Below are 112,389 nucleotides of genomic sequence, written 5' to 3' on the forward strand. Positions count from 1 at the left end.
CTCATGGATCTATCCGTTTCCGCTTGGAGCGCCGCAGCCGAATGGGCGGGCGGCACTCATAATTTCGTTCTTGGCCGCAGCGAGGCGGCAAGGGAGCGTTTCGCCGTGGAAACGACTCCGTCTGATGTTTCAAGCATTCCCGAATACAAAACCGCTACGCACTTTTGCCGGAACTGCTTGCCTTCTCTTACGCCATTCCAGACACAAAGCCGCTGCACGCTTTCGCTGGAGCTGCTTGTCTATCTTGCGCAGTTCCGGACGCAAAACCGCTACGCACTTTTGCTGGAACTGCTTTAAACGCTTTAGCGCACAACCCCAAGATCGAGATCGATTTCGGGATCATGCGCTGATTCGAAAGGGTCGTGCACCCTGTGCCCATCCACGTGGAGGATGGCCGGAAACCTTAGGCCTTGCCGCTGGCCGCAATCACGTCGAGCAGCATCTGGGCGCGACCGGTGAGGTTGCGCGGGCTCTGCGTGTCGTCGACGATCTGCTGGAACCAGGTCTTGGCCTTGGCGTAGTCGCCGGCCTTGTAGGCTGCAAGACCAAGCGCTTCACGGGCCGAGTGGCGCATGTTGTTCTGCGGCGTTGCAAGCTGCTCGACTTCGGCCGAGACCTGATCGTAGCTGCCGGCATCGACGAGCAGGTAAGCGGCACGCAGCCGCGCGGCTTCCTGAATGGCCGCCGGGACACTGCCGTCCTTGCCAATCGCCGAGAATGCCTTCACCGCCGCATCGGTTTCGCCCTTCTGGGCCTGGAGCGTTGCGGCGCGCAGACGAGCCAGAACCGGATAGGCGCCGTAGCCGTCCTTTTCCAGCGCGTTCAAGGCAGCGAGCGCCTCGTCCGTTTTGTTTTCCTTTGCAAGGTTGAGCGCCTGCAGGAACGCATCGCCCGACTTCGAGGACGCACCGTCCTGCCAATAGTCGAAGCCGACCTTGCCGATGGTGCCGAGAACGATAAGCACGGCGATCGCCACGATGACACTGCCGAAACGTGCCCAGATGCTCTTCATCTGGTCGGAACGCAGTTCCTCATTGACCTCGCGGATAAAGCTGTCGTCTTGGTTCGCCATCTATTGCCCCGGCCTTGCCTGCCCACTGGTGCGCCATTCCGACCGTCTTCAACGGGAACAGCGCACGATCTCAAACTGTTCGAGCATGCGCGACACGTTATTGCTCACGCATCGCGCTCTCATGGATTTTGCGCCTTCTACCCGATTTTGCGGCGCTTGTAAGGGGGCCGACGTTATTTAGCCCATCGCCACGGGCTGAACCCCGATCAACCACTCGTGAAGCTTCCAGACGAAGAGAACGTAGACGACGAGACCGATGACGATCGCCAGCACGTCGTTCGTCGATGACTTGAACACCGGTAGCACGCGCTCCCCTGCCCGCTCGCGGCGTTTGAGCGAGATGCGCAGGATCACCGCCCAGGCCAGAAACGAACCGAAAAGCAGGACGGAGGAGGTCTCGCCGTTTGCCAGCAGATGCGCCAGCGCCCAGATCTTGATCGACAGAACCTGCGGATGCTTGACCGCAACCGCGATGCGCCCCGCCGGAAGGAAGCCCGCTGCCGCGATGACGAAGGCAAAGAGCATCAGCAGAAGCGCGATATGGCGCAGGAACACCGGCGGATTGTAGAGCATGCCCGTTTCACTGCGAGCCTGGCCGAAGCCGTAAATGATCAGACAGAGGCCGATGAGGCTGAGGATTGCATAGATCCCCATCCAGGTGCCTTTGCCGCGGCTCTCGATGACGCCGGCGCGAAAGCCGGGCGCGACCACGCGGATCAGGTGCAATCCAAGAAAGATGATGATGCCGAGAACGAGTATCGCCATGGGGCCACCGCTTTGTTCGAGATACCGGACCAAATCAGCGTCGCGTGCCGGACATGGCGCGCCTGAGTCGCTGTAGCTCTTTGATTTTCTTTGCCATTCCTCCTGAACCGAATCCAGCCCAGGTTGCTATGCAGTAGCCTTGATGGTGTCTTTTTTCCAGTCCGATCAAAGGATTGCCGCAATTTCGAACCATCTGCGACCAAAATCCAACATTGCAGTTGACCATGATCCGTATTTCCGCCGCTTTATCCCTCGCCCTTTTTCCCGCTCTCGCCCAGGCCGAGCCGGCAACGCCTGCCACCGTTCCGAGCGGCGACAAGCAGCTGGTGATCGTCTCCTTCGACGGCGCGCATGACAATGCGCTCTGGGACAAGAGCCTGGCGATGGCAAAGCGCACCGGCGCACATTTCACCTACTTCCTCTCCTGCACCTTCCTGATGACCCGAGCGGACGGCAAGGAGGTCTACAGGCCGCCGGGCCAGAAGCCCGGACGATCCAATGTCGGCTTCGCCCAGAGCCGCGAAGAAATTGCGACCCGCGCCGGCCACATCTGGCAGGCCCACCTCGACGGCCACGACATCGCCAGCCATGCCTGTGGCCATTTCGACGGCAAGGGCTGGAGCAAGGCCGACTGGCAGAGCGAATTCTCGACCTTCAACACCGCGCTGCGCGACGCCTGGAAGAAGGCGGACAAGCCGGACGCGGAGCCCGAGGGTTGGGCCGAATTCGCGAAGTCGAGCGTCAAGGGCTTCCGCGCGCCCTATCTCTCTCTCAGCGATGGCCTGCTGCCGGCACTGAAGGATTCGGGCTTCACCTATGATGCGAGCCTGGTGACCAAGGGCCCGGGCTGGCCGTCGGCGAAGGATGGCCTGCCGCGTTTCGGCCTGCCGCTGATCCCCGAGGGACCGTCGCAGCGCCCGGTGATCGGCATGGACTACAACCTCTTCGTCCGCCACTCCATGGGTGTCGAGAACAAGAAGGACAGCGCCCGCTTCGAGGAGCGCACCTACGAAGCCTACAGGAAGGCTTTCGAGCGCGAGTATAGCGGCGACCGTATTCCCCTCCAGCTCGGCTTCCACTTCGTCGAGATGAACGGCGGCGCCTACTGGCGCGCGCTCGATCGGTTGCTGACCGAAGTTTGCGGCAAGCCGGACGTCGCCTGTGTCAGCTACGCCCAGGCGCTGCCAATGATCGAGCAGGCAAAAAAGAAGGCGGATCGCTCCGCCTTCTGATTGCTGTAAAGGTTCCGGTCTTAGGCCGGCTGCGCATCTTCCGCGGCGCCACGCTCCAGGTAGCGCTGGTCGATTTCCGGCAGCGGCTCGTCGGAGATCGCCGCCTCGAAGGCGGTCAGGCGCTTATGGATCGACAGCAGCTCGATGATCGTCGACCAATAGTTGACCAGGTACTGGAAGGAATTGCTGACTTCACCGAAGGCGGTCGAGATCTGCTGCCAGATACCCATGGTGATCTTGCCGACCACGAAGGTCGGAATCAGGATGAAGTTGAGGAAGATCGCGTCGAGCTGCCCATAGGAATAGCGCGCGATGTTGAAATACAGATAGTGCCAGTACATGCGGAAGTAGTTCCGGCGCACATTGCCGAAAAGCTCCCTGACCGTCACCGGCTGAGCACGATCCCCGTGATCCTCGCCGTAGACCAATTCCTTGCGATAGGCTGCTTCGACGCGTTGGTTCTTGAAGTTCAGCCCAGGCAGCTTGATGCCGGCGAGCGCCAGAAGTGCCGTGCCGAACAGCGACCAAACGATCGCCAGCCAGAAAAGGGCATGAGGGACCGCGCCGATGATCGGAAGGTCTTCGACGTGTTGTGACATGCTGAACAGCAGGGGCAGAAACACCACCAGCGTCATCACCGAGTTGATCAGCGTAACGCCGAGCCCTTCGAGGATGTTGGCAAAACGCATCGTGTCTTCCTGAACACGTTGCGACGCCCCTTCAATATGCCGTAGCTTTTCCCACTTCGACATGTAGAAATCGTTCATGGCCGTGCGCCAGCGGAACACGTAATGGTTCGTGAAAAACGCGGTAATGACGTTGAGGGTCACGCCGACGAAGCCGATTTCGAGGAAGCGTAGCTGCAGTGTGTAGAACTGGCCAGCCGTGATGCCCGGCTTCCTCGCCAAGGCATCTTGCAGCAGATCGAAGAACGGACCGCGCCAGTTGTTGAGCGCAACCGACGTCTGCACTGCGAAATAGGCGATGAAGATGATGAAGGCCGAGCCCCAGATCGACCAATTGACCCAGGGGTGATCCTTGGCAATGAGCTTCCAGGTACCGCCGAAGATCACCACGAAGATGGTGAAGTAGAGATAGAACCAGAGATTGTCCGGGGTGAAGAAATAGGCAAGGCCGATCGGCGGCTTTTCGCCCGGGGCCAGTGGCGGCAGGCCGACAGCGGCCCCCATCTGCGGTCCGGCCGTATACCAGACCAGAATGCAGACAAGCGACCAGAGGGCACCGGAGGTGAAGAACAGCTTCGGCTTCGGAAAGAAGGAATGGAACAAAGGGGTCTACTCACGTTTCGGTCAGGCGATGTGTTACCGCTCGAAGCGCCGAAACTAGGGCAAAGCGCCGTCGTCAACAATCGGATAATATAAACGTTACTGTTATTTCATCCGGAAAGGCTGCGGCGAACAGGGCGGATTTCGATGCCGCCGGTGGCACCCGTCAGGCCCTTAGCGCCGTGGAAATCCGCTTCAGTTCGGCAAGGATAACGCCACCGCAAAGGAAGAGCACGGCCGCCGCAATCAGGGTCGGTGCTGCGAAGCTGCCGGTGCGTTCTGCAAGCCAGCCGGCGACCAGCGGACCGATGATCTGGCCGATGCCGAAGGCAGCCGTCATCAGGGCCAGCGCACGGCGCGGGCTTTCCGGCGCAAGCTGCCGGCCGATCTGCAGGCCATAGGCCGTGATCATCATGAACGTCGCGCCCAGCATCAGGCCGCCGGCAAGCGGGGCATAGGGCAAGGGCAGACTGACCGTCAGCACCAGGCCGACGGCTTCGACCAAAAGGCCGATCGCATAGACCCCGGCGAGGCCGAGGCGCGGGACGGCAAAGCGCCAGAGATAGACGGAAAGCGCTGCGGCAAGGCCCGTCAGCAGCCAGGCGAGAAATTCGATGCTGTGGCCGCCGCTCGGGTCGCGCGCCATGGCAACGAGGAAGGTGGCGGTGATCACGTAACCGAAGCCGAAGAGCGCGTAGGTGAAGGTCACCACCGTCAGCGGCCGCGTCCAGCGAAGCGGCTTTTCGCGCACCGGGCCGGCACCGGATGACGGAACACCAGGCAGGAGTGCTGCGACGACAATGGTCCCGATCAGCCCGACCAGCGCCCCGGTGAACCAGTCGCCCATGGAGGTCGTCAGGCCGGCGTGACCCGCAAGCGGATTTGCCCAGACGCAGAGCGATGAGAATGCGATGCCGAGACCGACGCCGCCAAAGTGCACGGCTGGCACATGCTCCGACCGGGCAAGCAGGCCATGGCCGAGCACGATGCCGGAGATGAAGATCATCGCAAAGGCGCTGGCAAGGCCGGCGAGGAACCGGATGAGCGCCAGCACGGCGACCGACGACGAAAGCCCCATGGCCGCCAGCAGGGCCGTCGTGGCGACGAGCGACAGAAGCCCGATCCGGCGCTCGTGCCCATGCGCCCAGCCATAAGCCCCGAGAATGGCGCCGGCAAGATAGCCGACAAAGTTGGCCGATGCGATCAGGCCGGCATCGCCGGGCGACAAGCCCAGATCCGCCATCATCGCCGGCAGGATCGGCGTGTAGGAGAACCGGCCGAAGCCCATGGCGACTGCCATGGCAATGGCGCCGGCGGTTGCCGTGGCGGAGATGTTGGACTGGAGCGGTCTGTCGAGCGTGGTCATATCGATTTATTGCGCCGCAACACGGGGCACCACAAACGACAATAATTGAAGGACCTATTGAAGAAATCGAACGATCGCCGATTTCAATGGGTTACAGGGCGATGCACACTTTTCCTGGGATTACTTTAGCCCGGCAGCGTCACCACCAGCGGGCCGCCGCGCGTGACCACGACGGTATGCTCATACTGCACCGTCGGCGCGCGCGGATCGCTGTAGAGCGTCCAGTCGTCATTGCCGCCTTCGGCCCATTGCGCGCCGATGGAGAGGAAAGGCTCGACGGTGAAGACCATGCCGTCGGTCATCCGGCGGCGTTCACGCGGGTCGGGCCAGGTAGCAATCTCGGTCGGCTCCTCGTGCAGCGAGCGGCCGATGCCGTGGCTGGCGAGATTGGTAACGAGCGAATAGCGGTTCTTGCGGGCGAAATCGCCGATCGCGTTTCCGATCGCCGCCAGCGGCTGATCAGGACGCACCTGCTTGAGGCCCACCCACATCGCCCGCTTGCCATCGCGGCAAAGCCGGTCGATCGCGACTGTCACCGGCGGCACCGGGAACGAGGCGCCAGTGTCGGCGAAGATGCCGTCTTTTTCAGCGGAGACGTCGATGTTGACGAGATCGCCCGCCTTGATCACCCGGGTGCCGGGAATGCCGTGGGCGATTTCCTCGTTGACGCTGATGCAGGTGGCGCCGGGGAAATTGTAGCAAAGCTCCGGCGCAGAGCGGGCGCCGGCGTCTTCCAGCACCTTGCGGCCGATCGCGTCCAGTTCCGCCGTGGTGATGCCGGGCTCCAGCGCCTCGCCCATCGTCTGCAAGGCATTGGCGCAGATGCGGCCGATTTCCTTCAGCCGCAGCAGATCTTCTTCGTTGTTGAGGGTCATCCGTGTCTCGCTTTCGCGCTCACATGTAGCGTGTCACCAGGCGTTATGCCAGCGCCGAACGGGACGACCGTCAATCCGGCGCTGAACCCGGCGTTGCAGGTCAGACGGCAGCCGGTGCCGCCGTCTTTTCTTCCGCCACTGCCTTGCGCACCAGCGGCGCGACCCTGGTGCCGTAGAGCTCGATTCCGCGCATGATCTGGTCGTGCGGCATCGGCCCGATTGCCATCTGCAGCAGGAAGCGATCGTTTCGGAACACCTTCCAGTTCTCGACGATCTTCTCCGCCACCGTTTCCGGATCGCCGAGGAAGAGGTTGCCGCTCGGGCTGCGGGCCTGGTCGAAGTGCGCCCGGTTGGTCGGCCCCCAGCCGCGCTCGCGGCCGATGCGGTTCATCACTTCCGCCTGCGGCCCATAGAACTGGTCGGCGGCAAGATCGGTCGTGTCGGCGATGAAGCCGTGCACGTTGATGCTGGTCTTCAACCTGGCCGCATCCTGGCCGGCGCGGCGCGCCGCCTCGCGGTAGAGATCGAAGAGCGGCGCAAACCGGCGTGGCTCGCCCCCGATGATGGCCAGCGCTACCGGCAGGCCGAGCGCGCCGGCACGCGCCACCGATTGCGGCGTGCCGCCGACGGCGATCCAGAGCGGCAGCACCTCCTGCAGCGGCCGGGGATAGACGCCGCGATCGTGGATCGCCGGCCGCATCTCGCCCGCCCAGCTGACTTTCTCGCTCTCGCGCAGCGCCATCAGAAGATCGAGCTTCTCGGCAAAGAGCTGGTCGTAGTCGTCGAGCGACTGGCCGAAGAGCGGGAAGGATTCGATGAAGGATCCGCGACCGGCCATGATCTCGGCGCGACCGTTGGAGATCAGATCCAGCGTCGAAAACTGCTGGAAGACGCGCACGGGATCGTCGGAGCTTAAGACCGTGACGGCGCTGGTCAGCCGGATGTTCTTCGTCCTGGCGGCAGCAGCGGCCAGGATGACCGCCGGCGCGGAAGCCGCGTAGTCCGGGCGGTGATGCTCGCCGAGGCCGAAAACATCAAGGCCGACCTGATCGGCAAGTTCGATCTCTTCGAGAAGATTCTTGAGGCGGCGTTGCCCCTCTTTGCCCTTGTCGTTTGCAGTCGGATCGACATCCGCAAATGTGTAAAGCCCGAGTTCCATGATGCCCGTCCTGTTTCTGTTGACACAACAGATAGTTGGCGCGCGCGTGAGCAGCAAATGCTCATCCGGGAAACGCTGTGTTTCCCGGATGAGCATGAATGGAGCCTGTGTCGGATAATGGGCGGAAGGCGAAATCCACGCCCCTCTGCGCGCTTAGCTCAGCGTGCGTTTGACGGCATTGCGCCATCCCTTGAGCTTCGCCTTGCGCGTCTTGTCGTCCATGGCGGGCTCGAAACGATAGTCACGCGCCCAGGACTTGGCGAACTCCTCCTGCTTCGGCCAGACGCCGGCGCGGCTGCCGGCAAGCCAGGCTACGCCGAGCGCGGTGGTTTCGAGGATGACGGGCCGGTCGACCGGCGCGTCGAGCAGGTCGGAGAGCCGCTGCATCGTCCAGTCGGAGGCAACCATGCCGCCATCGACGCGCAGCACCGTTTCCTTGCCGTCGTTGCGCCAGTCCTTGTGCATCGCCTCCAAGAGGTCGCGCGTCTGGTAGCAGACGGCTTCGAGTGCGGCACGGGCGAATTCCGCCGGGCCGGTATTGCGCGTCATGCCGAAGATCGCACCGCGCGCATCCGGGTCCCAATGCGGCGCACCGAGGCCAGTGAAAGCCGGCACCAGATAGACCTCCTGCGTCGGATCGGCGCTCGCAGCGAGCGTGCCGGTATCGGGGGCTGCCTTGATCACCTTGAGCCCGTCGCGCAGCCATTGCACGGCAGCACCGGCAACGAAGATCGAGCCTTCGAGCGCGTACGTCGTTTCACCGTCAAGCTTGTAGGCAATGGTGGTGAGCAACCGGTTCTTCGAGCGCACCATGTCCTTGCCGGTATTGAGCAGCGCAAAGCAGCCGGTGCCATAGGTGGATTTCAGCATGCCCGGCTTGAAGCAGGCCTGGCCGATCGTCGCCGCCTGCTGGTCGCCGGCAACGCCGAGGATCGGGATGGCGGCGCCAAAGATTGCCGGATCGGTGACGCCGAAATCGGCAGCGCAGTCCTTGACCTCGGGCAGCATGGCGCGCGGCACCTTGAGGATCTTCAGGAGTTCGTCGTCCCAGACATTTTCCGAAATGTTGTAGAGCAGCGTGCGTGAAGCATTGGTCGCGTCCGTCACGAATGACTTGCCGCCGGTCAGCCGCCAGATGAGGAAGGTATCGATCGTGCCGAAGCAGAGCTCCCCCTTGGCGGCGCGCGCCTGGGCTTTGTCGACATTGGTCAACAGCCAGTTGAGCTTGGTGCCGGAGAAATAGGGATCGAGCAGCAGGCCGGTCTTGCGGGTGAAGGTCTTTTCCAGCCCCTGCTTCTTCAGTCTTTCGCAATAGGACGCGGTGCGGCGGTCCTGCCAGACGATCGCGTTGTGGATGGGGTAACCGGTCTGCCGGTCCCAAACGACGACGGTCTCGCGTTGGTTGGTGATGCCGATGGCCGAAAGGTCGGCAGCGGTGATGCCAGCCTTGGCGATCGCCTCCTCGACGGTCGAAAGCACGGTCTGCCAGATTTCCTCCGGATCGTGTTCGACCCAGCCGGATTTCGGAAAATGCTGCTTGAATTCCTTCTGGCCGGCACCGGCGATCTGTTGCTGACCGTCGAAGATGATCGCTCGGCTCGAGGTCGTTCCCTGATCGATCGCGAGAATGTATCCGCCCATATGCCCCTCCCCGGCCACACGCAAGTTTCTTCACCCGACCTTGAAGGCGGGCATTGCATTTCGAAAACTTCAATACGATGGCAAAACGAATGTCAAACGAAAACAAAACGCAACTTCTCGGCTTCGCTATTCCCCGCCTCAACTCTGTCGTCGCAACCTTAAAAACACAATTGTCAGCGCCGCGGTTTTACGCGTAGGCTGGCGCTGCTGCGCCGCAACAAAGTAGTCCGCGACGCCACAAGGGAGAGAGCAGCAATGACGAAAACAGCCGTCATCACCGGTTCGACGAGCGGCATCGGGCTTGCGATCGCCAAGGCCTTCGCCAAGGGCGGCGCCAACATCGTTCTGAACGGCTTCGGCAGTGCGGACGAGATCAGACAAGCGACGGATGATGTCAGCGCGCTGACGAGCGGCACGGTCATCTATCACGGCGCCGACATGACGAAGCCGGCCGAGATCGCCGATCTGATCGCCACGGCAACGACCCGCTTCGGCGGCGTCGACATCCTCGTCAACAATGCCGGCATCCAATATGTCGAAAAGGTCGAGGATTTTCCGATCGAGCAATGGGATCGCATCATCGCGATCAACCTCTCTTCCTCGTTCCACACCATCCGCGCCGCCATTCCCGGCATGAAGGCCAAGGGGTGGGGCCGCATCGTCAACATCGCATCGGCCCATGGCCTCGTCGCCTCGCCCTTCAAGGCGGCCTATGTCGCGGCCAAGCATGGCGTGCTCGGACTGACGAAGACGGTGGCGCTTGAAGTTGCGGAGAACGGCATCACTGCAAACTCGATCTGCCCCGGCTACGTGCTGACGCCGCTTGTCGAAAAGCAGATCCCCGACCAGGCGCGCACCCGCGGTATCACCGAACAGCAGGTGATCAACGACGTGATGCTGAAAGGTCAGCCGACCAAGAAGTTCATCACGGTGGAACAGGTGGCAGCACTTGCGGTCTATCTTGCCGGCGACGATGCGGCGCAGATCACCGGCACCCATGTTTCCATGGATGGCGGCTGGACGGCGCAATAGGCGCACGTTGACGGCGCGTGCAAAAATCTCCGCGGCTCTTTGCTTTTCTGCATAACCACCTAAGATCAAAGTGATTTCAGGTATACGCAGCAGCCGCAGGGAATGAATGGCATGCCCCAGCCGAACGGAAGCATCAGCTTCATCCTCAATGACCGCGAGGTCACACTTTCCGACATCGCACCGACCGCGACGCTGCTTGATTATCTGCGGCTGGAACGCCGGTTGACTGGCACCAAGGAAGGCTGTGCTGAGGGCGACTGCGGCGCCTGCACCGTGCTCGTCGGGCGGCTTGCCGGCGATGCGCTCGTCTATGAAAGCGTCAACGCCTGCATCCGTTTCTTGGGCTCACTGCAGGCAACCCATGTCGTCACTGTCGAGCATCTTGCCGGACAGGATGGCGCCCTGCATCCGGTGCAACAGGCGATGGTCGATTTTCACGGCTCGCAATGCGGCTTCTGCACGCCCGGCTTCGTCATGTCGCTCTATGGCCTGTGGCTAGGCACCGACGATCCAAATCGAGCCGACATCGAAAAGGCGCTGCAAGGCAACCTCTGTCGCTGCACCGGCTACGAGCCGATTGTGCGCGCCGCCGAGGCAGCGGCGCAAGCGCGGCCATCGAAAGTGTTCGACCCGATCATCCGCGAACGTGAGACGATCACCGCCCGGTTGAAGACTCTTGCACCTGCCGAAACCATCACCGTTCGCCAGGGCGAACAGTGTCTCATCGTTCCGGCCGACGGAAACGGCCTGGCGGAGGCGCTTGCCGACAATCCCGGTGCGACGGTCGTTGCCGGTTCCACTGATGTCGGCCTCTGGGTGACCAAGCAGATGCGGGCGATCAACCCGGTGATCTTCATCAATGGCATCGCCGAATTGCAGGGCATCGAAGAGACCGAGGCGGGCCTGACGATCGGCGCCGGCGTCAGCTACACCATGGCCTTTGACGCCCTCAACTCGACCTTTCCTGGCCTTGGACCCCTGATCAACCGCATCGGCGGCGAGCAGGTGCGCAACATGGGCACGATCGGCGGCAATATCGCCAACGGCTCACCGATCGGCGACAGCCCGCCGCCCCTGATCGTGCTTGGCGCGACGGTGGCGTTGCGCTCCACCGCGGGCCGCCGGACACTACCGCTCGAAGACTTCTTCATCGCCTACGGCAAACAGGATCGGAAGCCCGGAGAATTCGTCGAGAGCATCTTCGTGCCGAGACTACCGGAAGGTGATCTCTTTGCCACCTACAAGATTTCCAAGCGCCGCGACGAGGACATTTCCGCCCTTCTCGGCGCCTTCCGGCTGTCAGTGGAAGACGGCGTCGTCCGCTCTGCCCGCATCGCCTTCGGCGGCATGGCCGCCACGCCAAAGCGCGCCGCGAACGTCGAGGCCGCGCTCATCGGCAAGCCCTGGACCGAGGAGACTGTTCGCGCAGTACAAGCTGCCTTCGAGACCGACTACCAGCCGCTCACCGACTGGCGCGCCACCAGCGATTACCGCATGTTGGCGGCGAAAAACCTCCTGATGCGTTTCTTCCTGGAAAGCGGCGGCGAGCCTGCGCAACTGATTCGCTTTGCTGCGGGAGACAGATGACCATGGACAAATCCACCTTCGAGGAACGCAAGGCGATACGCGGCGAGATGCATGTCTCGCAGCGTCATGACAGCGCCCACAAGCATGTCTCCGGCACCGCCGATTACATCGACGACATGCCCGAACCCGCAGGCACCCTGCATGGCGCCCTCGGCATGACCGACCGGGCGCATGCGGAAATCACGGCCATGGACCTTTCGGCCGTCGCCGCCGTGCCCGGTGTCATCCTGGTGCTGACCGCCAAGGACATGCCGCATTCCAACGACATCAGCCCGAGCCACCTGCATGACGAGCCGGTGCTCGCGGATGGCCTCGTGCAGTTTCATGGCCAGCCGGCCTTCGCCGTCATTGCCGAAACTCGCGACATCGCGCGCCGGGCGGCAAGGCTGGCGAAGATCGCCTACCGCGACCTGCCGCATTTCACCGACATTCTCGATGCGGTCGCCCGTGGCGGCGAACTGGTGACGCAGCCCTTGACCCTGCAGCGCGGCGACGCGGAAGCCGAGCTCGAAAAGGCGCCCCGCCGCTTGAAGGGCAGCATGCGCATCGGCGGCCAGGAGCATTTCTACCTCGAAGGCCATATTGCACTTGCTATTCCCGGCGAGGATGACGAGGTTACCGTCTGGTCCTCGACCCAGCACCCAAGCGAGGTCCAGCACATGGTCTCGCATGTGCTCGGCGTGCCCTCCAATGCGGTGACCGTAAATGTCCGCCGCATGGGCGGCGGCTTCGGCGGCAAGGAAACGCAAGGAAACCAGTTCGCAGCGCTTGCCGCCGTGGCGGCGAAGAAGCTCAACCGCGCAGTTAAGTTCCGCCCTGATCGGGACGAGGACATGACGGCGACCGGCAAGCGCCACGACTTCCTCGTCGACTACGATGTCGGCTTCGACGACGACGGGCGCATCCATGCGGTGCATGCGAACTACGCGGCGCGCTGCGGCTACTCGTCAGACCTCTCCGGCCCCGTCACCGACCGGGCGCTGTTTCATGCCGACAGCTCCTATTTCTTCCCGCATGTGAAGCTCACCTCACAGCCGCTGAAGACCAACACCGTCTCCAACACCGCCTATCGCGGTTTCGGCGGCCCGCAAGGCATGGTCGGCGGCGAACGCATTATCGAGGAGATCGCCTACCAGCTCGGCAAGGACCCGCTCGAAATCCGCAAGCTGAACTTCTACGGTGAAAAGGGTTCCGGCCGAGATATCACGCCCTACCACCAGCAGGTCGAAGACAACATCATCGCGCGCATCGTCGCCGAACTCGAAGAAAGCGCAGACTATCAGGCGCGACGCCAGGCGGTCCTTGAGTTCAACCGGAATAGCCGCATCATCCGCAAGGGCATCGCGCTGACGCCGGTGAAATTTGGCATCTCCTTCACGCTCACCGCCTTCAACCAGGCGGGCGCTCTCGTGCACATCTACCAGGATGGCTCGATCCATCTGAACCATGGCGGCACCGAGATGGGCCAGGGCCTCTACATCAAGGTTGCCCAGGTGATCGCCGACAGTTTCCAGGTCGATCTCGATCGGGTCCGCATCACCGCGACGACGACCGGCAAGGTGCCGAATACATCTGCGACCGCCGCCTCCTCGGGCTCCGATCTCAACGGCATGGCGGCGCATGACGCAGCGCGCCAGATCAAGGAGCGTCTCGTCGGCTTTGCCTGCGAGCGCTGGCAGACGACGCCCGAGAATGTCAGCTTCGTCGCCAATCATGTGAAGATCGGTGAAGAACTCATCCCCTTCCCCGAGTTCATCAAGCAGGCCTATATGGGCCGCATCCAGCTTTCGGCGGCCGGCTATTACAAGACGCCGAAGATCCATTGGGATCGCGCCAGCGGCCGCGGCACGCCCTTCTATTACTTCGCCTATGGCGCTTCAGTTTCAGAGGTGTCGATCGACACGTTGACCGGCGAATACATGGTCGACCGCGTCGACGTGCTGCACGATGTCGGGCGTTCGCTCAATCCGGCGATCGACATCGGCCAGATCGAAGGTGGCTTCGTGCAAGGCATGGGCTGGCTCACGACGGAGGAGCTCTGGTGGGACGACAAGGGACGGCTTCGCACCCATGCTCCCTCCACCTACAAGATCCCGCTCGCCTCCGACCGGCCGAAGACCTTCAACGTCAAGCTTGCGGAATGGTCGAGCAACGCCGAAAAGACCATCGGCCGCTCCAAGGCGGTGGGAGAGCCGCCTTTCATGCTGCCGATCTCGGTGCTCGAAGCGCTGTCGATGGCGGTGGCAAGCGTTGCGGATTATCGCGAATGCCCGCGCCTCGACGCCCCGGCAACACCGGAGCGTGTGCTGATGGCCGTCGAGCGCCTGAGAAGCGCCTGACGGCCATCGTCGTCAATGTTAGAACCGGGGCAATTCATCGACGCTGAAAAGGCGGCGAGAGTTGGCCATTGCCTCTTCGTCATCGCCATAGGGGCCACGGCCATCCATGAAACCCATGTCTCTCTTGATATGATCCGGGAGCGCGCCGACGTCCAATGTCGGCTTGGCGGCAACGAGGCCGCCGAACAGGGCAGCCGCGAGCCGGACGACCGGTTCGAATAAAAGAAACGGTTTTCTTTCAGTATGTTCGAATGTATCGCAAGTCACGTCAGCACCTGTTTCGTCTTGGGAAGTTGACTTGAAGGATGCCGTGGAGGAGGATCGAAATCCAATCGAACATCCGTCTGCATGCATCAAGAGAACTTATCCATGAAGATGTCGAAGCAGTTTCCGCTGAATGCGCTCCGGGTCTTCGAAGCGGTTGCAAGGCTCGGCAGCTTCACCAAGGCCGGCGAAGAGCTGGGCATGACCCAGACGGCCGTAAGCTACCAGGTCAAGTTGATCGAGGAGAATGTCGGCGAGCCGCTTTTCCTGCGCCGCCCGCGCCAGATCTCGCTGACGGATGTGGGCCAGCGCATGGCACCGCGCGTGACAGAAGCCTTCGAGATGCTGCAGGAAGCCGTTTCCAATGCCCGCGGCGATATCGACAGCGCGCTTTTGATCAGTTCGACGCCGACCTTCGCCTCGCAATGGCTTGCCCGCAATATCGGCAGCTTCCAGCTCGCCCATCCGAACATCGCCGTCCGGCTGACGACCAGCGACTCGCTCACCGATTTCACCCGCGAGCCCGCCGATCTCGCCATCCGCTCGGGCGGTGGCGTCTGGCCCGGCCTCGACACACATCCGCTGATGCGTGTCGAGTTCAGCCCCATGCTGAGTCCGGCGCTTGCCGAAACCATCGGCGGCGTGCACGAGCCGCGCGACCTCCTGAAGCTCCGGATCATCGATGCAGGCGATCCCTGGTGGCCGATGTGGTTCAAGGCCGCCGGCGTCGAGGACCCCGATCTCGAGGGCCGGCCGCACAGCCGGCTCGGCGCCCAGACGTTCGAGGCACGCGCCGCAATTGCCGGCCAGGGTGTGGCGATCCTGACGCCGGAGTTCTATCCCGATGACGTCGCGCTCGGCCGCCTCTACCAGCCCTTCGATCTTCGCTGCAGCGACGGCTGCGACTATTGGCTCGCCTATCCGCACGCCCGACGCAACACGCCGAAGATCCGGATTTTCCGCGACTGGATTCTCGGCGAACTTTGCCCGCCAAGCTTCCTGCAAGCAAATAGCGCTTGAGGAGCGCCGAAGCCCCTTTTCCCCTCCGCGGTTTATGCGCAAAGTGAAGTAACGGAGACAAAGGGGATCTGAATGTACGAATTCGCCATTGCCTGGGAATGGCTGGCCTTTGCCGTGCGCTGGCTGCATGTGATCACGGCCATCGCCTGGATCGGCTCATCCTTCTATTTCATCGCGCTCGATCTTGGCCTGGTGAAGCGCGACCACCTGCCCGTCGGCGCCTATGGCGAGGAATGGCAGGTCCATGGCGGCGGCTTCTACCACATCCAGAAGTATCTGGTGGCACCGGCCTCGATGCCTGAGCACCTCACCTGGTTCAAATGGGAATCCTACGTGACGTGGCTCTCGGGCTTCGCCATGCTCTGTGTCGTCTACTACGGCGGCGCCGATCTCTTCCTGGTCGACCGCCACGTCCTCGACATCTCGGCAACGACGGCGATCCTGATCTCGCTCGCCTCGCTCGGCATCGGCTGGCTGTTTTACGACCTGCTCTGCAAGTCGCCCATCGGCAGGAACACCTGGGGACTGATGGCGCTGCTCTATGCGGCGCTCGTCGCCATGGCCTGGGGCTATACCCAGGTCTTCACCGGCCGCGCCGCCTTCCTGCATCTCGGCGCCTTCACCGCGACGATCATGTCGGCCAATGTGTTCTTCATCATCATCCCCAACCAGAAGATCGTCGTCGCGGATCTGATCGCCGGCCGCACGCCGGACCCGAAGCTCGGCGCCCAGGCCAAGCAGCGCTCACTGCATAACAACTACCTGACGCTGCCGGTCATCTTCTTCATGCTGTCGAACCACTACCCGCTGGCATTCGCGACGGCATTCAACTGGATCATCGCGGCACTGGTCTTCCTGATGGGCGTCACCATCCGCCACTGGTTCAACACCACCCATGCCCGCAAGGGCAGGCCGACCTGGACCTGGCTGGTCACAGCCCTCCTCTTCATCTTGATCATGTGGCTCTCGACCGTGCCGAAAGTGCTGACCGGCGGCGAAAAGGCCGAGGTTGCGCCGGCATTTACCCGCTTCGCCGCCAATGCCCACTTCCCCGCCGTCAAGGACACGGTCTCGACCCGCTGTTCCATGTGCCATGCGGCGGAGCCCGTTTATGAGGGTATCACCCAGGCGCCGAAGGGCGTGATGCTGGAAAGCGACGCGGAGATTGCCGCCCATGCCCGCGAAATCTATATCCAGGCTGGGCGTAGCCACGCGATGCCGCCCGGCAACGTGACAGACATGACGACGGACGAGCGCCAGCTGCTGGCAGCCTGGTTCGAAAGCGCCGTCGAGGAAGGCAAGACACAATGACGACCACCCTCATCCGCGGCCGGTTGCTGAGCTTTCACCGCGCGCCGACGTCGATCGACGATAGCGGCGCCTATAGCTACGAAAGCGACGGTGCCTTGCTGGTTGCGGGTGGAGAGATCATCGCCAGCGGCGGCTATGCCACGGTGAAGGCAGGTGCGCTTGAAGGCGTCACGGAAATCGATCACCGCCCGCACCTGATCGTGCCCGGCTTCATCGACACACACCTGCATTTCCCGCAGATGCAGGTGATGGCCTCCTATGCCGCCAACCTTTTGGAGTGGCTGAACACCTACACCTTTCCGGAGGAATGCCGCTTCGTCGAGAGCGCCCATGCGACCCGCATCGCGACGCGCTTCTTCGACGAGATGGTGCGCCACGGCACGACGACGGCAACCGCCTATTGCTCGGTGCACAAGGCGTCCGCCGATGCCTTCTTCGCCGAGGCGCTCAGGCGCGACATGCGCATGGTCGCCGGCAAGGTGATGATGGACCGCAATGCACCGCAAGGGCTCCTTGACACGCCGCAAATGGGCTACGACGAGACCCGCGCCGTCATCCGCGACTGGCATGGCAAGGGCCGCAACCACGTCGCCATCACCCCGCGCTTCGCCATCACCTCGACGCCGGAGCAGATGGCCGTCGCCAAGTCGCTGGTGCACGAATTCCCGGACCTGCACGTGCAGACCCACCTTTCGGAAAACCGCGACGAGATCGCCTTTACCTGCGAACTTTATCCGGAGGCCAAGGACTATACCGACGTCTACGCCCGCTACGGCCTGCTCGGGCGCAAGAGCCTCTTCGGCCACTGCATCCATCTCTCCGAGCGCGAGGCGGATGTCATGAGCGAGACCGGCTCGGTCGCTGTCTTTTGCCCGACGTCCAATCTCTTCCTCGGCTCCGGCCTCTTTCCGCTACGTGCGCTCAACCGCCGCGACAAGCCGGTGCGCACCTCGGTCGCCTCCGACATCGGCGGCGGCACCAGCTACTCCATGCTGAAGACGCTCGACGAGGCCTACAAGATCCTGCAACTGCAGGGCGAGCGACTGAACCCCTTCGACAGCTTCTTCATGATGACCCGCGGCAATGCCGAGGCGCTGTCGCTGGTCGACCGGATCGGAACACTGGAAGCCGGCACCGACGCCGATTTCATCGTGCTCGACATGGCGGCAACGCCGGCCATGGCACTCAGGGCCGAAGTGGTCAATTCTCTGGCCGACGAGCTCTTCCTGCTGCAGACGATGGGCGACGATCGCGCGATCGGCGAGACCTATGTCGCCGGCAAGCCTGCGAAATCGGCATTGGCTGCGGCATGACGTGCCAAACGCAAAGAGGTCAAGAAAATTGACCTCTTTGCGTCGAGGCTATTAACAAGCCTCCGGCAAACATGGTAATGGCTCGGCATCTCTGCTGAGAATGGCATGTGCGGCTTGCCCGCATCCCGCTTCAACTCGTGATCCAGACGAAGGCCGTTTCCATGACGCAAATCCTCGAAATCAGCGACCTCAAGGCTCTCGCCAAGCGCCGCGTGCCAAAGCTCTTCTTCGACTATGCCGACAGCGGCGCCTGGACCGAAGGCACCTACCGCGCCAACGAGGAGGATTTTGCCAAGGTGAAGCTGCGCCAGCGCGTGTTGGTGGATATGACGGACCGCTCGCTGGAAACGACGATGATCGGCCAGAAGGTGTCGATGCCGGTGGCGCTCGCCCCGACTGGCCTTACCGGCATGCAGCATGCCGACGGCGAAATGCTGGCAGCCCAGGCCGCCGAAGCCTTCGGCGTGCCCTTCACGCTCTCGACCATGAGCATCTGCTCGATCGAGGACGTCGCCTCGGTCACGACCAAGCCGTTCTGGTTCCAGCTCTACGTCATGCGCGAACGCGAATTCGTGCTGAACCTGATCGACCGCGCCAAGGCGGCCAAGTGCTCGGCGCTGGTGCTGACACTCGATCTGCAGATCCTCGGCCAGCGCCACAAGGACCTGAGGAACGGCCTCTCCGCGCCGCCGAAAATGACGCCCAAGCATCTCTGGCAGATGGCGACGCGTCCCGGCTGGTGCGTGAAGATGCTCGGCACCAAGCGCCGCACCTTCCGCAACATCGTCGGCCATGCCAAGAGCGTCACCGACCTCTCCTCCCTCGGCGCCTGGACGGCGGAGCAGTTCGACCCGCAGCTTTCCTGGAAGGATGTCGCGTGGATCAAGGAACGCTGGGGCGGACCGTTGATCCTCAAGGGCATTCTCGATCCGGAAGACGCCAAGATGGCAGCCGCCACCGGCGCCGACGCGATCATCGTTTCCAACCATGGCGGCCGGCAGCTTGACGGCGCCCATTCCTCGATCAGCATGCTGCCGCGCATCGTCGATGCCGTCGGTCATCAGATCGAGGTGCATATCGACGGCGGCATCCGCTCCGGCCAGGACGTGCTGAAAGCCGTCGCCATGGGCGCCAAGGGCACCTATATAGGCCGGCCGTTCCTCTATGGCCTCGGTGCCATGGGCAAGGACGGCGTGACGAAGGCGCTGGAGATCATCCGCAAGGAGATGGACATCACCATGGCCCTCTGCGGCAAGCGCAACATCAACGATGTGGACCGTAGCATATTAGCGGAATAGGCCGCGGCATCAGCCAGTCCCGCCGTCATTCCTGTGCTTGCCACAGGAAGCCAGCAGCCCAAGTCCTTGGGCTGAAAGGTCTTTTGACCTGACAGACGTCGGGTCGCCGGATCCCCGCCACAAGGGCGAGGATGACGGAGCTTGGAGTGGCGCTTCCGGCAGAACGCGAAGCGAGCGCACGCCCCCTAAGCTTCAGCTCCCCCGATAGGTCGAATATCCGTAGGGCGAAAGCAGCAGCGGCACGTGATAGTGGCTTGCCGGATCGGCGATGCCGAAGCGCAAGGGGATGCGGTCGAGGAAGGCCGGCTCCGGCAGCGTTGTGCCCGAGCGGCGCAGGTAGTCGCCGGCGTGGAAGACCAGCTCGTAGTTGCCGGCCATGAAGCCGATGCCTTCGACCATCGGCCCATCGACGCGACCGTCGCCGTTGGTGTGTACGGTGCGGATCAACTGCCGCTCCTCACCCTCCAGCCAGTAGAGATCGATGCGCAGCCCTTCGGCCGGCTTGCCGAGTGCGGTATCAAGAACATGGGTCGTCAGGCGGCCGGTGCTGCTCATCTCATCCTCTTTCATTAACTGGTCCAGGATGCAGACGAAGAACGTCCGCATTTTCATCAGTCGCTAGATCGCGCTCTCGATGACGAAGGGCTCGTCATAAAAGTACTCTTCAAGATTGTTGCCCGGCCCTTCGCGGTCGACGATCAGGAAATCGCTGACCGCACCGACCGACATCAACGGGTGGTGCCAGACATTGCGGCCGTAATTGACGCCCTGCCGGCCGCTTGCCTGAAACACCCGCGGCTCGCCGGGGCGGCCGTCCCGGTCTTCGGCAACGACGACGAGCCAAGGGCGGTCGTCGAGCGGCGAAAAGCTCTGGCTGCCGAGCGGGTGGCGCTCCATCATCGACACAGGATAGGGAAATGCGCGCGGCTGGCCGCGGAAGATGTTGATGATGACGTTGGCACCGTCGCCCACGACATCGGCGCGCGCCAACCCATGGAAACGTTCCGTGTTGCCGCCGTTGATGTAGCGCATTGTCGCCGGGTCGGCCTCGATGACGGTTCCGAAAGGTGCAAAGGTGTCGCGCGTCAGCGGTTCGATCTTAAGCAGGCGCGACATCATGCATGAACCTCATGCATCGGTGCGCTTGCGAGGTCCAGTTCGATGGTCCCCCTGGTGAGTGAGGACGCGTATCGAACGGTTTTGTCAGGCATTTTCGTCTCCAGGAAGCATCGACTGCAGCCGCAGGCGGGCGATTTTCTCCACCTGCGCGCAAGCGGTTTCAAATTCCTCTTCGGGCGAATTGTCAATGCGGCTTTCGAAGGAGGCGAGAATCTGGCCCTTGGTCAGCCCCTTCACCGCGATGATGAAGGGAAAGCCGAATTTCTTCGTGTAGGCATCGTTCAGCGCCGTGAAGCGCTGATGCTCCTCGGGCGTCAGCCGGTCGAGACCGGCAGACGCTTGCTCCGCCGTCGAGTCCGCCGTCAGCTTGCCCGCGATCGCCAGCTTGCCGGCAAGATCGGGATGGGCGCGCAAGACCTGTAGCTTCTCGCGCGGCAATGCCGCACGAAAAGCCTGGCAGAGTGCCGAATGCACGTTGCCCGCCATCAGGCCCGCCGTCGTGGCGCGATCGAAGGCGCGTTCGGCCACCCAGGGTGAATGCTCGAACACGTCGCCGAAACGGGCGACGAAGGCGTCGCGGTCGGACATCAGAGCGCCCCTTCCGGCTTGTGGTGCTGGTACCAGTGGTTGGCGATATCGATGCGCCGGGGCACCCAGACCTTGTCATGCGACATGACGTAATCGATGAAGCGGGCGAGCGCGGCCGCACGACCCGGGCGCCCGACGAGCCTGCAGTGCAGGCCGATGTTCATCATCTTGGCGTCGCCCTGGCGGCCTTCCTCGTAGAGCACGTCGAATGTGTCCTTCAGGTAGCTGAAGAACTGGTCGCCGCTGTTGAAGCCCTGCGGCGTTGCGAAGCGCATGTCGTTGGCGTCAAGCGTGTAGGGGATGATCAGGTGCGGCTTGTCGGCCGGCAGGCCGGGCACCCAATAGGGCAGTTCGTCGGCATAGCTGTCGCAGGAATAGAGGAAACCGCCCTCTTCCAGCACCAGCTTCAGCGTATTGGACGAAGGCTTGCCCTGGTAGATGCCGAGCGGCCGCTCGCCGGTGAGCTCCGTGTGCAGGCGGACGACCTCGCGGATATGCTCGCGTTCGACCTCTTCGGGGAAATCCTTGTATTCGAGCCAGCGCAGGCCGTGGCTGGCAATCTCCCAGCCGGCTTCCTTCATGGCCGCAACCGCTTCCGGATTGCGCGCCATCGCCTGCGTCACGCCGTAGACAGTCAGGGGCACGTTGCGGCTCGTGAACATGCGCCACAGCCGCCAGAAACCGGAGCGCGCGCCGTACTCGTAGATCGATTCCATGTTGAGGTTACGCTGGCCATGCCAGGGCTGCGCGCCGACGATCTCGGATAGCAGGCATTCGGAAGCCGGATCGCCATCGAGAATGCAGCTTTCGCCACCCTCCTCGTAATTCAGCACGAACTGCACGGCAATGCGCGCGTCGCCCGGCCAGTTTGCCTTCGGCGGATTGCGGCCATAGCCAACGAGATCGCGCGGATACTTAGTCTCAGACATCAAATCACCCTTCGATTTTTCCCGAACGGTATCACCGCCGACCGGATTGTCGATACCGAAATCTGCCAGCGGAGGGTCGCTGAACGGTGATCTCGGAGAGAGACGAAGGCTGAATTCTGTGCTGTTGCTAACGCTGCGCCATCAATGCCGCGACGATGAGCGGTAAGGGTCGCATCGATCCCGAACCGAGCGAGGGATCGGCGACCATGCGTTTGGCGCGCTCGGCGCGGGCGTTCGTGGAGATCTTGCCGAGCGGATGCTGCGAGTGCACACGCAACGGCGCACCGCTCTCCTGCTCTACGAAGAGGGCAAGGCTGCCGATGGAAAGCGGCGTCGCAAGGCACGGCTCCAATAGCTCGCGCAGGGGTGGCTCGACCTGGCGCATCGCGTCGGACGCCAACGGGCCGGTCAGCATCATGTGGAAGCGATATTCGTCCATCACATGAGGATCGCCCCAGCGATGGAGATTGGAAAACTGCGGTGCGGTCAGCCGATCCGGGTCGGAACGCTCGATCTCGTCCTCGCTGAGCGGCGCGCGAAAGGCATCGAATTCCTGAACGACGTTGGCCGCCAAAAGATGCATCGCGGTGCTCGGTACCTGCGGCATCAGGCCGAAGCACCGGCCGATGCGCGCGACCTCCAGACGATCGATTTCAAACGGCGTCTGTGCGCCGGCAAAATGCATCAGCGCCTTCAGCAGCTGTGATTCCGTCATGTCCGGATGCAGACGAAAGGGCGACATCATCACCGCATGGAACCCGAAGCGGCGCGGCACGGCCGTGTGGTAGGCGATGTCGGCGGAGCTCAGGCCCGCGACCGAAGGCAGTTCGGTCGGTTCGCCGGAATAGACGTTGCGCCCAAGCCAGCTTGCGGCGACCACGGAAAGCGGGTCGGCCATCGGCGGTGTAAAACAAATGGCGTAGCGCATGGCTGGCTCCGGTTATCCCTTACGGCATGAGGAAAAGTACCTGCGGATTCCTCATCCCGCCCAATGAGTTCGATCACCCTCATGATCTTCGATGCCCCGACGCGGGATCATCGTGATCTGTTGGCCGCGTCTTAGGTGATTTGCGTGACAGATTGACGAAGTGGACAGGGAAAAACCGCGCGAGTGCGCCGGTCTTCGCCAGATTTTCGGAACCATCCATCCAGCCAGCCGTTCCCTTTTGGTAACAATCAAGGATGGAGAAGAAGCGTGAGCTATCACAACGCAAACCTGCAGGACGCCCGTATCAAGGAAACTCATGACCTGATTGCGAGCGACAAGGTTGAAGGCACGAAGGTTTATGGCTCCGACAACAAGCACATCGGCTCGATCGAGCGCGTGATCATCGAAAAGCGCAGCGGTCGCGTGGCCTATGCCGTGCTCGGTTTCGGCGGCTTTCTCGGCCTTGGCGAAGACCACTATCCGCTGCCCTGGGCGAAGCTGACCTATGACCAGAACCTTGGCGGCTACCGCACCGACGTGACGCGCGATCAGGTCGACCGTGCACCGAAGTATCGCGGCAACGAGGAATACGACTGGAACGAAGAAAACGGCCGCCGCGTCTACGACTATTACGGCGTGCCGCCCTACTGGATGTAAGGTCGGACTAGCGATTGTACGAATATTCAAGGCTCCGCCGGCGGCGGGGCCTTCACTGTGTCCAGTCCTAGAGGTGCTTCTCCCGAAGCGCTGCGATGTGATTCCGGCAAAGGAAGGATTCGGGGATATCGATCGTCGGAACGCCGGCGATCTCGTCGATGACGAAACGCCCCAAACGATGCGCAATGCCGAAGCTCACCTTGAAGCCGCCGGTCAGCACGGAGATGTTCGGATGATCAGGATGCCGCCCGACCGTGGGCTCGCGCCCGGCCGATTTCGGCCTGAGTCCGGCCCAACGCTCTACCATCCGGGCGTCAGCCAGACGCGGCGCCAGGAGGGTTGCGCGCCGCAGCAGGTCGTCGAGCAGTTCGTCCGTGGATAGCGGATCGGCAAAGCTGTTCTCACTGGTGCTGCCGATCGCCACATGGCCGTCGTCATGAGCGACGACATAGACGCCGTCGGTGAAGATGATCGGCAGGTCCGGATCGACGTCCGCCTTCAGCAGCGCTGCCTGGCCCTTGACCGCCGTACCGCTCGTCGCTTTTAGCGGGCCCGACACGGCATCGATCAGCGGGAAGCTGCCGACGCCGGCAGAGATGATGCAATGGTCGAAGCTGAGCCGGCTGCCATCGTCGCGCTCGACCTGTCCATGCGCCGGCAGGATGCTGTGAACGCCAGAGCCTTCATCGATCAGAACATTGTGCCACTGCGACAGCGCGGCGCGCAGGGCCGATAAAGTGCGGCGCGGCGACACTCGTGCGGCGAGCGTATCGAAAACGACGCCATGCGCCGTTGCCTCTTCGGCGGGCCAGCCCTCCGGTCCGTTCTCCTGGACATGCCAGAAGAATTGCCGCGCGCCCGAGCGCCATTGCTGTTGCGCATCCTGCTCATGCCGCAGAGCGATGTCACGCAGATGTGCCTTGGCAAGCGGCATCAGCCGCCCGGTGCGCCGATAGCCGGTCGACAATCCCGTCTGGGCTTCGAGCTGTGCGACCTCTTCTTCGAGCGACACCAGCGCATCGAACTGGAATTGTTTCTTTTCATTCCAGCGATCGGGCATATGCGGCATGAGCGCGCCCAGCAGGCCGCCGCTGGCTCCGGCGCCGATTGCCCGCTGCTCGACGAGCCGCACCTTCATGCCCTTGCGCGCGGCGCAAAGGGCGGCCCACAGCCCCATGACGCCGCCGCCGATGACCAAAAGTTCGCTCATCGATTGACCTTCTCCGGCCGGCGGATTATCGCCTTTGCCATGACAGGACCAGCAGACCCGATCGACCCGCCAGCGCACCAAAACCTTGATTGGCACGAGGGCGATATGCCCTATTCCCGGGAATTTGGCGATCACTTTTATTGCCGCACCGACGGGCGGCTGGAATGCGGCCACGTGTTCCTTTCAGGCAATGGCCTGCCGGAACGCTGGGTCGGCGCCGGCACCTTCCGCATCGGCGAACTGGGCTTCGGCACCGGCCTAAATTTCTGCGAAACCTGGCGCCAGTGGAAGATCACCGCAGGTGCCGGCGACCGTCTGCACTTCGTCTCGTTCGAGCGTTTCCCGATGGCCGCTGACGAGATTTCGCGCGCGCTCAGCCACTGGCCGGAGATTGACACCGAACGCCAGGCCCTGGTCTCGCGCTGGCCGGCAGTGCCCAACGGTGACGTCGGTATCGATTTCGGCGACGACGTCAGCCTCACTGTCGTCTGCAGCCCCGCCCTGGAAGGGGTTGCCCGCGCTCGGTCGTTCGATGCCTGGTATCTCGACGGTTTCGCACCCTCGCGCAATCCCGATATGTGGTCGGAAGAGCTGATGCGGCTCGTGTTCGAAAGGACCGTCGCCGGCGGCAGCTTTGCGACCTACGCCGCTGCCGGTTTCGTCCGGCGCAATCTCCAGGCCGCCGGCTTCGTCGTCGAGAAACGCAAGGGTTTTGCAGGCAAGCGCGAGATGCTGCGGGGTGAGCGCTCCTAGGGACGCCTCCTCGATGGCGGCGTGTCTTGAACGGTTGCGCCATCGGTCCGCAAAATTGCGTCAGCGGAAGCGATTTACTCCACCAGAGAACTGAACTGTCGCAAATGGCGGGCCATAGCAACCGGGAATCTGCGACACACAGCCATCGGCAACGCGGTGGGTCCTTCATGAACGACGATCAGTTTCCCGATGCAGCAACCGGCGATGCAGCTTCGTCGCCGCTGGAGCGGCGCCGCAGGCCAGGCGGCCGCGGAGCCGAACGGGCGCGCAAATCCCCCAGCGGCAAATACCTCAATCTTGTCAATACGCTGGCAAAGTCCACCGTTCTGTCCGAGGATGCGCTCGAAGCGATCCACGACGCATCGTTGACGATCCTCGAAGAGATCGGCATGGACATCATACTGCCGGAGGCTCGCGACCGGATGAAGGCCGCCGGCGCCGACGTGGTGGCCGGTACCGACCGCGTGCGCTTCGACCGCGGGCTGATCATGGAGATGATCGCCTCCGCCCCTTCCTCCTTCACCATGCATGCCCGCAACCCGGCGCGCAACGTCGCGATCGGTGGCAACAATCTCGTCTTCGCCCAGATCGCCAGCGCCCCCTTCGTCGCCGATCGTGACGGCGGCCGCCGGACGGGCAACCACGAAGACTTCCGCAAGCTGGTGAAGCTCGCCCAATCCTACGACATCGTGCACACGACCGGGGGCTATCCGGTCGAGCCGGTCGACCTGCATGCTTCGGTGCGTCACCTCGATTGCCTCTCGGACATGGTGAAGCTCACCGACAAGGTGTTCCACGCCTATTCCCTGGGCAAGCAGCGCAACACCGACGGCATCGAGATCGCCCGGATCGGCCGCGGCATTTCGATGGAACAGATGGAGCGCGAGCCTTCGCTCTTCACCATTATCAACACCTCCTCGCCGCTCCGCCTCGACGGGCCGATGCTCCAGGGCATCATCGAGATGTCCTCGCGCAACCAGGTCGTGGTGGTCACGCCCTTCACCCTCGCCGGGGCCATGGCCCCGGTGACGATTGCCGGCGCTCTGGTCCAGCAGAATGCCGAGGCGCTCTGCGGCATCGCCTTCACCCAGATGATCAGGCGCGGCGCGCCGGTGATGTATGGCGGCTTTACCTCCAACGTCGACATGAAGACCGGTGCCCCAGCCTTCGGTACGCCTGAATACATGAAGGCGGTGGTTGCCGGCGGCCAGCTCGCCCGCAAATATGGCATCCCCTACCGGACTTCGAACACCAATGCCGCCAATACGCTCGACGCCCAGGCCGCCTACGAGTCAGCCATGTCGCTCTGGGCGCTGACCCAGGGTGGCGGCAACTTCGTGATGCATGCAGCCGGATGGACCGAGGGTGGCCTGACGGCCTCATTCGAGAAGTTCATCCTCGATGTCGACATGCTGCAGATGGTGGCAGAATATCTGACGCCGCTCGATGTCAGCGAGGACGCACTGGGCCTCGATGCGGTGCGCGACGTCGGCCCCGGCGGCCATTATTTTGGCACGTTGCACACGCTGCAGCGCTACGAGACCGCCTTCTATTCGCCGATCCTTTCCGACTGGCGCAACTTCGAGACCTGGACCGAAGCCGGACGGCCGACGACCTACGACCATGCCAACCGGGTCTTCAAGCAGAAACTGAACGAATACGAGCGTCCGCACCTCGATCCCGCAATCGAAGAAGAGCTAGATGCCTTTGTGGCCAAACGCAAAGAGGAAGGTGGCGTCCCGACGGACTTCTGACGGGACGCGCGGCGAAGCGGAACTGAAGCCGTTGGCTTAGGGGAACACCGCGGCCCGCGCCGTTGCGATCAATTGCTCCGTGGAGGCGGCAACGCAGTTGCGGTCGATCTCGGCGACGGTCCGCTCCCGAACATGCGCGGAGAGCTGCTTCCTGAGATCTCCGAGGGTCCTCGGCGCAGCGCAGATCACCAGGCTGTCGAACGCCTGGTCGGCCGCGTAGCCTTCCAGCTTTTCGGCCACGTCGGCGACGAAGCGCTGCTGTTCCTCGCGAACAGGATTGCTCTTGTATTCCATGGCCGAGCGGCCGTGCCCGACGGACGAATGTGACCGACCCGGCTTGTCGGCCATGATGTCCTGAACACGCTTCGGTTCGGTGTGAAAGGTCTCCTCCTCCGGCCGCTGGCGGTCCTCCTTCAACAGGTTCACGCCCTTGACGATGCGCGCGGTGTTACCATCCGCGGCCAGTATCCAAGTCCGGTTTTGCACGATTGTCTCCCAGTGAAAGGTGTGGATCGCGAGGGGTCATAGAGACCCTGTAAAGGAAACGAACGAACCGCGATCCGGTTCCATAGAAAGCAGGCTGTGACGATGATTGTTTGGCCGTGACGCCCCGATCACATCCGAGCGATATAGGCCTCGAAGCTACGCTCCGGAGTCACCTCGTAGCGTTCGCGCTCGACGTGAAGCGCGCTGATCCTGTCAACCCGGAAATCCCGGAAGTCCGACCTCAGCTCGCACCAGCCCGTCAGCAACCAGAAGTGTCCGAAGACACTGAGGCCAAGCGGCCAGATGGTACGCTCGGAATGCTCGCTCTTGAGGCTGTCATACTCCAGGCGAAGCTTACGGCGCCCGGCGATTGCCAGCCGTATCTCGCCGAGCAGAACAGGCGGTTCCGGCTGAAGCGCTGAACGAAAGGCGCGAAGCGGCGCTGCCGTCAGCCGTTGCCGATGTTCGGACGGCAAGCCATGGGCAATCTTCTCCATCGCCTCGCGCGCAGCCTGGGCAAGACGCCCGTCGCCCAGCATCTGGACGGCGCGGGCACCGAAGGCCAGAGCCTCGAGCTGCTCGAATGTGAAGGCGAGCGGCGGTGCGTCGAACGCCTCGCGCAGCAGATAGCCGACCCCGCGTTCGCCATCGATCGGCGCACCCGACGCGATCAGGTGCTCCATGTCCCGATAGATGGTGCGCTGGGCGACCTCCATCTTCTCGGCGATCTCGCGCGCCGTCATCACCCGGCCGCTCGCGCGCATGAGCTGGATGATACGGAACAGCCGGTCGGCGGGCCTCATTGCAGGAACTCCAAAGATAATGGCCATAAGGCTGTCAGTTGCTCTGTGGTTAAGTCAAGCGGCATTCAACATGGAGCGTGACATGACCACCAACAGCATCCTCGAACTTGCCGTCTGCATCGTCGCGGACAAGCCGGCAGCGGCCGAAGCGCGCAACCGGGCCATGCAGGCCGTTTCCCGCTATCCCGGCTTCGTTTCGTGGCGCGCGGTCGGCTCCTGCGAAACACAGGGAATGGTTGCGGATCTCGTCGAGTGGGAAACGCTCGACGCCGCCAAATCGGCCGGCGAACGCGTCCGCGTCGATCCGGAGTTCGCCCCTTACATGGCGGCGATCAGCACGGTAATGCTGATGCAGCATTTCACCGTCGACCAACAGATCTGAGCAGACGGCGCGCGCACGGTTTTCGAGCCGCGTGCGGCGCTCACCGATAGAACTAATCGCGCTCACGCCTCGGGTCGGATCGATCCGCGACCACCGTGATCCCGGAGTACCCACGAGATGGCCGAGCCACTGAAGAACCTGCTGCATCCCGGCGTCGTCACCGCCATCGCCGATGAGCTCGGCCGCAATGCCGGCGGTTTCGACCGCAAGACGTTCCTGGCACTGGCGGGCGATGGCCTCGAGGCGCTGGAACTGATGCAGCGTTCGCTGCAAATCCGCGACGCGCTGGTCGAGACCCTGCCGCAGCCTTTTACGGAAGCTGCCGCCGCCCTCGCGGCCAGCCTTCCCCGGGAAGGCGCCGGTATCAGCGGCTGGGCGCTGCTGCCGGTCAGCCAGTACGTCGCCCTGCGCGGCCTTGAGGATTTCGACATTTCGCTATCGCTGCTGCGTGCGCTGACACCGCATTTCACCGGCGAGTTCGGCATTCGTGTCTTCATCGACCGCGACCAGGAGCGCGCCCTTGCCACGATCCGACGCTGGACTGGTGACGCCAACCATCACGTCCGGCGGCTGGCGAGCGAAGGCACTCGCCCGCGCCTCCCCTGGGCGATGCGGCTGCCGAAACTCGTCCGCGACCCGCAGCCGATCCTGCCGATCCTGACGGCCCTCCTCGACGACCCCGAGGACTACGTGCGCCGTTCGGTTGCCAACAGCCTCAACGACATCGCCAAGGATCATCCCGACCTGGTGGCGGCCTTCGTCGCCGAACATATTGACGATGCCTCGCCGGCACGCCGCCAGCTGCTGCGCCACGCCTCGCGCACACTTCTGAAACAGGGACATGCGGCAGCGCTCTCGAATTTCGGCTTTACCGCCCCCTCGGGGATCGATGCGCACCTTTCTCTGGACCGTTCCGAAATCGTGCTCGGCGAAAGCCTCGGCCTGCGCCTTACGATCAGCCATCGGGCCAAAACCAGCCAGAAGATGATGATCGATTACGCCGTCCACCACCGCAAAGCCAATGGCACGACCGCTCCCAAGGTCTTCAAGTGGACGTCGGCAACGCTGGAGCCGGGCGCCTCGATCAGCATTGAAAAGCGCCACGCCATCCGCCCGATCACAACCCGTCGCTATTATCCCGGCGCCCATCGCGTGGTAATCCTCGTCAACGGGAAGGAGGCGGCAGGCGTCGATTTCGAGTTGTCGGTGGCCGACTAGCCTCCCCTCATTTCGCACCTGCGAAAAGATGGACCTTGACTTTTGGGACCAAAACGACGACATGGTGCCCAGCGTCACCTTCCGGCCGCCGCGTGAGCGCGCCCTCGGCAACACAGAAAGCCGTGAAGAAGGAAAAGCGCACCCATACGCCCTATGCGGCGACAGCACAGGCGCTTGACGACTTTTTTCTTAACCCACAAGTTCCCAATTCACGCGGGGTTCTTGACGCCGAACGACACCGGAACAGCAGACTGCGGTTCCGGCGAATGCGTTTGGCGCCCCCAAAAGGTATATGCATTTGTCCACCTTTAAAGATCTTGGTCTTTCTGAACACATTCTGGAGACCCTGTCTGCCAACGGCTTCGAAAAGCCGACGCCGATCCAGGCGCAGGCCATTCCGCTGGTGTTGAAGGGCAACGACCTGATCGGTCTCGCGCAGACCGGCACCGGCAAGACCGCCGCCTTCGGCCTGCCGATGATCGAAAAACTCGTTGCTGAGGGCCGACGTCCGGACCCGCGCAACATTCGTGCCCTGGTGCTCGCGCCGACCCGCGAACTGGTCAACCAGATCGCAGCCAACCTCAAGCTGTTCGTCAAGAAGTCCCCGCTGAAGATCGGCGTTGTCGTCGGCGGCGTCTCGATCAACAAGCAGACCGAACAGCTCGCCCGCGGCGTCGACATCCTGGTCGCAACCCCGGGCCGCCTGCTCGATCTCGTCAACCGCAAGGCCGTGACGCTGACGCAAGGGCGCTACCTCGTGCTCGACGAAGCCGACCAGATGCTCGACCTCGGCTTCATCCATGACCTGCGCAAGATTTCCAAGCTGGTGCCGAAGAACCGCCAGACGCTGCTCTTCTCGGCAACCATGCCGAAGCAGATCGCCGAACTTGCCGGCGAGTACCTCACCAACCCGGTCAAGGTCGAAGTCACGCCTCCGGGCAAGGCGGCCGACAAGGTCGAACAGTATGTTCACTTCGTTCCCGGCAAGGACCTGAAGACGACCATCCTCAAGAAGACCCTCACCGAGAACCCGGACGGCCTGTCGCTGATCTTCAGCCGCACCAAGCATGGCGCCGAAAAGCTGATGAAGCACCTCGACCACGTCGGCTTCAAGGCTGCCTCGATCCACGGCAACAAGAGCCAGGGCCAGCGCGAGCGCGCGCTCAAGGCCTTCCGTGACGGCGAAATCCGCGTGCTGGTCGCAACCGACGTCGCCGCCCGCGGCATCGACATCCCCGGCGTCACCCACGTCTACAACTACGACCTGCCGGAAGTGCCCGACGCCTATGTTCACCGCATTGGCCGTACCGCGCGCGCCGGCCGCGACGGCATCGCGATCGCCTTCTGCGCGCCGGACGAAATCCGCCTGCTGCGCGACATCGAGAAGCTGATGGGCATCAACATCGCTGTTGCCAGCGGCGAGGCACCGGCCGACCAGGCGCGTCCGTCCAAGGGCCGCAGCGGCCGCGGCAACAACGGCGCCGGCCATCGCAAGGGCAATGGCGGCGGCCAGCACCAGAACGGCGGCCGTCCTCCGCGCCGTGAGCGCCCCGCCGGCGAACCGGTTGCCGCCACCAGCGGCTTCACCGGCGACGACCTGCTGCGCGACGAACGCCGCCCGCAGAAGCAGGAGCGCCGCGACCACCGTGCCGCAGGCCATCCGCACCAGGACGGGCGCGGCGAAGGCAACCGCAACCACGAAGGCAAGAAGCACCATGGTCGCCCCGGCCAGAAGCAGGGCGAACGGCGTGACCGCAACCAGGGTGCCCGCAACGAGAACCGTGGCGGCGAGCGCCGCGACGGCGGCCAGGGCATGCGCCGCGGTGCTGGCGGCAATCGCGGCCACCAGGGCTAAGCCTCTTCAAACAAAAAAGAACGGCGGGTCGTTTTTTCGGCCCGCCGTTTTCGTTTTTGGTTTCTCGCATGTCGTGATCGCAAACCGCCGCACGCTTTTGCGCGGCACGGTTTACGCCTGCGGCTTGCGGTTGGTGAGATAGACGCCGGCAACGGCGATCACGGTTCCGATGATCATCGGCAGGGTCAGCGCCTCGCCGAAGAAGATTGCCGCCTGCACCGCGGCAAGCGGCGGCACGAGATAGATCAGCGACGCCGCGCGCGACACCTGCCCGCGCCGGATCAAATAAAGCAGCAGCGCGATCGCCCCCATCGAGAGCCCCAGCACCGACCAGGCAAGAGACAACGCGATCTGGAGGTTCCAGGTCACGTGCAGGTCTTCCAGCATCAACGCCAGCGGAATGGTGACGATCAGCGCGCCGAGATATTGCAGCGCTGCGATAGTGCGAATGTCGCCACTCTGCAGATGGCGCTTCTGGTAGAGCGTGCCATAGGTGACGGCACCCATGCCGAGCACGTTGATGATGACCGGCAAGAAGTGCACCGGTGTCGCCCCCGTGTCGATCGCCAGCACCTTCGGCAACACGGCAAGGGCTATGCCGAAGAAGCCGAGCACCAGCCCGAGCTTCTGCTGCATGCTCAGGCGCTCGTCGATGACGAAGGCTGCGGCGACTGCGGTCATCAGCGGCTGCAGGCCGGCAATGATACCGGAGATCCCGGCCGGGACCCCCTCGCCGATCGCCCACCAGACAGACCCGAGATAGAGCCCGTGCAGGAACATGCCCGACACCACGGCGTGGCCCGCCATCGACCAGGACTTTGGCCAGCGGGCGCCGGTGGCGATGCAAAACAGAATGAAGAGCACGATCGCCAGCGTGTAGCGCAGCACCAGAAAGGTGAGCGGATCGGCGTAGGCCGCGGCATATTTTGCGACGACCCAGCCGGTCGACCAGAGCAGAACGAAGATGGCGGGAGCCAGGCGGGCGAGCATGATGGACCTATCGGGATGACGGTGGCGGTACACAAAGCAGCGCAGCGCGCCTTCCGGAATGGCTCCAGCCGCTGTAACACTTTGATCTGCCGCAGATTTCGGCCCAAATCCCTCGGATTTAAGCACACATCCAAGTATCCGCGGCCGCATTGATGGTCAAAGCAATTTTTCTGATGGCAAGCATCAGCCAATCGGCACCATCAGCCTGAGCGAGGAAAGCGACAGCGAGACGAACCCGGCCTCGTACTCCTCGCGATAGTGCAGCAAGGCGGTGTCGACCGCATGGCCCTCAGCCGCGATCCAGTCGAACATTCTCTGGTAATGCGCGAAGACGTCGCCGCTATCAGGGTGATGCAGGGCGGTGACGAAACGCATGGCCGGCAAGTCGACATGTCCCGGATGGACCGTCGTCTCGGCCTTGTCCGACACATAGCCGACGAGATAGCGGAAGCCATCCGGGCGGTCGTTCCAGGAAAGGCCGACCAGGGCTCCATGGTCCCTGGGGTGGAGGCGCCTGTGATGCTCCTGCATCTCGGCGATCAGCCGACGCACCGCGCCATCGGCTGCCTCGCCAAAGGTTCCTTCCCAGAAGGCGCCCGCAATACGCTCAGCGGGTCTTTCCACGATTTCGAACGCCATGATTACCTCATCAACCGGAGGATCCTGAAGCGATTGCCTGGTTCTCCTGCTCCGCGATCGCAGCAGCAGAACGGAATTGGGCTCAAAGCAGTTCCACGAAGGCGCGCGCCGCGTGGCTGAACTGCCTCTCGCGATGGGTCAGCAGCTCGAAGCTGCGCTCCGCCAGCTCGAAAGGCAACTCGATCAACCGGCCGCTATCAACGAAGGGTTGGGCAGCGAGCCGGGACACCGCCGTCACGAAGGGTCCACTCCCCACCGCCGTCAGCACCGCTTCATTCGAGGGCAGTTCGAGCTCGATCTTGAGCCCGTCGAGGTCTGCTCCGTGATCCTCCATCGACTGCAAGAACATCGCGCGCGTACCGGAGCCTTCTTCGCGTAGCACCCAGCGCGCCGCAAGCAGCATCTCCAGATCGACCGGCGCGCCGACGAGCGGATGGGAGGGCGAGGCATAGACGGCGATGCGATCGACCGCGACGCGGCGGTGGTCGAGCTTGGCGCCATCGACTCGCCCCTCGACGAAGCCGAGCTGCGCCGTCCCGTCCTCCACCGCCTCGGCAACGACGGCCGTATTGCGCACGGTGAGTTTCACGTCCACCTGCGGGTAATCATGGGTGAAGCGGGCGAGACGCGCCGGCAACCAGTAGCTTGCGACCGTCTGGCTGGCGGCAATCGAGAGTTCGCCGCGGCGAAGCTGCGAGAGATCACGCAGGCACGCAGTGGCGGCGGCTGCCCTGGCGAGCACCGCCTTTGCCTCCGGCAGAAACACCTTGCCGGCATCGGTGAGTGCGAGGCCGCGGCCAACGCGATCGAACAACCGCACGTCGTGCTGGGTCTCAAGCGCGGCGATGGCAGCACTTGCCGCCGACTGGGTAACGTTCATCGCCTCGGCGGCTTTGGTCATGTGCAGGCGTTCGGCGACCGCGACGAAGATTCTAAGCTGATCGAGTGTCATGGCAGATCAATCTCAAAAATCGATCAGAATGACAAGAATAATCCGTTAGACTGATTCATGGATCGGCGTAGGTTGCACGCCATGTCCAGATTGCATTCCACACTCCACTCCTCATTTTCCTCCTTCTTTTCCCGCATGACGTGCATTCTTCCGGGACTTTTCCTCTGCTGTCTCGTCGCGCTCGCAGCCATCGGCCTTGAGTGGATCGAGTGGCACTGGACGGGACGGGCCTGGCTGGAAGCCCTCGTTCTTGCCATTCTGCTGGGCGCCATCGTCCGCACACTCTGGACACCCGGCGCCCGCTTCCTCTCCGGCATCCACTTCTCAGCGAAGGTCCTGCTGGAAACCGCAATCGTCCTGATCGGCGCCATGCTGAGCTTCGATGCGATCGCCGCGAGCGGACCGACCCTGCTCGTCACCATCGTCATCATGGTAATGCTGTCGATCTCCACCGGTTATCTGATCGCACGCATGCTCGGCCTACCGAAACGCCTGGCGACGCTGATCGCCTGCGGCAACGCCATTTGCGGCAACTCCGCCATCGCCGCCGTTGCACCGGCGATCGGCGCACGCGGCGAAGAGGTCGCAGCCGCCATCTCCTTCACCGCCATTCTCGGCATCGCCGTCGTCCTGTCCCTGCCGTTCGTCGGCGGTTGGCTCGGCATGACGCCGCAGGGCTACGGCGTCTTTGCAGGCATGACCGTCTACGCCGTGCCGCAGGTGCTGGCAGCAGCCAGCCCCTTCAGTTCGCTCTCGGTCCAGGTGGGCACGCTCGTCAAGCTCGTCCGCGTGCTGATGCTCGGCCCCGTCGTCTTCTGTTTCTCGCTGATCGGCGGCCGCGATGCTGACATCGAACCGCTGCCGGGCAAATGCCGGAAAGCCGGACGGTTTGCTGCCATCGCCCACTTCGTTCCCTGGTTCATCCTCGGCTTCCTGGCCGTAGCAGTTGCCCGCAACAGCGGCGCAATCCCCGACGTCGTCGCAACCGGCGCCATGAAGGTCTCGGCCTGGCTGACCGTCATCGCCATGGCCGCCCTTGGCCTGGAGGTGGACATCCGCACGCTCGCCAATGCCGGCCCACGCGCCAGTGCCGCCGCACTGCTCTCGCTCCTCGTCCTCGGCATCCTGTCGGCGCTCGCGATCGCCTGCCTCGGCCTCGGATAGCACCGGGAACCCACGCCCAATTTTAGAGCACGTGCATATTTTGTAACCGCTCGTCCTCCGCGGCCTTCGTCGGCCAGACGCCGGTGCCGCGTTGTTGGGCAGTTTTTGCCGCGAATAGGCGCCTGGACCGGTGCCAACTTTCTTTTCGGGCGACTGAGCACGCTTCTTGCATTGCAACCAGCGTTGTACTCAAATGGTCAAAAATAAGGGGACCACGCCTTTGGCATTTGACGAAATGATGAATGCGGACAGCAGTCCGCGCCAACCATATTCGACCTATCATGATTGGTATGCCAGCCAGGACAGAAATCGGCTCATAGCGAAATCCAAGGAAGCCGAGAACATATTCCGGAAAACCGGCATCACCTTCGCGGTCTACGGACACGCAGACAGCTCAGAAAAACTCATCCCCTTCGACCTCATCCCCCGCATCATTTCCGGCCGCGAATGGCGCAAGCTCGCCCAGGGCATCGAACAGCGGGTCATCGCGCTCAACGCCTTTCTCGACGACATCTACCACAAGCAGGAAATCATTCGCGCCGGCCGCATCCCGCGTGAACTGATCGAGAAGAACGTGGCCTTTCTGCCGCAGATGATCGGCTTTAGGCCGCCGGGCGGCGTCTACACCCACATCGTCGGCACCGATATCGTGCGCACCGGCGAAGACCAGTTCTACGTTCTCGAAGACAATGCGCGCACCCCATCCGGTGTCAGCTACATGCTGGAAAACCGGGAAACGATGATGCAGATGTTCCCGGAACTCTTCCATCAGAACCGCGTGCGCCCGGTCGAGAACTATCCTTATCTCCTGCGCCAGAGCCTCGCTTCGCTCGCCCCTCCCGGCTGTAGCGGCAAGCCCCGCGTCGCCGTGCTGACCCCCGGCATCTACAACTCCGCCTACTACGAACACGCCTTCCTTGCCGACCAGATGGGCGTCGAGCTCGTCGAGGGCTCGGACCTGCGCGTGATCGACGGCAAGGTGAAGATGCGCACCACCCGCGGCTACGAGGCGATCGACGTGCTCTACCGCCGCGTCGACGACGACTTCCTCGATCCGCTCACCTTCCGCCCGGATTCGGCACTTGGCATTCCCGGCATCATGGACGTCTACCGCGCCGGCAACATCACCATCGCCAATGCGCCCGGCACAGGGATCTCGGACGACAAGGCGATCTATTCCTACATGCCCGAGATCGTCGAGTTCTATACCGGCCGCAAGCCGCTGCTCGAAAACGTGCCCACCTGGCGCTGCTCCGAGCCACAGAGCCTGAAATACGTGCTCGAACATCTGGAAGAACTGGTGGTCAAGGAAGTCCACGGCTCCGGCGGCTACGGCATGCTCGTCGGACCGACGGCGACGAAGAGGGAGCGCGCGGTCTTCGCTGAAAAACTGAAGGCCCGCCCCACCAACTACATCGCCCAGCCGACGCTCTCCCTCTCCACCGTACCGATCTTGGTCAACAAGGGTATCGCGCCACGGCACGTCGACCTTCGCCCCTATGTCCTCGTCTCCGACAAGGTCCAGATCATCCCCGGCGGCCTGACGCGCGTGGCGCTGAAAGCCGGTTCGCTCGTCGTGAACTCCAGCCAGGGCGGCGGGACCAAGGATACCTGGGTGCTGGAGGACTGAGACATGTTGGGAAGAACTGCAAACGGTCTCTACTGGATGTTCCGCTATATCGAGCGGGCGGAAAACAGCGCCCGGCTGATCGATGCCGGCCTGCGCATGGCTTTGACCCGCAGCGAGGCAACCGAGGGCGATTGGGACGGCGTGCTGCAAAGTGCCGGTGTGCGCGAACTCTACGACGAGGTACACGATACGCTGACCAGCAGCGACGCGATCGACTTCCTGTTGCGCGACCGCGCCAATCCATCGAGCGTCATGTCCTGCATCGAGGCCGGACGTCACAATGCCCGCATGGTGCGCACGGCACTTACCCGCGAAACCTGGGAAGCCACCAACGAGTGCTATCTTGAGATGAAGGCGATGCTCTCGAAGAAGGCGCGTCCGACCGACATGCCGGAGATCATCGACGCGATCAAGCGCCGCGCCGGTCTGATCCGCGGCGCCTTCCACGGCACGATGCTTCGAAACGAGATCTTCAACTTCTCGCGCATCGGCACCTTCATCGAAAGGGCCGACAACACCGCCCGCATCCTCGACGTGAAATACTACGTGCTGCTGCCGGCAGTCGCTGCCGTCGGCTCGTCGATGGACAATGTGCAGTGGGAATCGATCCTGCGCTCGGTCTCGGCGCACCGCGCCTATGGCTGGGTCTATGACGCCGAGCTTCGTCCCGCCAACATCGCCGACTTCCTGATTTCCAACGGCCGCATGCCGCGCTCGCTGGCCTATTGCTACGAAAAGATCGCCAGCAACCTCGGCTATCTCGAACGGGAATACGGCGAACGCCACGCCGCCCATGACACCGCCGATCGCACGCTCGCATCGCTGCGCAGCCAGTCGATCAAGGACATCATGGACCAGGGGCTGCACGAGTATCTGGAAGACTTCATCAGCCACAACAACCGTCTGGGACAGGAAATCTCCGACGGCTATCGTTTCAACTGAGTTTCGGGAGGACAGCATGCACCTGAAAATCAGCCACACGACCGAATACCACTACGACGAGCCCGTGCAATACGCACTGCAGCGCCTGCGGCTGACGCCCCTGACCCAGGTGGGCCAGACCGTGCTCGGCTGGGAGACCCTCGTCGATGGCGCCGCGATAGAGGTGAGCTACGACGACCACTTCGGCAACCGGGTTCACCTCGTCAGCGTCGACGGCGACCGCGAGGCGATCCGCATCACCGCGTCCGGCGAGGTTCACACCGAGGACCGCGCCGGCGTTTTCGGACCGCACCAGTCCTATGTGCCGCTCTGGCTCTATGCCCGCGAGACACCTTTGACCAAGGCGGGCAAGCTCATCCGCGAACTGGCGAAATCCGCCGAGGGCGATACCGACCTCGCCCGTATGCACGCGCTCATGGGAACGATCCACGAAGCGGTGGAATACAAACCCGGCGAGACCCACGCGGAAACGACGGCCGAGGATGCGTTGGAAAGCGGCAGCGGCGTCTGCCAGGACCACGCCCATATTCTGATCGCAGCGGCGCGCGCGCTCGATCTGCCGGCGCGCTACATTTCGGGCTATTTGATGATGGAAGGCCAGCCGGACCAGACGGCGAGCCATGCCTGGGCCGAAATTCATCTGAACGGCCTCGGCTGGGTCGGCTTCGACGCTGCCAACAAGATCTGCCCTGACGACCGCTATGTGCGCGTTGCTTCAGGCCTCTGCTATCGCGATGCCGCCCCCATCTCCGGGCTGATCCATGGCGAAGCCAAGGAGACGCTGAAGGTCTCAGTGACGGTCGAGCAGAAGCAAGGCCAGAGCCAGAGCCAGTCGCAAAGCCAGTAGTCTCTGCGTCAGGGACCTTGGCGATGGGGCGCAATCGACGTCCCATCGTAAGTTGGCAACCCGCCACAGCGCCAAGCCGCCAACGCTCGTCCCTAGCGCGAGGCGCTCGCCTGCAGGATGCGGCAGAGCGAAACCAGTCCGCTGTCATAGCCGCCGCTGACGACATCGCGGCATCGCTTGATCAGCTTGACCCGTTCTGCACTCGACAGACCGTTAAAGGCCGTAAGCGAGGCGCCCAGCGAAACCGCTCCGCCGGAACTGCCACCGGCGCCAACACCGCCACCGGTGCTGCCGCTGCTGCCATTGTCGCCGGAGCCAGCCCCAAGCCCGAGCCCCAATCCAACATCGGCGCCTCTGCCGCTGCCGGCGTTGACGTCGAGGCTGGCTGTCAGGCCACGTCGGCCACCGACACTGGCGTCAACCGAAGCGTCGAGCCCGTTGCCACCGCCAAGGGCGATATCGGCATCGGCGTTGATGCCGTTGCTGCCCCCGGCGCTCGCCTGCGCATCGACCTTGACGCCGCGCGAACCGCCGACCGACGCATTGGCGTCCGTGTTGACGCCGCTGGCACCGCCAAGCGACGCATTGGTGTTGAGCCCGTTCGCTCCGCCGACGGACAGGCCGATACCGAGACCACCGCGCTCCGCGCTTTGGGCAAATGCCGGCGCAGACAACGCCACCGTCGCAAGAAGACCCAGCGACAACGCAAGAACATTCTTCCGCATGATCGTCCTCCTCTCAAGCTTAGGGCCGAAATGACCCTGACCAGGAGGAGACGTCGGAAGATCACGTCTGGTTGCGCGCGCTCTACCGGAAGTCGAGGGTTTTGCAGGCTGTGGATAATGTTATCCGAAGACGCGCAAAAATTGCGCTTCGTTTTGAAACGATTGGCGTTCGTCCAGATCAAAAATGGAAATGCCGCACCGATAAAGCGGTGCGGCATCACACTTCGGCGAAGACTATTTAGTGGCTGTCGCGGTTCATCGGGATTTCCGCGCCGCGCGGGCCGACGAGGAAGTCCAGATCAGCACCCGTGTCAGCCTGCATAACCGTCTTGACGTAGAGGCCTCCATAGCCGCCACCAAGCGGCTTCACCGGCGACACCCAGGCCGCGCGGCGGCGGGCGAGTTCCTCGTCCGAAATGTCGAGGTGAATGCTGCGGGCCGGCACGTCGACGGCGATCATGTCGCCGTTTTGCACAAGCGCCAGCGGGCCGCCGTCGGCCGCTTCCGGTGCCGTGTGCAGGATGACCGTGCCATAGGCCGTACCGGACATGCGCGCATCGGAGATGCGGATCATGTCGGTGATACCCTTCTTCAGCACTTTCGGCGGCAAGCCCATGTTGCCGACCTCAGCCATGCCCGGATAACCCTTCGGGCCGCAATATTTCAGCACCATGACGCAGGTCTCGTCGATGTCGAGATCTTCGCTGTTGATGCGGGCGTGATAGTCCTCGATGCTCTCGAACACCACGGCGCGGCCCTTGTGCTGCATCAGATGCGGCGAAGCGGCGGAAGGCTTCAGCACGCAGCCCTTAGGCGCCAGATTGCCGCGCAGCACCGCGATGCCGCCGGACTTGGTCAGTGCCTTTTCGCGTGGCACGATCACGTCGTCATTATAGTTGACGACATCCTTGACGCCGTTCCAGATCGTGTCGCCGGTGACGGTCACAGCATCCTTGTGCAGGAGGCCCATTTCGCCGACGGCCTTGATCACGACCGGCAGACCGCCCGCATAGTAGAACTCCTCCATCAGGTACTTGCCCGATGGCTGCAGGTTGACGATCGTCGGCACGTCGCGGCCAAGACGATCCCAGTCATCGAGCGTCAGATCGACACCGATGCGGCCGGCAAGCGCCAGGAGATGCAGAACCGCGTTGGTCGAACCGCCGACGGCACCGTTGACGCGGATGGCGTTTTCGAAGGCCTCCTTGGTCAGGATATCCGAGGGTTTCAGATCCTCTTTCACCATGTCGACGATACGGCGGCCGGAGAGCTGGGAGATCACCCGGCGGCGCGCGTCGACGGCGGGGATCGCCGCATTGCCGGGAAGCGTCATGCCGAGCGCTTCGGCCATCGACGCCATGGTGGACGCCGTGCCCATGGTCATGCAGCTGCCAGCCGAACGGGCCATGCCCTGTTCTGCATCCATGAACTCTTCCAGCGACATCTCGCCGGACTTCACCATTTCCGAGAACTGCCAGATCGCCGTGCCGGAGCCGACATCCTTGCCGCGCCACTTGCCGTTCAGCATCGGGCCACCGGAAACGAGGATAACCGGGATATCGACGCTGGCAGCGCCCATCAGCAGGCTCGGCGTGGTCTTGTCGCAACCGCCGAGCAGCACGACGCCATCGACCGGATTGCCACGGATCGCCTCTTCGACGTCCATCGCCGCAAGATTGCGGAACATCATCGCCGTCGGACGCAGCGTGCTTTCGCCGACGGAGAACACCGGAAACTCGACCGGGAAGCCACCAGCCTCGTAGACGCCGCGCTTCACCCGTTCGGCAAGGTCACGCAGATGCGCGTTGCACGGCGTCAGCTCCGACCAGGTGTTACAGATGCCGATGATCGGACGGCCGTCGAACGTGTCTGCCGGCAAGCCCTGGTTCTTCATCCAGGAGCGATGCATGATGGCATTCTTGCCCGTACCGCCGAACCAATCGTGCGAGCGCAACTTGCGCGGCCACTCAGCTTTCTTCTTCATCTTTTCCTTCCTTGAGCGGCCCGCATCGATCCCGCGGGCCCTTGGACGGCGCCCTTAAGCCAGGGTGTAGGCCGTCTTGACAGTTGTGTAGAACTCGGCGGCGTAGCGGCCCTGCTCGCGCGAGCCGTGGGACGAGCCTTTGCGGCCGCCGAAGGGCACGTGGAAATCGACGCCCGCGGTCGGCAGGTTGACCATCACCATGCCGGCTTCCGCATTGCGCTTGAAATGGGTTGCATGCTTGAGGCTGGTGGTGGCAATGCCGGACGAGAGACCGAAGGGCGTGTCGTTGGCGACAGCGAGCGCCTCATCGTAATCCTTGACGCGAATGACGGATGCGACCGGGCCGAAGATCTCTTCGCGGCTGATGCGCATCGCGTTCGTCGCCTCGGTGAACAGCGCCGGCTGCAGGTAGAAACCGGGCGCGTCGCGCTTCAGCAGTTCGCCGCCGAAGGCAAGCTTCGCACCCTCCTGCTGGCCAATGGCGATATAGTCGGTGTCCTGGTTGAGCTGGCTCTGGTCGACCACCGGGCCGATATGGGTGCCGGCCTTCAAGGCGTCGTCGATCGTCAGCCCCTTCATCCGCTCGCCCATTGCCGCGACGAAACGATCGTGAATGCCCTTGGTGACGATGATGCGCGAGGAGGCGGTGCAGCGCTGGCCGGTGGAGAAGAAGGCGGAATTGACCGCCGCCTCGACCGCGACCGCAAGATCGGCATCGTCGAGCACGACGAAGGGGTTCTTGCCGCCCATCTCCAGCTGGTATTTGCGATTGTGCTCGACGGAGGCGAGCGCCACACGTTTTCCCGTGCCGGTCGAGCCGGTGAAGGTGATCGCGTGGATATCGGGGCTGTCGAGCATCGCCTGGCCGACAACAGAGCCCTTGCCCATCACGAGGTTCAACACGCCCTTCGGCAGACCCGCACGGTGGAGGATGTCAACGATTGCCCAGGAACTGCCCGGCACCAGTTCGGCCGGCTTGAAGACGACGGTGTTGCCGTAGCAAAGCGCCGGCGCGATCTTCCAGGCGGGGATGGCGATCGGGAAGTTCCAGGGCGTGATGATGCCGACGACGCCGACCGGCTCGCGGGTGATCTCGACGCCGATATTGGGTCTTGCCGACGGCAGCACTTCGCCCGCCAGTCGCAGGCACTCGCCGGCAAAGAAGTCGAAGATCTGGCCGGCACGCACGGTCTCGCCGATGCCTTCGACCAGCGTCTTGCCTTCCTCGCGTGACAAGAGCTTTCCGAGTTCGTCCTTGCGGACAAGGATCTCGTCGGCGGTCTTCCTCAGGATCGCGTGGCGCTCGAGAATGCCGGAGCGCGACCAGGCCGGAAACGCCGCTTTCGCAGCGGCAATCGCCGCACGCGCATCGTCGGCAGAGGCGCGGGCATATTCGCCGACCACGTCATTGGTGTTGGAAGGGTTGATGTTGGCAACCCCGTCACCACCGACCCATTCGCCGGCAATCAGGTTCTGGTGCAATGTCATAGGCTTCAAGCCTCCTTCATGAGCGCGCATGACCGTCCCTCGTGAACGGTCGCGCTTCGGAGATGTGTCAGAGCTGGCGTATGGCGACCTTTTCCTCGGCGGCGATCGCAAGCGCATTGCGTAGCGGCAGGCCGAAACCATCGGCCTCGATCTCGAACAGGTCGCCTTCCTCGGTGCGGACGCCGTCGCCGAAGGACAACGTCGCCGTGCCGAACATGTGAACGTGGATGTCACCCGGCTGACGGAACAGGCCGTACTTGAAATGATGATGCTCAAGATTGGCGAAACTGTGCGACATGTTGGTTTCGCCCGACAGGAACGGCTTCTCCCACAGCACCTGGCCACCCCGCAGGATGCGCGACATGCCGCGGATATCCTCCGGTGCGACACCGATGCGGATTTCCGGACCGAAGCTCGCCTGACGCAGCTTCGAATGCGCCAGCCAGAGGTAGTTGACCCGCTCGGTCTTGTGGTCGGAGAACTCGTTGGCGACGGCAAAGCCAATCCGGAACGGAGCGCCCCGGTCGGAGATCACGTAGATGCCGGCCATTTCCGGCTCTTCGCCACCATCCTCGGCAAAAGAGGGCGAGACGAGTGCCGCGCCCGGTGCCACGGCTGATGTGCCGTTGCCCTTGTAGAACCACTCCGGCTGCACGCCGGTCTCGCCGGCTTTCGGCTTGCCGCCCTCGAGTCCCATGCGGAACATCTTCATCGAGTCCGTCAGCGTTTCCTCGGCCGCCTCGCTCGTCTTCTTGTGCATGGCGTCGCGGGTCGCGGCCGAACCGAGATGGGTGAGGCCCGTGCCGGTCAGGTGCAGGTGCGCCGGGTCCGGATGGGTGATCGGCGGCAGGAAGCGTCCCTCCGCATAGGCCTTGTCGAGGTCGACGGCGGCGCCGAGACCCTTGGCCTCGATCGTCTCCTTCAGGCTGCGCCCGGCGTTGGCCGCTTCCATCGCCAGGGCATAGACGCTTGCAGCACCTTTTACCGCATGCGCGGTCTCGCCCGGCTGCCGCACCGCAACCGTTATCGATCCGTCTTCGTTCCTGACCTGCGAAATCAGCACGATACTGTCCTTCCTGTCTTCATCAGGGTCGCGGTCGTCGCCCTTTCAAGGCAAAAGCGTCCCCGTGGGTGACTTTCGCCACCCAATTCCGGCGGGCCAATCCGCCGATCCTGGCAACTGCTGCTGCCGGTGAATGTTACTGGTTCGCGTCGGGTCTTATGGCTTTCCGCTCAACCCTTGTTCTTGTTGTAGACATCGAAGAACACGGCAGCGAGCAGTACGAGGCCCTTGATCAGCTGCTGGTAATCGATGCCGATGCCCATGATCGACATGCCGTTGTTCATCACGCCCATGATGAAGGCGCCGATAACCGCACCGATGATCTTGCCGACGCCGCCGGAGGCCGAGGCGCCGCCGATGAAGCAGGCCGCAATCACGTCGAGTTCGAAGCCGACGCCGGCTTTCGGCGTTGCCGAATTGAGGCGGGCGGTGATGATCATGCCTGCAAGGGCGGCAAGTACGCCCATGTTGACGAAGGTGTAGAAGGTCAGCCGCTCGGTGTTGATGCCCGAAAGCTTGGTCGCTTTGACGTTGCCGCCCATCGCGTAGATGCGCCGGCCGATCGTCGAGCGGGTGGTGATGAAGGTGTAGAGCGCGATCAGCACCGCCATGGCGATCAGCACGTTCGGCAGGCCGCGATAGGTCGCGAGCTGGAAGCCAATGAACAGCGCCACTGCAGCGATGACCGCCATCTGCACTGCGAAGAAAATGAACGGCTCGTTTTCCGTGCCGTGCTGCTCGTTGATCTTGCGGTCACGAATGCCCGCATAGATCGCGTAGCCGACCAGCGCGATGACGGCGACGAGCGCCACCATGTTCTGAATGGTCTCGGGCGCCGGATTGAGGAAATAGAGGAAATCCGGAACGAAGCCCGTCGAAAGCAGCTGGAATTCCTTCGGGAACGGACCGATCGGGCGGCCGCCGAGCACCACATAGGTGAGCCCGCGGAAGACCAGCATGCCGGCCAGCGTCACGATGAAGGACGGGATCTTCTGGTAGGCAACCCAATAGCCCTGAGCCGCCCCCATGATGCCACCGACGATCAGGCAGGCGGGGATGACGACAATGGCCGGCAGCCCCCACTTGACCAGCATGATCGCCGAGATCGCGCCGATGAAGGCGACGATCGAGCCGACCGACAGGTCGATATGTCCGGCAACGATGATCAGCAGCATGCCGAGCGCCATGATGACGATGAAGGAGTTCTGCAGCACCAGGTTGGTGATGTTGACCGGCTTGAACAGCACGCCGTTGGTGACGAACTGGAAGAACAGCATGATCACCACGAGCGCGACCAGGAGGCCGTATTCGCGGATGTTGTTCTTCAGATAGTCCCCGATCGAGGGTTTGTTGGCTTGGGTGCTCGTATCGGCGACCATTAGTGTTTCTCCCCTGAACGCATGATGGCACGCATGATGGATTCCTGGCTCGCTTCCGCCTTCGAGAGCTCGGCGACGATGCGGCCCTCGTTCATGACGTAGATGCGATCGCAGGTTCCAAGCAGCTCCGGCATTTCCGATGAGATCATCAGGATGCCTTTGCCCTCGGCGGCAAGCTGGTTGATGATGGTGTAGATCTCATACTTCGCGCCGATATCGATGCCACGTGTCGGCTCGTCGAGAATGAGAACTTCCGGATTGGTGAACAGCCATTTGGACAAGACGACCTTCTGCTGGTTGCCGCCCGAAAGGTTGACCGTTTCCTGATAGATCGAGTGCGAACGTATGCGCAGCTTCGAGCGATAGTCAGAGGCGACCTTCGCCTCCTTGCGATCGTCGATGACGCCGTTTGCGGCCACCGCCTTCAAGTTGGAGAGCGTCGTGTTCTCCTTGATGTTGTTGATCAGCACGAGACCGAGCTGCTTGCGGTCCTCGGTGACATAGGCAAGCCCCGCATCGATCGCACGCGGAATGGTGCTGACGTCAACGGGCTTGCCGCGCATCGACACGTCGCCGGTGATCTTGTGGCCCCAGGACTTGCCGAAGAGGCTCATGGCCGTTTCGGTGCGCCCTGCCCCCATCAACCCGGCGATGCCGACGACCTCGCCGGCGCGCACGGTGAAATTGACATCGTGCAGGAATTGCCGGTCGCGGTGCTGCTGGTGGAAGACGTTCCAGTTCTTCACTTCGAGCAGCGTCTCGCCGATCTTGGGTTCGCGCGGCGGATAACGGTCTTCCATGGCGCGGCCGACCATGCCCTTGATGATCCGGTCTTCGCCGATGTCTTCGCTGTGACAGTCGAGCGTCTCGACCGTGCCGCCGTCGCGCAGGATGGTGATCTGGTCGGCGACCTTCCGGATCTCGTTCAGCTTGTGCGAGATGATGATCGAGGTCATGCCCTGCGTGCGAAACTCCATCAGCAGCTTCAAAAGCGCATCGGAATCGGTTTCGTTGAGTGAGGCGGTCGGTTCGTCGAGGATCAGCAGCCGCACCTTCTTCGACAGCGCCTTGGCGATCTCTACCAGCTGCTGCTTGCCGACACCGATGTCGGTGATCAGCGTCGCCGGACTTTCGCTCAAGCCCACCTTCTTCAGCAGTTCCTGCGTGCGGGCAAAGGTCTGCGGCCAGTGGATCACGCCGTTGCTGGCGATCTCGTTGCCGAGGAAGATGTTCTCGGCGATCGAAAGCAGCGGCACCAGCGCCAGTTCCTGGTGGATGATGATGATGCCGAGGTCTTCGCTGTCGGAAATCGTCGAAAAGCGGCGGGCTTCGCCGTCATAGTGGATCTCGCCGTCATAGGTGCCGGCGGGATAGACGCCGCTCAGCACCTTCATCAGCGTCGACTTGCCGGCACCGTTTTCGCCGACGAGTGCGTGAATCTCGCCTTCGCGGACCTTGAAGCTGACATTGTCCAGCGCCTTGACGCCCGGAAACGTCTTGGTGATGCCCCGCATTTCAAGAATGATATTGTCCATGTTCAGTCATTCCAGCGGCAGTCTTCAAGAGAGTACCGGCTCCGTCATCTGGATAAAAGGGCCCGCGCGCATGCACGGGCCCTCACGCTCAAAAAGATCAGTTGTTGATCTGGTCTTCGGTGTAGTAACCGGAGGAAACCAGCACGTCCTTGATGTTGGACTTGTCGACGGCAACCGGCTTCAGCAGGTAGGACGGAACCACCTTGACGCCGTTGTCATAGGTCTTGGTGTCGTTCACTTCCGGCTCCTTGCCTTCCATGATCGCATTGACCATGCCGACGGTGACCTTGGCGAGTTCGCGCGTGTCCTTGAAGATCGACGAATACTGTTCGCCGGCAAGGATCGACTTGACCGACGGCAGCTCGGCGTCCTGACCGGTGACGGCAGGCATTGCCATGTCGCCCGAGCCGTAACCGACGCCCTTCAGCGCCGAGATGATGCCGATCGACAGACCGTCATAGGGCGACAGCACGCCATCGACCTTGGCGTCGGTGTAGTTCGACGACAGCAGGTTTTCCATACGGGCCTGGGCAACGGCACCGTCCCAACGCAGCGTGCCGACCTGGTCCATGCCCTTCTGGCCGGACTTGACCACGATCTTTTTGCTGTCGATCAGCGGCTGCAGGACCGACATCGCACCGTCGTAGAAGAAGAAGGCGTTGTTATCGTCCGGCGAACCGCCGAAGAGCTCGATGTTCTTCGGCTCGGTCGCGCCGTCGAGCTTGAGGCCCTGGACCAGCGAGGTCGCCTGCTGAACGCCGACCTGGAAGTTGTCGAAGGTGGCGTAGTAGTCGACATTGCCCGAGTCACGGATCAGGCGGTCATAGGCGATAACCTTGACGCCGGCGTCGTGAGCCTTCTGCAGGATGTCGGAGAGCGTCGTGCCGTCGATGGCGCCGATGACGAGAACCTTGGCGCCCTTGGTCACCATATTCTCGATCTGAGCGAGCTGGTTCGGAATGTCGTCGTCAGCAAACTGCAGGTCCGGGGTGTAGCCGGCTTCCTTGAACAGCTTCTCCATCGTCTCGCCGTCGGAAATCCAGCGGGTCGACGTCTTCGTCGGCATGGAAATGCCGACCGTGCCCTTGTCCTGCGCAAATACCGGCGCAGCGAAGGACGCGATCGAAATCGCAGCGGCTGCGAGAAGCGAAGTCATCAATTTCATCAGTTCTCTCCCAAAAAAGTTGAAGCCGGCAGGCTAAGCCTTTCCGTCTATGCGCAGCAATCCGCCGCCCGAGATCTGCGTCTCCGGCTGCGGTCAAGGTGAAGGAGAGGCCTCCCCGCCTCGCATGCTCCTACATGCGCTGGCACATGAGTAAAAACTGGAATCAAAACATATAACTGTCAAATACAATATCGCTTTGAATGCATACCAAAAATGATATAGCACTTGCAAACAGTGTGATTTTTGAAAATCCTTGAAAACCGAGCAAGAATTAGAGAGACGGAAAATGCGCGACCAAAAGCCTGGTGCCGCCGCCAAGCCCGGTGAACTCTTCGATTCCGCACTCTTCCGCTCCGGACTGAAGATCAGCCATCTCCGGCTGATTCTCGCGATCGACGATCATCGGCGCATCAGCGCTGCCGCCGAAGCCCTTGGAATTTCACAGCCGGCGGCCTCGCGCATGCTGTCGGAAATCGAGACCATGCTGAAGGCGCCGGTCTGCGAACGCGTCGCCCGCGGCGTCGAACTGACGCCCTATGGAGAGGCCCTGGCGCGGCGCGCGCGCACCATCTTTCTGGAGCTTCGCGAAGCCTCCCGCGAGATCAGCGAACTCAAGACCGGCAGCGGCGGCTCGGTTTCTCTCGGCTCGGTCACCGGCCCGGCGCTCAATCTCGCCGTCCCCGCCATTCGCCAGGTGATCACCGCCTATCCCGGCATCGAGATCAACGTCCAGATCGAAAACAGCAACGTGCTAGCAAGGGAACTGCTCGCCGCCCGCCACGATTTCATCATCGGCCGCATCCCCGACGACCAGCCGCCGCGGCTCTTCAACATGGTGGAGATCGGCTACGAGGAAGTCTGCCTGATCGTGCGCGACGGCCATCCGCTGCTTGACAAGCCCATGGTCGGCGCCGAGGACCTGCCCTCCTACGACTGGGTGTTCCAGCCGCCGGGCACGCTGCTGCGGCGCGCAGTTGAGGACAGTTTCGTGTCGGCTGGCGTCAGGCTGCCGGCGACCGTGATCAACACCTCGTCGATCATCCTAACGCTCTCGATCGTGCGCAACACCAATGCGATCGCGCCGGTGGCGCTCGACGTCGCCAACCTCATTGCGGGCAACGGCACGCCAGCCGGCGAAATCCGCATCCTGAAGACCGAGACCCCGATCCGCATCAAGCCCTACGGGCTGATCACCGCCGAGGGGCGCGCGTTGCCGCCAAGCGCCAAGCTGCTCTACGACCTGATCCTGAAGCAGGGGCGAGCATGACCGCGCGGCATGATCAAATTGATCAGCCCGGCATGATCAATCTGATCAGCCCGGGATAATCTCCATCTGCGATGGTGCGGCTCCCATGGAGGCATCATGTTTGGAATGTCAGTCTTTCAGTCGGTGCTCGAGCGGCTGAAATCGGAAGAGGATATCGAACCGGCAACGGTCGAAGCGACGCGTATCGCCACGCCTTATGCCCCGGCCTTCGACAGTGCCGCCGATAGCGTCGGCCTGGCTCCCTTCGGCGCAGTCGAGCGTGCCTATCTCGACGCGACATTCGTGGAGCCGCCACCTCCACCGGTGATGCCCGACTATCTCAACCGCACCAGCCTAGCCAACGTTGCCGAAGAGCTGGCACTTGGCGACGGCGAGACACAAATAACGCTTGCGGCGAAGCGGCGAGCGTTCGCGGCCCTCAATCATCCGGACCGCTTGCCGGCTGCCTTCCGCGCCAATGCGACCGTGCGCATGAAACTCGCCAACATGCTGATCGACGAAGCCTCGCAGCAGATACGCGCAATCAACCCGGCGGCGTGATCCTCAGCCCGCGGCGCCGTCACCGCCGCTCTTGCCCTGCTCCTCGTCCACCGTTTTTTCCTCGCCCTTCTCGCTTGGCTTGTAAAAGACCAGCAGCGCTGCCGAGGCATAGGCGGTCATCGCCAGGAAGATCATGCCCCACATCGCCTGTTCGCCCAGAAATTCGACCACCGTCCAGCCGGCGCAGAAGGCCACGATCAGCAGGCGGACCCATAGTGGGCGGTAAAAAGGGTGGTCCGGGTCAATGAACTTGAGCATTCTGTCCTCTGGTGGCCTTATCGTGTGCGCCCCATTTACGGGATATTTGTCAGGGACAGCAAGCCCAGCGGCCTTCAGCCTCTTGACGGACGCAATGAAAATGGAATAAAAATTCCGAAATAATACACGTCGGCTACTTCATTCCAAATGATTGAAAGGGCCGAGTGGGTGCGGAGGTACCAAGGGAGAGGCTCTGTCGCAGCGTTCCAAGGCGCGGTCTTTCGTGACAATTCTTCGACCGATTCGCGGAAACAGCGTTCCGCGGCGCCTTTGCGCGATGAGCGCCGATCATCACGCCCCTTCCCGGTCGCGAACCGGAATTCGAGAGAAACAGAGATGACAGTCAGATTTGGTCTTCTGGGCGCCGGTCGTATCGGCAAGGTTCACGCGAAAGCCGTCAGCGGCAATCCGGACGCCGTGCTTGTCGCCGTTGCCGATGCCTTTCCCGCTGCTGCCGAAGCCATCGCCGAGCAGTATGGCTGCGACGTGCGCACCATCGAAGCGATCGAAGCGGCCAAGGACATCGACGCCGTCGTCATCTGCACCCCGACCGACACCCATGCCGACCTGATCGAACGCTTCGCCCGCGCCGGCAAGGCGATCTTCTGCGAGAAGCCTGTCGATCTCGACGCCGAGCGCGTCAAGGCCTGCCTCAAGGTGGTGGGCGAGACCAAGGCCAAGCTGATGGTCGGCTTCAACCGTCGCTTCGATCCGCATTTCATGGCCGTCAAGAAGGCGATCGATGCCGGCAAGATCGGCGACGTGGAAATGGTGACGATCACCTCGCGCGATCCGGGCGCCCCGCCGGTCGATTACATCAAGCGTTCGGGCGGCATCTTCCGCGACATGACCATCCATGACTTCGACATGGCCCGCTTCCTGCTCGGCGAAGAGCCGGTCTCGGTGACGGCAACTGCCGCCGTTCTCGTCGACAAGGCGATCGGCGAAGCCGGCGACTATGACAGCGTCTCGGTCATCCTGCAGACGGCCTCCGGCAAGCAGGCGATCATCTCCAACTCCCGCCGCGCCACCTACGGCTACGACCAGCGCATCGAAGTCCACGGCTCGAAGGGCGTCGCCTCGGCCGAGAACCAGCGTCCGGTTTCGATCGAGATCGCCAATGGCGACGGCTACACCCGCCCGCCGCTGCACGACTTCTTCATGACCCGCTACACCGAGGCCTATGCCAACGAGATCGAGAGCTTCATTGCCGCGATCGAAAAGGGCGCGGAAATCACGCCATCGGGCAAGGACGGCCTCGCAGCCCTCGCTCTTGCCGACGCCGCCGTGAAGTCGGTGGTCGAGAAGCGTCAGATCAGCGTCGCCTGAGGCTCCTGCATGTCTCCATAGATCGTTCTCGATTTAGGGACAAAGACATGCAGCAAATCGAAGCGTTACAGCGAAGCACCAAATGGAAAGGCCGGGCGCCAAACGCCCGGCTTTTTTCATGTCCGCACTTGGCAAACGCGAGCTTCAGCCCTCGGCGCGCGCCGGCATCTTCTCCCAATGTGGCGCCTCCTGGCCTGTGCTGGGCGCAGCCCCCGGCCGTCCCGAGAGATAACCCTGGATCTGCAGGCAGCCTTCCTCGGCCAGGATCTGCCTCTGCCGCTCGGTCTCGACGCCTTCGGTCACGACAGCAAGCTTGAGACTGTGGCCGAGCGCGATGATCGCACGAACAATCGCCTGAGCTGAAGGGTCCTGTTCGATGGCGGCGGTGAAGCTGCAGTCGATCTTCAGCTTGTCGAAGGGAAAGGTCTGCAGGTTGCTCAGCGACGAATGCCCGGTGCCGAAGTCGTCCATGACGATCCTGACGCCGAGGACCCGCAGGCGCACCAGCACCGCCAGCACATCCTCGCGATTGTGCATGAGCGCCGCCTCGGTGATCTCGAGTTCCAGCCGCCAGGGATCAAGGCCAGTCCGGTGCAATATGCTTGCGACCTGATCGAAGAGATTGGGCAGAAGGAACTGGACCGGCGAGATATTGACGGAAATCGGCAAGGGCTCGTTCCACTTTGCCGCTTCCGTGCAGGCCTGCTCCAGCACCCATTCGCCGATCTGGATGATTGAGCCGCTTTCCTCCGCGATCGGGATGAACACGTCGGGCCCGATCAGCCCGCGCTGCGGATGGTTCCAGCGCAGCAGTGCCTCGTAGCCGATGACCCTGTCACTCTGCACTTCGACCAGCGGCTGGTACTCAAGAAAGAACTGCCGACGAAGCACCGCATGGCGCAGGTCGTTTTCGATCTGCCGGCGGGTGCGCAATGCTTCGTCCATTTCCCGGTCGAAGTAGCAGGCGATCCCCTTACCGCTCTGCTTGGCGCGGTAGAGTGCCGTGTCGGCGTTGTTGAGCAACTGGTCGGCAGTCTGCCCGTCGATCGGGTAAAGCGCTGCACCTATGCTGACGCCGACGGCGGTCGGGTCGCGGTTGGTATCCATTTCCGCGGCAAACAGCGTCAGGATACGATCCGTCAACTGGCGTGCAGCCTGCGGCTGCTTGCCGCCCACCTGAACGATCGCGAACTCGTCGCCGCCGAGCCGGGCGATGGTGTCCTGCTCTCCGGCCGCTTCGCGCAGGATATCGGCAACCTTGCGCAGGATGCGGTCGCCCTCGCCATGGCCGAAGATATCGTTGACCGCCTTGAAGCGATCGAGGTCGAGGCAGAGGATCGCCAGATCCTCGCCGCGCGCCGTGGCGGCCGCCAGCGTCTGGGCGAGCCTGCGATCGAAGAAGGCGCGGTTCGGGAGGTCGGTCAGCGCGTCGTGATGGGCAAGATGCTCGATCGTGCGCTCCGCTTCCTTGCGGGCCCTCAAGTCGCGCACGAAGATCACATCGCATTCCCGCCCGCGATACTCGATCGTCCGGCACATGAATTCGACCGGGATGGTGCGCCCATCCGCGTTGAGGAGATCGATCTCGCCGGGGCCGTCGCCGCGCCTGTGTGCCTCCAGCCCCTCCCCGCCGAAGGCGAAGATCTCCGACGGACGGCTCCCGGACAGCTGCGAAAACGTCCGACCGGTGAGGCCGGAAAAGCGCTCGTTGGCTTCGACGATGACGCCATCGAAAACAATCGCCATGCCTTCGAGCGAAGCATTGGCGAGCCCTCTGAGGTCAGTCAGGTGCCGATCGACGAAGAGGGCGCCAAAGGCGAGCACGATCAATGTCGTGGAGGCGGCAATAACCCCTCCGGCAAGCCAGGCGGGATGGATGGTCTCGGCAACGGCGACATTGGCCTCCGGCACCAGCGTCACGCCGCTCATCGACGTGAAGTGCATGGCGCAGATTGCGAGGACCAGCAGCAGCGACGAGACGACCAGCCGCCGCAGGCTGCGCAGCGTATGAAAGGCATGAAGCGCTGTGCCCGCCAGCAATGTTCCGGCGACAACGGCCAGAAGCGTCGCCCGCGGATCGTAGGCAATGTGCCCGTGAATCTCGATCGCCCGCATCCCGGTGAAATGCATTGCCGCGACGCCGGTGCCGAGCACGAAGCCGCCGCAGGACATCGAAAGACGCGAACCACCGCCGAGGCCGATGGCAAAGGCGACCCAGGAGGCGGCGATAGCGACGATCACCGAAAGGGCCGTGCCCCAAAGACCGTAGGCAACCGGCACGCCACCATCATAGGCCAGCATCGCTATGAAATGCGTCGACCAGACGCCGATGCCGCAGGCAAGACCGCTGGCGGCAACCCAGCGACTTCGTTGACCGCCTTCGCTTCGCTGGGCACGCAGCAGCAGCAACATCGTTGCGACGCTGCCTGCCAGGCAGACGATCGCGGCAGCTACGATAAGACGCCAATCATGGTCGTCGCGTATGCAAGCAATCACTGAAAACATAAGCGTCTCCCGCGTCACGGTCACATTGACAAGGAGTCGCTAAATAACTGTAAATTGTACTTGCTTGGATGTTCGCCCTCGATACAACCCCAAAAATGGTTGTGCCTGACGATGCACCTCGACCGTGTGTCAAGAATGGCCGGTGGCGGCAATCTCGCCATCGATGGCGCCCAGCGCCCGCTCCAGATGCCCCTCGAAGACGAGGCGTTGTTCGTCGAGCACGACCGATATTTCGGGAGCGCCCTGGAGCCGGACTTGCATGGACTGCGCAAGTCCCTCCTCAATCCCCGGAAGCATGAGATCGAAATAGCGGATGCCGGGCCCGGTAACGTGTACAGGCATGCGCTCGTAAAGGCTCAGCATACGCGAGATGCCGTTACCGAGCGCGATGCCCGCCTGGCGGAACGCGTAGCCAGCCATGCGGTGGCCCTGCCGGGCGCTCGCGGCAATCTTGTCGAGTTCGGCGACCGGAACGAATTTGGCGGGAATGGTATCGGCCGGCACCTCGAAGGCAGCCCGCAGAATTCCATAGAAGCCGGCCGCAGCTTCGATGCAGCCATAGGCGCCACAGCGGCAAAGGCCAGCCGATGGCGCGTGCAGCATATGACCGAAGTTCGGTGCGCTGACATCCATCTCGCCGCTTTGGCTTTTGCGGGCAACGCCAAGCCCGATGCTATGACCGAGAGAGATCGCCGCAAGCGCCCTGAAGGCGCCCTCCGGCTTGCGCGCGGCTTGCGCTGCAAGCGCCTGCGCAACCAGCAGCGTCTCGTTGCTCAGCATGACTTTCGCCCGCCATTGCGGTGCAAGCAGCGCGGCGAAATCCAGTTCTTCCCGCCCAAAGACCGGCGACCACAGAAGCCGCGCGGCCTCGTTATCCACGAGCCCCTTGCTGCTGATCGATACGGCGAGCACCCGATCCCGCTCCAGCCGCGAACGCTGCAGCAGGCGTTCGAGCGCATCCACGAATGCGCGGGCGAAGGGAACCGTGCCGCGCTCGTCGTGATTTCGCATTTCGTCGAAACGGTCGAGCAGGGTGCCGCCATAGTCGACCAGAGAGTACTGCACGATGTCGGAGGAGATCCTGACGACCACGAGATGGCCATGGTCCCGGCGCGGCGTAAAGAGCACACGTGGCCGCCCTCGCCCGCCCTGAACCTGTTGCTCGGCCTTGGCGAGTATGCCTGCTTTTTCCAGCTCGGCCGTGATCGCCGAAACCGTCGCAGAGGCAAGGCCGGTCTCGGCCGAGATTTCCGTATGGGAGAGATTGCCGGCACGCCTGAGCGCGGCCAGGACCAGCGCGCTGTTTTGCTGACGCACGAGCTCAGTGCTGGATTTGGTCAGCATGAGACGTCCCTGTCAGTGGCGGATCCTTCGAACACATGCCCCTCCCAAAGCATCTGTTGAGCGGCAAGACAAGGCGCGGAACACCTTGTCGACAGCCTTGTGGCTCCGATTTTCTCGACGGTCGAGAAACAACGGACGCGGCCGCTCGCGAAGCACTTTGCTGATGCCGCAACCACCGCGTTCACGCCGTGTTGACAGCCTCCAAAATCCATGACATTCATTTTCTCGACTGTCGAGAAAATAATTCCGCACCCTGTAGCGGGACGATCTACGGCAGCGTTCCAAGGCTGGCGGAGGATGGTGCGGGAGGTTCGCACGCTCGGCTGGCCCTCACTCGGGAGGATGAAATGAAATCCGTTTTGAAGCTGATGGCAGGTGTTGCCGTCATCGTTTCCCTGCATTCCGTTGCCCAGGCGAAGGACCTGGTCGTCGGCGTTTCCTGGTCCAACTTCCAGGAAGAGCGCTGGAAAACCGACGAAGCTGCCATCAAGGCAGCCCTCGAAGCATCCGGCGACAAGTACATCTCCGCTGACGCACAGTCGTCCGCCGCCAAGCAGCTGACCGACATCGAGTCGCTGATTGCCCAAGGCGCCAATGCACTGATCGTGCTTGCCCAGGACAGCGACGCCATCGGCCCGGCGATCGAAAAGGCTGCCGCTGAAGGCATCCCGGTCGTCGGCTACGACCGCCTGATCGAAAACCCGGCGGCCTTCTACATCACCTTCGACAACAAGGAAGTCGGCCGCATGCAGGCCCGCGAAGTGTTCAAGGTGAAGCCGGAAGGCAACTACGTCTTCATCAAGGGCTCGTCTTCCGACCCGAACGCCGACTTCCTCTTCTCTGGACAGATGGAAGTGCTGAAGGAAGCTGTCGACGCCGGCAAGATCAAGGATGTCGGCCAAGCCTACACCGACGGCTGGAAGCCTGAAAACGCCCAGAAGAACATGGAGCAGTTCCTGACCGCCAACGACAACAAGGTCGATGCGGTTGTCGCCTCCAACGACGGCACTGCCGGCGGCGCGATCGCGGCTCTCGATGCGCAGGGCCTCGCAGGCTCCGTTCCGGTCTCCGGCCAGGACGCGGACAAGGCGGCGCTGAACCGCGTCGCTCTCGGCACGCAGACCGTCTCGGTCTGGAAGGACAGCCGTGAACTCGGCAAGCGCGCTGCAGAAGTCGCCGTCGAACTTGCCGGTGGCAAGAAGATGGAAGAAGTCTCGGGCGTCACCACCTTCAACGGTGGCCCGAAGGGCGTGGCCATGCAGTCGGTCTTCCTGGCACCGCTGCCGATCACCAAGGACAACCTGAACGTCGTCATCGACGCGGGCTGGATCTCCAAGGCTGAAGCCTGCCAGGGCGTCAAAGGCGACGTCGCGGCCTGCAAATAAACCGCATCAGCAGAGCTGAGCGCTGACTTCAGACAAGCGCCGCAACGCAACCCGTTGCGGCGCTTGCGCAAGGTGCGTGCCGGGCGGACAATGCCCTCCGCACGACCGGCGCAGCCTAACGAAACCGCTCGATCTCTGCCGTCGCACCGGACTTGTCGCGTCGATCCCGGCTCCTGGTGCCACCTGGCGCGACGACATCAACACAAAAAAGTGGGGGAAGGCACGTCCATGGCCGACATCACACAAGGCAACACGCAGGGCGCACAAGCAAACCGCGCCCGCACAGCGGACGAAAACCCGGTGAAGCGCTTCTTCCGCGCCACCGAAATCGACACCCGACTGCTCGGCATGGTCGGCGCCCTCGTCATCATCTGGATCGGATTCCAGATCATGACCGGCGGCCTGTTCCTGACCCCGCGCAACCTGTGGAACCTGACTGTCCAGACCTCCTCCGTCGCCGTGATGGCGACCGGCATGGTGCTGATCATCGTCACACGCAACATCGACCTCTCCGTCGGCTCCGTGCTCGGCTTCTGCGGTATGGTCATGGGGGTCATGCAGGCGAAATTCCTGCCGCAATATCTCGGCCTGGAACATCCGGCCATCTGGATCATCACGCTCTTGAGTGGCATCGCCGTCGGTGCTGCCATCGGCGCGCTGCAGGGCTCGATCGTCGCCTTCCTCAACGTGCCCGCCTTCATCGTCACGCTCGGCGGCCTGCTCGTCTGGCGCGGCGCCACCTGGTTCGTGACCAGCGGCCAGACCGTTGCGCCGATGAACGCCACCTTCCGCCTGATGGGCGGCGGCACCGAAGGCTCGATCGGCGCCACGGCAAGCTGGATCGTCGGCATCCTCGCCTGCATTGCCATCGTCGCCGCCATCCTCAATTCCCGCAAGCAGCGCAAGCGCTTCCGCTTCCCGCTGCGTCCGGTCTGGGCGGAGTATTTCCTGGCGATCCTCGGCTGTGTCCTGGTGCTCGGCGCAATCACTGTTGCCAACAGCTACTACTGGCCGACCAACATCGCCCGCAAATATGCCGACGCCAACGGCATCGCCTGGCCGGAAGGCGGACTGCAGATCTCGCACGGCATCGCCATTCCGGTGCTCGTCGCCATCGCCGTCGGCATCGTTATGACCTTCATCGCCACGCGCCTTCGCTTCGGCCGCTATGTCTTCGCGCTCGGCGGCAACCCGGAAGCAGCCGAACTTGCCGGCATCAAGACGCGCTGGGTCACCGTCAAGATCTTCACGCTGATGGGCATTCTGTGCGCCATCGCCGCGGCAATCTCGACCGCCCGCCTCAACGCGGCGACCAATGCGCAAGGGGAACTCGACGAACTCTACACGATCGCCGCCGCGGTCATCGGCGGCACGTCGCTTGCCGGCGGTGTAGGCACGATCGCCGGCGCCATGATCGGCGCGCTCGTCATGCAATCTCTACAGTCGGGCATGGTGCTGCTCGGGATCGACAGTCCGTTCCAGCGCATCGTCGTCGGTGTGGTTCTCGTCGTCGCCGTCTGGCTCGACACCGTCTACCGCGCCCGCGCCAAGTAAGGAGTACGATCCATGAAAGACCAACGCACTCCGCTCGTGGAAATGAAGAACATTTCCATCTCCTTCGGCGGCATCCATGCCGTGGACAACGCCTCCGTCGATCTCTACCCCGGTGAGGTCGTGGCCCTGCTCGGCCACAACGGCGCCGGCAAGTCGACGCTGATCAAGATCCTCTCGGGCGCCTACAAGCGCGATGCCGGCGAGATCCTGATCAATGGCGAAGCCGCCGACATCAACAACCCGCGCGACGCCAAGAAATACGGCATAGAGACGATCTACCAGACGCTCGCCGTCGCCGACAATGTCGACGCCGCCGCCAACCTCTACCTCGGCCGCGAGCTCAGGACCCCCTGGGGCACGCTCGACGACGTGGCGATGGAGGCCAAGGCCCGCGAAGTCATGGGGCGCCTCAACCCCAATTTCCAGCGCTTCAAGGAACCGGTAAAGGCGCTGTCGGGCGGTCAGCGGCAGTCGGTGGCGATCGCCCGCGCGATCCTGTTTGACGCCCGCATCCTGATCATGGACGAGCCGACGGCCGCCCTTGGGCCGCAGGAAACCGCCCAGGTCGGCGACCTCATCAAGCAATTGAAGCGCGAAGGCATCGGCATCTTCCTGATCAGCCACGATATCCACGACGTGTTCGATCTCGCCGACCGCGTGTCGGTCATGAAGAACGGCCAGGTGGTCGGCCAGGCCCGCACCGAGGACGTGACCAAAGACGAGGTGCTCGGCATGATCATCATGGGCAAGGTACCGCCAAAGGCGATCCCCGGCCCCGGCGCCATGCAGGTCGCCTGATGCAATTCTCGGCGGCGCGCCTCAACGGCCCGCCGCCGAGCACTTTCCGCGACACCGCAGATGACGGGCGCGCGGTTGCATTTTCGTAGGCAACCGCAAATTCCCCTGCGAACTCCGCCATTTCACCATTGATGCGGCGCCAAAGCTAAGCTATGAACCGCTTCACAGCCTGCTTCGGCGGCCTTGCCGCCAACGGATGCACCCGTAGCTCAGCTGGATAGAGTGTTGGATTCCGATTCCAAAGGTCACAGGTTCGAATCCTGTCGGGTGCGCCATTTCTGCCGAATATACGACTTTCTGCGATCACCTACGTGATTGCTACAGCGACGTTTGTGCGCCCAATAAGACGCGCAGCGCTGTCGGACGCGCCGTAGGCGAAAGACGCGCTTCGCCCGAAATAGCAAGTTTGAAAAACCCCCGCAGCGGCTTAAACTCGCCGACCGAGCTTCCAGCAGGAAGTTCGTCCGCCCTTTCCTGACCCGCCGACCGAACATACGGATATCGTTCGGGAAAGTAACTTCCCCTGGAGGTGTGGCATGCCCAACAAACCCAGCATTGTCTTCGCACATGGCCTTTGGGCCGACGGATCCTGTTTCAGCAAGGTCATCGAACTGCTGGTTGCCGACGGCTACGAAGTGATCGCGACGCAAAACCACTTGAATACCGTCGCCGACGACGCCGCGGCGGTTCACACGTCGCTGGGCCGCGTGCACGGTCCGGTCGTTCTGGTCGGACATTCCTATGGAGGGACCGTCATCACCGCTTCGGGCACCGATGATCGTGTCAAGGCGCTCGTCTATATCTGTGCGCTGGCGCCGGAGAACGGCGAAACGTCGGCGGCCGACCAGGCGAAATTCCCCCAGACCCCCGTCTTCCAGCATATCGAGGTGGTAGACGGCCGGCTGTTTCTTCGTCCTTCGGGGATCCCGGAATTCGCAGGCGATCTGCCCGAAGCGGAGCAGAAGCTCGTATGGGCCACGCAAATGGGGCCGCTGGCGGACCTGTTCGATCAACCCGTTCCGGGTGCGGCGTGGAAAACAAAGCCGACATACTACATCGTCGGTAGCGAGGACCGGACAGTCCAGCCCGACCTTCAACGCTTCCTCGCCAAGCGCATGAATGCAAATGTGACGGAACTGGCCTCCAGCCACGTCCCGATGTTGTCTCAACCCCGCCGGGTCTACGAGGTGATCCGCGAGGCCGCCGACGGTGTGCAGCGATCGGCCGGATAAAGTCTGCCTGCCGTTCCGTTCGATTTTTGACAGGCACTGGGTGAGGCAAGCGGGCGCCGTCGAATGACGCGGCCATATTTCCAAGAGTTTGGACGGCGCTTCGGGCGGTGGCTGTAGCGCCCTCAGGATGCGCATGAACAAGCCGTGTTCCGTCTTCCAGCGCTACGTCGGGGCGCGATCGCAGTCGGACATATCAACTACCGGCATTGGGAGCCCGAAACCATCGCTGTGCGGCTGCATGGAGACTGCGCCGTGATCCGTTGTCGCGCACAGCTTGAAGTGATCTTCGGCGGGCGTAAGGTACCGCTCAGTGCCTACTGGCACACGGACAAGTATGAACGCGGGCAATGGATGGTGGCCTGGTCACAGGCTACTGCCGTTCATAGCGAACGGCCCACCCGTTCCTGAAGCCCTTGCCATGAACGCGAAGGGTCCGATCTCGGCTCGCGGAGAGACGCCGGGGCGACGCGCGATCAGAGCGTGTCGCGCTCCGTGCGCAGATTGGAGACGACACGGCGGTTCTGCACCTTGCAGGAGCGCTCCGTGCAGTCGCGAACCTCGCGGTCGTTGCCGTAACCCTTGGCCCACATGCGATTGGGGTCCACGCCCTTCGAGGCAAGATAGGCCATCGCCGCATCGGCCCGCTTCTGCGACAGCGTTTCCATCTTCGAGGCGGAACCGCTGTCGTCGGAGAAGCCCTGCAGCTTGACCAGCCAGCGCGGGTTGCTGTTGAGCCAGATCGCCTGCTTGTCCAAGGTCGCCTTGGCGACGGGATCGAGCGCGGCCGAATCTTGCGTGAAATAGGTTCGCCGGCCGACATTGAGGATGAAATCCTCTTCGGTGCCGGCCGAGACAGTCTCGAAGCCCGGCGCCGGATCATCGGTTTTTCCGGTCATCGGCACCGCGGCCGGCTCTTCGACGGCGGCGATCTCGGTGGTGTTGCAGGCGGTCAGCGTCAGTAGAATGGCGGCAGCGGAAAGCAGCCTCGTCAGTCCGGTCATAGCAGGCTTCAAGGTGATATTCCTCATTCGACCGGGGTTGCTACCGGGGTTGCTTGGCTGACCTCGGGGGCCTTGTCGGCAATGTGCGGCAGGACCTGAACGGCGGTGCCGATCGGGCAGCGCTGGTAAAGATCGATCGCATCTTCGTTGAACATTCGGATGCAGCCGCTGGAGGCATCCTTGCCGATGCTGCCCGGCTCCAGCGTACCGTGGAAACGGTAGCCGGTATCGACGCCGTCGCGAAGCAGGTACATGGCGCGCGGACCAAGCGGGTTCTTCGGCGACCCGCCATCGACGAACTCGGGCAGATCGGGGTGGCGCTCGCGCATCTCCGGCGGCGGCGTCCAGCGCGGCCAGAGAGATTTACGGTCGATCGTAGCGCGGCCGTACCACTTGAAGCCTTCCTTACCGACGCCAACCCCATAACGGATGGCCGTCTTGTTCTCCATGATCAGGTAGAGAAAGTGGTGTCGGGTATCGACGACGACGGTGCCGATCGGCTCGCTGCTGAAATACTTGACGACCTGACGCCGCCATTTCGGGTCGATCTTGGCAAAATTGGTGCTGCGATAGCTCACGCCGTTATCGATGGCGGGACCGGAAAAATAGGAACTCGCCGCAGCGAATGCCGGCCTCTGAACCGCGTCGGCGCCAAGTAGCGCCAAACCACCAAGCATAATATTCCTGCGGGTCCACTCCATCGGCAACATCCCCCGAAAGCCAAGCAGCGAGATCGCAGTAAATCAGATTTTCCATTTGCCACAACAGAAAATTCTCGGAAGACGATTCTTTCCGTGACTGCCTGGCAAGGAGAATTTTGCCGCCGGCTGTCAGCTTTCAGACGATCTCTATTCACCTCATGTCTAGCCGACAGGATCCGAGAACGCAGCGCTTTTCCAGCAAGTAACGACTACATGTCACGTCTGCGGAAACGCCAGAATAGATCGGCAATCCCCCGCATTCGCAATTATGGCACGCCGTTATTGTCTAACTGCACGTCATGAGCGCAGTTCATTTGCGCACGCAACACCCTCTCAACCTCTCAAGATTGAGGTAGCGTTGCCGCTCACTTCGCCTGCATCCCGGCTCGAAGGCCTACGCGGACTAATTTGCCCTGATATCCCGCGCCTGGCCCGATGCCCTGAGCTCTTCGAGCGTCTTGCCGAGGCAGCTTCCAACCTCATCGGCGCCGGCCGCCTTTGCCTGGCCGCTCAAGGTGATCGTGCCGGCAAAGTTGTCCGACGCCAGATAGGTCGCCGTGCCGTCGGCCGTTACCTTCGACAGATAGTAGGCGTGCTGCGTGCCTTTGTATTCGCAGGCAACAGCGAACGGAAACTGATCGAACAGATTGTCCTCCGCCAGAGCGGCAGACCCGAAAGCTTGAGCACCGGCCGCAACCAGCAGTACAGCCAGAGACTTGGACATATTCGCAGAGCGTATGCGCACCATCGATCCCCCAACCCAGTAGATAAGGTGTCCATCGAAGGCGATGGTGACGCCAAGCCTGCACTTTGGCAAGTGCCTGCTGCCCGCACCGAACTCACGATGTTCGACCGCTGGTTGGTTCCCGCCCGGGTCCTTACGCATTGCGCCCGCTGCCAGCGGGCAACCGCGATGACGCGGCCCTCAAGCCGGATGGCTGAAGCGGGCGACCTGTGCATCCTTCATCAGGTTGCGGAAGTTCGATCCGCTCATGTGCACCAGCGTCCTGTGGTCGCCGCCTTCGAAATAGACGTCGTTTACGTCGCCCAGACTTTCATCGAGCAGCACCGGCACGTCATAGGCCGAGCCGACGGGCGGCACCGCGCCGATATCGCAATCGGCAAAGAGGTTGCAGACTTCCTCTTCCGAAGCGAGACCGAGCCGCCGGTCCATCACGTCCTGCAAGGTGGAGAGTTCAACCCGGTGCGTGCTCGGCACAACGGCGAGCACGTACCCCATCTCGTGGTGAACGACCACGGACTTGGCAAGCCTGCTGCCGGGCACATGTGCCGCCCGCGCCGTCTGGCTGGTGGTGGCCGTGCGGTGATGGGCGACGGTGTCATAGGCGACACCCGCACCATCGATATAGTCTTGAAGTTTTCTGGCGATCGTCATCGTCGACACCCCTTCTCTCTCGTGGTGGCGCGGAAAATTCATTGTCCTCCCATCCACGATGAAGTCAACGACGGACGGCGCCCAGGATCAGGACGCGTCCTTCAGCATCGGGAAAGCCTCATCGCGCGCCGACATCTGCGCGATCGGCAAAGGCCAGGCGATCGCAAGCCTTGGATCCAGGGCGTTGAGCCCGCCCTCGGCTCCGGGCGCATAGGGTTTGTCGTGCAGGTAGATCAGCTCGCAGTCAGCGGAAAGTGTCTGGAACCCATGTGCAAAACCGCCCGGGATCATCATCGACCTCCCGTTTTCAGCGCTCAGCACCTCGCCATGCCATTGAAGGTAGGTCGGAGAGTCCGGTCGCATGTCGACGGCAACATCGAAGATCGTGCCCGAAAGACAGGACACGAATTTCGTCTCGTCGTGCGGTGGGCGCTGGAAATGCATGCCGCGAACCGTGCCGGCCGTTCGCGTCAGGGTGTGATTGATCTGCGCGATCGAGCCGTCCGCACCGAAATCGGCGAGTTCTTCACGGCAGAAGAAGCGCGAAAAAAAGCCGCGATCATCGCCAAAGCGCTGACGTTCGACGACAATGAGACCCGCAAGGGGTGTAAAAATACGGTTAAAGCGCGACATTGAACCTTCCACGAGCAGGCGGGGCGTCCCCACTCTTACCCCTTAAGAAACCAGCCTTGACCGTATTTGCAATTGTCGACATGAAAGCGTTCACAGGAAAGCGTACGAATCGACGAAGCCGCCAGATCGCGAACCGCGGCCTCCGGCGTATCGGTGGGTTGTATCGAAAAAGGGTATCGGCAGTCATGGCAGTAGCAGACGATCGTCTCGCGTTCGAGGCTCACAAGAAAGAAATGTCGCTCGCGCTGGGCAAGGACGACGACGCATTTCGCCAGTCGCTCGATACGTTGGTCACGCTCGACAAGTACGACTATTCCTACCTCTGGTCGTTCATGGGCGTGCCGATCATCCAGATGCCGGCCGATGTCATGGCGACCCAGGAAGTCATCTGGAACACCAAGCCTGACATCATCATCGAAACGGGCGTTGCCCGCGGCGGCTCGGTGATCTTCATGGCCGCGATGCTGCAATTGATCGGCAAGGGCAAGGTCATCGGCGTCGACATCGACATCCGCGCCCACAATCGCGACTCGATCGAAAAGCACCCGATGTCTTCGCGCATCACGCTGATCGAAGGTCCGTCAACCACGGCCGAGACGCTGGCAAGGGTGAAAGCCGAGATCCCGGCGGGCGCTTCTGTCATGGTCGTTCTCGACAGTGACCACAGCCGCGACCACGTGCTGGACGAACTGCGCACCTATGGCCCGTTGGTGACCGAAGGCCAGTACATGGTGGTGGCAGATACGGTCCTCGGCTGGGCCGAGGCATCGCAGACGCCCACCAAGCGCTCGAAGATCTGGCGCGCCGGCGACGAACCCTACGCAGCACTCAAGGCCTACATTGAAGAGACAAACCGCTTCGAGACCGATGAGGCACTGAACGGCAAACTTGTACTCTCAAGCTCGCCGCGCGGTTATCTGCGCTGCATCGACAAATAGGCTCACAAGCAGGGTGGCGCGGGCCTTGGTTCGTGCTACTGCCAACTCTCGATCGCGAATACAGGCACCGCAGGCGAGTACCGGATGGCTCGAAACATTGTCATCTCCCAATCCATGTACTTTCCTTGGGTTGGAATGCTGGAGCAGATCAAACTGGCGGACGTGTTCGTCCACTATGACGATGTGCAGTTCTCGCGTGGCAGCTTCACAAACCGCGTGCAGATCAAGACTCAGAGCGGCACCCGCTGGCTGACCGTACCCTTGAAGGACCTTCGCCTGGGGCAACGGATCGATGAGGTGTTGATCGACAATCGCACGGATTGGCGCAGCCGGCATCGCGATATCTTGCGACAAGCCTATATCAAGGCGCCCTTCGCCAAGGACATGCTGGAACTGGTCGACGGCGTGTTCGCCAAGGATGCATCAACGATTGCGGATGTGGCCCGCAATTCCATGCTCGCGCTTGCCGCCTACTTCAATCTGGACAGGCCGAAGTTCGTCTCCTCGGACGCCCTCACCATTGGCGGTGCGAGCAGCGAGAGAGTATACGACATCACCGCCCATCTCGAAGGGACGGCCTATATCACCGGCCATGGCGCGCGGAACTATCTCGATCACGGCCTCTTCAACCAGAACGGAATTTCCGTTCAGTACATGAACTACGAACGCACACCCTATCCGCAGTTGCACGGAGAGTTCACTCCTTACGTGACCGCATTGGACCTCGTCGCCAATTGCGGTACCAAGGGCGCAGAAGTCGTACATTCCGGAACTGTCGATTGGAGGGAGTTTACCCAGTGAAATCCGAGAACCTGGACAACGTCGCGTCGGAATATCTTCCAAACGCAGTCACATCGATCGAGAACAATCTCATTCTCAATTGGTATCCGCAGCGCATGGTCGAGCGCTTTGGCAAATGCCAGTCGCTGCTCGATCTTGGTATCGGCCACGGCTACACCCCGCACCTGTTCAACAAGGTCTGCGACCGGCACGTGATCGTGGAAGGTTCGCAGTTCGTCATCGATCTCTTCAAGAAGAACAGCCCGGACTTTTCCGGTGAGATCGTCTTCTCCTATTTCGAAGACTTCGAAACGGAAGAGCGCTTCGACGTCATCATCATGGGTTTCGTTCTTGAGCACGTAGACGATCCGGGCCTCGTGCTCGACCGGTTCCGGCGCTTCCTGAAACCCAATGGCCGTCTGTATGCCGCAGTACCGAACGCAAAGTCCCTGAACAGGAGACTGGGCGTGGAGCTCGGCAAGATCGACGATATCTACAGCCTGAATGCCAACGATCTGGCACTTGGCCACAAGCGCCAATATTGCCGGGACACGTTCCGCGCCGAACTCGAAAACCATGGCTTCCGGGTCGTGCACGAAGAAGGCATCTACCTGAAGCCGTTGCCACTGCCGGTGTTGCAGACGCTACCCGATTTCGAAGCCAATCTGCATGCCATGCTCAAGGTCGGCATCGAATTCCCCGATCTTTGCGTCGGCCTGCTGATGGAAGCAGAACTGGCATGAGGACTGCCGCCATTATCGGCACGCGCTCGATGTTGGGGAGCCAGCTCGTCGCGCGCCTGCGGAATATGGGCGTCGAGACCATCAGTGTCGGCAGGGCGGAAACCGATGACATCTTCCTCGACATGGCAGGCGGCGCGGCAAAGGTTCCGGATGGCCTCACCGCGGACGTGCTTTTCCATTGTGCCGCAAGCTTCGCCGACGATGGCCCATCGGGCATACAGCAAAACTTTTCGGCGAACACCGCAAGCGCACTGAACGTCGCAGAACTTGCCAAGCGTCTGCAGACAGAGGCCGTCATATATGCCGGGTCGCTTTCGTCGGATGCGACACTGGATGCGGCACCCCTGACATCCTACGGCCTCACCAAGCAGCTGGCCGAGCAGATCCTGGAATGGAGCTCGCAGAAGCTGGGATTTCGCTTCTGCAGCCTTCGGTTCTCCCAGCTTTATGACGTGAGTGGCCGTTGCTGTGCCCATCAGCCGTGGATGGGGCGCATCATCGCCTATGCCTCGCGCGGGCTCGACATTCGCATGCCCGCTTCCCACGGCGTGCGAAACTTCCTGCACGTGCAGGACGCCGCCGATATGATGATCCTGGCCGCCAAAACGGGCGCCACAGGCATCGGAAACGCGGTTCACACGGAGGCGATGACCTGCGACAGGATCGCTGAAATCGCCTATGAAACATTTGGGCTCGGCGGCAATGTCGTGATCGCAGCGGAGAAGGCTCCCTTTCGGAAGGTGAATTTTCCCGACGGTGCGGAAACACTGGCCCGGTTGGGCTTGCCATCACTGATCACGATGCGAGACGGAATTGCCATGATCAAATCAGCCGGAACCGCCGAAGCGTTCGGCCCGATGGACGTCAACTAATGCAAGACGACGCAAAGCAATCGAGGCAGCCGGTTACGGTCGTGGTGACTGCGGTCGGCGCAATCATCGGCCAGGGCATCGTCGCATCGCTCCGTAGATTGGAAGCTCCGATCCGCATCATCGGCATAGACCGTGATGCCAATGGTATCGGTCGTCACTTCTGCGATCACTTCGTTGCGAAACCGACGTGCGATGAGACCTCTGCCGAATATCTGGAGTTCTGGCAGGAACTGCTTCGGCGAGAGAACGTCGCTCTGGTGCTGCCGGGCCTGGAGCTCGATGTCCTGTTCTTCAATGAGAACCGCGCACGCTTCGAGGCGACCGAGACGCGTGTCGTCTTGAACAGATCTCCGCTGATCGCGCTTGCGCAAGACAAGTGGGACATGGGAGAGGCACTGCTGCAAGCGGACCTTCCGGCCATTCCAAGCACGCTCAGCCGCCGCCTGGAAGATTGCACCCGCGAACTCGGCCCCTTGCCGCTTCTGCTGAAGCCGCGTCGCGGCAATGGTTCCCGTGGTATTGCGCTGCTTCGGGATGTAGCCGATTTCGACTACTGGACCCTGAAGAGCGCCGACGATTTTCTCATTCAGAAATTCGTGGGCAGCAATGACCAGGAATACACGGTCGGCGCCTTCGGGTTTGGCGACGGCACGACGCTGCCGCCGATCGTCTTCAAGCGCAAACTGTCCGTCGCCGGCAACACCCAATATGCGGAAGTTGTCGACGAGCCTCTCCTGACTGAAGCCGTGAGCAGGCTCTCGCAACACTTCAAGCCGCTCGGGCCGACGAACTATCAGTTCAGACTGGAAGGCACGACACCTTACCTGCTTGAAATCAACCCGCGCTTCTCGAGCAGTACGTCGCTGCGTGCCGCCTTCGGCTACAATGAGGCGGCGATGGCGCTTGACTATTATGTATACGGAAGAAAACCCGAGGCGCCCGAAATCAAGACTGGCCGGGCCTGGCGCTACTCCGAGGATCTGGTCGTCCTATGATCGCCATCATTTCCGACATTCATGGCAACCTTCCCGCGCTCGAGGCGGTGCTCGCCCGCATCGACGAGCTCGGCTGCAGCTCGATCCTCTCGCTGGGTGACGTCGTCGGATACTACGCCCAACCGGGCGAGTGCGTCGACGTGCTGAAAGCACGCGACGTACCAAACATCCTGGGCAATCACGATTATTACATCGTCAGCGGAGAAGGCTGCCCGCGATCGAAGATGGTCAACGATATCATCGAGTTCCAGAGGGGCATCATTTCGGCCGATCAACGCGCCTGGCTCGCCGGATCGCAAACCTACGTCGTCGATGGATCGACCTACTTCGTCCACGGCAGCTGGCAGGATCCGATAGACGAGTATCTCTACAAGGTCTCGCAGGCGCAGTTTCCCGACGGCTGCGAACAGCTCTTTGCCGGGCATACCCATGTGCAGGTCCGCCTGGAGATCGGCGGCAAGGTCTTCTGCAATCCCGGCTCGGTCGGGCAACCGCGCGACGGCGACCCACGCGCCGCCTTTGCGACCCTCTCGCCGACAGGCATCGAACTCCACCGTGTCGCCTACGACATCGACAGGACGGCGCACCACATGCGGCAAGCGGGCTTCCCGGAGCGCTTCTACGAAAACCTCTATCTCGGCGCGCAGATCGGCGGCCGGATTGACAAGATCGTTGCCGCAGACGCAACCAACGACCGATCGGCTTGAGCACAGGCGACCCACATGACGAAACCTCGCATTCTCTACACCAAGCCCTCAATCACCGAACGCGAAGTCGCCTATGCCACCGATGCAGCGGCGAACGGCTGGGGCGAGCGCTGCTACGATTACATCAATCGCTTCGAGGCCGCCTTCGCCGCACATCTCGATGTCAGCCATGCAATCTCGACATCGAGCTGCACCGGCGCGCTGCACATGGGCCTTGCCGCCCTCGGTGTCGGACCGGGCGATGAAGTCATCCTGGCAGACACGAACTGGACGGCATCCGCCGCCCCGATCGTCCACCTCGGCGCAAAACCGGTCTTCGTCGACGTGCTCCCCGATAGCTGGTGCATCGACCCGGACAAGGCCGCGTCAGCCATCACGCCGAAGACCAAGGCGATCATGGCTGTGCACATCTACGGCAATCTCTGCGACATGGACCGCCTGCTCGAAATCGGCGCGCAGCGCAACATCCCGATTGTAGAAGATGCAGCCGAAGCGCTCGGATCGGAATGGCGCGGACGCAAGGCCGGCTCGCTCGGCGCCTTCGGTGCATTCTCCTTCCACGGTACCAAGACTGTGACGACGGGCGAAGGCGGCATGTTCGTCACCAGCGACAGCAAGCTCTTCGAAAAGGTACTAACCCTATCCAATCACGGCCGGGCACGCGGACAAAAGAAGCAGTTCTGGCCGGACGAGATCGGCTTCAAGTACAAGATGTCGAACCTGCAGGCGGCCGTGGGCCTTGCGCAGATCGAACGCGTCAACGAACTGGTCGAGCGCAAGCGCGAGATCTTCTACGCCTATCGTGAACAGCTCGCGGGCGTGAATTCCATCTCGATGAATCCGGAACCGGAGCACACGAAAAACGGCTTCTGGATGCCGACGGTCGTCTTCGCGCCGGAAACCGACGTCTCGCGCGAAAAACTGCAGGGCGCCTTCGCCGCCGAGAACATCGACGCCCGCGTCTTCTTCTGGCCACTGAGTTCACTTCCGCCCTTCGAGGACGTGCGGGCAAACACCGTTGCCTATGATCTCCCCGGCCGAGCGATCAACCTGCCGAGCTATCACGACATGACGTCCGAAGAGATCGGCAGGGTCGTGCAGGTGTTGCGCGACTGCGCTGCAGCCTGAACCTCAATTTCAGAAGACATACCCAAACGCCGCGGCCAGGAGCCGCGGCGATAGAATGACTATTTGCCTTTGCGTTGACGAAGGCGCAGGTCCTGCCGGAGAACATCTCTCAACGTCCGGGCGGAGAAATACGAGCCTACTCCGAGTTTCATAAGGCCGCGCTCGATTGAAAGCCTTACGGACGCGATCGTGCGCCGTAACGGCAACGGCCCCAGCTGCCCGCCGGCGACTAGGTTCGCGTATCGCCGCAGCTGTGGCTTCGGGCGCGGCAGCGTGATTGGGCTCAGGCCGTGCGTTGCCCGATACTGATCGAGCGCAGTGACGACACCAGGCGGAACCATCGCCTTGCGCGCCCAGCCCGCAGCCTGCCCCATGGCCCCGCGGTAGAAATCCGCCGGCGCGATTTCAGGGAAGCGGTCGGACCGGCTCTGTGCTGCAGCCAGTGCGTATTCGCGCAGGATGCCGTTCAACAGCACGCTGGTATCGCCGGGCATCGGCCCGTATTGCAGCCACTCGCCCTGCTCCTGCTGCATCCACCGTCTGAAGTCCGTCGTCTCCTGGGTAACGGCGCCGATTGTCAGCGCGTTGCCATTGCTCCGCGTTTCGCCCTGCGTCACCAGCAACGGAAAATCGATGTACGCGTAGCTCTTCAATGCTTCGAGCGTTCGGAACGCGAAGGCATAGTCCGGCGAGATCCCCGTGAAAACACTGCCGTAACGCTCGCGGAGAGACGCCACCAGATCCCGGCGCGCGAAGGAATTCAGCAATCGCGGCGTGTCCTTGGGCCAATCGCCCCTCGCAAACTGCTGGAGCTTGTCCGCCGTTGCGATCTCTCGCGCAGCCACGTTTTCGTGTCCACACCGGAGGCTGCGGTATCCTGGCAGCTCGCGCGCATTCGCAGTCGCGTAGCCGACAGCGGCTGCCTGTGTCCGTTCTATTGCCGCATAGACCTCTTCGAGCGCATAGAGCCGCAAGGCCATTCGATCGGTAACGAAGCCGACATACTGGCCTTTCGCATGCGCAATCGCCCATTCCCAATGATCGACCATAGGCAAGTTGTGGTCAGGGCGAATATAGTGAAAACGCGGGTCGGCGCGAAACGGAGCGAGAGCCGCCTGGTTACGCTCGCTATCAGCGGGCTGCGAGTTGTCCGAGACGATGAGCTCAAGGTCGGAGAAGGTCTGCTCCAGCACGCTTGCCACGGCATCGACCAGAATATCCGGACGATTGCGCGTCGGAATGACAACGGAAAAAACAGGAGGCGCGGAACCTTGCGTCACGGTGTCGGTCTTGTCCATACTGCTGTGTGCACGCGCCTATATTTCCGCCAGCGAATACACTGATCGCGATTGCACAGAATCGGGAAATGCTTCAATGCTCAGCCATAACTGCCCGTGCCTGGAACCGACAGACTTCTGGTTGAAGCCGCCAACGTTGTCAATCCGATTGCCCGGTAACCCCTGCATGGGCATCTAGCGATAGCGGGAAGAGTGCATGAAAGTCGTCATACTCGCCGGTGGTTACGGCACGCGCATCTCGGAGGAGAGCCATCTGAGACCCAAGCCGATGATCGAAATCGGCGGGCGGCCGATTCTCTGGCACATCATGAAGATCTACAGCCACTACGGTTTTTCGGATTTCGTGATCTGCCTCGGCTATCGCGGCTACATGATCAAGGAATATTTCTCCAACTACATCCTGCACTCCTCCGACGTCACCTATGACATGGCGACCGGCGAGACGCTATTCCATTCCAACAAGGCCGAGCCCTGGCGCGTGACACTCGTCGATACCGGCACGGACTCCATGACCGGCGGACGCCTGAAGCGCGTTGCCGATCACCTGGGCGACACGTTTTGCCTCACCTATGGCGATGGCGTCGCCGATATCGACATCAAGGCCCTGACCGATTTCCATCGCAGCCATGGCCGCGAAGCAACCGTGACCAGCGTGGTTCCGCCGGGGCGCTATGGCGCGCTCGCCGTCAGCGACGGGCACGTTCAAAGCTTCATCGAGAAGCCCGCCGGCGACAACAACCGCATCAATGGCGGCTTCTTCGTCCTCAACCGGTCGGTGCTCGACCGTATCGAGGGCGACCATACCTCGTTCGAGACCACGCCGCTTGAAGGTCTGGCCCGCGATGGCCAGCTGATGGCCTTCCCGCATGACGGCTTCTGGCGACCGATGGACACGCTACGCGACAAGAACCAGCTCGAAGACCTCTGGCAACACGGGTCCGCCCCTTGGAAAGTCTGGCCATGAGCCGGCTTGCCAACGCTGCCTTCTGGGCCGGCAAGCGCGTGCTTCTGACGGGCCACACCGGCTTCAAGGGAAGCTGGGCGCGGCTCTGGCTGGCCGAGATGGGCGCCCGGGTTGCCGGCTACGCCTTGCCACCTTCAGCTGAGCCGGCTCTGCACGCTTTGCTCGGGTCGGAAGGTTTCCTGCACGAAAATCTCGCTGATATCCGCGACGGCGACACGCTCACGGCGGCTATTCGGCAGTTCGAGCCGGAAGTCATCCTGCATATGGCCGCCCAGCCGCTGGTGCGCGAAAGCTACCGCACACCGGCCGAAACCTTCGACGTCAATGTCATGGGAACGGTACGGGTGCTTGAGGCCGCCCGCACGGCACCTGCTCTGAAGACGATCGTCGTCGTGACCACAGACAAGGTCTACCGCAACGACGAGAGCGGCCGGCACTTTCCGGAAGAGGCCGTGCTCGGCGGCCATGATCCTTACTCCGGCTCCAAGGCCGCCTGCGAACTGGTCGTCTCGACCTGGCGGGATTCGTTCCTGCGTGAGCGCGGCATCCGGGTTGCGACGGCCCGCGGCGGCAATGTACTCGGCGGCGGCGACTTTTCCGTCGACCGCCTCGTGCCCGACATTGTCCGGGCAGCCCTCTCCGGAGAAACGCTTGCGATCCGCAGCCCGATGGCGACCCGTCCCTGGCAGCACGTGCTCGACTGCCTCAATGGCTACCTCGTCTATGCCGAAGCCCTCCACGGCGATGAGACCGAGGTCGCCGCGCTGAACTTCGGTCCCTCCCCCGCGGAACGACAGATCCCGGTGCGCGACGTCGCTGGTGCGATCCAGACCGCCATGGGTCTCCCGACGGAATGGCACGAGACCTCGGCGCACGACCAGCCGCGCGAAATGCAGGCCCTCGGCCTTGATCCCGCCCTTGCCCTGAAAACACTATCCTGGACCTCCCGTCTTTCCCAGGACCAGGCGATCGAATGGACCGCACGCTGGTATGACGGCTGGCGCCGTGGCGCCGTTGCCCGCGACCTGACGCTCGGCCAAATCGACGCATTCATGAGAGGCTAACGACTTCGATGCCCCACAACTGCCGTTTCTGCTCGACGCCCCTCGAGACCGTCTTTGCCGACTTGGGATCAACGCCCTGGTCCAACTCGTTTCTGGAGCCAACCGAAGAAGCGCTGGCGCGCGAGCGCTCGTTTCCGCTGAAGGCAATGGTTTGCTCCGAATGCCTGCTGGTCCAGACGACGGAGACCGTGCCGGCCGACGAAATCTTCACCGACGGCTACGCCTATCTCTCGTCGTTCTCGACAAGCTGGCTGGAACACGCCCGCCGCTACGCCGATACCATGACCGAGCGCTTCGGGCTTAACAGCACGTCGCAGGTTGTCGAGATCGCCTCGAATGACGGCTATCTGCTGCAGTATTTCGTCGCCAAGGGCGTACCGGTGCTCGGTGTCGAGCCCGCCGCCAATGCCGCGCGAATCGCCGAGGATCGCAAGGTCCCGACCGAGGTGGCGTTCTTCGGCCGAGAAACCGCGACGGCGCTCGTCAATCGCGGCATCCGCGCCGACCTGACGGCCGCCAACAACGTGCTGGCGCACGTGCCCGACATCGCGGATTTCGTTGGCGGCTTTGCCATTCTGCTGAAGCCCGATGGCGTCGCAACCTTCGAGTTTCCGCATCTCCTGCGCCTCATCGAAGGTGTGCAGTTCGATACGATCTACCACGAACACTATTCCTATCTGTCGCTGGCCGCCGTCGAGCGCATCTTCGAGAGTTCCGGCCTGAAGGTCTTCGACGTCGAGGAACTCGGCACCCATGGTGGCTCGTTGCGCGTTTTTGCTCAGCTTGCCTCCGGTACCCGCGAAACGACCGAGGCGCTCGCAGCCGTGCGCGAGAAGGAAGCGGCTGCCGGCCTGACGCGCATGGAAACCTATGCCGCCTTCGACGACCGGATCGCCGCCGTCTGCAAAGGGTTTCAGGCGTTCCTGGCCCGCGCCAGGGCCGAAGGCAAGACAGTGGCCGCCTACGGCGCCGCAGCGAAGGGAAATACCTTCCTCAACGTCTGCGGCGTCAAGCCTGGCGAGATCGCCTTCGCCGTCGACCGCAACGATCTGAAGCAGGGCAAGCTCCTGCCGGGCACCCACATTCCGGTGCACGCGCCAGCCCACCTGCAGGTCGCCAAACCCGACTATCTCGTGATCCTGCCCTGGAACCTCACGGACGAAATCGTCGCCGACAACGCTGCGATCCGCGCCTGGGGCGGGCAATTCGTCGTTGCAATTCCGGAAATCCGGATCCTCTGATCAGAAGACCGGGCGGTAAGGGGATGTCGCAGCCTCTTACCGCCCCACATCCTCCCTAAGTAACGAAAATCAAAAAATTATCGCCCTGAGACGCCTTGCCCCAAAATAGGCAAAATCGAAGGCACACTCAGCAACGGCGTGGGTATTGACGGTTGCAAAAAAGCACCCAAGGAGGTGCCATGTCTACCCTTGACCTATGCATTGTCGCCACGCGGCGCCCAGACTTGCTTGCCCAGACGCTAACGAGCTTCCGGGAGAGAATTTTCAGCAACCTTGAACTCGGCGGAGCCTATCTCAACCTTGATCCTGCCTTCGGCTCTATCGAGGATCATCACGCCTGTGTCGATATCTTCCGCAGCTATTTCCCCGAAGGGGTCGTGTTCCAACCGGAGAGCCCCGGCTTCTGCGCAGCCGTCGCAAGACTGTGGTCGGCGACCAGCGCCGAGTATGTCTTTCATCTCGAAGACGATTGGATCGCCCTGAGGGATATGGGCACGGAACTGCTGGCGCCCTTCGCCGATCCGGCGATCACCCAGGTGTCGTTCCATACGGCGGACCAGAACTGGGATATCGGTCGCAAGGGCCACTTCCATCAGCGAAACGAGTATGCGCGCTTCCTCGGGATCAAGATCCCGCTGTTTCGCACCTTCCCGAAGTTTACGACGTCTCCGTCCATCCTGCGCGGCGGGTTTGCGCGGCATTGCGCCGGCCTGATGGATCTCTCCCGAGACCCGGAGAAGCAGTTTTATTCGGGCGTGAACCCGGCGATGGAATCCTACGTCAGGCGTTCGCGCAACTACATCTTCTCGCCCGAGGCGGGTCCGGTCATCAAGGACATGGGGCGCGAATGGCGTGAGCAGCGGCGAATCCAGAAGGTGATCACCAACTCCACCTCGATCTGGCGGCAAAGCGCGTAACGGAACGGCTGTCGCCCAGGCGCATTCCAGCCGGAGGATAGAAGCGGGACCACGGTCCCGCTTCTATCGATACCGACTTCACGCGGTTGCGACGGCGTCCTTGCGCTGGAAGCCCTTGCTCGCGGCCATCAGGCTACGCGTATAATCCTCGCCGATACGCCCCGCGACGAGGTCCGCCGAAGACAAGCGCTCGACCACACGCCCGCCCTGCATGACCGCCAGCCGGTCGCACATATGGGTGACGACGCCGAGGTCGTGGCTGACCATGATGAAGGTGAGCTTGTGGTCACGACGGACCTGTTCCAGGAGGTTCAGAACTTCGGCCTGCACCGAGGCGTCGAGTGCCGAGGTCGGTTCGTCGAGCAGCAGGATCGAGGGTTCGAGGATCAGTGCTCGAGCGATCGCGACGCGCTGGCGCTGGCCGCCCGAAAGCTGGTGCGGATAACGGAAGCGGAAGCCGGACCCAAGACCGACCTCATCAAGCGCCTTCAGGATACGGCGCTCGCCGTCGGCCACGCCGTGGATCGCCAGCGGCTCCAGCAATTGCCGGTCGATCGTCTGGCGCGGATGCAGCGAGCCGTAGGGATCCTGAAACACCATCTGCACGGCGCGGTAGAAGGCTTTGTCGCGCTTTGCCCCCTGCAGAACGCGGTCATGCACGCGAATGGTGCCGCCCGTGACCGGCGCAAGGCCGGCAATCGCCCGCAGCAAGGTCGATTTGCCCGACCCGGATTCGCCGACGAGCCCGAAGGATTCGCCCGGCGCAATCTCGACGCTGACGTCGTTCAACGCCTTGAACTCGTCGTAGGTGACGGAAAGGTTCGAAACGGAAACGGCAGATGTCATTGAGCCCACTCCGGCTTGCGGTCGAGAACCGGCAGGGGATGACGATCGGAGCCGATCGCCGGCATGCAGTTCAGAAGCCCTTGCGTATAGGGATGCTTGGCGTTGGCGAGCTCGGACGCCGCCAGTTCTTCGACGATCCGGCCGGCATACATGACGATCACCCGGTCGCAGAAGGAGGAGACGAGGCGCAGATCATGCGACACGAAGATGAGGCCCATGCCACGGTCAGCGACGAGCTTGTCGAGAATACCAAGCACTTCGAGCTGCACCGTCACGTCGAGCGCCGAGGTCGGCTCGTCGGCGATCAGCAGTTCCGGGCCGGCAACCAGCATCATCGCGATCATCGCGCGCTGCCCCATGCCACCCGAAACCTCGTGCGGGTAGAGATCGTAGACGCGCTTCGGATCACGGATTTGCACCGCCGCCAGCATGTCGAGCGCCCTTTCCCGGGCTTCGCCACGGCTGACGCTCTCATGCTGCCGCAGGGTCTCGACGATCTGCCGGCCAATGCTCATCACTGGGTTCAGCGAATACTTAGGATCCTGCAGGATCATCGCGATCCGCTTGCCCCTCAGATCCCGGCGCACCTTCGGCGACGCGGACAAGAGGTCGATGCCGTCAAAGTTCAACTGCTTTGCCGTCACCTGCGCATGACCAGGCGTCAGCCCCATGATCGCCCGGCCGGTCTGCGACTTGCCGGAGCCGCTTTCGCCAACGATGCCGAGGCGTTCGCGGCCGAGCGTGAAGGAGACCCCGCGCACGGCCTCGACTAGGCCGGTGCGGGTCGGGAACGAGACCTTGAGGTCTTCAACAGTCAGAAGCGCACTCATTGACCGCTCTCCCGCGGGTCAAGCGCATCGCGCAGGCCGTCGCCGAGCAGGTTGAAACCGAGGCTGACGATCAGGATCGCGATGCCGGGCATCGTTGCCACCCACCACTGGTCGAGAATGAAACGGCGACCAGAAGCGATCATCGCACCCCATTCCGGCAACGGTGGCTGCGCGCCGAGGCCGAGGAAGCCGAGGCCGGCGGCGGTCAGGATGATGCCAGCCATGTCGAGCGTGACGCGCACGATCAGCGACGACATGCACATCGGCATCACATGGCGGAAGACGATGCGGATCGGCGACGCGCCCATCAGTTGCACGGCGGCGATGTAATCGGAGTTGCGCACCGTCAGCGTTTCTGCGCGGGCAATGCGCGCGTAGGGTGGCCATGAGGTGATGGCAATCGCGATCACCGCGTTCTCGATGCCCGGTCCGAGCGCTGCGACGAAGGCGAGCGCCAGGACCAGTTTCGGGAAGGCGAGGAAGATATCGGTGATGCGCATCAGCACTGCATCGACCCAGCCGCCGGCATAGCCGGCGACCGCACCGACGATCAGCCCGATCGGCGCGGCGATGACCGCGACGAGAAGGACGACGGCGAGCGTCAGGCGCGAACCATGAATCAGTCGCGAGAGGATGTCGCGGCCGAGATCATCCGTGCCCAGCAGATAGCCAGGGCTTCCCGGCGGCATCAGCCGGGCATTGGCGAGGTCGCCGATATAGGGCGAATGCGGTGCCAGGACATCGGCGAAGGCTGCAATGAAGACCAGCGCCAGCAGGATAATGAGGCCGAGCACGGCCAGTTTGTTGGCGGCAAAGCGCTGCCAGGTCATGTAGGCGCGGCCAAGCCGAGCCTGGGTGCGCGACTGCGGGCGATCGGACAGCAGCCATTCGCGGCGCGTCATCACGCGTGTTTCGGTAATGGTGCTCATCGCTGGCGCGTCCTCGGGTCGAGCGTCCGGTAGAGAAGGTCGGACAGGAGATTGATGCCGATGAAGACCGAACCGATGACGATGGTGCCACCAAGGACGGCGTTCATGTCGGCATTCTGCAGCGAATTGGTGATGTAGAGGCCAAGGCCCGGCCAGGCAAAGACGGTTTCGGTCAGCACCGAACCTTCGAGCAGACCGGCATAGGAAAGCGCGATGACCGTCACGAGCGGAACCGCCGCATTGCGCAGCGCATGCCCCCAGATGATACGCGTCTCGGACAATCCCTTGGCGCGCGCCGCCACGATGTATTCCTGCTGCAACTCATTGAGCATGAAGCTGCGCGTCATGCGACTGATATAGGCGAGCGAGAAGTAGCCGAGCAGCGAGGCCGGCAGGATGATGTGGCGGAACACGTCCCAGAGCACGTCCCATTGCCGCTGCCAGAGCGCATCGAACAGGTAGAAGCCTGTGATCGGCGTGAACGTGTATTCGAACACGATATCGATACGGCCGGGATAGGCGACCCACTTCAGCCGCGCGTAGAACACCAGCAGCGACAGGAGCGCCAGCCAGAAGATCGGCACGGAATAGCCGACAAGGCCGATGACGCGCACGATCTGGTCGGCGATGCTGCCGCGCTTGACGGCGGCAAGCACACCGAGCGGAACGCCGAAAACGGCGCCGATCAGAGTGCCGAGCGTCGCAAGCTCCATGGTCGCCGGGAAGACGCGGCGGATGTCGGTCATGACGGGATTGGTCGTCAGTACCGAAACGCCGAAATCACCGGTCAGCGCCTGGCGGACATAGATGAAGAATTGTTGATAGAGGGGCAGGTTCAGCCCCATCGCCTCGCGCGTCCTTTCGACGACATGCGTGGGCGCCCGGTCGCCGAGGACGGCCAGAACCGGGTCGATCGGGATTATCCGTCCGATGAAGAAGGTGACGGCCAGCAGGCCGAGATAGGTCGTCACGACGACGACGAAAAAACGCAGCACTGCTGCCGCGATCTTGCCGGGACGGGCGCGTTTGCGCCCGTCCACGGTCCCTGTTCCGCTCATGCTCAAGGGAACGATCCTTTCGGTTTATTCCTTCGAGACGGCTTATTCTTTGGTAATGCCGGCGACGAAGTTGGTGTCGAAGCTCGGACCGAGCTTCAGGCCCTTGACGTTGCCGCGGTAGCCGGCGACTTCGGTCTGCTGGAAGATGATGACGAACGGGCTTTCGCCAAGCACCGTCTTCTGCAGTTCCTTGTAGGTCTCGGCACGCTTGGCGCTGTCGCGCTCGAGCAGGGCGTCCTTGGTCTTCTTCGTCAGCTCCGGAACGTCCCAGGCATTGCGCCAGGCAAGGGTCTTGTTCTTGCCTTCGTCGGAATTGTCGGGGTTGCTGGTGAAGGTTTCGGCGTTCGAGTTCGGGTCGAAATAGTCCATGCCCCACTGACCGATATACATGTCGTGGTTACGGGCACGATACTTCGTCAGCGTCTGCTTGCCGTCACCCGGGATGATCTCGAGCTTCACGCCGGCCTGACCGAGGGTCTGCTGGAAGGATTCGGCAATGCCGGTGACAGGCTGGCCATTGCGAACGTCCATGGTCACGGTGAAGCCGTCAGCGAGACCAGCCTTGGCGAGCAGTTCCTTCGCCTTGGCGACGTCGAGCTTGTAGGGGTTCTCGTCGAGTGCACCCAGAACGCCCTTCGGCAGGAAGCTCTGGTGGATTTCGCCGATGCCCTTGATGATCGTCGAGCCGAGCGCATCGTAGTCGACCAGATACTTGAAGGCTTCGCGCACTTCAGGTTTTGCGAGGTTCGCGTTCTTCTGGTTGAGGCTGATGTAGTAGACCGTGCCCTTGGGCGCGCTGGTGGCTGCCAGATCCGCGTTCTTGGTGACGGCGTCAAGATCGCCCGGCTCGAGGTTGCGGGCAACGTCGATATCGCCGGCTTCAAGCGCCAGGCGCTGGCCGGAGCTTTCCTTCATGTGGCGATAGATGACGCGGGCGAGCTTTGCCTGTTCGCCGTAGTAGTTGTCGTTGCGCTCAAGCACGATGACTTCGTTGGCGCGCCATTCGCGCAGCTTGAACGGACCCGAGCCGGCATAACCGGTCTTCAGCCATTCGTTGCCGAAATCGTTGTCATACTTGTAGTCGTCCGTCGGCGTCACCGGCTTGACGTTGTCGAGCACCAGCTTCTTGTCGAGCACGGCAGCAACAGTCGCCGTCAGGCAGTTGAGCACGAAGCTCGGCGCATAGGGCTGGTCGACGGTGAAGACGAAGGTCTGTTCGTCCGCAGCCTTGGCCTTTTCCGTCACGTTGTCGCCGGTGAGGCCGAACTGGGTGAGGATGAAGGCCGGGCTCTTGTCGAGCTTCACGGCGCGCTCGAACGACCAGGCGACGTCCTCGGCGGTCACCGGATTGCCCGAAGCAAACTTCAGGCCGGACTTCAGCTTGAAGGTGTAGGTCAGGCCATCGTCAGACACGGTCCAGTTGTCGGCGAGGTCGCCGACGACCTTGGAGGTGTCGTTGGTGTCAAGGCGTACCAGCATGCTGTAGGTGTTGCCGGTCACTTCGGCAGCGGTCAGCTCGAAGGCTTCGCCCGGATCCATGGAAATGACGTCGTCGATCGCAAAGGCTTCGACCAGCGTGTCCTTCGGCGTTTCGGCAAAGGCCGGTGCGGTCGCAGCCATCACCATGGCCAGCGCCGCCGAAGCGGTCAGAAGACGAAGACGTCCATTGAGCTTGTGCATCATTTTTGCAGTTCCCTCGTTTGCGCCCTTTTGGGCCCCTTCTTCATGGGTTCAGGCGGCCTCGTGCCAAGCCTGCCCCAGAACTCTCCACCAGTTTTCCCGGCATATCTTTGCCAGTTCGGCGTCACCATATCCGGCCCCTCTGAGCGCCGCAACGAGCGCCTGATTCCCGGCCGCGTCGGCGATCGCTTCAGGGATCGTCGCCCCGTCGAAGTCCGATCCGAGCGCCACGCACTCGATGCCCATGCGCTCGACGAGATAGTCGACATGGCGAACCATGTCGGAAAGCGGTGTCGCGGCATTCTCCTGGCCATCGGCGCGCAGCATCGTCGTCGCATAATTGAGCCCGACGAGCCCCTTGCTTTCCTTGACGGCATCGAGTTGCCTGTCGGTCAGATTGCGGGCAACCGGCGTCAGCACGTGCGCGTTCGAATGGCTGGCGACGAGCGGCTGATCCGTGGTTTTCGCGACGTCCCAGAACCCTTTCTCGGTGATGTGGGCGAGGTCGATCAGAATGCCCAGGCGGTTGCACGCGCGCACCAGTTCGAAACCCGCATCCGTCAGCCCCGGCGCCGTGTCCGGTGACTTCGGATAGGAGAACGGCACACCGTGACCGAAGACGTTGTGGCGGCTCCAGACGGGTCCAAGCGAGCGCAGGCCGGCGGCATAGAAGGTTTCGAGCGCCGAAAGATCAGCGCCAATTGCCTCACAGCCCTCCATATGCAGGACGGAAGCAAAGACGCCGGCCTCAACCGCACCGCGGATTTCGCCGGTCGAGCGGCAGAGCTTCCACGCCCCCGCCCGATCAAGACGAACGGCGATGTCGGCGAGTTCCATGGCAATCGCCAGTGACGGCAGATGTTCGAGGGGCGCGGAGAGCGGCGTTTCGTAATGGCCGTCTTCACCCGGCGGCTGCAACACCAGATCGCCTGAAGGCACGTAGATCGCCGAAATTCCGCCGATGAGGCCGCCCGCTTTGGCGCGTGGCGCGTCGATATGGCCCTCGCCGATACCGTCGACAAATTCGCGGACCGGGTCAGCACCCTTTCGCGCATTCTGCCACAGCCGCAGAAGCACGTCGTTGTGGCCATCGAAAACCGCCTGCATTCCTGAATTCCTTCATCATTTCAGGGAGATCGAACGGGGCATTTAAGGGCCGCGTCCACGGAAAGGTTGTGCGATGCTAGTGAAAGGCCAAAGCCTTTTCAATGAATATCAAGGGGTTTTACCCAGGCCGTGCTGTAGCGAAATGTTGCATGATTGTCGCAGGCCCGCCGGCAAAGACGGCACGCCGAGCCCTCGAAGGTCTGCCGAGGGGTGAAAAGCTGCGATTTCTAATGCAATGAGATGGCTTGGTTCGGATGGTCGAGCCGTCGCGCCGCATGATGCGGCATTGGGGGTTTGGTTGCTGCCTTCGCTTTCTCTCGCAGGCCCGAAGGGGCATTGGTGCCGCATCGCCGCGACGCTTCTTCTGGCGATAGCGCTTGCAGCCTGCGCCGGCCGCCCCGTCGGCGTGCTGGTCCCCTCGGGAACGACAGGCGGCGCCTCCGAGGTCGACCTGATGGTCGCCACCACCCGTGCTCCTTCGGCTGAACCCGGCGTCCTCTTCAGTGGCGAGCGGTCCGACGAACTGTCGCTGACGGAAATCGTCGTTTCGATCCCTCCGGAAAAGAACCGCGAAGTCGGGCAAGTGCAGTGGCCGAAGAAGCTTCCGGCCAATCCGGAACGTGATTTCTCCACCGTCAGCGTCACGCCGCTGCACCAAGGCAACGACGCACAGAACTGGCTGAAGGCGCACCTGCCCCAGAGCCGCCGCGTGCTGATCTTCGTTCACGGCTTCAACAACCGCTACGAGGACGCAGTCTATCGCTTTGCCCAGATCGTGCACGATTCCAAAGCGGACGTTGCGCCGGTCATCTTCACCTGGCCCTCCCGCGCCAGCGTCTTCGGCTACAACTACGACAAGGAAAGCACGAACTTCTCGCGCGATTCCCTCGAAGACCTGCTGCAGCGCGCGTCCAAGGATCCGAAGGTCGGCGAAATCACCGTTATGGCCCATTCCATGGGCTCGTGGCTGACAATCGAGGCGCTGCGACAAATGGCGATCCGCAACGGCCGCGTCACGCCGAAGATCACCGACGTGATCCTCGCCTCGCCCGATCTCGACGTCGACGTCTTCGGCAAGCAGATCCGTGCGATGGGCGACAAGCGGCCGAAGTTCACCCTGTTCGTCTCTCGCGATGACCGGGCGCTCAACCTGTCACGACGCATCTCCGGCAACATCGACCGCCTCGGCCAGATCGACCCGACGGTCGAGCCCTATCGCACGCAACTGGAACAGGCCGGCATCACCGTTCTCGACCTGACGGCGCTGAAGGGCGGCGACAAATTGAACCACGGCAAGTTCGCCGAAAGCCCGGAAGTCGTACGCCTGCTCGGCAACCGCCTGATCGCGGGCCAGACCGTGACCGATTCCGATGTCGGGCTCGGCGAACGCATCGGTGCCGTGACGCTCGGCGCCACACAAACCGTCGGCAGCGCGGCGAGCCTCGCAGTCTCGGCGCCGATCATGATTTTCGACCCCAACACCCGCAAGAATTACAACGAGCAGGTGCGGCGTCTCGGCCAGTCGGTGGAAAACACCGTCGGCGCAACGGTAACACCCTGAAGCGGACCCTGCTGCATACGCCCTGAGATCAAAATCGACGAAGGGCAATGCGGCAGTCAAGGTGTTACATTCGCCCCAGCGTTGCCTAGAAAACGCAGGGCGCTGTACCGCATTCGGCGATCCGTGCTGCGTAACACGGATCGCCGAATGGGTTCTCGGAAGGTGAAAATTCGAACCCGGACAGGAGGCGGGTGACAATGACTCCCGCCCGGCAAAGCCTCAGACCGCGAGTTCGCGCCGTCCGGCTTCCGTCTCCATCGCAAGGTCAAGCACCTTCTGCAGGTTTGCCGCATGGCGGAAGCCCGGATCCTCGGTCTTGCCCTCGCGAACGGCCGCCACGAAGCGCTGGTAGTTGGTGGGAACCGTGCCCGCATCGACGTCACGCCATGTTGCAGTTTCGACGTCTGCGCCGAGGCAGGCGCGCAGCGTCGAGCCGTCCGGCGTGTGCACCACTTCGAGCGCACCCTTGTCGCCGTGCAGTCTCAGCCTAAGCTCATTCAGATGCCCGGTCGCCCAACGGCTGGCATGAATGACGCCCATGGCGCCGTTGCCGAACTCGGCCGTCATGACAAAGCTGTCGTTGGCGTCGAGATCATACTCGCCGATGCGGTTATCAGGCGCCTTGTCGAAGGTCTTCAGCCGCGCGAAAATCCGGGCAGCGTCGGTGCCGGCGCCGTATCCAGCGAAATCGAGGATATGGATGCCGACATCGCCAAGCACGCCGTTCGAGCCGTGCTTGGTCGAAAGCCGCCACAGCCATTGCGATTCCGTCGCCCAGTCACCCCAGGCCTTGGAAACGAGCCAGCTCTGCAAATAGGACGCCTCGAGGTGGCGCAGCTTGCCGACCTCCCCGGCGAGCACCATCGCCCGCGCCTTCTGCAGCGGCGCGACATTGCGGTAGGTGAGGTTGACCATCGTCACCAGACCGGAGCGCTCGGCGGCTTCCGCCATCTCAGCCGCCTTGGCGTAATTCTCCGCCAGAGGCTTCTCGCATAGCACATGCTTGCCGGCGGCAATCAGTGCCAGCGTCGTCGGGTGGTGCGCCTTGTCGGGCGTCACGTTCGTCGCCGCATCGAACTTGCCCCAGGCGATCGCCTCGTCGAGCGAGGTGAAGGTCTCGGCAATGCCGTGTTTCTCGGCAAACGCCTTGGCACGTGCGAGATCGACATCGACCGCGCCGACCATCTCGACGCCTTCGATCTTGGCAAAGGCCTGTGCATGGCTGTTTGCCATGCCGCCGGTTCCTACGATGAGAAGACGCATGATGCTCACCTGTATCCTGCTTCGCCGGCCTGATGCAGCCGCGGCCCACGCTCGACGATCGACTCCAATGCCTTCTCCACCGGCACGTTCGGCGCATCATGGATCGCCGTGTAGCGGTTGTCGGCGTTGTAGGCCCACTTTACCGAATTGCGCAGTACCTTCTGGACATTGGCATCGTGATAGGTCGGGTAGGTCTCGTGGCCCGGACGGAAATAGAAGATGTTGCCGGCGCCGCGGCGCCAGGTCAGCCCCGAGCGGAACACCTCGCCACCGGCAAACCACGAGATGAACACGGTTTCGAGCGGCTCCGGCACGGAGAACTGCTCGCCATACATCTCCTCGTTTTCAAGCACGAAGTTCTCGTCCAGTCCTTCGGCGATCGGGTGGCGCGGGTTGATCGCCCAGACGCGCTCGCGTTCGCCGGCCTCGCGCCACTTCAGCGCGCAGGGCGTGCCCATCAGGCGCTTGAAGATCTTCGAGAAGTGGCCTGAGTGGAGCACGATCAGGCCCATGCCTTCCCACACGCGCTTGGCGACGCGCTCGACGATCTCGTCGCTGACGGCGCCGTGGTCCTTGTGGCCCCACCAGAGAAGCACGTCGGTATTTGCCAGGCGCTCGACGCTAAGCCCGTGCTCCGGCTCCTGCAGCGTCGCCGTCGTCGCCTCGATCGCGCCTTCGGTGTTGAGCGCCGCCGCGATCGTGTTGTGCATCCCGTTCGGGTAGATGCTGCGGACGATCTCGTTGGTCTGCTCGTGAATATTCTCGCCCCAAACGACTGTTCTGATAGGCACGGTCATTCTCCTTGCGTGTTCGCCCGTTGCGGGCATGTCGTCTTACGATAGATGGGGCCGCCGGGAATTGGCGACCCCGAAGCCCTGGGTGTCTTCAGCTTGATCGGGTCCTGGTCAGGCAGCCCCTTTCATGGGCGCGCGGCCGAGGGCCTGCCCAGATGCATCGAAGCGATGGATGTTGCCGCCGATCGGCGAGATCTCAACCGTCTCGCCCGTCCGGTGATGCGAGGTGCCGCCTTCCCGAACGATGACCGGTTCTGCGGCGCCGATATCGAGATAGATGTAACTGTCGGAGCCGAGCATTTCGGAGTGCACGACCGTTCCCGACCACCTGCCGTCGCCCGCCCGGATCTCCAGATGCTCGGCGCGGATGCCGATCGTGTGGGCATCATAGGGTGCCGCCAGTGCACCGGAGAGGAAGTTCATCTTCGGCGAGCCGATGAAACCGGCGACGAAGACCGAGTTCGGGCTCTCGTAGAGTTCGAGCGGCGTGCCGATCTGTTCGACCAGCCCATCCCGTAGCACGCAAATACGATCGGCCAGTGTCATCGCCTCGACCTGGTCGTGTGTGACATAGATCATCGTCGTCTTGTGCATGCTGCGATGCAGCTTGGCGATCTCGATGCGCGTAGCAACGCGCAGTGCCGCGTCGAGATTGGATAGCGGCTCGTCGAACAGGAACACCTTTGGGTCGCGCACGATCGCCCGACCGATGGCCACGCGCTGCCGCTGGCCGCCGGAGAGCTGGCGCGGCAGCCGCTGGAGATAGGGGGTCAGTTGCAGCATCTCGGCCGCCACCTCCACGCGCTTCTTGCACTGCTCCTTGTCCTTGCCCGCGAGCTGCATGCCAAAAGACATATTCTCGAATACCGTCATGTGCGGGTAAAGCGCGTAGGACTGGAACACCATCGCGATGCCGCGCTTGGACGGCGTCAACTGGTTGACCATCTGACCGTCGAAGGACAGCGTGCCCGAGGAGATGTCCTCGAGCCCGGCGATCAGCCGCAGCAGCGTGGACTTGCCGCAGCCGGACGGCCCGACGAAGACCATGAACTCGCCGGCCCGGATGTCCATGCTGACGCCCTTGATCACCTCGAAGGCGCCAAAGGACTTGCGGATGTTGCGCAATTGAAGCTCTGCCATGTTTTCTCCCCTTATCCTTTGACGCCGCCGGCCGTGAGCCCAGAGATGATCCGCCGCTGAAAGATCAGCACGAGGACGACCAGTGGCACGGTGACGATGATCGATGCGGCCATGATGTTGCCCCACGGGATTTCGTACTGGCTGCTGCCGGACAGAAGCGCGATCGCAACCGGCACGGTGCGCTGGCTGTCGGACGACGTGAAGGTCAGCGCGAACAGGAACTCGTTCCAGGCGGCAATGAAGGCGAGCAGCCCCGTCGTCACCAGCGCCGGCCACATCAGCGGCATGAACACGCGAGTGATGATCACCCAGGGCGTCGCCCCGTCGACGATCGCCGCTTCTTCGATCTCGACCGGCAGATCCCGCATGAAGGTGGTGAGCACCCACACCGTGAAGGGCAGCGTGAAGATCATGTAGGAAAAGATCAGCGCCAGGGGCGTGTTGAAGATCCCGACCGAGCGGATGAGCTCGAAGAGCCCGGCAAGCACGGCGATCTGCGGAAACATCGACACCGACAGAATCGTCAGAAGCAGCAGTCCGCGTCCACGAAACCGTACGCGCGCCAGTGCATAGGCCGCGGTGACGGCCAACAGCAGCGAAACCGCGACGACGATCGTTGCGACCAGCAGCGAATTGGCGAGGTTGCGCAGGAAGCCGCTGCTTGAGACAATACCGGCGTAGTTGTCGAAGGAGATTTCGGTCGGCCAATAGTCGACCCGGAACAGCGCCGTTCCGGATTTGAAACTCGTCAGCACCGCATAGTAGAACGGGAAGACGGCCATGATGATGATAGCAGCGACGAGGGCGTAGAACGCCGTGCGCTTGGCGAAGGTGGCAACCATCAGCGCTCTCCTTCGAGATTGACGCGGCCGAACCACATATAGGCGACGGTGATCGCCGCAATGATCAGGAACAGCATCGTCGAGGCGGTGGCGCCATAGGCGAACTTGTCGAAATCGAACAGGTTCTCGCGCGCCAACACCGACATGGTTTTCGTCTGGGCGTTGTTGGGCGTGAGCACATAGATGAGATCGAAGATGCGCAGCGCATCGAGCATGCGGAAGATCACCGCGACCATCAGCGCCGGCCGGATCAAGGGCAGCGTCAGCCGCCAGAAGACCTTGAGCGGATGCACGCCATCGATCTTCGCCGCCTCGTAGATATCCGATGGCACCATCTGCAGCCCGGCGAGAATGAGCAGCGCCATGAAGGGTGTCGTCTTCCAGACGTCGACGATCAGCACGGCGACCATTGCTGTCTCGGGATTGGCAGTCCAGGCGACCTTCTGGCTGATCAGCCCGAGGCCGAGCAGGAGATCGTTCAAGATGCCGAACTGATCGTTGAGCATCCATGCCCACATCTTGGCCGACACGATGGTCGGAATGGCCCAGGGGATGAGGATCGCTGCGCGCACCAGCCCGCGCCCGGGAAAATTCGCGTTCAGCACCAGGGCGACGACCAGGCCCAGCACCGTCTCGATGGTGACGGAAACCGCCGAGAACTTCAGCGTGTTCCAGACGGCGTTCCACCAGGCCGGATCGGCAAGCAGGCCGTTATAGACCGTGCGCCCGCTCTTCAGCGTGATCCAGGAAAGGTAGTTCTTGAAGCCGACGAACTCGGCGCCTTCAAGGTTGGTCAGCGATGCATTGGTGAAGCTGAAATAGATGGTGCGCAGCAGCGGCCAGCCGGCGACAAGGGCGAGCACCAGCAAGGTCGGTGCTAGAAAGATCCAGGCGGAGCGAACGCGACTGGCATTGAGATCGGAACGCATTGCCTGTTGTCCGAGAGCGGAAGGAGGATCTGCGAGTGAAAGATCGGTCATTGTCTTGGCTCACTCTTGCCATTCGGCGCGCGGCCGAGCAGCTGGCCCGAGAGGAACGACGCCAACAGGCAAGTCCAGGGAAAGTGTGACGCGTTTCCCATCCGGACTTGTTTGCTTTCGAAGGGCTGGACGTCGTCGGCGGTTACTCGGTGGAGCGAGGGAAGGCTTGACAAGCACTCCCCTCGCCCCCGGGAGGATCACCAGTTGTCGCCCTTCATCTCGGTGAGCTCGACTTCGAGCAGTTCAAGATTTTCCGCCGCCGTGCCGTTGCCGGAAAGCGAGTTGTGCACCGCGTTCCAGAACTTGGCGGAAACCTCGTTGTATTTGACCTTGGTGACGGCGGACGGGCGCGGCACCGCGCTTTCGAAGATCGGCTTCCAGGCCGGCATGAACGGCTGGGCCTTGGCGACATCCGCGTCGTCGTAGAGTGCTGCAACCGTCGGCAGGTTGGAAAGTTCGATCGCCCGGCGCTTCTGCACCTCAGCAGACGACAGGAACTTGACCAGCGCAATCGCAGCCTCCTGATCATCGGAATATTTGGAAACGGCGACGTTCCAGCCGCCAAGTGTCGAAGACGGCTGGTCGCCATCGGTGGCCGTCGGCAGCGGTGCGACGGCGAACTTGCCCTTCACCGCGCTGTCGTCGCCGTTGCCGAGTGCATAGGCATAGGGCCAGTTGCGCATGAAGACGGAATTGCCAGTCTGCCAGACGCCACGCGATTCCTCCTCCTGGTAGGCAAGCACGCCCTGCGGCGAGATCGTGCCGACCCAACCCTTGATCCGGTCGATCGCGGCGGCGGCCTTCTCGTTGTTGATCGAGATCGTGCCATCCGGCTCGACGATCTGGCCACCGCCTGAGGATTTGACCCATTCGAGCGCGTTGCAGGTCAGGCCTTCATAGGCATTACCCTGGAAGACATAGCCCCAGAGATCGGCTTGACCAGCGGCCCGCTCCTTCTCCTGGATTTCCTTGGCGGTCGCCGCCAGCTCGTCCCAGGTCTTCGGCGGCGTCTTGCCGTATTTTTCGAGCAGATCCTTGCGATAGAACAGTGCCGGCGCATCGGTGAAAACCGGCAAGGCCACGAGACGACCGTTCACCGTCTGCGAGGCGATGATCGACGGAAAGTGCTGACCGACAACGTCCTTCGCCGCTTCCGTCAGATCGACGAACTGGTCTGCCAGCTGCGGCGCCCAGACGACGTCCGTCTGGTAGACGTCAACATCCTTGTTTCCGGCGGCAAGCCAAAGCCGATACTGGCTGAACTGCTCGCTGCTCGACGGCGGCATGGTGACCAGGCTCACCTTGTGCCCGGTCTGCTTCTCGAAAATGTCCAGCTGTTCGCGAATGAAATTGACGTTCTTGCCGGTCGTGTTCGCGGCGAGCGAAAGCTCGGCGGCACCAGCCGTTCCGGCTGCTAGGATCGCGGCACAAAAACTCAGGGCATTGAGCATGGTTGTCATTGGGTCGACTCCTCCTGTTCCCCCTCCACCGCACGAAAGCTCCTCGGCAAATTCGAAAGCGGTTTGGATGAGAAAAAGTTGGCAGAAGACAGAAAAACTGTCAATCCATGCACTCGAAAATGTCGCCTGGCCGTTAATTATTCGAAATAATCGTTTATATTCAATAGCATATTTTATGGAATGAAATTTCATTCACAAGTCGCGGTAACCCATGAAATTAAAGGGGGGTCGCATTAATTTAAAACGGTTTGGTAAAATTCCGGCCCGAACCGAAGCGCAGGACGTATCCGACAAACCGATTGTTACGGGCGGCGAAGGTGTATATTTCTGGGACCGGGCCAGGGCTTGAGGAAACGCATACCGAATGAAACTGAGGGAGTTCGCACAACAACTGGGCCTTTCGCCGACCACCGTCAGCCGGGCGCTGAGCGGCTATCCCGAGGTCAGCGAAAAGACGCGCAAACGCGTGGCCGAAGAGGCGACCCGCCTTGGCTATCGCCCCAACATCAACGCCGTGCGGCTTGCCACCGGTCGCGCCGGCGCCATCGGCGTCGTCATGGGGCGCTCCGGCGAGTTCCATTTCTCCGAATTCATGGGGGGCCTCGCCGAGCGGCTCGGCACCGAGGATATCGACATTCTCGTCAGCCCGATGGACGACAAGAACCCCACGGGCGAAATCCAGCTTTATAGCCGGCTCGCCGTCAGCGGCCGCGTCGACGCCGTGATCGTGCACTCGCCAGAACCGAACGACGAGCGCATCGCCCTTCTCCACAAGCTCGGCATGCCCTTCCTCGTGCACGGACGGTCCGATATCGACGTGCCGCATGCCTGGCTCGACATCGACAATGAGGGCGCCATTCGCCGCGCCACCTCGCACCTTATCGACCTCGGCCATCGCCGCATCGCCATGATCAACGGCCGGCAGGGCCGCACTTTCTCGCTTCACCGCGACAAGGGCTACCGCGACGCGCTACAGGCGCGTGGCATCCCGTTCGATCCGCGCCTCGTCGCCCACGGCAACTTCACCGACGAACTCGGCTTCCGCTTCGCCCGCTCCTTCCTGGAACAGACGCCGCGCCCAACCGCCTTCGTCGCCGGCTCGATGATGACGGCGCTGGGCATATACCGGGCAGCGCGGTCCATGGGCCTGGAGATCGGGCGTGAGGTTTCGGTCATCGCCCATGACGACGTGTTCCCTTACCTAACGGCGGAGAACATGGTGCCTTCGCTTTCGGCGACCCGCTCTTCCATGCGCGCCGCCGGCGCGCGCTCGGCCGATCTCGTGCTGCAGCTTCTTTCAGGCAGGCCGACCGAGGAGGTTCACGAGCTCTGGCCGGTCGAACTGATCCTGCGGGAATCGACCGCACCCCCGCCGCAGGGCGCCTGAGACCTGACTGCCGACCGCTTCAATGGAAGGTGGACTTGGAAAACAGGTTGAGCACAACCACGCCGGATATGATCAGGCCCAGTCCCAGGATCGCCGCCAGGTCGAGCTTCTGCCCGAAGGCGAAGTAACCGACGAGCGAAATCAGGACGATGCCGAGCCCGCTCCAGACCGCATAGGCGATGCCCACGGGGATGAAGCGCAGCGTATAGGACAGGAAGAAAAAGGCGATCGCATAGCAGACCACCATGATCACCGTCGGCCCCAGCCGGGTGAAGTGCTGGGCCGCCTGCATCGCCGAAGTGCCGAGCACTTCGAAGACGATCGCCGCAACCAGGACGGTATAGAGCATGGCGGGGTTCATGGAAGACTCCATCCGGGTTACTGCGCCGAAAGCGCCTTGAGATTTTCAACTAGACCGACCCGCGCCTCAGCATCGAGATCGTGGCTCTGCATCAGATCCGCCAGCCACACGCCGTCACAGGCGAAACGCGCCAGCACACAGCTCGGCGAACCGTCCGTTTCTGCAAACTCCGCCGACCGCCGGCTGACCCAGTCGCGCCAGCGCTCCTTCAGGTGCGGCTCGGCGATAAGCGCGATCGTCAGCATGCGCCAGCCCGGCACGTCGGTTGTGGGATCAAGCGCGAAGCAGACGTCGATATAGGCGCGGGTGAAGCGCCCTTTCGTCACCGCATCGCGTGCCATCGCCGCCTCGATCTCGCGATCGAACCGCGTCACCAGGTCGTCGAACAGCCCGTCGAGAAGAGCGAGCTTGTTCGGAAAGTGGTGCAGCAGCCCGCCCTTGCTGACGCCCGCCGCCTGCGACACGGCATCGAGCGTGATGCCCGCCACCCCCTGCTCGTGCGAAAGGCGTGCGGCGACCTCCAGCAATTGCTGGCGCACCTGTTCCGGCTGTTTCTTGCGACGATGAGCTTCGGTCATAAATGCATAAAGATACCGTCTGGACGGTTTGTCAAGGGAGGCAACGCACGACCGCGATGAAACGCCGCAAATCCGTGCCGTGAAAATCGTTGTCCACCCCGCCGCCGCGCGCTAGGACCGACGCAACGAAGGACGCAAGCATGGCGGAACCGGAAACCACGACCCTCTATGAAGCCATCGGTGGCGACCCGGCGGTTCGCGCCCTGACACGCCGTTTCTATGAGTTGATGGATACGTTGCCGGAAGCGGCACGCTGCCGCGCCGTGCATCCGCCGGATCTTTCCGGCAGCGAAGAGAAGTTCTACGAGTACCTGACCGGCTGGCTCGGTGGACCGCCAATCTACGTTGAAAAGCGCGGCCATCCGATGCTGCGCCGACGCCATTTCGTCGCCGAGATCGGGCCTGAGGAACGGGACGAATGGCTGCTCTGCTTCACCCGCGCGCTCGAGGAAACGATCGAACATCCGAAGCTCAGGCAAATCATCCTCGACCCGATCACTCGCCTCGCCCTACACATGCAGAACAAGGAATGACCATGTCGCACAGCGGATTTCGCGCAACGACACTATTTGTTGCCGGCTTGATGGGCCTGACCGGCGTTGTCAGCGCGGCCGCCGCTTCGCACGGCGACGACCCGAGATTGCTCGCCGGCATTTCCGCGATGTGCCTTGCCCATGCCCCGGCCTTGGTCGCGCTCTATGCCGCCTGGCCGAGCTTTCGCACGGCAGCCGTTGCGGCCTTGCTGATCGCAGTTGGAACGGCACTATTCTCGGCTGATCTCGCGGTGCGCCATGTCTCGGGTCACGGTCTGTTCCCCATGTCGGCGCCGCTCGGCGGCACGACAATCATGGCAGGCTGGCTCGCCGTTTCGCTCGGCGCCTTCCTGCCGCGCAAGTGAGACTGACCCAAAAGCAATTCGCCTCCCGGATAGTCTTCCATCCGGGAGGCGAATGATATGCAATCAGGTGGCGCGTGCCGAGGCGCGCGGATCAGGCGCATTCGACGACCGAAAAACCTTCAAACTTCGGCGGCCCGAGATACATCGCCTTGTTCTCGCCAGCATTCCTGTGCGCAGCGCGGAAGTTCTCCGACTTCGTCCAGGCTGAAAACGAATCCCTGTCCTTCCAGACCGAGTTCGAGACGAAGAGCGTGTAGCCCTCCTCTGGCACGCTGTCGCCGCGCAACAGATGGAAGGAAACGAAGCCTGCCATCTCCGAGAGGCTGGAATCGCGCCCCTTCCATACGGCCTCGAAGGCCTCTTCATGGCCGATGGCGATACGGAAACGGTTCATGGCAACGTACATCTTGGTCTCCCGGGTCATTTCATTGACGGCGAAATGATCCAAATCTTTGAATGGGCGCAATTCCGGGCGGAAAACCGCTTCGCACTTTTCCTAGGATTGCTCGTCATAAAGCACCGCAATCCCGGACGGAAAGCCGCTTCGCACTTTTCCTGGGATTGCTTTTAGGCGCTTTCCTTCTTGCGGGCAGCGTCGTTTGCGGCCCGCGGAAAGGCGAGAATAGTTGCTTCCTTCGGCTCTGCAAGGCCGAGCGGATCACGCACTGGCGGGCGCGCCTGCCAGGTTGGAAACTCGGCGACGTTGGCATTCTCTTCAACCATGCGCGCGCGACGTGTCAGGATCTCGTAGAGCTCGGGCACCAGCCCATCGCCTTGCTGCGCCGCCAGCTTGTGCAGGCCGATCATCATGGCGAGCTCAGGACGTTCTTCGTTCATTGCAAACTCTCGTCTTGTCTTAGGAGGATTACCGCTCGTCGCGGCTGGTGGTCAGGTCCTGAAGCGCGCGCTCAAGGCTCGATTTCGAGCCGTTGCGCAGCGGCACGAAGGCCTTGCCCCACTTCTTGCAGCCGGTCTTCACGCGCAGACATGCGTCATGGCTGATGCAGTCGATCGGGCAGAACACGCAATCGACTGAAGGCAGTACCCGGTCGATGCGCGAGACTGCCTCGCGCAGCCCGCCATCGTGATGAAGCAGCTCGGCGCCGAAGGAGCTGGCAATCTCGCGCAGATGCGCCACCTGACAATCACGGCCGCCGACATAGAGGAAACTGCGCCCTTCGAGCGTTGCCTTGCCGGTCTCCTGGCGAGCCTCGGCCGGTTCCGCACCCGCACGACCCTTGCCATTCTTCGCCGCATTCTGGTGACGCTTGCCGCGCATGCAATCCTCTCCGCCTGATCGTGCGACAAGGGCCTTCAAGGGGCAGCCGGTCGCATCGGGATATCCTCTCGACACACGCCCTTCGGCTGCGTGACGAGGGCAACCTATTAAACTTGATAATCCGAGTAAAGTATAAACATGAGTTTTCTATTCATATTTTTGATGTGACTACATCGCCGCTGCGACACGCGTGAGCGTGCCTGCCCCTCAATTGACGGACATGGGAACGCTGAAGCTCCAGCTGCTTCTGCCGGAACCTGCCGGTATGGCAGCGAAGGGCGCTGCGCTGCGGACGGAATCGACAGCCGCCTTGTCGAGGCGGTCCGAGCCGGAACTGCGAACGAGATTCACGCTTGCCAAGCTACCGTTCGCCGAGACCACGAATGCGACCGTAACGGTATCCCCTTCACCGCGGCGAATACTACGCGACTTCCGGAGAAAAACGCGCTGAACCTTCGCGCGGACCTTGCCCTTGTAGTTCTCCTCGCCTGCGCTCCCGATGACGGATGCCGCCCGTCCCTCACCGGTGGCGGTCGCAGTGTTGCCGTTGATATCTCCGTCCGCCTGGCCCTTGACCTGAGTCTGCTGTTGCTCGCCCTTGTCGCCGGCTTTCTTGCGGGTAACCTTCTTTTTCTTGACCGGCTCCTTTTTCTCAACTTTTTCCTTCTTAGGCTCCTCGACCTCGGGCTTTTCTTCCGGCACGACGGTTTCAGCAGGCGCAGCGCTTGCCGTCACCACGGCTTCGGCCACTTGCAAGGTCGGCATTTCCTCGGCTGGCAGGATCACGTCCGCCTCGGTGGCAATCAAATTGCTTGGCTGTTCCGCAACGATTTCAGGGGTGGTCGAGGTCGTGTCCTCTACAGGCGTGATCTCCTCCGGCTCGACTTCATCTGGAACGTCCTCGGTTGGCTCGACGATTTCCGAGGGATCGCCTGCCTGCAAGGTCTCGGAGAAGGCATCCCCGAGAATGGCAACCTCGGTCGTCACTCCTCCAACCGTGAGTGCCGGCTCATCCTCGAGCGGGGAGGACCCGAACAATGTCGCAAGAACCACGCCATGCGTTGCGAGCGAAATGACGGCGGCCCCGGTCCAGATGACGATACGCTTCATTACAGCCTAACCTTCGCCGCACCGGCGGCGCCAACTCCACGCTCCGAACGAGCGGTCCCACTCAACCCTTGAGTTCCACCGCCGATTTCGAGCCGGTCTTGATCCCGCTCATGCAGGCGCCCGGCTGCACGCCGTCGCCCACACAGGCCGGCGCATCGTTGATCAGCAGGCTCTTCACCGCATCGCAATTGGTACCAGGGAGATCGAACTGGCGAACCTTGGTCTTGCCGGCGGGCAGATCGCGAAAGTCGAGCACGGCCATGCGCTCGACCAGACCCTTCTGGTCGAAGATCACGAACTCGAAGGAAACCTTGCTCAGCGACTGCGCAAAGGCGTTGCCGGCGACGAAGGTGAGCTTGCAGCCCTTCTGCGACGGCGCGACCTCGTTCAACTCGATTGTCAACCCGGCGGCGGGAGCAGCCTCCTGCGCGTTGGCACTGCCCGCAGCGATGAGGGCCGCAAGAGCAACGGAAACAATCGGAAGGCTGAAAAACTTCATATCGACATAACCCCCAAGGTTGCGGCGAACCACCGAACGAGCCCCGCACGCCCTTGTCCACAAGCCGGCAATAACTAACTTGAGTGTATAAGTCCGGTATTGCGTCCATAAATAAATATGAGTAATGAAGTCAAGATAGTAAACGAATTGCACGGCAGGAAATGCTGGAAAAACAGCGCTACCTGCCCTCTCGAAACGGCCAAACGCAGTGACCAACGACAGTGACCTTGCACGCCCATCCGAGCCGCCGATCAAGGCCGGGCGCGCGCAGCGGATTATCGAAAGTCGCGAACTTTTCGGCAGCGAAAACGAGATCCTCATTTCCCACGACGGCGCGATCTACCGCATGAAGATCACCCGCCAAGGCAAACTGATCCTGAACAAATAGGCAGATGAAAATGACCGAGAGCCTCCGCCCCACTCCTTCCGAAATCCGCACCTACCGCGCCGAAAACCCGAAGATGCGCGAGCGTGATATCGCAGCCCAGCTTGGCGTTTCCGAAGCCGCTCTCGTCGCTGCCGAATGTGGGCTGTCCGCCGTGCGCATCGACGCCGATGCCAACCGCTTCCTGTCGCGCGTCGAGGAACTCGGCGAAGTCATGGCGCTGACCCGCAACGAAAGCGCGGTTCATGAAAAGATCGGCGTCTACGAGAAGATCACCACCGGCGAGATGGCGAGCATCGTGCTTGGCGAACAGATCGATCTGCGCGTTTTCCCGAGCGCCTGGGTGCACGCTTTTGCCGTGACGAAGACCGACGACAAGGGCGAAGTCCGCAAGAGCCTGCAGTTCTTCGACAAGTGGGGCAATGCGGTGCACAAGGTGCATCTGCGCCCGGAATCGAATGTCGCGGCCTATGACAAGATCGTCGCGGATTTCCGCCTTGACGACCAGGCGCAGGACTTCACCCCCGACTTGAGCGTGCCGGCAACCGACGACAAGCCGGAGACCGTGGTCGATGCTGTCGAACTGCGCGACCGCTGGACGAAAATGACGGACACGCACCAGTTCCACGGTATTCTGCGCAAGCTGAAGATCGGCCGTCGTCAGGCGCTCAGCAACATCGGCGAGGATTTCGCCTGGCAGCTCGACCCCTCCAGCATCGAAGCGATGATGCGCGAAAGCGCCGAAGCCGAATTGCCGATCATGTGCTTCGTCGGCAACCGCGGCGTGATCCAGATTCACTCCGGCCCGATCGCCAAGATCGCGCCGATGGGCCCGTGGCTCAACGTCATGGACCCGACCTTCCACCTGCATCTGCGTACCGATCATATCGCCGAACTCTGGGCCGTGCGCAAGCCGACCGCCGACGGCCACGTCACCTCGATCGAGGCGCTGGACGCCAAGGGCGAGATGATCATCCAGTTCTTCGGCAAGCGGAAGGAAGGTCTCGCGGAGCGTCCGGAATGGCGCACGATCGCCGAAGGCTTGGCGCGCCGCGACACGACTGTCGCCGCCTGAGGACAGGATAGGACACTCAGATGATCAACGGCCTCGACTTCCGTCGCCTTCGCCGCTCAGGACTGGCGCTCGCCGCCTTTGCCCTTGCGGCTCCCTTCCTGCTTCCGGCGGTGGCGCCCGGCGCCCCCTCCTTCATCCGGCCGGCGATGGCCGAGGACATGCAGAAGTCCGACGTCTCACGCGTTGTTTCCGTCGGCGGAGCTATCACCGAGATCATCTACGCGCTCGGCGAGGAAGGTCGCCTCGTCGGTCGCGATTCCACCAGCACCTATCCGGAAGCGGCGAAGGCGCTGCCCGATGTCGGCTATATGCGCCAGCTCGCACCGGAAGGCATCATTGCGGCCAACCCGAGCGCCATAATCGCCGTCGAAGGCAGCGGCCCGCCGGAGGCTTTGGCGGTGCTGAAACAAGCGAACATCGCCTTTACCAGCGTGCCCGAGACTTTCGACAAGGTCGGCATCCCCTCGAAGATCCGCGCCGTCGGCGCCTTCCTGGGTGTAGAGGACAAGGCCGAAGCCCTGGCAAAGAGCGTCGAAGCCGACCTCGATGCCGCAGTCGCCGAGAGTTCCGCCCGTCCGCAAGCCGAACGCAAGCGCGTGCTTTTCATCCTGAGCACCCAGGGTGGAAAGGTCATGGCATCGGGACAGGGAACTGCCGCTAACGGCATCATCGAGCTTGCCGGTGCCGTCAACGCGGTCGGCACCTTCCCCGGCTACAAGGCACTGACCGACGAGGCGATCATCGAAGCCAAGCCCGATGTCGTCCTGATGATGGATCGCGGCGGCGAGCATTCCGCCGAGGCCAAAGAGCTCTTCGCCCTGCCGGCACTGAGCCTCACGCCGGCCGCAAAGAACGAAGCGCTGATCCGCATGGACGGTCTGCACCTGCTCGGCTTTGGCCCGCGCACCGCAAGTGCCGTCCGCGAACTGAATGCCGCCATCTACGGGAAGAAGGCCAATGCCTCGCAGTGAGGCATTGGACCGCGGCATGCGCCTGACCGCTTTCGCCGCCGACATCCGCAGCGAGTGGCGCTCCGGCAACCGTTCGCGGCTGGCGCGTCTCGTCATCGTCGCCCTGATCGCGTTTGCCGCCGCGACCTTCGTCGGCTCGATCATGACCGGTGCGGCCGATGCGTCGCTCTCAAACGTCTGGCGCTGGCTGATCGGTGAAGCCGATCAGGGCTTGAGCATCCGCGACCGCATCATCATTCTCGATATCCGCCTGCCGCGCGCCGTGCTGGGCATGCTCGTCGGCGCGTCGCTCGCCGTTTCCGGTGTCGTGATGCAGGGGCTTTTCCGCAACCCCTTGGCTGATCCCGGCCTCGTCGGCGTGTCCTCAGGCGCGAGCCTCGGCGCCGTGCTGCTGATCGTGCTCGGAACCGCTGCCTTCGGGCCGCTCTTTGCGCTATTCGGCTTCTATGCGCTGCCGGTGGCAGCCTTCATGGGCGGCCTCGTCACCACGCTGCTCCTCTACCGCATCGCCACCCGCGGTGGCCAGACGTCGATCGCCACGCTGCTGCTTGCCGGCATCGCGCTCGGCGCGCTGACAGGTGCAGTCACCGGTGTCCTGGTCTTCAGAGCCGACGACAAGCAATTGCGCGACCTGACTTTCTGGGGGCTCGGTTCGCTCGCTGGCGCCAACTGGACGAAGATCCTGGCTGCGGCCCCGATCATTCTCGCCTCACTCGCGGTTACGCCTTTCCTGGCGCGCGGGCTAAACGCCATCACGCTTGGCGAGGCGGCCGCCTTCCATATGGGCATTCCCGTGCAGCGACTGAAGAACATCGCAATCGTCAGCGTCGCAGCGGCAACCGGCGCGTCCGTTGCCGTCAGCGGCGGAATCGGCTTTGTCGGCATCGTCGTCCCTCACCTGTTGCGGCTCGTCATCGGCCCCGATCATCGCTACCTGCTGCCCGCCTCGGCGCTGCTTGGCGGCACACTTTTGATCCTCGCCGACATGATTGCCCGCACCATCGTTTCCCCGGCGGAGCTGCCGATCGGCATCGTCACCGCCTTTATCGGCGCGCCGTTCTTCCTCTGGATCCTGCTGCGCGGCCGCTCGAACATGGGACTGTAAACGAAACCATGATCAGCGTTTCCAATCTCTCCGTCCGCCTCGGCGGCCGACCCGTCATCCACGGCGTTTCGCTCGAGGCGCTGCCCGGGGCATTGACCGCCATCGTCGGCCCGAACGGCTCCGGCAAGACGACGACGCTGAAGGCGATCTCCGGGGAGCTTTCGCCCGCCGACGGGACGATCCGCATCAACGGCCGCGACCTGCGCGGCCTGAAGCCATGGGAGCTGGCGCTGATGCGCGGGGTGCTTCCCCAGTCGACCGTCATCTCCTTCCCCTTCACCGTGCGCGAGGTCGTGAGACTGGGCCTAGCTGCCGGCGTCAACGCGGATCCTGCCGCACACGACAGGGTCACGGCCGAGGCTTTGGAAGCGGTGGATCTGGCCGGTTTTGCCGGACGCTTCTACCAGGAACTGTCAGGCGGCGAGCAGCAGCGCGTGCAGCTTGCGCGCGTGCTCTGCCAGATCACCGATCCGGTCATCGACGGCGAGCCACGCTACCTGCTGCTCGACGAGCCGGTGTCCAGTCTCGATATCCGCCATCAGCTCGGGATCATGCAGCTCGCCCGCAAGTTCTGCGAGCGCGGCGGGGGCGTCGTTGCCGTGATGCACGATCTCAACCTGACGGCGATGTTCGCCGACAGAATGGTGATGATGAAGGCCGGCAAGGTCCGCGCCTGCGGTACGCCACGCGAGGTTCTGACCGACGAGACGATGGAAGCCGTCTTCGGCTGCCGCATGCAGGTGGGCGCCACACCGGCATCGCACGTGCCGTTCGTCCTGCCGCAGACGGCGACCCTCTGACGCCACGCCTCGGGTTCGCGCAAGCGCCCCGCGGCGTTGCCGGATTTCGCAGGCTTCAACATCAAGATTGATCGAAACAATTTCCGCACTTGTGCGTTGTTCCCCCGAAGCGCCGGCAAGGGCCTCTAGTTGTGCCTGCTGGTTCCGTCAGACAGCGCCGACCGTTCGCGGCCGGCGCGTGCGTGAAAGGAAGGGAGTATCCATCATGGCACCTAGCCTCTTCTCCGGCTCGAGCTCGCGATCCACAAAAAATGGCAAACTCGCCGATATCTCCGTCGAGGAGCAGTTGAGCGAACTGCGCGATGACGTTGCAACACTGGTTGCGTTGTTGGCCGACCGCGGATCGGCGGCATCCAAGCAGGCCCGCAGCAAGGCACAGGACGCCCGCGAACAGGCCGAAGCGAGTGTAAGCGAGCTCTTGGCGAGCGGCGAAGAGTTGCTTACCGAGTTGCGCGGCCGGTATGCGGGAACCGAAAAGCAAGTTCGCCACGCGGTCCGCGAGCATCCGATCGCCACACTCGGAGCCGCCGCCCTGATAGGGCTCGCGGTGGCAGCATTGCTTCGTCGCTAACCTCAAATCGCATGGGGCCGCGGGCACAAGCTCGCGGTCCGAGCGATTGGGGAAGAGCATAGTTTGCAGCCCTCAATCCGCTCGAATTTCTGAGTGTCGATCACGACGGGAGTAGTGCATGGGACCGCTGACGGCCGCGCTCGCGAGCCTCTTGGCTGCCGACATCGGCGCCACCGCCTCTCGCGTGAAGCGCAACGCAGCCCTGTGGAGCGTCATAGGGCTGTTACTCGTCACTGCATATGTCTTCGCGCTCGCAGCCACTTTTCTTTATCTCAGCGCTCGCTACTCCCCGGTCGCGGCCGCCGCAGCGATCGCCGTCGCGCTGGTCGTCACCGCGCTGGTGCTGGTCGCTATCCTCATTTCGCTGCAGAACCGTGACCGTCGGCGCCAGGAAGAACGTCGTCGACGGACGCAAATGCAGACCAATCTGACGCTCCTTGCGGCGGCAGGCATCCTGCGCAAACAGCCGCTTCTCGCCGTTGCGACCGCTATTGCCGTCGGCGCTCTCTTGGGTACCGGCAAGCGACGCGGACGCAAACAAGACGACTGATACGCACATCAGCCCTTTGCCTTGATGGCTAGGCCCGATTTTCTAAAGCGGCAGGCGGATCAGCGCCGTGACCCCGGCAGGCAGATACTCGACCTTCACCGAGCTACCCAGCACCTTGTCGAGGCTGCGCTCGATGAGAATGGTGCCGAAGCCGCGCCGCTTCGGTTCGCGCACCGGCGGCCCGCCGACCTCGGTCCAGGTGAGATGCAGGATCGTGTCACCGTCTTCGACGACGTTGCGCGCGGTCAACACCACTTTTCCCTTCGGCACGGACAGCGATCCGTACTTCACCGCGTTGGTTGCAAGCTCGTGCAGAACCAATCCGAGACCCACGGCCTGGTCTGGACCAAGCGACACGTCATCCTTGTGCAGCTCGATCTGATCCGCATAGGCGCTCACATGCGGCAGCAATTGCTTGGCGATCAGGTCGGCAAGCCGGATGGTGCCCCATTCATGATCGGAGAGCAGACCATGCGCCTCGGAGATCGCCTGCAGGCGACCTGCAAAAGCGGTCATGAATTCTGCTGGGTCGCTTGTCTGGCGAAGCGTCTGGCGCGCAAGCGATTGCAGCATGGCCAGCGTGTTCTTGACCCGGTGATTGAGTTCTTTGAGCAGCAGCCGCGTGCGCTGCACCGAAGCCTGCTGGTCGGTGACATCGATCGTCACGCCGATGAAGGTGAGCGGATTGCCCTTGCTGTCCCGGTCGTGCACGCGGCCGCGGCCGAGCAGCCAGCGACCGGTATCGCCGATACGGAACATCCCGTCATATTCGTCGTCGGCCTTCATCGCCTGGCGAAGCTTGGAAAACGTCGCGCCCCGATCGTCGACATGGATCGCACCGAAGATCTCCCGCGCACCGACGGAACTTTCGGCCGAGAGCCCGAACATGCGTTTCAGCGCGCTATTGCCGGCGATCGCGCCGGAACGGATATCCCACAGCCAGCTGCCGATATTGGCCGCCTCGAGCGCCATTGCATGCCGCTGCTCCTCGCGTGACAATGCCGCTTCCTTCAGCGCGCGCCGACGTGCCTCGTCCTTGACCTTGAACAGGGACGCGGCGAGCGCGGCCAGCCGGCACAACTGATCAACGAGCGGTGGCGACACCGCGGAGCGCGGCTTGTCGTCGAACACGCAGACCGTACCCACCGCCTGCCCGTCGAGCACGATCGGCACACCGGCATAGAAGCGCAAGAATGGCGACCCCTTGACCTGCCGGTGACGCGCGAAGCGCGGATCGATCGAAGCATCGGGCACGACGAGGCAGGCGTCGGCCGCGGTCGACACATGCGCGCAGAATGCGTCTTCGGATGGGGCACGGGTCTCGTCGGTGCCGACGGCGGCCTTGAACCATTGCCATTCACGGTCGATTAGCGTCACCAGCGCAATCGGAGCGTCGAAAAGTCCTGCGGCGATTTCGACGATCCCGTCGAAGTCCCGGTCCGGAACGGCCATATCGGGCACGGTTGCATGCAGAACGCCAAGACGCTCGGGCGCGTCGAGCAGCCTCGTCACGGGCGGATCCGTTTTCTCTGTCCTCACGCGCATACGGTCTCAATTCTCAATCTGAACGGGATCAGGAGCCCTCAGAGCCTACCCGCTTCCCGCTCGATCTTGGAAACGTCTCGCCCCAAAATCGTCATCACTGCGCATTCGCCAGTCGATGCCAGCCGTCACGGCCTGTCCCTTTGGGCTCAAGCCGTCAGTGAAAGCAGGACACCGCCGGTTTTGCAACGGTGTCCTGCCCGAAATTCTACCCTCAGGAGACGAAGGCGCGCGAGGTGATCGGAGCCGAGGTTTCATCCGGTCCGTAGTCGTTTTCACCTTTCACCTGCAGGATATCCTGCAGCCGCTGGCGCGCGCGGTTGACTCGGCTCTTGATCGTGCCGAGGGCACAGCCGCAGATCGTCGCTGCCTCCTCGTAGGAAAAGCCGGACGCTCCGACCAGGATGATCGCTTCGCGTTGATCCGGCGGCAGCATATCGAGCGCCCGCCGGAAGTCCTGCAGGTCGAGCGAGCCGTATTGCTCGGGATGATGGGCGAGCGACTCCGTGAAGTGCCCGTCCGTATCCTGCACCTCGCGCCCGCGTTTGCGCATCTGGCTGTAGAGCTCGTTGCGCAGGATCGTAAAGAGCCAGGCCTTCATATTGGTGCCCATCTCGAAATGGTCCTGCTTTGCCCAGGCCTTCATGATCGTGTCCTGCACCAGGTCGTCGGCGCGGTCGTGGCGACCGATCAACGACATGGCGAAAGCACGCAGGCTCGGTAACGCGGCAAGCATCTCTCGCTTGAAATCATTCTTTTCGGACGACATTCTGGCACTCACTCCCTGCCCTGCAGTACCGATTGCTGCTCGGCTGCGTCGAGTTTTTCCAGAAGATCGAGAAAACGCGCGGGTATCGCCTCTTCCTGAACGGACTGATAGAGCGCCTTCAGCTTTGATGCGATCTGCGCATTCGGGTCTTCTGTCCATAAGGTCGTGCCGGTGGTCCGCCCTGCCCCTGTTTTATATTTCATTGTCAAACTGTCGCCTTCGAGTGTCCATAGCCGCCATAACGCAGCAGAAAATTGAAATGTTCCCTCACGGAACCTTTTTTTACGAGGAGCGTTCTCGGAACGTCACCGTAAAACGATTTTCGAGGGAGTTCCCCTATGACATTGTCCACGCGGATCGCACCGCTTCTGCCGTATCTGCGCCGTTACTCGCGAGCGCTGACCGGCTCGCAGACATCAGGCGACGCCTATGTTGCGGCCGTTCTCGAAGCGCTGATCGCCGACACGTCGATTTTCCCGGAAGCAAGCAATGATCGCGTTGGCCTGTTCCGGCTGTTCACGTCACTCTTCGGTTCCTCGTCCGTGCTTGTGCCGGAACCGGTCTCGCCCTTTGCCTGGGAACAGCGCGCGTCGATCAATCTCGCAACCGTCTCGCCTCTTGCCCGTCAGGCCTTCCTGCTGGTCTCGGTCGAAGGCTTCCGCCCCGAGGAGGCCGCCGAAGTTCTCGACGTGTCCACTGAAAAGGTCGGCGGACTGCTCGACCGCGCCTCGCAGGAAATCTCGCGTCAGGTCGCGACCGATATCATGATCATCGAGGACGAGCCGCTGATCGCCATCGACATCGAACAGATGGTCGAGAGCCTCGGCCACCGGGTCACCGGCATCGCCCGGACGCGCGACGAAGCCATCGCCCTCTACAAGAGGACCCGGCCAAGCATGGTGCTTGCCGACATCCAGCTCGCCGACGGCAGCTCGGGCATCGACGCCGTCAACGACATCCTGAAGGCCAGCGCCATTCCGGTGATCTTCATAACCGCCTTCCCCGAACGGCTCCTGACTGGTGAACGGCCGGAACCGACCTTCCTGGTCACCAAGCCGTTCAACCCGGATATGGTCAAGGCGCTGATCAGCCAGGCATTGTTCTTCAACGAATCCACCAAGGCGGCGGCCTGAGTGCAACCTGCATGTTTCCTTTGATCGCAGCCGGTCGAAGGCAAACATGCAGGTAATTCAAAATGCTGCGGCGTCGTGCGTCTTAAATGGCGTACGGCGCCGTCGTTCATTTTGCCGTTTCGTCTAAGCGGCAAATCGATTGGCCCTCCCCCAAATCATGTTCGCGCCCCCTGACATTCGCGCCAGGGCACGCTCACCGACGACATGCCATGTCGACCGGCCCATCCCGCAATTTCACAGTTTCGCAGCATCTCTTCGCCTACCCCAGAAACACGACAGCCAGTGCCGAGGGAAGGCACTGGCTGGTATGTGCAACTCACTCGGGGAGTGTGAGTTGTAGGCCGGCGGGTCTGCCTCCGGCGCGGCATTGGGGGCTATGCGCGCCACCGTCCGGTCGCAAGCAAAATGCACGACGGGGCAAAAAGTTCCATGCACCAGGCCCGACCGTTTCCGTTGGCCGGTTCACTGCATCCCGTCGAGTTCGTCACGGTGGCGGTAGAGTGCCAGGAAACGGCGGTAATCGCGATCGTAAGCGTCACGAGCGCTAGCCTTCGGCAGGCGTTCATGTCCGTCCGACGCCATTGCCATGCCCGCAGCTGCCAGGTCCTCATGAATGCCGCCGGCAACCGCCGCCGCCATTGCCGTACCGAGCAGCACCGCATCCGGCGCCTCAGGCGCCACGACCCGGCAACCGGTAACATCGCAGTAAAGCTCCATCAGCAGCGCATTGCGGACATGACCGCCGGTGACGTGCAGCGTGTCGAGCTGGTAGCCGACCTCCCGCATCATCTCCAGGATGTGGCGAATGCCGAGCGCGATCGCGACACAGGTGCGCCAATAAAGGCGGCAAAGCGCGTCGAAGGAGGAATCGAGCGGCAGACCGCTGATGACACCCAGACCATGTGGGTCGGCGAGTGGCGAGCGGTTTCCATGGAAATCGGGCAGCACGTGCAGCCGATCGGCAAAGGCCACCCCCAGCTCGGCACGCAGTTCCTGCACGCGGGATATGATCCGGCCATGGGTCGCCGCCGTCGGCTCCAGGCCGCCGCCATGCAGCCGCACGATATGGTCGAGCAGCGCGCCGGTCGCCGACTGGCCGCCCTCGATCAGCCAGGCCCCGGGAAGAACCGCTTCAAAATAGGGGCCCCACATGCCGAAGCCCGGCTTCATGTCCTTGGAAAAGGCAACGATGCAGCTCGACGTGCCGGCGATCAGCGCCAGTTGCTTTTCGAGCTTCTCCGGCTTTCCGATGAAGCCGCCGACGACGCCAAGCGCCCCGGCATAGGCATCGATCATCCCCGGCGCCACCTGGCAGCCCTCGTCCAGAGCGAGTTCGGCCGCTGCCGTTGCATTCAGATGCCCGACCGAACTTCCGATCGGCAAGCTCTCCTCCGGTAATCCGCCGCGCTCCAAAAGGTCCTCGAGTCCGATCTTTTCGAGATAGTCGGACTGCCAGCCGCGTTTCTCATGCGCCAGATAGTTCCACTTCGCCGTCAGCGTGCAGCGCGAACGTGCAGCGCTGCCCGTCGCCCTCCAGGAAAGATAGTCGGCAAGATCGAAGAAGAAGCCGGCCTTCTGCCACTGTTGCGGCAGATTGCGCTTCAGCCACATCAGCTTCGGCATTTCCATTTCCGGCGACATGACGCGCCCGGAAAAGTCGAGCACCGGATGGCCGGTCGCCGTGCAGAAATCCGCCTCGGCGAGCGCGCGATGGTCGAGCCAGACGATTGTGTCGCAGCGCGCCTCGCCCTTGCGGTTGACCGAAAGCGGCTTGCCCTGGCGGTCGCGCACCACCAGCGAGCAAGTTGCGTCGAACCCGATCGCAGCAACGCTTTCCGCGGCGATCCCGGCTTTGTCTTTCGCCGCCTTGACCGCGCCGCAGACGGCGCGCCAGATATCCTCGGAATCGTGCTCGGCATGGTTTTCTTCCGGCCGGTTCATGGCGATCGGCAGGTCGGCACGCGCTAGCAGCGTGCCCTTCCGGTCAAAGATACCGGCGCGCGCACTGCCGGTACCGACATCGACCGCAACGACGAATTCACGCATCAATGAAAGTCTCGCCCCCTGGGTCACGGTCGTTTCGGGTCGCTCGGCCCGAAGTCAAAACCGCGATCGATTGTCATAACTCAGAGCGGGGATGCGAACGCAAAATCGCTCACACCATCCTCGTCCCGCTCTCGTTGCATCCCTGCTATCTGCCGACAAACTGTAACAATTCACCCATATCGTCAAACAGCACGTCGGGGCTGAGCTCGGAGAGACTTTGCCGATGCTTGTCAGTTCGTGCGTGGCTACCGCCGGCAAAGGCGAAGACCCGCATGCCCGCCGCCTTCGCCGCTTCGATACCGGCCGGGCTATCCTCGACGACGACGCAATCCTGAGGCGCGAAGCCCATTTGTCGGCTCGCATGCAGGAAGAGATCGGGCGCCGGCTTGCCGTGTTTCACCATGGTAGCGGAGAAGATGTTCGGCTCGAAGAGGTCGATGAGGCCGGTGACGGTGAGCGACAGGCGGATGCGTTCCGGCTGACTGGACGAGGCGACGCAGCACGCGCCCGAGAGCCCCTCGACCGCCTGGCGAATTCCCGCAACAGGCTGCAGTTCGGTGCGGAAACGATCGTAAAGGCGAAGGCGCATGCCTTCGAGAAACGCGTCGTCGGTGGCAAGACCGTATTCCTCGTGCAGGATCGCCGACATGCTCTTCAGGCTGCGCCCGAGAAAGCGTTCCGTCGCTTCCTCGGTGGTCATCGAAACGCCGGCGGCCGAGAGCACGTCCACGAGCACCTCCAGCGAGATCGGTTCGCTGTCGACAAGCACACCGTCGCAATCGAAAATCACCAGCCTGGACTGAGCGTCCGCCATCGCACCCTACCCCTTACAGCGCCGCGCGTCTTTCAAGGGCGCACCAAGATCGCTGCAACACTTTGAATTGGCGCATAATTTCTGGCCCGGAGCCGCTTTCGACCCAGGGAAATTATGCGGTGAGCTTGTCGTCCAGATAAAGCTGGAGCGTAGCGCGCGTACCCTTTTCCCAGAGGGTTTTCAATGCATGGCTGAAACGGTGGCGGAAGTGGTCGGAGCGCGCGACGTCGCCGAAGATATCGCCGAGCGCCAGAAAGGCCATCGGATCGTCCTTGGCGGCAAGTGCGGCCTCGTTCAGCCGGTCGGCGCTCTGGTCGTTGAAGATGATCGCCTTGCCGCTGTCCGACGTACCCGCGAAATAGCGGCACCACAGCGCCGACACCAGCGAGAGACCCACGACATCCTCTCCGCGCGCCAGCCGGTCGGCGGTCGAAGGCAGGATGAATTTTGGCTGCCGGTTGGAGCCGTCCTGCGCCAGCCGCGGGATCGTGTCGCCGATCTTCGGATTGGAAAAGCGCGTCTCGATCAGCTCGTAGTAGTCGCCAAGATCGGTGTTCGGCACCGGCGGAATGACCGGAATGATCTCATCATGTTCCAGCTTGGCAAGGAAGGCCCGGATCAGCGGCTCCTCCATCGCCTCATGGACGAAATGGATGTCGAGCAAGGCGGCGGGATAGGCGATCGCCGCATGCCCGCCGTTGAGAATGCGGATTTTCATGTGCTCGTAGGGTGCGACGTCAGACACGAACTGGACCCCGACCTTCTCCAGCGCCGGGCGGCCAAGCGGGAAATGATCCTCAAGCACCCACTGCTTGAACTCCTCGCAGAATACCGGCCATGCGTCCTCGATGCCATATTCGTCGGCGACAATGCCGATCTCGCGCGCACCAGTCGCCGGGGTGATCCGGTCCACCATGCCGTTCGGGAAGGCGACATTGGCCTCGATCCAGTCGGCGAAGGCCGGGTCGAACAGACGGGCGAGCCCCGCGACCGCCGCGTGAGTGACTTCGCCATTGCCCGGTATGTTGTCGCAGGACATCACGGTGAAGGGCGGCACGTTCTTGTCGCGACGCGCCTTCAGGCCGGCGACGATCAGTCCGAACACCGTCTTCGGGGTCGCCGGGTTCTGCGCATCGGCAACAATATCAGGGTGGGTCGGGTTGAACACACCTGAAGCCGGATCGATGAAATAGCCGCCCTCGGTGATCGTTAACGAGACGATCCGGATTGCCGGATCGGTAAGCCGCGCAACGATCGCCGCGACATCGCCGGGTTCCAGATAGTCGATCATCGCGCCGGTGACATGGGCGCCGGTGCGGTTGTTGTCCTGCTCGACGACGGTCGTCAGGAAATCCTGCGCGGCGAGCTTGGCGCGCATCGTAGCGTCGGAGGGAAGCACACCGGCGCCGATGATGGCCCAGTCGCGATCATGACCCGCGTTGAAGAGATCGTCGAGATAGACGGCCTGATGCGCCCGGTGGAAGTTGCCGACGCCGAAGTGCACGATGCCGGCCGCCAATTGCGATCGGTCGTAGTTCGGCACCCCGGCTTTGGCCTTGATCGTGTCGAGGGCGGCAGTTGAGAGTTTGGTCGTCATGGTCCCGTATCCTTTCGAGGCTTCACCGGCTGGCGCAGGCTCAGCTCATCCAGTTGCCGCCGTCGACGTTGTAGGTCTGCGAGACGACGTAGTCGCTCTCGGCTGAAGCGAGAAAGATCGCCATCCCGGTCAGGTCCGCAGCCGTTCCCATGCGGCCGAAGGGCACTTCGGCACCGACCAGCTTCTTCTTCTCGCCGCGCGGGCGGTTTTCGTATTTGGCAAACAGCGCATCGACGCCGTCCCAGTGCTCGCCATCGACGACGCCGGGCGCGATCGCGTTGACGTTGATGCCGTGCTTGATGAGATTGAGCCCGGCAGACTGGGTGAGGCTGATGACCGCCGCCTTGGTGGCGCAATAGATGGCGACCAAGGCTTCGCCACGACGTCCGGCCTGGCTCGCCATGTTGATGATCTTGCCGCCCCGCCCTTGCGCGATCATCTGCTTTGCGGCCGCCTGCAGCGTGAACAAGGTGCCGGCCACATTGATCGAAAACAGCCGGTCGTAGCTGTCGCGAGTGATCTCGACGATCGGCGCAAGATCGAAGAGTGCGGCGTTGTTGACGAGGATGTCGAGGCCACCCGTTTCCTTGACGACCAAAGCGATTGCCGCATCGATCGAAGCCTGATTGGTGACGTCCATCTCGACCGCATAGGCGCCGGCACCGATCTCGGAGGCCGTCTGCCGCGCACGCTCGATGTTGATGTCGGCGATCGCGACCGTGGCGCCCTCGCCGATATAGGCTTCCGCGAAAGCACGACCGATCCCCCGCGCTGACCCTGTGATCAGCGCGCTCTTTCCTTCAAGCCGTTTCATCGAACCGCCAGCCCCTTGTCGTCGAACCTATGCACGCGCTGCGGATCGGGCGTCAGGAACACGCGATCGCCATGCGTCACGGCGAAATCACCGCTGACGCGCGCCGTCACCGTGCCGATGCCGTCATCGACATTGACATGCAGGAACGTATCGGAGCCGAGATGTTCGGCGACGCCGACCGTGCCCTGCCACGCGCCGCTGTCCTTGGAGAGTGCCAGATGCTCCGGTCGAATCCCCATCGTATGAGTCTGATAGGCGGAAGCCGCCGCACCGCTGACGAAATTCATGCGCGGCGAGCCGATGAAGCCGGCGACGAAGAGATTGTCCGGCTTGTGGTAAAGGTCGAGCGGTGAGCCCACCTGCTCGATACGGCCACGGTTCAGCACCACGATCTTGTCGGCCATGGTCATGGCTTCCACCTGGTCGTGGGTGACGTAGATCATCGTCGTCTTCAGATCCTGGTGCAGCTGGCTGATTTCCAGCCGCATGTTGACGCGCAGTGCCGCGTCGAGGTTCGACAGAGGCTCGTCGAAAAGGAACGCCTTCGGCTGGCGCACGATCGCCCGGCCAATCGCGACGCGCTGGCGCTGGCCGCCAGAAAGCTGCCGCGGCTTGCGGTCAAGATAGTCGGTGAGGTTCAGCACGCGGGCCGCATCCGTTACCTTCTTGTCGATGACGGCCTTGTCCTCGCCCGCCATCTTCAAGGGAAAGGCGATGTTGGAACGCACGCTCATATGCGGATAGAGCGCGTAGGACTGGAACACCATCGACAGACCCCGCTGCGCCGGCGGCAATTCGGTGGCATTCTTGCCGTCGATGACGATGTCACCGTCACTGACGTCTTCGAGGCCAGCGATCAGCCGCAGCAGCGTCGACTTCCCGCAACCGGACGGGCCGACGAAGACGACGAACTCGCCATTGTTGATGTCGAGGTCGATCGAGGGGATGACGGCATGGGCGCCGAAGACCTTCGAAACCTTGCTGAGTGTGATGCTTCCCATTGTCGTATCCCTTATTTGACCGCGCCGAAAGTGAGGCCGCGCACGAGCTGCTTCTGCGAGAACCAGCCGAGTATGAGGATGGGGGCGATCGCCATGGTCGAGGCGGCCGAGAGTTTGGCGTAGAACAGGCCTTCGGGGCTCGAATAGGAGGCGATGAAGGCCGTCAGCGGCGCTGCCTTGGCGGCGCTGAGGTTCAGTGTCCAGAACGCTTCGTTCCAGGCGAGGATGATGTTCAAGAGCAGCGTCGAGGCGATGCCGGGGATCGCCATCGGCGTCAGC

Annotated in this window: 113 protein-coding genes and 1 tRNA gene (3 of these 114 running past the window's edge); 50 read left to right on the forward strand and 64 right to left on the reverse strand. The window is 62.5% G+C overall.

Features of this window, described 5'->3' with window-relative positions; translation table 11 throughout:
- Window positions 1-5, reverse strand: partial view of a ribosome biogenesis GTPase Der gene (gene der, locus LAC81_RS13280; protein WP_223725165.1) — the start only. 1,429 nt of this gene lie to the left of the window's left edge; 5 of the gene's 1,434 nt are visible here — the first part of the coding sequence; it begins with the start codon at window positions 3-5; its stop codon lies off the left edge, out of view.
- Between der and LAC81_RS13285 the strand changes: the two genes are divergently transcribed.
- Window positions 1-297, forward strand: partial view of a hypothetical protein gene (locus tag LAC81_RS13285; protein ID WP_223725166.1) — the 3' portion only. 15 nt of this gene lie to the left of the window's left edge; only the last 297 of its 312 coding nucleotides appear in the window; its start codon lies off the left edge, out of view; the stop codon is at window positions 295-297. The genes der and LAC81_RS13285 overlap by 20 nt on opposite strands.
- A gap of 106 nt (window positions 298-403) precedes the next feature.
- Here the strand turns inward: LAC81_RS13285 and LAC81_RS13290 are convergent, their stop codons facing one another.
- Both LAC81_RS13290 and LAC81_RS13295 read right to left on the reverse strand, forming a co-directional pair.
- Complete coding sequence (locus tag LAC81_RS13290; protein WP_223725167.1) at window positions 404-1,072, reverse strand: tetratricopeptide repeat protein; 669 nt, start codon at window positions 1,070-1,072, stop codon at window positions 404-406.
- Window positions 1,073-1,249: 177 nt separating this feature from the next.
- The gene (locus LAC81_RS13295; RefSeq protein ID WP_223725168.1) at window positions 1,250-1,837 is read right to left on the reverse strand and encodes an NnrU family protein; all 588 of its coding nucleotides are present in this window, start codon (window positions 1,835-1,837) and stop codon (window positions 1,250-1,252) included.
- Between the two features lie 224 nt (window positions 1,838-2,061).
- On the opposite strand from LAC81_RS13295, the gene LAC81_RS13300 reads away from it, so the two are divergent.
- Window positions 2,062-3,069, forward strand: coding sequence for a polysaccharide deacetylase family protein (locus LAC81_RS13300; RefSeq protein WP_223725169.1), 1,008 nt, complete (start codon window positions 2,062-2,064; stop codon window positions 3,067-3,069).
- Between the two features lie 20 nt (window positions 3,070-3,089).
- On the opposite strand, the gene sbmA is transcribed toward LAC81_RS13300, so the two are convergent.
- The 5 genes from sbmA to glpK form a co-directional block, all read right to left on the reverse strand.
- Window positions 3,090-4,358, reverse strand: coding sequence for a peptide antibiotic transporter SbmA (sbmA, locus tag LAC81_RS13305; protein ID WP_113535537.1), 1,269 nt, complete (start codon window positions 4,356-4,358; stop codon window positions 3,090-3,092).
- 163 nt (window positions 4,359-4,521) lie between these two features.
- The gene (locus LAC81_RS13310; RefSeq protein ID WP_223725170.1) at window positions 4,522-5,721 is read right to left on the reverse strand and encodes an MFS transporter; all 1,200 of its coding nucleotides are present in this window, start codon (window positions 5,719-5,721) and stop codon (window positions 4,522-4,524) included.
- 125 nt (window positions 5,722-5,846) lie between these two features.
- Window positions 5,847-6,596, reverse strand: coding sequence for a type I methionyl aminopeptidase (gene map / locus LAC81_RS13315; protein ID WP_223725171.1), 750 nt, complete (start codon window positions 6,594-6,596; stop codon window positions 5,847-5,849).
- A gap of 100 nt (window positions 6,597-6,696) precedes the next feature.
- A complete protein-coding gene (locus tag LAC81_RS13320; RefSeq protein WP_223725172.1) occupies window positions 6,697-7,755 on the reverse strand; it encodes an LLM class flavin-dependent oxidoreductase in 1,059 nt (352 codons plus the stop codon).
- 153 nt (window positions 7,756-7,908) lie between these two features.
- Entirely contained in the window at window positions 7,909-9,396 is a 1,488-nt protein-coding gene (gene glpK / locus LAC81_RS13325) for a glycerol kinase GlpK (protein WP_223725173.1), read from the reverse strand.
- A gap of 255 nt (window positions 9,397-9,651) precedes the next feature.
- Here glpK and LAC81_RS13330 point away from each other — a divergent pair, with 255 nt between their 5' ends.
- From LAC81_RS13330 to xdhB, 3 genes are all read left to right on the forward strand, one after another.
- Window positions 9,652-10,428: a 3-hydroxybutyrate dehydrogenase gene (locus LAC81_RS13330; protein WP_223725174.1), complete on the forward strand. Its 777-nt coding sequence runs from the start codon at window positions 9,652-9,654 to the stop codon at window positions 10,426-10,428.
- 111 nt (window positions 10,429-10,539) lie between these two features.
- Window positions 10,540-12,015 (forward strand): xanthine dehydrogenase small subunit, encoded by a 1,476-nt coding sequence (gene xdhA / locus LAC81_RS13335; protein ID WP_223725175.1) that lies wholly within the window; start codon window positions 10,540-10,542, stop codon window positions 12,013-12,015.
- Window positions 12,016-12,017: 2 nt separating this feature from the next.
- Window positions 12,018-14,354 (forward strand): xanthine dehydrogenase molybdopterin binding subunit, encoded by a 2,337-nt coding sequence (gene xdhB / locus LAC81_RS13340; RefSeq protein ID WP_223725176.1) that lies wholly within the window; start codon window positions 12,018-12,020, stop codon window positions 14,352-14,354.
- Between the two features lie 18 nt (window positions 14,355-14,372).
- Here xdhB and LAC81_RS13345 read toward each other — a convergent pair whose 3' ends face one another.
- On the reverse strand, window positions 14,373-14,711 hold the full coding sequence (locus LAC81_RS13345) for a hypothetical protein (RefSeq protein WP_223725177.1): 339 nt from the start codon (window positions 14,709-14,711) through the stop codon (window positions 14,373-14,375).
- Window positions 14,712-14,723: 12 nt separating this feature from the next.
- On the opposite strand from LAC81_RS13345, the gene LAC81_RS13350 reads away from it, so the two are divergent.
- The 4 genes from LAC81_RS13350 to LAC81_RS13365 all read left to right on the forward strand — a co-directional run bounded on the left by LAC81_RS13350 (window position 14,724) and on the right by LAC81_RS13365 (window position 19,560).
- Window positions 14,724-15,638 (forward strand): LysR substrate-binding domain-containing protein, encoded by a 915-nt coding sequence (locus tag LAC81_RS13350; RefSeq protein WP_223725178.1) that lies wholly within the window; start codon window positions 14,724-14,726, stop codon window positions 15,636-15,638.
- Between the two features lie 72 nt (window positions 15,639-15,710).
- Window positions 15,711-16,949, forward strand: a complete 1,239-nt coding sequence (gene puuD / locus LAC81_RS13355) for a urate hydroxylase PuuD (protein ID WP_223725179.1) — start codon at window positions 15,711-15,713, stop codon at window positions 16,947-16,949.
- Complete coding sequence (guaD, locus tag LAC81_RS13360; protein ID WP_223725180.1) at window positions 16,946-18,262, forward strand: guanine deaminase; 1,317 nt, start codon at window positions 16,946-16,948, stop codon at window positions 18,260-18,262. Before puuD ends, guaD begins: the two co-directional genes overlap by 4 nt.
- A gap of 161 nt (window positions 18,263-18,423) precedes the next feature.
- Complete coding sequence (locus tag LAC81_RS13365; protein ID WP_223725181.1) at window positions 18,424-19,560, forward strand: alpha-hydroxy acid oxidase; 1,137 nt, start codon at window positions 18,424-18,426, stop codon at window positions 19,558-19,560.
- Between the two features lie 192 nt (window positions 19,561-19,752).
- Here LAC81_RS13365 and uraH read toward each other — a convergent pair whose 3' ends face one another.
- The 5 genes from uraH to LAC81_RS13390 all read right to left on the reverse strand — a co-directional run bounded on the left by uraH (window position 19,753) and on the right by LAC81_RS13390 (window position 23,124).
- The gene (gene uraH / locus LAC81_RS13370; RefSeq protein ID WP_223725182.1) at window positions 19,753-20,115 is read right to left on the reverse strand and encodes a hydroxyisourate hydrolase; all 363 of its coding nucleotides are present in this window, start codon (window positions 20,113-20,115) and stop codon (window positions 19,753-19,755) included.
- Between the two features lie 63 nt (window positions 20,116-20,178).
- Window positions 20,179-20,676, reverse strand: coding sequence for an ureidoglycolate lyase (locus LAC81_RS13375; protein WP_223727822.1), 498 nt, complete (start codon window positions 20,674-20,676; stop codon window positions 20,179-20,181).
- 87 nt (window positions 20,677-20,763) lie between these two features.
- Window positions 20,764-21,267: a 2-oxo-4-hydroxy-4-carboxy-5-ureidoimidazoline decarboxylase gene (uraD, locus tag LAC81_RS13380; RefSeq protein WP_223725183.1), complete on the reverse strand. Its 504-nt coding sequence runs from the start codon at window positions 21,265-21,267 to the stop codon at window positions 20,764-20,766.
- The gene (puuE, locus tag LAC81_RS13385; RefSeq protein ID WP_223725184.1) at window positions 21,267-22,196 is read right to left on the reverse strand and encodes an allantoinase PuuE; all 930 of its coding nucleotides are present in this window, start codon (window positions 22,194-22,196) and stop codon (window positions 21,267-21,269) included. Before puuE ends, uraD begins: the two co-directional genes overlap by 1 nt.
- Before the next feature lie 127 nt (window positions 22,197-22,323).
- Window positions 22,324-23,124: a DUF1045 domain-containing protein gene (locus LAC81_RS13390; RefSeq protein ID WP_223725185.1), complete on the reverse strand. Its 801-nt coding sequence runs from the start codon at window positions 23,122-23,124 to the stop codon at window positions 22,324-22,326.
- Between the two features lie 267 nt (window positions 23,125-23,391).
- Here LAC81_RS13390 and LAC81_RS13395 point away from each other — a divergent pair, with 267 nt between their 5' ends.
- Window positions 23,392-23,781, forward strand: a complete 390-nt coding sequence (locus tag LAC81_RS13395) for a PRC-barrel domain-containing protein (protein WP_223725186.1) — start codon at window positions 23,392-23,394, stop codon at window positions 23,779-23,781.
- 67 nt (window positions 23,782-23,848) lie between these two features.
- Here the strand turns inward: LAC81_RS13395 and LAC81_RS13400 are convergent, their stop codons facing one another.
- A complete protein-coding gene (locus tag LAC81_RS13400) occupies window positions 23,849-24,991 on the reverse strand; it encodes an NAD(P)/FAD-dependent oxidoreductase (protein WP_223725187.1) in 1,143 nt (380 codons plus the stop codon).
- Between the two features lie 39 nt (window positions 24,992-25,030).
- Here LAC81_RS13400 and mnmD point away from each other — a divergent pair, with 39 nt between their 5' ends.
- Window positions 25,031-25,744, forward strand: a complete 714-nt coding sequence (gene mnmD / locus LAC81_RS13405; protein WP_223725188.1) for a tRNA (5-methylaminomethyl-2-thiouridine)(34)-methyltransferase MnmD — start codon at window positions 25,031-25,033, stop codon at window positions 25,742-25,744.
- A 167-nt stretch (window positions 25,745-25,911) separates the two neighbouring features.
- Window positions 25,912-27,498, forward strand: a complete 1,587-nt coding sequence (locus LAC81_RS13410; RefSeq protein WP_223725189.1) for a trimethylamine methyltransferase family protein — start codon at window positions 25,912-25,914, stop codon at window positions 27,496-27,498.
- Between the two features lie 36 nt (window positions 27,499-27,534).
- On the opposite strand, the gene LAC81_RS13415 is transcribed toward LAC81_RS13410, so the two are convergent.
- Both LAC81_RS13415 and LAC81_RS13420 read right to left on the reverse strand, forming a co-directional pair.
- Window positions 27,535-27,984 (reverse strand): host attachment protein, encoded by a 450-nt coding sequence (locus LAC81_RS13415; protein ID WP_223725190.1) that lies wholly within the window; start codon window positions 27,982-27,984, stop codon window positions 27,535-27,537.
- A 128-nt stretch (window positions 27,985-28,112) separates the two neighbouring features.
- Window positions 28,113-28,787 carry a helix-turn-helix transcriptional regulator gene (locus tag LAC81_RS13420; protein ID WP_223725191.1) on the reverse strand — a complete coding sequence of 225 codons (675 nt, stop codon included), beginning with the start codon at window positions 28,785-28,787 and terminating at the stop codon, window positions 28,113-28,115.
- 82 nt (window positions 28,788-28,869) lie between these two features.
- Here LAC81_RS13420 and LAC81_RS13425 point away from each other — a divergent pair, with 82 nt between their 5' ends.
- From LAC81_RS13425 to LAC81_RS13435, 3 genes are all read left to right on the forward strand, one after another.
- Entirely contained in the window at window positions 28,870-29,169 is a 300-nt protein-coding gene (locus tag LAC81_RS13425; RefSeq protein ID WP_223725192.1) for a hypothetical protein, read from the forward strand.
- A gap of 117 nt (window positions 29,170-29,286) precedes the next feature.
- Complete coding sequence (locus tag LAC81_RS13430; protein ID WP_223725193.1) at window positions 29,287-30,387, forward strand: DNA alkylation repair protein; 1,101 nt, start codon at window positions 29,287-29,289, stop codon at window positions 30,385-30,387.
- 298 nt (window positions 30,388-30,685) lie between these two features.
- Window positions 30,686-32,242, forward strand: coding sequence for a DEAD/DEAH box helicase (locus LAC81_RS13435; RefSeq protein ID WP_223725194.1), 1,557 nt, complete (start codon window positions 30,686-30,688; stop codon window positions 32,240-32,242).
- 111 nt (window positions 32,243-32,353) lie between these two features.
- Here LAC81_RS13435 and LAC81_RS13440 read toward each other — a convergent pair whose 3' ends face one another.
- The 3 genes from LAC81_RS13440 to LAC81_RS13450 all read right to left on the reverse strand — a co-directional run bounded on the left by LAC81_RS13440 (window position 32,354) and on the right by LAC81_RS13450 (window position 34,823).
- Complete coding sequence (locus LAC81_RS13440; protein ID WP_223725195.1) at window positions 32,354-33,232, reverse strand: DMT family transporter; 879 nt, start codon at window positions 33,230-33,232, stop codon at window positions 32,354-32,356.
- Between the two features lie 183 nt (window positions 33,233-33,415).
- Window positions 33,416-33,871, reverse strand: a complete 456-nt coding sequence (locus LAC81_RS13445) for a GyrI-like domain-containing protein (RefSeq protein WP_223725196.1) — start codon at window positions 33,869-33,871, stop codon at window positions 33,416-33,418.
- 82 nt (window positions 33,872-33,953) lie between these two features.
- The gene (locus LAC81_RS13450; protein ID WP_223725197.1) at window positions 33,954-34,823 is read right to left on the reverse strand and encodes a LysR family transcriptional regulator; all 870 of its coding nucleotides are present in this window, start codon (window positions 34,821-34,823) and stop codon (window positions 33,954-33,956) included.
- Between the two features lie 81 nt (window positions 34,824-34,904).
- Between LAC81_RS13450 and LAC81_RS13455 the strand changes: the two genes are divergently transcribed.
- The 4 genes from LAC81_RS13455 (at window position 34,905) to LAC81_RS13470 (ending at window position 39,406) form a co-directional block, all read left to right on the forward strand.
- On the forward strand, window positions 34,905-35,987 hold the full coding sequence (locus LAC81_RS13455; protein ID WP_223725198.1) for a YeiH family protein: 1,083 nt from the start codon (window positions 34,905-34,907) through the stop codon (window positions 35,985-35,987).
- A 235-nt stretch (window positions 35,988-36,222) separates the two neighbouring features.
- Window positions 36,223-37,617, forward strand: a complete 1,395-nt coding sequence (locus LAC81_RS13460) for a circularly permuted type 2 ATP-grasp protein (RefSeq protein WP_162768607.1) — start codon at window positions 36,223-36,225, stop codon at window positions 37,615-37,617.
- A 3-nt stretch (window positions 37,618-37,620) separates the two neighbouring features.
- Entirely contained in the window at window positions 37,621-38,559 is a 939-nt protein-coding gene (locus LAC81_RS13465) for an alpha-E domain-containing protein (protein WP_223725199.1), read from the forward strand.
- A 16-nt stretch (window positions 38,560-38,575) separates the two neighbouring features.
- A complete protein-coding gene (locus tag LAC81_RS13470; RefSeq protein WP_223725200.1) occupies window positions 38,576-39,406 on the forward strand; it encodes a transglutaminase family protein in 831 nt (276 codons plus the stop codon).
- Window positions 39,407-39,498: 92 nt separating this feature from the next.
- On the opposite strand, the gene LAC81_RS13475 is transcribed toward LAC81_RS13470, so the two are convergent.
- The 7 genes from LAC81_RS13475 to chvE all read right to left on the reverse strand — a co-directional run bounded on the left by LAC81_RS13475 (window position 39,499) and on the right by chvE (window position 48,745).
- Entirely contained in the window at window positions 39,499-40,131 is a 633-nt protein-coding gene (locus tag LAC81_RS13475; protein ID WP_223725201.1) for a hypothetical protein, read from the reverse strand.
- A 238-nt stretch (window positions 40,132-40,369) separates the two neighbouring features.
- Window positions 40,370-42,115, reverse strand: coding sequence for an L-arabinonate dehydratase (araD, locus tag LAC81_RS13480; protein ID WP_223725202.1), 1,746 nt, complete (start codon window positions 42,113-42,115; stop codon window positions 40,370-40,372).
- A 54-nt stretch (window positions 42,116-42,169) separates the two neighbouring features.
- Window positions 42,170-43,603, reverse strand: coding sequence for an aldehyde dehydrogenase family protein (locus tag LAC81_RS13485; RefSeq protein ID WP_223725203.1), 1,434 nt, complete (start codon window positions 43,601-43,603; stop codon window positions 42,170-42,172).
- A 67-nt stretch (window positions 43,604-43,670) separates the two neighbouring features.
- Window positions 43,671-44,666, reverse strand: coding sequence for an AraD1 family protein (araD1, locus tag LAC81_RS13490; RefSeq protein ID WP_223725204.1), 996 nt, complete (start codon window positions 44,664-44,666; stop codon window positions 43,671-43,673).
- Between the two features lie 170 nt (window positions 44,667-44,836).
- Window positions 44,837-46,045, reverse strand: coding sequence for a multiple monosaccharide ABC transporter permease (gene mmsB, locus LAC81_RS13495; RefSeq protein WP_113535568.1), 1,209 nt, complete (start codon window positions 46,043-46,045; stop codon window positions 44,837-44,839).
- On the reverse strand, window positions 46,045-47,580 hold the full coding sequence (gene mmsA, locus LAC81_RS13500) for a multiple monosaccharide ABC transporter ATP-binding protein (RefSeq protein WP_223725205.1): 1,536 nt from the start codon (window positions 47,578-47,580) through the stop codon (window positions 46,045-46,047). Before mmsA ends, mmsB begins: the two co-directional genes overlap by 1 nt.
- A gap of 97 nt (window positions 47,581-47,677) precedes the next feature.
- Complete coding sequence (gene chvE, locus LAC81_RS13505; protein ID WP_113535570.1) at window positions 47,678-48,745, reverse strand: multiple monosaccharide ABC transporter substrate-binding protein; 1,068 nt, start codon at window positions 48,743-48,745, stop codon at window positions 47,678-47,680.
- Window positions 48,746-49,031: 286 nt separating this feature from the next.
- On the opposite strand from chvE, the gene LAC81_RS13510 reads away from it, so the two are divergent.
- Window positions 49,032-50,012, forward strand: coding sequence for a LysR family transcriptional regulator (locus tag LAC81_RS13510; protein ID WP_223725206.1), 981 nt, complete (start codon window positions 49,032-49,034; stop codon window positions 50,010-50,012).
- Between the two features lie 96 nt (window positions 50,013-50,108).
- Window positions 50,109-50,552 carry a hypothetical protein gene (locus LAC81_RS13515; protein ID WP_223725207.1) on the forward strand — a complete coding sequence of 148 codons (444 nt, stop codon included), beginning with the start codon at window positions 50,109-50,111 and terminating at the stop codon, window positions 50,550-50,552.
- A gap of 3 nt (window positions 50,553-50,555) precedes the next feature.
- On the opposite strand, the gene LAC81_RS13520 is transcribed toward LAC81_RS13515, so the two are convergent.
- The gene (locus LAC81_RS13520) at window positions 50,556-50,810 is read right to left on the reverse strand and encodes a hypothetical protein (protein ID WP_223725208.1); all 255 of its coding nucleotides are present in this window, start codon (window positions 50,808-50,810) and stop codon (window positions 50,556-50,558) included.
- Between the two features lie 336 nt (window positions 50,811-51,146).
- On the opposite strand from LAC81_RS13520, the gene iolG reads away from it, so the two are divergent.
- On the forward strand, window positions 51,147-52,139 hold the full coding sequence (iolG, locus tag LAC81_RS13525; protein WP_223725209.1) for an inositol 2-dehydrogenase: 993 nt from the start codon (window positions 51,147-51,149) through the stop codon (window positions 52,137-52,139).
- 144 nt (window positions 52,140-52,283) lie between these two features.
- Here the strand turns inward: iolG and LAC81_RS13530 are convergent, their stop codons facing one another.
- Entirely contained in the window at window positions 52,284-54,644 is a 2,361-nt protein-coding gene (locus tag LAC81_RS13530; protein ID WP_223725210.1) for an EAL domain-containing protein, read from the reverse strand.
- A gap of 129 nt (window positions 54,645-54,773) precedes the next feature.
- Complete coding sequence (locus LAC81_RS13535; protein WP_223725211.1) at window positions 54,774-55,988, reverse strand: ROK family transcriptional regulator; 1,215 nt, start codon at window positions 55,986-55,988, stop codon at window positions 54,774-54,776.
- 347 nt (window positions 55,989-56,335) lie between these two features.
- On the opposite strand from LAC81_RS13535, the gene xylF reads away from it, so the two are divergent.
- From xylF to LAC81_RS13560, 5 genes are all read left to right on the forward strand, one after another.
- Window positions 56,336-57,373: a D-xylose ABC transporter substrate-binding protein gene (gene xylF / locus LAC81_RS13540; RefSeq protein WP_223725212.1), complete on the forward strand. Its 1,038-nt coding sequence runs from the start codon at window positions 56,336-56,338 to the stop codon at window positions 57,371-57,373.
- A 228-nt stretch (window positions 57,374-57,601) separates the two neighbouring features.
- Entirely contained in the window at window positions 57,602-58,927 is a 1,326-nt protein-coding gene (locus LAC81_RS13545; RefSeq protein WP_223725213.1) for a sugar ABC transporter permease, read from the forward strand.
- 12 nt (window positions 58,928-58,939) lie between these two features.
- Complete coding sequence (locus LAC81_RS13550; RefSeq protein WP_034793927.1) at window positions 58,940-59,725, forward strand: ATP-binding cassette domain-containing protein; 786 nt, start codon at window positions 58,940-58,942, stop codon at window positions 59,723-59,725.
- Window positions 59,726-59,923: 198 nt separating this feature from the next.
- Window positions 59,924-60,000, forward strand: a tRNA-Arg gene (locus LAC81_RS13555).
- A gap of 261 nt (window positions 60,001-60,261) precedes the next feature.
- Window positions 60,262-60,957, forward strand: coding sequence for an alpha/beta fold hydrolase (locus LAC81_RS13560; protein ID WP_223725214.1), 696 nt, complete (start codon window positions 60,262-60,264; stop codon window positions 60,955-60,957).
- Between the two features lie 473 nt (window positions 60,958-61,430).
- Here the strand turns inward: LAC81_RS13560 and LAC81_RS13565 are convergent, their stop codons facing one another.
- From LAC81_RS13565 to rfbC, 5 genes are all read right to left on the reverse strand, one after another.
- The gene (locus LAC81_RS13565) at window positions 61,431-61,985 is read right to left on the reverse strand and encodes an OmpA family protein (RefSeq protein WP_223725215.1); all 555 of its coding nucleotides are present in this window, start codon (window positions 61,983-61,985) and stop codon (window positions 61,431-61,433) included.
- A complete protein-coding gene (locus tag LAC81_RS13570; protein WP_223725216.1) occupies window positions 61,982-62,659 on the reverse strand; it encodes a L,D-transpeptidase in 678 nt (225 codons plus the stop codon). The genes LAC81_RS13565 and LAC81_RS13570 overlap by 4 nt, the downstream gene beginning before the upstream one ends.
- A 403-nt stretch (window positions 62,660-63,062) precedes the next feature.
- Window positions 63,063-63,383 (reverse strand): hypothetical protein, encoded by a 321-nt coding sequence (locus tag LAC81_RS13575; protein ID WP_223725217.1) that lies wholly within the window; start codon window positions 63,381-63,383, stop codon window positions 63,063-63,065.
- 201 nt (window positions 63,384-63,584) lie between these two features.
- Window positions 63,585-64,055, reverse strand: coding sequence for an aminoacyl-tRNA deacylase (locus LAC81_RS13580; RefSeq protein ID WP_223725218.1), 471 nt, complete (start codon window positions 64,053-64,055; stop codon window positions 63,585-63,587).
- Between the two features lie 87 nt (window positions 64,056-64,142).
- Window positions 64,143-64,688, reverse strand: coding sequence for a dTDP-4-dehydrorhamnose 3,5-epimerase (gene rfbC, locus LAC81_RS13585; protein ID WP_223725219.1), 546 nt, complete (start codon window positions 64,686-64,688; stop codon window positions 64,143-64,145).
- Window positions 64,689-64,873: 185 nt separating this feature from the next.
- Here rfbC and LAC81_RS13590 point away from each other — a divergent pair, with 185 nt between their 5' ends.
- The 7 genes from LAC81_RS13590 to LAC81_RS13620 all read left to right on the forward strand — a co-directional run bounded on the left by LAC81_RS13590 (window position 64,874) and on the right by LAC81_RS13620 (window position 70,851).
- Window positions 64,874-65,626: a cephalosporin hydroxylase family protein gene (locus LAC81_RS13590; protein ID WP_223725220.1), complete on the forward strand. Its 753-nt coding sequence runs from the start codon at window positions 64,874-64,876 to the stop codon at window positions 65,624-65,626.
- Window positions 65,627-65,710: 84 nt separating this feature from the next.
- On the forward strand, window positions 65,711-66,427 hold the full coding sequence (locus LAC81_RS13595) for a WbqC family protein (RefSeq protein ID WP_223725221.1): 717 nt from the start codon (window positions 65,711-65,713) through the stop codon (window positions 66,425-66,427).
- The gene (locus LAC81_RS13600; RefSeq protein ID WP_223725222.1) at window positions 66,424-67,149 is read left to right on the forward strand and encodes a class I SAM-dependent methyltransferase; all 726 of its coding nucleotides are present in this window, start codon (window positions 66,424-66,426) and stop codon (window positions 67,147-67,149) included. The genes LAC81_RS13595 and LAC81_RS13600 overlap by 4 nt, the downstream gene beginning before the upstream one ends.
- On the forward strand, window positions 67,146-68,021 hold the full coding sequence (locus LAC81_RS13605; RefSeq protein ID WP_223725223.1) for an NAD-dependent epimerase/dehydratase family protein: 876 nt from the start codon (window positions 67,146-67,148) through the stop codon (window positions 68,019-68,021). Before LAC81_RS13600 ends, LAC81_RS13605 begins: the two co-directional genes overlap by 4 nt.
- Window positions 68,021-69,016, forward strand: coding sequence for an ATP-grasp domain-containing protein (locus LAC81_RS13610; RefSeq protein ID WP_223725224.1), 996 nt, complete (start codon window positions 68,021-68,023; stop codon window positions 69,014-69,016). The genes LAC81_RS13605 and LAC81_RS13610 overlap by 1 nt, the downstream gene beginning before the upstream one ends.
- Window positions 69,013-69,723, forward strand: a complete 711-nt coding sequence (locus tag LAC81_RS13615) for a metallophosphoesterase family protein (protein ID WP_223725225.1) — start codon at window positions 69,013-69,015, stop codon at window positions 69,721-69,723. Before LAC81_RS13610 ends, LAC81_RS13615 begins: the two co-directional genes overlap by 4 nt.
- A gap of 15 nt (window positions 69,724-69,738) precedes the next feature.
- Complete coding sequence (locus tag LAC81_RS13620; RefSeq protein ID WP_223725226.1) at window positions 69,739-70,851, forward strand: DegT/DnrJ/EryC1/StrS family aminotransferase; 1,113 nt, start codon at window positions 69,739-69,741, stop codon at window positions 70,849-70,851.
- A 59-nt stretch (window positions 70,852-70,910) separates the two neighbouring features.
- Here the strand turns inward: LAC81_RS13620 and LAC81_RS13625 are convergent, their stop codons facing one another.
- Window positions 70,911-72,149, reverse strand: coding sequence for a glycosyltransferase family 2 protein (locus tag LAC81_RS13625; protein ID WP_223725227.1), 1,239 nt, complete (start codon window positions 72,147-72,149; stop codon window positions 70,911-70,913).
- Between the two features lie 196 nt (window positions 72,150-72,345).
- On the opposite strand from LAC81_RS13625, the gene rfbF reads away from it, so the two are divergent.
- From rfbF to LAC81_RS13645, 4 genes are all read left to right on the forward strand, one after another.
- Window positions 72,346-73,113, forward strand: a complete 768-nt coding sequence (gene rfbF / locus LAC81_RS13630; protein ID WP_223725228.1) for a glucose-1-phosphate cytidylyltransferase — start codon at window positions 72,346-72,348, stop codon at window positions 73,111-73,113.
- A complete protein-coding gene (gene rfbG, locus LAC81_RS13635) occupies window positions 73,110-74,177 on the forward strand; it encodes a CDP-glucose 4,6-dehydratase (RefSeq protein WP_223725229.1) in 1,068 nt (355 codons plus the stop codon). Before rfbF ends, rfbG begins: the two co-directional genes overlap by 4 nt.
- Window positions 74,178-74,185: 8 nt before the next feature.
- The gene (locus LAC81_RS13640) at window positions 74,186-75,418 is read left to right on the forward strand and encodes a class I SAM-dependent methyltransferase (protein ID WP_223725230.1); all 1,233 of its coding nucleotides are present in this window, start codon (window positions 74,186-74,188) and stop codon (window positions 75,416-75,418) included.
- Between the two features lie 179 nt (window positions 75,419-75,597).
- Complete coding sequence (locus LAC81_RS13645; protein ID WP_223725231.1) at window positions 75,598-76,335, forward strand: hypothetical protein; 738 nt, start codon at window positions 75,598-75,600, stop codon at window positions 76,333-76,335.
- 78 nt (window positions 76,336-76,413) lie between these two features.
- Here the strand turns inward: LAC81_RS13645 and LAC81_RS13650 are convergent, their stop codons facing one another.
- From LAC81_RS13650 to LAC81_RS13675, 6 genes are read right to left on the reverse strand one after another with little or no spacing between them, the layout of a single operon-like run.
- The gene (locus LAC81_RS13650; RefSeq protein ID WP_113535598.1) at window positions 76,414-77,181 is read right to left on the reverse strand and encodes an ABC transporter ATP-binding protein; all 768 of its coding nucleotides are present in this window, start codon (window positions 77,179-77,181) and stop codon (window positions 76,414-76,416) included.
- A complete protein-coding gene (locus tag LAC81_RS13655) occupies window positions 77,178-78,011 on the reverse strand; it encodes an ABC transporter ATP-binding protein (protein ID WP_223725232.1) in 834 nt (277 codons plus the stop codon). The genes LAC81_RS13650 and LAC81_RS13655 overlap by 4 nt, the downstream gene beginning before the upstream one ends.
- Complete coding sequence (gene nikC / locus LAC81_RS13660; protein WP_223725233.1) at window positions 78,008-78,940, reverse strand: nickel transporter permease; 933 nt, start codon at window positions 78,938-78,940, stop codon at window positions 78,008-78,010. The genes LAC81_RS13655 and nikC overlap by 4 nt, the downstream gene beginning before the upstream one ends.
- Window positions 78,937-79,998: an ABC transporter permease gene (locus LAC81_RS13665; protein WP_113535601.1), complete on the reverse strand. Its 1,062-nt coding sequence runs from the start codon at window positions 79,996-79,998 to the stop codon at window positions 78,937-78,939. Before LAC81_RS13665 ends, nikC begins: the two co-directional genes overlap by 4 nt.
- Window positions 79,999-80,040: 42 nt before the next feature.
- Window positions 80,041-81,681 (reverse strand): ABC transporter substrate-binding protein, encoded by a 1,641-nt coding sequence (locus LAC81_RS13670; protein WP_223725234.1) that lies wholly within the window; start codon window positions 81,679-81,681, stop codon window positions 80,041-80,043.
- 48 nt (window positions 81,682-81,729) lie between these two features.
- A complete protein-coding gene (locus LAC81_RS13675) occupies window positions 81,730-82,785 on the reverse strand; it encodes a dipeptidase (RefSeq protein WP_223725235.1) in 1,056 nt (351 codons plus the stop codon).
- A 298-nt stretch (window positions 82,786-83,083) separates the two neighbouring features.
- Here LAC81_RS13675 and LAC81_RS13680 point away from each other — a divergent pair, with 298 nt between their 5' ends.
- Window positions 83,084-84,346 (forward strand): alpha/beta hydrolase, encoded by a 1,263-nt coding sequence (locus LAC81_RS13680; protein WP_419195775.1) that lies wholly within the window; start codon window positions 83,084-83,086, stop codon window positions 84,344-84,346.
- Window positions 84,347-84,565: 219 nt separating this feature from the next.
- Here LAC81_RS13680 and LAC81_RS13685 read toward each other — a convergent pair whose 3' ends face one another.
- The 6 genes from LAC81_RS13685 to LAC81_RS13710 form a co-directional block, all read right to left on the reverse strand.
- Window positions 84,566-85,609: a Gfo/Idh/MocA family protein gene (locus tag LAC81_RS13685; protein ID WP_223725236.1), complete on the reverse strand. Its 1,044-nt coding sequence runs from the start codon at window positions 85,607-85,609 to the stop codon at window positions 84,566-84,568.
- Window positions 85,610-85,614: 5 nt separating this feature from the next.
- Window positions 85,615-86,406: a ThuA domain-containing protein gene (locus LAC81_RS13690; protein ID WP_419195776.1), complete on the reverse strand. Its 792-nt coding sequence runs from the start codon at window positions 86,404-86,406 to the stop codon at window positions 85,615-85,617.
- 108 nt (window positions 86,407-86,514) lie between these two features.
- Entirely contained in the window at window positions 86,515-87,543 is a 1,029-nt protein-coding gene (locus tag LAC81_RS13695; RefSeq protein ID WP_223725238.1) for an ABC transporter ATP-binding protein, read from the reverse strand.
- Window positions 87,544-87,554: 11 nt separating this feature from the next.
- Entirely contained in the window at window positions 87,555-88,385 is an 831-nt protein-coding gene (locus LAC81_RS13700; RefSeq protein ID WP_223725239.1) for a carbohydrate ABC transporter permease, read from the reverse strand.
- Complete coding sequence (locus LAC81_RS13705) at window positions 88,385-89,365, reverse strand: carbohydrate ABC transporter permease (protein WP_223725240.1); 981 nt, start codon at window positions 89,363-89,365, stop codon at window positions 88,385-88,387. Before LAC81_RS13705 ends, LAC81_RS13700 begins: the two co-directional genes overlap by 1 nt.
- A gap of 197 nt (window positions 89,366-89,562) precedes the next feature.
- Complete coding sequence (locus LAC81_RS13710; protein WP_223725241.1) at window positions 89,563-90,825, reverse strand: ABC transporter substrate-binding protein; 1,263 nt, start codon at window positions 90,823-90,825, stop codon at window positions 89,563-89,565.
- Window positions 90,826-91,189: 364 nt separating this feature from the next.
- Between LAC81_RS13710 and LAC81_RS13715 the strand changes: the two genes are divergently transcribed.
- On the forward strand, window positions 91,190-92,212 hold the full coding sequence (locus LAC81_RS13715) for a substrate-binding domain-containing protein (RefSeq protein WP_223725242.1): 1,023 nt from the start codon (window positions 91,190-91,192) through the stop codon (window positions 92,210-92,212).
- Between the two features lie 19 nt (window positions 92,213-92,231).
- Here the strand turns inward: LAC81_RS13715 and LAC81_RS13720 are convergent, their stop codons facing one another.
- Both LAC81_RS13720 and LAC81_RS13725 read right to left on the reverse strand, forming a co-directional pair.
- Window positions 92,232-92,573 (reverse strand): DMT family transporter, encoded by a 342-nt coding sequence (locus tag LAC81_RS13720; RefSeq protein ID WP_058320832.1) that lies wholly within the window; start codon window positions 92,571-92,573, stop codon window positions 92,232-92,234.
- A 17-nt stretch (window positions 92,574-92,590) separates the two neighbouring features.
- The gene (locus LAC81_RS13725) at window positions 92,591-93,151 is read right to left on the reverse strand and encodes a TetR/AcrR family transcriptional regulator (protein ID WP_223725243.1); all 561 of its coding nucleotides are present in this window, start codon (window positions 93,149-93,151) and stop codon (window positions 92,591-92,593) included.
- A gap of 140 nt (window positions 93,152-93,291) precedes the next feature.
- On the opposite strand from LAC81_RS13725, the gene LAC81_RS13730 reads away from it, so the two are divergent.
- Window positions 93,292-93,684 carry a group II truncated hemoglobin gene (locus tag LAC81_RS13730; protein WP_223725244.1) on the forward strand — a complete coding sequence of 131 codons (393 nt, stop codon included), beginning with the start codon at window positions 93,292-93,294 and terminating at the stop codon, window positions 93,682-93,684.
- Window positions 93,685-93,686: 2 nt separating this feature from the next.
- The gene (locus LAC81_RS13735; RefSeq protein ID WP_223725245.1) at window positions 93,687-94,049 is read left to right on the forward strand and encodes a DUF423 domain-containing protein; all 363 of its coding nucleotides are present in this window, start codon (window positions 93,687-93,689) and stop codon (window positions 94,047-94,049) included.
- A gap of 91 nt (window positions 94,050-94,140) precedes the next feature.
- On the opposite strand, the gene LAC81_RS13740 is transcribed toward LAC81_RS13735, so the two are convergent.
- The 5 genes from LAC81_RS13740 to LAC81_RS13760 form a co-directional block, all read right to left on the reverse strand.
- Window positions 94,141-94,455: an antibiotic biosynthesis monooxygenase family protein gene (locus LAC81_RS13740; RefSeq protein WP_223725246.1), complete on the reverse strand. Its 315-nt coding sequence runs from the start codon at window positions 94,453-94,455 to the stop codon at window positions 94,141-94,143.
- A gap of 161 nt (window positions 94,456-94,616) precedes the next feature.
- Window positions 94,617-94,886: a hypothetical protein gene (locus LAC81_RS13745; RefSeq protein WP_223725247.1), complete on the reverse strand. Its 270-nt coding sequence runs from the start codon at window positions 94,884-94,886 to the stop codon at window positions 94,617-94,619.
- A gap of 28 nt (window positions 94,887-94,914) precedes the next feature.
- Complete coding sequence (locus LAC81_RS13750) at window positions 94,915-95,328, reverse strand: DUF2325 domain-containing protein (RefSeq protein ID WP_223725248.1); 414 nt, start codon at window positions 95,326-95,328, stop codon at window positions 94,915-94,917.
- Between the two features lie 207 nt (window positions 95,329-95,535).
- Window positions 95,536-96,438, reverse strand: a complete 903-nt coding sequence (locus tag LAC81_RS13755; protein WP_223725249.1) for an energy transducer TonB family protein — start codon at window positions 96,436-96,438, stop codon at window positions 95,536-95,538.
- A 61-nt stretch (window positions 96,439-96,499) separates the two neighbouring features.
- Window positions 96,500-96,937, reverse strand: a complete 438-nt coding sequence (locus LAC81_RS13760; RefSeq protein WP_223727824.1) for a hypothetical protein — start codon at window positions 96,935-96,937, stop codon at window positions 96,500-96,502.
- Between the two features lie 208 nt (window positions 96,938-97,145).
- Here LAC81_RS13760 and hemP point away from each other — a divergent pair, with 208 nt between their 5' ends.
- The 7 genes from hemP (at window position 97,146) to LAC81_RS13795 (ending at window position 102,394) form a co-directional block, all read left to right on the forward strand.
- Window positions 97,146-97,325, forward strand: coding sequence for a hemin uptake protein HemP (gene hemP / locus LAC81_RS13765; protein ID WP_419195777.1), 180 nt, complete (start codon window positions 97,146-97,148; stop codon window positions 97,323-97,325).
- Between the two features lie 10 nt (window positions 97,326-97,335).
- Window positions 97,336-98,397 carry a hemin-degrading factor gene (locus LAC81_RS13770; protein WP_223725250.1) on the forward strand — a complete coding sequence of 354 codons (1,062 nt, stop codon included), beginning with the start codon at window positions 97,336-97,338 and terminating at the stop codon, window positions 98,395-98,397.
- 20 nt (window positions 98,398-98,417) lie between these two features.
- Complete coding sequence (locus LAC81_RS13775) at window positions 98,418-99,368, forward strand: heme/hemin ABC transporter substrate-binding protein (protein WP_223725251.1); 951 nt, start codon at window positions 98,418-98,420, stop codon at window positions 99,366-99,368.
- Entirely contained in the window at window positions 99,355-100,473 is a 1,119-nt protein-coding gene (locus LAC81_RS13780; protein WP_223725252.1) for a FecCD family ABC transporter permease, read from the forward strand. Before LAC81_RS13775 ends, LAC81_RS13780 begins: the two co-directional genes overlap by 14 nt.
- Window positions 100,474-100,481: 8 nt before the next feature.
- Window positions 100,482-101,273, forward strand: coding sequence for a heme ABC transporter ATP-binding protein (locus LAC81_RS13785; protein WP_223725253.1), 792 nt, complete (start codon window positions 100,482-100,484; stop codon window positions 101,271-101,273).
- A gap of 205 nt (window positions 101,274-101,478) precedes the next feature.
- The gene (locus LAC81_RS13790; RefSeq protein WP_223725254.1) at window positions 101,479-101,844 is read left to right on the forward strand and encodes a DUF883 family protein; all 366 of its coding nucleotides are present in this window, start codon (window positions 101,479-101,481) and stop codon (window positions 101,842-101,844) included.
- Window positions 101,845-101,962: 118 nt separating this feature from the next.
- Window positions 101,963-102,394, forward strand: a complete 432-nt coding sequence (locus LAC81_RS13795; RefSeq protein WP_223725255.1) for a hypothetical protein — start codon at window positions 101,963-101,965, stop codon at window positions 102,392-102,394.
- A 42-nt stretch (window positions 102,395-102,436) separates the two neighbouring features.
- Here the strand turns inward: LAC81_RS13795 and LAC81_RS13800 are convergent, their stop codons facing one another.
- The 3 genes from LAC81_RS13800 to LAC81_RS13810 form a co-directional block, all read right to left on the reverse strand.
- On the reverse strand, window positions 102,437-103,939 hold the full coding sequence (locus tag LAC81_RS13800) for a sensor histidine kinase (protein WP_223725256.1): 1,503 nt from the start codon (window positions 103,937-103,939) through the stop codon (window positions 102,437-102,439).
- A 211-nt stretch (window positions 103,940-104,150) separates the two neighbouring features.
- Complete coding sequence (locus LAC81_RS13805; RefSeq protein ID WP_113535624.1) at window positions 104,151-104,705, reverse strand: RNA polymerase sigma factor; 555 nt, start codon at window positions 104,703-104,705, stop codon at window positions 104,151-104,153.
- 8 nt (window positions 104,706-104,713) lie between these two features.
- Window positions 104,714-104,908, reverse strand: coding sequence for a NepR family anti-sigma factor (locus tag LAC81_RS13810; protein ID WP_113535625.1), 195 nt, complete (start codon window positions 104,906-104,908; stop codon window positions 104,714-104,716).
- Window positions 104,909-105,043: 135 nt separating this feature from the next.
- Here LAC81_RS13810 and LAC81_RS13815 point away from each other — a divergent pair, with 135 nt between their 5' ends.
- The gene (locus LAC81_RS13815) at window positions 105,044-105,838 is read left to right on the forward strand and encodes a response regulator (RefSeq protein ID WP_223725257.1); all 795 of its coding nucleotides are present in this window, start codon (window positions 105,044-105,046) and stop codon (window positions 105,836-105,838) included.
- A gap of 462 nt (window positions 105,839-106,300) precedes the next feature.
- On the opposite strand, the gene LAC81_RS13820 is transcribed toward LAC81_RS13815, so the two are convergent.
- The 6 genes from LAC81_RS13820 to LAC81_RS13845 form a co-directional block, all read right to left on the reverse strand.
- Window positions 106,301-107,884 carry an FGGY-family carbohydrate kinase gene (locus LAC81_RS13820; RefSeq protein WP_223725258.1) on the reverse strand — a complete coding sequence of 528 codons (1,584 nt, stop codon included), beginning with the start codon at window positions 107,882-107,884 and terminating at the stop codon, window positions 106,301-106,303.
- A 145-nt stretch (window positions 107,885-108,029) separates the two neighbouring features.
- A complete protein-coding gene (locus LAC81_RS13825) occupies window positions 108,030-108,698 on the reverse strand; it encodes an HAD family hydrolase (RefSeq protein WP_223725259.1) in 669 nt (222 codons plus the stop codon).
- Window positions 108,699-108,810: 112 nt separating this feature from the next.
- Window positions 108,811-110,295, reverse strand: a complete 1,485-nt coding sequence (locus tag LAC81_RS13830) for a mannitol dehydrogenase family protein (protein ID WP_223725260.1) — start codon at window positions 110,293-110,295, stop codon at window positions 108,811-108,813.
- A gap of 40 nt (window positions 110,296-110,335) precedes the next feature.
- A complete protein-coding gene (locus LAC81_RS13835; protein ID WP_223725261.1) occupies window positions 110,336-111,109 on the reverse strand; it encodes an L-iditol 2-dehydrogenase in 774 nt (257 codons plus the stop codon).
- Window positions 111,106-112,110 (reverse strand): ABC transporter ATP-binding protein, encoded by a 1,005-nt coding sequence (locus tag LAC81_RS13840; protein WP_223725262.1) that lies wholly within the window; start codon window positions 112,108-112,110, stop codon window positions 111,106-111,108. The genes LAC81_RS13835 and LAC81_RS13840 overlap by 4 nt, the downstream gene beginning before the upstream one ends.
- Before the next feature lie 11 nt (window positions 112,111-112,121).
- Window positions 112,122-112,389, reverse strand: partial view of a carbohydrate ABC transporter permease gene (locus tag LAC81_RS13845; protein ID WP_223725263.1) — the end only. 563 nt of this gene lie beyond the right edge of the window; only the last 268 of its 831 coding nucleotides appear in the window; its start codon lies off the right edge, out of view; the stop codon is at window positions 112,122-112,124.

The organism is Ensifer adhaerens (assembly GCF_020035535.1).
GTDB lineage: Bacteria > Pseudomonadota > Alphaproteobacteria > Rhizobiales > Rhizobiaceae > Ensifer.

Bases quoted from the DNA above. Each gene is read 5' to 3' on its own strand.
- LAC81_RS13290 (WP_223725167.1), bottom strand. From the start codon at position 1,072: ATGGCGAACCAAGACGACAGCTTTATCCGCGAGGTCAATGAGGAACTG.
- LAC81_RS13295 (WP_223725168.1), bottom strand. From the start codon at position 1,837: ATGGCGATACTCGTTCTCGGCATCATCATCTTTCTTGGATTGCACCTG.
- LAC81_RS13300 (WP_223725169.1), top strand. From the start codon at position 2,062: ATGATCCGTATTTCCGCCGCTTTATCCCTCGCCCTTTTTCCCGCTCTC.
- LAC81_RS13310 (WP_223725170.1), bottom strand. From the start codon at position 5,721: ATGACCACGCTCGACAGACCGCTCCAGTCCAACATCTCCGCCACGGCA.
- map (WP_223725171.1), bottom strand. From the start codon at position 6,596: ATGACCCTCAACAACGAAGAAGATCTGCTGCGGCTGAAGGAAATCGGC.
- LAC81_RS13320 (WP_223725172.1), bottom strand. From the start codon at position 7,755: ATGGAACTCGGGCTTTACACATTTGCGGATGTCGATCCGACTGCAAAC.
- glpK (WP_223725173.1), bottom strand. From the start codon at position 9,396: ATGGGCGGATACATTCTCGCGATCGATCAGGGAACGACCTCGAGCCGA.
- LAC81_RS13330 (WP_223725174.1), top strand. From the start codon at position 9,652: ATGACGAAAACAGCCGTCATCACCGGTTCGACGAGCGGCATCGGGCTT.
- xdhA (WP_223725175.1), top strand. From the start codon at position 10,540: ATGCCCCAGCCGAACGGAAGCATCAGCTTCATCCTCAATGACCGCGAG.
- xdhB (WP_223725176.1), top strand. From the start codon at position 12,018: ATGGACAAATCCACCTTCGAGGAACGCAAGGCGATACGCGGCGAGATG.
- LAC81_RS13350 (WP_223725178.1), top strand. From the start codon at position 14,724: ATGAAGATGTCGAAGCAGTTTCCGCTGAATGCGCTCCGGGTCTTCGAA.
- puuD (WP_223725179.1), top strand. From the start codon at position 15,711: ATGTACGAATTCGCCATTGCCTGGGAATGGCTGGCCTTTGCCGTGCGC.
- guaD (WP_223725180.1), top strand. From the start codon at position 16,946: ATGACGACCACCCTCATCCGCGGCCGGTTGCTGAGCTTTCACCGCGCG.
- LAC81_RS13365 (WP_223725181.1), top strand. From the start codon at position 18,424: ATGACGCAAATCCTCGAAATCAGCGACCTCAAGGCTCTCGCCAAGCGC.
- uraH (WP_223725182.1), bottom strand. From the start codon at position 20,115: ATGAGCAGCACCGGCCGCCTGACGACCCATGTTCTTGATACCGCACTC.
- LAC81_RS13375 (WP_223727822.1), bottom strand. From the start codon at position 20,676: ATGTCGCGCCTGCTTAAGATCGAACCGCTGACGCGCGACACCTTTGCA.
- uraD (WP_223725183.1), bottom strand. From the start codon at position 21,267: ATGTCCGACCGCGACGCCTTCGTCGCCCGTTTCGGCGACGTGTTCGAG.
- puuE (WP_223725184.1), bottom strand. From the start codon at position 22,196: ATGTCTGAGACTAAGTATCCGCGCGATCTCGTTGGCTATGGCCGCAAT.
- LAC81_RS13390 (WP_223725185.1), bottom strand. From the start codon at position 23,124: ATGCGCTACGCCATTTGTTTTACACCGCCGATGGCCGACCCGCTTTCC.
- LAC81_RS13400 (WP_223725187.1), bottom strand. From the start codon at position 24,991: ATGAGCGAACTTTTGGTCATCGGCGGCGGCGTCATGGGGCTGTGGGCC.
- mnmD (WP_223725188.1), top strand. From the start codon at position 25,031: ATGACAGGACCAGCAGACCCGATCGACCCGCCAGCGCACCAAAACCTT.
- LAC81_RS13410 (WP_223725189.1), top strand. From the start codon at position 25,912: ATGAACGACGATCAGTTTCCCGATGCAGCAACCGGCGATGCAGCTTCG.
- LAC81_RS13420 (WP_223725191.1), bottom strand. From the start codon at position 28,787: ATGAGGCCCGCCGACCGGCTGTTCCGTATCATCCAGCTCATGCGCGCG.
- LAC81_RS13425 (WP_223725192.1), top strand. From the start codon at position 28,870: ATGACCACCAACAGCATCCTCGAACTTGCCGTCTGCATCGTCGCGGAC.
- LAC81_RS13430 (WP_223725193.1), top strand. From the start codon at position 29,287: ATGGCCGAGCCACTGAAGAACCTGCTGCATCCCGGCGTCGTCACCGCC.
- LAC81_RS13440 (WP_223725195.1), bottom strand. From the start codon at position 33,232: ATGCTCGCCCGCCTGGCTCCCGCCATCTTCGTTCTGCTCTGGTCGACC.
- LAC81_RS13445 (WP_223725196.1), bottom strand. From the start codon at position 33,871: ATGGCGTTCGAAATCGTGGAAAGACCCGCTGAGCGTATTGCGGGCGCC.
- LAC81_RS13450 (WP_223725197.1), bottom strand. From the start codon at position 34,823: ATGACACTCGATCAGCTTAGAATCTTCGTCGCGGTCGCCGAACGCCTG.
- LAC81_RS13455 (WP_223725198.1), top strand. From the start codon at position 34,905: ATGTCCAGATTGCATTCCACACTCCACTCCTCATTTTCCTCCTTCTTT.
- LAC81_RS13460 (WP_162768607.1), top strand. From the start codon at position 36,223: ATGATGAATGCGGACAGCAGTCCGCGCCAACCATATTCGACCTATCAT.
- LAC81_RS13465 (WP_223725199.1), top strand. From the start codon at position 37,621: ATGTTGGGAAGAACTGCAAACGGTCTCTACTGGATGTTCCGCTATATC.
- LAC81_RS13470 (WP_223725200.1), top strand. From the start codon at position 38,576: ATGCACCTGAAAATCAGCCACACGACCGAATACCACTACGACGAGCCC.
- LAC81_RS13475 (WP_223725201.1), bottom strand. From the start codon at position 40,131: ATGCGGAAGAATGTTCTTGCGTTGTCGCTGGGTCTTCTTGCGACGGTG.
- araD (WP_223725202.1), bottom strand. From the start codon at position 42,115: ATGAAGAAGAAAGCTGAGTGGCCGCGCAAGTTGCGCTCGCACGATTGG.
- LAC81_RS13485 (WP_223725203.1), bottom strand. From the start codon at position 43,603: ATGACATTGCACCAGAACCTGATTGCCGGCGAATGGGTCGGTGGTGAC.
- mmsB (WP_113535568.1), bottom strand. From the start codon at position 46,045: ATGGTCGCCGATACGAGCACCCAAGCCAACAAACCCTCGATCGGGGAC.
- mmsA (WP_223725205.1), bottom strand. From the start codon at position 47,580: ATGGACAATATCATTCTTGAAATGCGGGGCATCACCAAGACGTTTCCG.
- chvE (WP_113535570.1), bottom strand. From the start codon at position 48,745: ATGAAATTGATGACTTCGCTTCTCGCAGCCGCTGCGATTTCGATCGCG.
- LAC81_RS13510 (WP_223725206.1), top strand. From the start codon at position 49,032: ATGCGCGACCAAAAGCCTGGTGCCGCCGCCAAGCCCGGTGAACTCTTC.
- LAC81_RS13515 (WP_223725207.1), top strand. From the start codon at position 50,109: ATGTTTGGAATGTCAGTCTTTCAGTCGGTGCTCGAGCGGCTGAAATCG.
- LAC81_RS13520 (WP_223725208.1), bottom strand. From the start codon at position 50,810: ATGCTCAAGTTCATTGACCCGGACCACCCTTTTTACCGCCCACTATGG.
- iolG (WP_223725209.1), top strand. From the start codon at position 51,147: ATGACAGTCAGATTTGGTCTTCTGGGCGCCGGTCGTATCGGCAAGGTT.
- LAC81_RS13530 (WP_223725210.1), bottom strand. From the start codon at position 54,644: ATGTTTTCAGTGATTGCTTGCATACGCGACGACCATGATTGGCGTCTT.
- LAC81_RS13535 (WP_223725211.1), bottom strand. From the start codon at position 55,988: ATGCTGACCAAATCCAGCACTGAGCTCGTGCGTCAGCAAAACAGCGCG.
- xylF (WP_223725212.1), top strand. From the start codon at position 56,336: ATGAAATCCGTTTTGAAGCTGATGGCAGGTGTTGCCGTCATCGTTTCC.
- LAC81_RS13545 (WP_223725213.1), top strand. From the start codon at position 57,602: ATGGCCGACATCACACAAGGCAACACGCAGGGCGCACAAGCAAACCGC.
- LAC81_RS13550 (WP_034793927.1), top strand. From the start codon at position 58,940: ATGAAAGACCAACGCACTCCGCTCGTGGAAATGAAGAACATTTCCATC.
- LAC81_RS13560 (WP_223725214.1), top strand. From the start codon at position 60,262: ATGCCCAACAAACCCAGCATTGTCTTCGCACATGGCCTTTGGGCCGAC.
- LAC81_RS13565 (WP_223725215.1), bottom strand. From the start codon at position 61,985: ATGAGGAATATCACCTTGAAGCCTGCTATGACCGGACTGACGAGGCTG.
- LAC81_RS13570 (WP_223725216.1), bottom strand. From the start codon at position 62,659: ATGGAGTGGACCCGCAGGAATATTATGCTTGGTGGTTTGGCGCTACTT.
- LAC81_RS13575 (WP_223725217.1), bottom strand. From the start codon at position 63,383: ATGTCCAAGTCTCTGGCTGTACTGCTGGTTGCGGCCGGTGCTCAAGCT.
- LAC81_RS13580 (WP_223725218.1), bottom strand. From the start codon at position 64,055: ATGACGATCGCCAGAAAACTTCAAGACTATATCGATGGTGCGGGTGTC.
- rfbC (WP_223725219.1), bottom strand. From the start codon at position 64,688: ATGTCGCGCTTTAACCGTATTTTTACACCCCTTGCGGGTCTCATTGTC.
- LAC81_RS13590 (WP_223725220.1), top strand. From the start codon at position 64,874: ATGGCAGTAGCAGACGATCGTCTCGCGTTCGAGGCTCACAAGAAAGAA.
- LAC81_RS13595 (WP_223725221.1), top strand. From the start codon at position 65,711: ATGGCTCGAAACATTGTCATCTCCCAATCCATGTACTTTCCTTGGGTT.
- LAC81_RS13605 (WP_223725223.1), top strand. From the start codon at position 67,146: ATGAGGACTGCCGCCATTATCGGCACGCGCTCGATGTTGGGGAGCCAG.
- LAC81_RS13610 (WP_223725224.1), top strand. From the start codon at position 68,021: ATGCAAGACGACGCAAAGCAATCGAGGCAGCCGGTTACGGTCGTGGTG.
- LAC81_RS13615 (WP_223725225.1), top strand. From the start codon at position 69,013: ATGATCGCCATCATTTCCGACATTCATGGCAACCTTCCCGCGCTCGAG.
- LAC81_RS13620 (WP_223725226.1), top strand. From the start codon at position 69,739: ATGACGAAACCTCGCATTCTCTACACCAAGCCCTCAATCACCGAACGC.
- LAC81_RS13625 (WP_223725227.1), bottom strand. From the start codon at position 72,149: ATGGACAAGACCGACACCGTGACGCAAGGTTCCGCGCCTCCTGTTTTT.
- rfbF (WP_223725228.1), top strand. From the start codon at position 72,346: ATGAAAGTCGTCATACTCGCCGGTGGTTACGGCACGCGCATCTCGGAG.
- rfbG (WP_223725229.1), top strand. From the start codon at position 73,110: ATGAGCCGGCTTGCCAACGCTGCCTTCTGGGCCGGCAAGCGCGTGCTT.
- LAC81_RS13640 (WP_223725230.1), top strand. From the start codon at position 74,186: ATGCCCCACAACTGCCGTTTCTGCTCGACGCCCCTCGAGACCGTCTTT.
- LAC81_RS13645 (WP_223725231.1), top strand. From the start codon at position 75,598: ATGTCTACCCTTGACCTATGCATTGTCGCCACGCGGCGCCCAGACTTG.
- LAC81_RS13650 (WP_113535598.1), bottom strand. From the start codon at position 77,181: ATGACATCTGCCGTTTCCGTTTCGAACCTTTCCGTCACCTACGACGAG.
- LAC81_RS13655 (WP_223725232.1), bottom strand. From the start codon at position 78,011: ATGAGTGCGCTTCTGACTGTTGAAGACCTCAAGGTCTCGTTCCCGACC.
- nikC (WP_223725233.1), bottom strand. From the start codon at position 78,940: ATGAGCACCATTACCGAAACACGCGTGATGACGCGCCGCGAATGGCTG.
- LAC81_RS13665 (WP_113535601.1), bottom strand. From the start codon at position 79,998: ATGAGCGGAACAGGGACCGTGGACGGGCGCAAACGCGCCCGTCCCGGC.
- LAC81_RS13670 (WP_223725234.1), bottom strand. From the start codon at position 81,681: ATGATGCACAAGCTCAATGGACGTCTTCGTCTTCTGACCGCTTCGGCG.
- LAC81_RS13675 (WP_223725235.1), bottom strand. From the start codon at position 82,785: ATGCAGGCGGTTTTCGATGGCCACAACGACGTGCTTCTGCGGCTGTGG.
- LAC81_RS13685 (WP_223725236.1), bottom strand. From the start codon at position 85,609: ATGCGTCTTCTCATCGTAGGAACCGGCGGCATGGCAAACAGCCATGCA.
- LAC81_RS13690 (WP_419195776.1), bottom strand. From the start codon at position 86,406: ATGACCGTGCCTATCAGAACAGTCGTTTGGGGCGAGAATATTCACGAG.
- LAC81_RS13695 (WP_223725238.1), bottom strand. From the start codon at position 87,543: ATGGCAGAGCTTCAATTGCGCAACATCCGCAAGTCCTTTGGCGCCTTC.
- LAC81_RS13700 (WP_223725239.1), bottom strand. From the start codon at position 88,385: ATGGTTGCCACCTTCGCCAAGCGCACGGCGTTCTACGCCCTCGTCGCT.
- LAC81_RS13705 (WP_223725240.1), bottom strand. From the start codon at position 89,365: ATGACCGATCTTTCACTCGCAGATCCTCCTTCCGCTCTCGGACAACAG.
- LAC81_RS13710 (WP_223725241.1), bottom strand. From the start codon at position 90,825: ATGACAACCATGCTCAATGCCCTGAGTTTTTGTGCCGCGATCCTAGCA.
- LAC81_RS13715 (WP_223725242.1), top strand. From the start codon at position 91,190: ATGAAACTGAGGGAGTTCGCACAACAACTGGGCCTTTCGCCGACCACC.
- LAC81_RS13720 (WP_058320832.1), bottom strand. From the start codon at position 92,573: ATGAACCCCGCCATGCTCTATACCGTCCTGGTTGCGGCGATCGTCTTC.
- LAC81_RS13725 (WP_223725243.1), bottom strand. From the start codon at position 93,151: ATGACCGAAGCTCATCGTCGCAAGAAACAGCCGGAACAGGTGCGCCAG.
- LAC81_RS13730 (WP_223725244.1), top strand. From the start codon at position 93,292: ATGGCGGAACCGGAAACCACGACCCTCTATGAAGCCATCGGTGGCGAC.
- LAC81_RS13735 (WP_223725245.1), top strand. From the start codon at position 93,687: ATGTCGCACAGCGGATTTCGCGCAACGACACTATTTGTTGCCGGCTTG.
- LAC81_RS13740 (WP_223725246.1), bottom strand. From the start codon at position 94,455: ATGTACGTTGCCATGAACCGTTTCCGTATCGCCATCGGCCATGAAGAG.
- LAC81_RS13745 (WP_223725247.1), bottom strand. From the start codon at position 94,886: ATGAACGAAGAACGTCCTGAGCTCGCCATGATGATCGGCCTGCACAAG.
- LAC81_RS13750 (WP_223725248.1), bottom strand. From the start codon at position 95,328: ATGCGCGGCAAGCGTCACCAGAATGCGGCGAAGAATGGCAAGGGTCGT.
- LAC81_RS13755 (WP_223725249.1), bottom strand. From the start codon at position 96,438: ATGAAGCGTATCGTCATCTGGACCGGGGCCGCCGTCATTTCGCTCGCA.
- LAC81_RS13760 (WP_223727824.1), bottom strand. From the start codon at position 96,937: ATGAAGTTTTTCAGCCTTCCGATTGTTTCCGTTGCTCTTGCGGCCCTC.
- LAC81_RS13770 (WP_223725250.1), top strand. From the start codon at position 97,336: ATGACCGAGAGCCTCCGCCCCACTCCTTCCGAAATCCGCACCTACCGC.
- LAC81_RS13775 (WP_223725251.1), top strand. From the start codon at position 98,418: ATGATCAACGGCCTCGACTTCCGTCGCCTTCGCCGCTCAGGACTGGCG.
- LAC81_RS13780 (WP_223725252.1), top strand. From the start codon at position 99,355: ATGCCTCGCAGTGAGGCATTGGACCGCGGCATGCGCCTGACCGCTTTC.
- LAC81_RS13785 (WP_223725253.1), top strand. From the start codon at position 100,482: ATGATCAGCGTTTCCAATCTCTCCGTCCGCCTCGGCGGCCGACCCGTC.
- LAC81_RS13790 (WP_223725254.1), top strand. From the start codon at position 101,479: ATGGCACCTAGCCTCTTCTCCGGCTCGAGCTCGCGATCCACAAAAAAT.
- LAC81_RS13795 (WP_223725255.1), top strand. From the start codon at position 101,963: ATGGGACCGCTGACGGCCGCGCTCGCGAGCCTCTTGGCTGCCGACATC.
- LAC81_RS13800 (WP_223725256.1), bottom strand. From the start codon at position 103,939: ATGCGCGTGAGGACAGAGAAAACGGATCCGCCCGTGACGAGGCTGCTC.
- LAC81_RS13805 (WP_113535624.1), bottom strand. From the start codon at position 104,705: ATGTCGTCCGAAAAGAATGATTTCAAGCGAGAGATGCTTGCCGCGTTA.
- LAC81_RS13810 (WP_113535625.1), bottom strand. From the start codon at position 104,908: ATGAAATATAAAACAGGGGCAGGGCGGACCACCGGCACGACCTTATGG.
- LAC81_RS13815 (WP_223725257.1), top strand. From the start codon at position 105,044: ATGACATTGTCCACGCGGATCGCACCGCTTCTGCCGTATCTGCGCCGT.
- LAC81_RS13820 (WP_223725258.1), bottom strand. From the start codon at position 107,884: ATGCGTGAATTCGTCGTTGCGGTCGATGTCGGTACCGGCAGTGCGCGC.
- LAC81_RS13825 (WP_223725259.1), bottom strand. From the start codon at position 108,698: ATGGCGGACGCTCAGTCCAGGCTGGTGATTTTCGATTGCGACGGTGTG.
- LAC81_RS13830 (WP_223725260.1), bottom strand. From the start codon at position 110,295: ATGACGACCAAACTCTCAACTGCCGCCCTCGACACGATCAAGGCCAAA.
- LAC81_RS13835 (WP_223725261.1), bottom strand. From the start codon at position 111,109: ATGAAACGGCTTGAAGGAAAGAGCGCGCTGATCACAGGGTCAGCGCGG.
- LAC81_RS13840 (WP_223725262.1), bottom strand. From the start codon at position 112,110: ATGGGAAGCATCACACTCAGCAAGGTTTCGAAGGTCTTCGGCGCCCAT.